Raw genomic sequence first — 115,343 nt, 5'->3', positions numbered from 1 at the left:
GACGCGGCTTGCGCCGCTGCTACAGGGTATTGCGGTGCCTGATGATGCGGTTTGCGCGGTGGACCAGATTTATTGCGTATGCCGCCGACGCGGCTCGCGCCGCTGCTACAATGGCGGCTTTCGTACCGGGGTGTCTGCGATGAAAAGGTTCTGGTCTGCCTGTGTGCTCATGCTGCTCGCTGCCGCCGCGCAAGGCGACGTCCGTCAATACAAGGCGGGTGACCTGCTCATCGTCGAACCCTGGTCCCAGGAACTGCCACCCGGCTCGCCGACAGCGGCGGTGTACTTCGAGCTGCGCAACCGCGGGCTCGACGACGACACGCTGACCAGCGTCGACACGCCCATCGCCGCAGAGGCGCAGTTGCATCAGCACATCAACCAGGACGGCATGATGAAAATGCAGCAGGTCCAGGGTGTCACCGTTCCGGCGAGCGGCCACGCGGTCTTCGCGCCGATGGCGTTTCACGTGATGCTGCTGGATCTCAAGCTGAGCAGCCCATTGCAGGCCGGCCAGCACTTTCCCGTGACGCTGCACTTTGCCAAGGCCGGTGATTTCGTGGTGGAGGTACAGGTGCTCAAGCAGGCGCCCGCGCAGGAAGAGGCCACCGAGCATGCGCATTGACTGAATGAATGCGCTGAGCGCCAAGCGCCCTCCTTCCACGCCGTCTGCCAAGGCGCGCGCCAGCTGGATCAGCCTGTTCGCGATGCTGATGATATTCATCGGCCCGCTGATTTCCCAATCCATGCCGATGGACCACAGGATGTCCGGCGTGGCGCTGGGCAGCGCCGTGCCCGCCATCAACATGCCCGCCATGGACCACCAGGCTCATGGCGAGCATCACGGCAGCGCCGCGGGCAGCAGCGACCTGCACGTGCTGATGGAAAAGTGCGGTTATTGCAGCCTGTTCTTCCATTGCCCAGCGCTGCCTCAGGCGCTGGCCATTGCGGGGGCGAATGCGCAGCGCCCGCACAGTGTATTCATGGCCGAGCCCCGCGCGGGGCACGCTACACAGGCGGTGTTCCTCGGCGCGCGCACGCGAGCGCCGCCTGCGTTGGTTTGAGCTTCCACGCCAAACATACACACGCTTGTGCGTTGTCAACGCGGGCCTCTTCGCGGGTAGATGGCTCGCCGCCCGCCCCGCTCCCACAGTGGGCGTTGCTGATCCTGCGAATGTCTTCGCAGGCAAGGCTCGCTCCCGCGCGGTAGCGCGGTTGACCTGTGGAAGGGAACGGCAGCGCATGGGCCTTGTTGAGTACACGATAAGTCGGAACACGCCTTCTCCATGAAAACCTCTTTCTACAACCTTGCCTGGCGTTGGCATTTCTACGCCGGGCTGTTCGTCGCGCCGTTCATGATCCTGCTCGCGCTGACCGGAATCATCTACCTGTTCAAGCCACAGCTGGACCCTTGGATGTACCGTGACCTGCTGGTGGTGCCGGTGGCCGAACAGCGCCTGAGCGCCGATGAATTACTGGTGCGAACCCACAACGCCTACCCGCGTGGTGCCATCGGCCAGTACCTGCCGCCCAGCACCGCCGAGCGCAGCGCTCAGTTCGTGGTCCATGCCGATGGCCGCGAACTGAATGTATTCGTCAATCCCTACACCGGCGAATTGCTGGGCGCGCAGGATGCCAAGTGGAACCTGCAGGCGGTGGCCAGGGCGCTGCACGGCGAATTGATGATCGGCACCCTCGGCGACCGACTGATAGAGCTGGCCGCCGGCTGGGGCATTGTGCTGGTGATCTCCGGCCTGTACCTGTGGTGGCCGCGCGGCACCGCGGCCAGCGGCGTGCTCTGGCCGCGCTGGCGCAGCCGTGGCCGGGCGCTGTGGCGCGACGTCCATGCGGCAGTCGGTTTCTGGGGCGCGGCGTTGCTGCTGGTCATGCTGCTCAGCGGCATGACCTGGACCGGTTTCTGGGGTAAGCAGTATGCCCAGCTGTGGAACCAGTTCCCTGCCGCCATGTGGAACGATGTGCCCACCTCCGACGAGCAGGCTGGCAAACTCAACCAGGCCCACCGGCAGACCGTGCCGTGGGCCATGGAACACACGCCGATGCCACAGTCCAGCGGCGCGCATGCCGAACACATGGCTCATGGCGAGCACGTGCATGCCCCGGCGGCGCCGCAGATCAGCCTGCAGAGCGTGGTCGATACAGCGGCGCGATTGCAAGTGGAGCCGGGCTACAGCATCGCCTTGCCGACCACCGCGAGCGGCGTGTTCACCGTGGCGGTATTCGCCGACGACCCACGCAACGACGCGACCCTGCACATCGATCAGTACAGCGGTCAGGTTCTGGCCGATGTGCGCTGGGCACAGTACGGCTTGGTCGCCCGTGCTACCGAAACCGGCGTGATGCTGCACGAGGGCAAGATGTTCGGCCCGGTCAATCAGATCATCGTGCTGCTGGTGTGCCTGATGATCCTGCTCAGTTCGGTCAGCGGCCTGGTGATCTGGTGGAAGCGCCGGCCACAGGGCAAGCTCGGTGTACCGCCGCTGCGCCATGATCTGCCGCGATGGAAGGTGGCGGTCGGGGTGATGGTTGCGGTGGGCGTGCTGTTTCCGCTGGTGGGCCTGTCCATGGTGCTGGTTTGGGTGGCGGATCGGGTGCTGCTGCGGGTGCGGCCTTCGGTCGAAGCTGTCTGAGTCATCCTGCATACATCTGCGGTACGCCCGGACGCGGCTCGCGCCGCTGCTACAGGGGATTCGCGGCCCCCGTAGCAGCAGCGCAAGCCGCGTCGGCGGTGCACGCAATCCCGCAGCAGCGGCACCAGCCGCGTCGGCGGTGCACGCAATCCCGTAGCAGCACCGCAAGCCGCGTCGGCGGTGCACGCAATCCCGTAGCAGCGGCGCAAGCCGCGCCGGCGGTGCACGCAATCCCGTAGCAGCGGCGCAAGCCGCGTCGGCGGTGCACGCAATCCCGTAGCAGCGGCGCAAGCCGCGTCGGCGGTGCACGCGATCCCGTAGCAGCAGCGCAAGCCGCGTCGGCGGTGCACGCAATCCCGTAGCAGCGGCGCAAGCCGCGTCGGCGGTGCACGCAATCCCGCAGCAGCGGCGCCAGCCGCGTCGGCGGTGCACGCAATCCCGTAGCAGCGGCGCAAGCCGCGCCGGCGGTGCACGCAATCCCGTAGCAGCGGCGCAAGCCGCGTCGGCGGTGCACGCAATCCCGTAGCAGCGGCGCAAGCCGCGCCGGCGGTGCACGCAATCCCGTAGCAGCGGCGCAAGCCGCGTCGGCGGTGCACGCGATCTGCCTGATGGGTCGCGCAAGTAGTCCGGCGCACCAATACCACTCAACCCTGCGCACCATCCTGCCAGTCGAGCACCAGCACGGTGCGCGCCGCTGCGTTGCCTCACCTCAACCGGCACGTATTTCGCCCCTGCGCGACTCCGGCACACCCCTTGCAATACTCCAGCGAGAAGTCCCCACCTGCCGCACCGGAACGACATTCCGTACATGGAGATTGCACAATGAAGCGTCGCAGCTTGATCAAGGCGTTCACCCTTTCCGCATCGATCGCTGCCATGGGTTTGTCCTGGACGATCCAGGCTGCCGAGACCATCAAGGTCGGCATCCTGCATTCGCTGTCCGGCACCATGGCCATCTCGGAGACTTCGCTGAAAGACATGGCCTTGATGACCATCGACCAGATCAACGCCAAGGGTGGCGTCAATGGCAAGATGCTCGAGGCGGTGGTGGTGGACCCGGCGTCCAACTGGCCGTTGTTTGCCGAGAAGGCACGGCAGTTGATCACTCAGGACAAGGTGGCCGTGGTGTTCGGCTGCTGGACGTCGGTGTCGCGCAAGTCGGTGCTGCCGGTCTTCGAAGAACTCAACGGCCTGCTGTTCTACCCCGTGCAGTACGAGGGTGAGGAGATGTCGCCGAACGTGTTCTACACCGGTGCGGCGCCCAACCAGCAGGCGATCCCGGCGGTCGAATACCTGATGAGCGAAGACGGTGGCGCGGCCAAGCGCTATTTCCTGCTGGGCACCGATTACGTCTACCCACGCACCACCAACAAGATTCTGCGCGCCTTCCTGCACTCCAAGGGCGTCGCCGACAAGGACATCGAAGAGGTCTACACCCCGTTCGGTCACTCGGACTACCAGACCATCGTCGCCAACATCAAGAAGTTCTCGGCAGGCGGCAAGACTGCGGTCATCTCCACCGTCAACGGCGACTCCAACGTGCCGTTCTACAAGGAACTGGCCAACCAGGGCCTGAAGGCCACCGACGTACCGGTGGTGGCCTTCTCGGTCGGCGAAGAAGAGCTGCGCGGCATCGACACCAAGCCGCTGGTGGGCAACCTGGCGGCATGGAACTACTTCCAGTCGGTGGAGAACAAGGAAAACACCAAGTTCGTTGCTGACTGGAAAGCCTACGCCAAGGCCAAGAACCTGCCGAACGCCGGCACCGTGGTCACCAATGACCCGATGGAAGCGACCTACGTGGGCATCAACATGTGGGCACAGGCCGCCAACCAGGCCAAATCCACCGACGTCGACAAGGTGCGTGAGGCCATGGCCGGGCAGACCTTCGCCGCGCCGTCGGGCTACACGCTGACCATGGACAAGACCAACCACCACCTGCACAAGCCGGTGATGATCGGCGAGATCGAGGACAACGGTCAGTTCAACGTGGTGTGGCAGACCAAGGAGCCGATCCGCGCCCAGCCATGGAGCCCGTACATTCCTGGCAACGACAAGAAGCCGGATCATGCGGTGAAGAGCAACTGATCCACGTGGCCGCGAAGGGGCGGCGCGGTGCGTCTGGTAGACCGCTGCGCTCTCTTCGCGGCCGATGACCGCTCCTACGGTGGACCGCGAGTTTTCTGTAGGAGCGGTCTATGGCCGCGAAGGGCTATCGCAGTGCAGCTGATAGACCGCAGCGTTTTTTTTCGCGGCCGATGACCGCTCCCACAAAGGGGGCGGGTGTTGCCTTCAATTCAAAGGACTTGCCATGTCCCTCATCAAATTCTTCACCGCTGTCGTTCTGCTCTTGCCCATGGTGGCGAGCGCCAACGACGCCAGTGATTTTACCGGTGCTTCATCCGCCGAGCAGGTTCGACTGCTGGAAGCCTGGGCTGCGCAGCCCGAGCCGGCGCGGATGGCTTTGCTCACCGCCCTTCAGGACGGCCGAGTGGCGGCCGATGCCGAGAAAAAACCGTTCATCGAAACCGATGGCCAGATGACTCCTGCCGACGGCACTGCCGCGGCCATCGAACCGGTGCGCAAGTTGCGCCTCAACAATCGTCTGCGCGGCCTGGTGGACACCGCCCTGGCCAGCCACCAACTACTGAGCAACGATGCTCAGGTACGCTTGGCCGCCGCGCAGCAACTGCAACGCTCGGCGCAGCCCAGCCAACTGCCCCTGCTCGACCGGCAGACCGCCGGTGAACAGGACGAAACGGTGAAAACCGCCTTGACCCTGGCCCTGGCCAATCTGCAACTGGTCGATCCCGAACCCGCCGTGCGCCTGGCTGCGGTACGCCTGCTGGGTGAAACCGGCGAGCCACTGGCGCGCACCCGTCTGGAAAACCTGTTGGCGCCCGGTGTCGAAGCGGACACGGCGGTGCGCACCGCTGCCGAGACCAGCCTGGTTCAAGTGAAGCGCAAGCTGATGATCGGCGACATCCTGGGCCAGGCCTTCAGCGGCATGTCCCTGGGTTCGATCCTGCTGCTGGCCGCCCTGGGCCTGGCGATCACCTTCGGCCTGCTTGGTGTGATAAACATGGCCCATGGCGAGATGCTCATGCTCGGCGCCTACTCCACCTACGTCGTGCAGATGCTGGTCCAGCGCCTGGCGCCGGGCGCCATCGAGTACTACCCACTGATCGCGCTGCCCGTGGCCTTCTTCGTCACCGCTGTGATCGGCATGGTGTTGGAACGCACCGTCATCCGCCACCTGTACGGACGCCCCCTGGAAACCCTGCTGGCGACCTGGGGTATCAGCCTGATGCTGATCCAGGCGATTCGCCTGATCTTCGGTGCGCAGAACGTGGAAGTGGCCAACCCGGCCTGGCTCTCCGGCGGCTGGCAGGTGCTGCCCAACCTGGTGCTGCCGTACAACCGCATCGTGATTATCGCTTTCGCCCTGTCCGTGGTGGTGCTGACCTGGCTGCTGCTGAACAAAACCCGCCTGGGCCTGAACGTGCGCGCCGTGACCCAGAACCGCAACATGGCCGCCTGCTGCGGCGTGCCCACCGGGCGCGTCGACATGCTTGCCTTCGGCCTGGGCTCGGGCATTGCCGGCCTGGGTGGCGTGGCGCTGAGCCAGATCGGCAACGTCGGCCCCGACCTGGGGCAGAGCTACATCATCGATTCCTTCCTGGTGGTGGTACTGGGCGGCGTCGGCCAACTGGCCGGCAGCGTATCCGCCGCGTTCGGCCTGGGCATCGCCAACAAGATCCTGGAACCGCAGATCGGTGCGGTGCTCGGCAAGATCCTGATCCTCGCGCTGATCATTCTGTTCATCCAGAAACGTCCGCAAGGCCTCTTCGCACTGAAAGGACGGGTGATCGACTGATGAACCAGCCATTGATGCTCACTGCTGCGCAGAAAGCCGGGCCGAAAGTGACCCTCGCCATCGGCGTCGTGATCCTGTCGATCCTCGTCGCCCTGCCGCTGCTGTCACTGCTGCCGGCAAGCAACGGCTTGCAGGTCTCGGCCTACACCCTGACCCTGGTCGGCAAGATCCTCTGCTATGCCATCGTCGCCCTGGCGCTGGACCTGGTCTGGGGCTACGCCGGCCTGTTGTCGCTGGGCCACGGGCTGTTCTTCGCCCTTGGCGGCTATGCCATGGGCATGTACCTGATGCGTGAGGCGGCCGGCGACGGCTTGCCGGCGTTCATGACGTTTCTGTCGTGGACCGAGCTGCCCTGGTTCTGGGTGGGTACCGAGCATTTCCTCTGGGCCATGTGCCTGGCGGTATTGGCCCCAGGCTTGCTGGCACTGGTGTTCGGTTTCTTCGCCTTCCGTTCGCGGATCAAGGGCGTGTACTTCTCGATCATGACCCAGGCACTGACGTTCGCCGGCATGCTGCTGTTCTTCCGCAACGAGACGGGTTTCGGCGGCAACAACGGCTTCACCAACTTCCGCAGCATCCTGGGCTTCAGCATCACCTCCCAAGGTACCCGTGCCGTGCTGTTCCTGCTCACCGTGGCGCTGCTGGTGCTAAGCCTTTATGTAGGCTGGCGCCTGGCGCGCAGCAAGTTCGGCCGGGTGCTGACCGCACTGCGCGACGCCGAGAACCGCTTGATGTTCTGCGGTTACGACCCGCGCGGTTTCAAGCTGTTCGTCTGGGTGCTCAGCGCGGTGCTGTGCGGCCTCGCCGGGGCGCTGTACGTGCCGCAGGTCGGCATCATCAACCCCAGCGAGATGTCGCCGACCAACTCCATCGAGGCCGCCGTCTGGGTAGCTCTGGGCGGACGCGGCACGCTGATCGGGCCACTGCTGGGTGCAGGCATCGTCAACGGCATGAAAAGCTGGTTCACCGTGGCATTCCCCGAATACTGGCTGTTCTTCCTCGGCGCGCTGTTCATCATCGTGACCTTGTACCTGCCCAAGGGCGTGATCGGCCTGCTGAAGAAAAGGGGTGAACAATGAGAATCACCGCGACCGCCGAGTTCATGCTCGAACCGGTGCTGGACCCCAACAGCGACGCCGGCACCAGCCGCGATGCCATCGGCCTGGGCCAGGCCAGCGGACCGGGGCTGAACACCCGCCACGGCACCATCCTGACCCTGGAGGACATCAGCGTCAGCTTCGACGGCTTCAAGGCGTTGAACGACCTCAACCTGTACATCGGCGTGGGCGAGCTGCGCTGCATCATCGGCCCCAACGGTGCCGGCAAGACCACCCTGATGGACGTGATCACCGGCAAGACCCGGCCCACCACGGGCAAGGCCTGGTTCGGCGAAACCCTGGACCTGACCCACATGAGCGAGGTGCAGATCGCCCAGGCCGGCATCGGCCGCAAGTTCCAGAAGCCGACCGTGTTCGAGGCCTTGAGTGTGTTCGAGAATCTGGAGTTGGCGCAGAAGACCGACAAGTCGGTCTGGGCCAGCCTGCGTGCGCGGCTGACGGGCGAGCAGCGCGACCGCATTGCCGAGGTCCTGGAGACGATCCGCCTGAGCGCGTCGATCGATCGCCCGGCCGGCCTGCTGTCCCACGGCCAGAAGCAGTTTCTGGAAATCGGCATGCTGCTGGTGCAGGACCCCCAGTTGTTGCTGCTCGATGAGCCGGTGGCGGGCATGACCGATGCCGAAACCGAGTTCACCGCCGAACTGTTCAAGACCCTGGCCGGCAAGCATTCATTGATGGTGGTGGAGCACGACATGGGTTTCGTCGGCTCGATTGCCGACCATGTGACGGTGCTGCATCAGGGCAGCGTGCTGGCCGAAGGGTCGCTCGAGGCGGTGCAGGCCGATGAGCGGGTGATCGAGGTTTATCTGGGGCGTTGAGGTCCGTTCGCGGCCGCTGACCGCTCCTACGGTAATCAACCGTAGGAGCGGTCACCGGCCGCGAAGAAGCCCGCCCGGACACTGCAAGAACAAGGACAAAACCTATGCTGCAAGTCGACCAGCTTCACCAATACTACGGCGGCAGCCACATCCTGCGCGGCCTGTCGTTCGCTGTGAACATCGGCGAAGTGACCTGCCTGCTGGGGCGTAACGGCGTCGGCAAGACCACCCTGCTCAAGTGCCTGATGGGCTTGATCCCAGCCAAGCAAGGCAGCGTGGCCTGGGAAGGCAAGCCGATCACCACCTTCAAGCCACACCAGCGGGTGCATGCAGGCATCGCCTACGTGCCCCAGGGCCGCGAGATTTTCGGCCGCCTGACGGTCGAGGAAAACCTGCTGATGGGGCTGTCACGCTTCCCCGGCAGTGAGGCACGCGAAGTGCCGGCGTTCATCTACGAACTGTTTCCGGTGCTGCTGCAGATGAAGCACCGCCGCGGTGGCGATCTGTCCGGCGGGCAGCAGCAGCAACTGGCAATCGGCCGGGCGCTGGCCAGCCGACCACGGCTGCTGATTCTCGACGAGCCCACCGAAGGCATCCAGCCGTCGGTGATCAAGGAGATCGGCGCGGTGATCAAGCAACTGGCCGCGCGCGGCGACATGGCGATATTGCTGGTCGAGCAGTTCTATGATTTCGCCGCCGAACTGGCCGATCAGTACCTGGTCATGTCGCGCGGTGAAATCGTTCAGCAGGGTCGGGGTGAAAACATGGAATCGGAGGGTGTACGCGGCTTGGTAACCATTTAATCTGCCGCGACCCGAACAAGAATGAAGGCCATGAATCTACCCGTCACTTCCCTGCCCTACACGCCCAGCTGGCACGCCCGGCTGGAGCTGGGATACGCGCGGTTCGGCGACAGTACGCGACCGATCCTGCGCCGCCATTTCGGCCCGTTGCGGGTGCAGAAGCACCTCTATGCCGAAGGGCCCGAGGTGTGCCAGCACATCATCGTGCATCCGCCTGGCGGCATCGCCGGGGGCGATCGGCTGGACATCAGCGCCCAGGTGCAGGCCAACGCCTGGGCGCAATTGACCACACCGGGCGCGGCCAAGTGGTACCGCGCCAACAGCCCTGCCTGTCAAAACACCGAATTGCATGTGGCCGCGGGCGCCACGCTGGAATGGCTGCCCCAGGAGACCATCGTCTACAGTGCCGCCCAGGCCGAACTGGATACCCGTATTTACCTGCAGGGCGATGCCCGGTTGTTCTATTGGGACATCGTCGCCGTAGGGCGCCCGGCGGCAGCCGAGCGTTTCGACCAGGGGCATTTTCAGTCGCGGCTGGAAATTCGCCGAGACGGCGAACTGCTGTGGCATGAACGCCAGCGCATCATCGGCAACGATGGCTTGCTCGACTCGGCCGTGGGCCTGGGAGGCAAGCCGGTGTTCGCCACTTTGCTGGTGACCGGCGAGATCGACCCGGCCCTGCTTGAACGCTGCCGGACACTGCCGACGCGCGTACGCGGCGACCTGAGCCAGTTGCCGGGGCTGCTGGTGGCACGCTGCCTGGCCGACGAGGCACTGCATGCGCGCGACTGGCTGATCGAACTGTGGAAGATGCTGCGCCCGGCCGTGCTCGGCCGCGAAGCGCTGGCCCCGCGGATCTGGAGCACCTGATTGAATCTGCCAGCCCTTTCGCGGCCGCTGACCGCTCCTACAAGCGATCTGCCGGGTACCTGCCTGCGGCAGCCGGCCACGCCCACAGGCGATCTGCCGGGTACCTGCTTGCGGCAGCCGGCCACGCCCACAGGCGATCTGCCGGGTACCTGCTTGCGGCAGCCGGCCACGCCCACAGGCGATCTGCCGGATACCTGCTTGCGGCAGCCGGCCACGCCTACAGGCGGTCCGCCGGATAGCCGTAGGAGCGGCCAGTGGCCGCGAAGAGGCCCTCACTGCCAACCAATATTCTGAAGGAACACCCATGGACCTGACACCCCGCGAAAAAGACAAGATGCTCATCTTTACCGCCGGCCTGGTAGCCGAGCGCCGTCTGGCCCGTGGCCTCAAGCTGAACTACCCGGAAGCCATGGCGCTGATCTCCGCGGCGCTGCTCGAAGGCGCCCGCGATGGCCAGACGGTGGCGCAATTGATGCACTACGGCACCACCCTGCTCAGCCGCGAACAGGTCATGGAAGGTATTCCGGAAATGATCCCGGAGATCCAGGTGGAAGCCACCTTTCCCGACGGCACCAAACTGGTCACTGTCCATCAACCCATCGCCTGAGGCACGCCATGATTCGTGATGCAACCGAGCGCGACCTACCTGGGATCTGCGCGATCTACAACGATGCAGTGCTCAACACCACGGCGATCTGGAACGAGAAGCCGGTCGACCTGGCCAACCGTCAGGCCTGGTTCGAGGCGCGCCAGGCGCAGGGTTATCCGATCCTGGTGGCAGAGGAACAAGGCGAGGTCACTGGCTACGCCTCCTTCGGCGACTGGCGACCTTTCGAAGGCTTTCGCTACAGCGTCGAGCACTCGGTGTACGTGCGCAACGACCAGCGCGGCAAAGGTCTCGGCGCGCGTCTGATGCAGGCGCTCATCGAGCGTGCTCGCGAGGGCGGCAAATACGTCATGGTGGCCGCCATCGAAAGCGGCAACCAGGCATCGATCCATTTGCACGAGCGCCTGGGTTTCGTCACCACCGGGCAGATGCCCCAGGTAGGCATCAAGTTCGGCCGCTGGCTGGACCTGACCTTCATGCAACTGGCGCTGCAGCCAGGCGCCGAGCCGCCCCGGGCCTCGGCTTGAACCACCGTCTTTCTTCGCTTCGAGGAGCTATTTCATGATTCCTGGCCAATACCGGATCCAGCCTGGCGACATCGAGCTCAACGTCGGCCGGCGCACCCTCAGCCTGACCGTGGCCAACAGCGGCGATCGGCCCATTCAGGTGGGGTCGCACTATCACTTCTTCGAAACCAACGACGCCCTGCATTTCGATCGCCCGGCCGCTCGCGGCATGCGCCTGAACATTCCCGCCGGAACCGCCGTGCGCTTCGAACCGGGGCAGAGTCGCGAAGTGGAACTGGTGGACCTGGCCGGCTTGCGCCGGGTATATGGCTTCGCCGGGCGCATCATGGGTGACCTCTGACCCCACAGGGTCCATACACAACTGAATTCCAGGGCATACCGATGAAGATTTCCAGACAAGCCTATGCCGACATGTTCGGCCCGACCGTCGGTGACAAGGTCCGCCTGGCCGATACCGACCTGTGGATCGAAGTGGAAAAAGACTTCACCACCTACGGCGAAGAAGTGAAGTTCGGCGGTGGCAAGGTCATTCGCGATGGCATGGGCCAGGGCCAGCTGCTGGCCGCCGAAGTGGTCGACACGCTGATCACCAATGCCCTGATCATCGATCACTGGGGTATCGTCAAGGCCGACGTCGGCCTCAAGGACGGGCGCATCGCCGCGATCGGCAAAGCCGGCAACCCCGACATCCAGCCGGACGTGACCATCGCCATCGGCGCCAGCACCGAGGTCATCGCCGGCGAAGGCATGATCCTCACCGCGGGCGGCATCGACACCCACATCCACTTCATCTGCCCGCAGCAGATCGAAGAGGCGCTGATGAGCGGCGTCACCACCATGATCGGCGGCGGCACCGGGCCCGCCACCGGCACCAATGCGACCACCTGCACCTCGGGGCCGTGGCACATGGCGCGCATGCTCCAGGCCGCCGATGCCTTCGCCATGAACATCGGTTTCACCGGCAAGGGCAACGCCAGCCTGCCCGAGCCGCTGATAGAACAGGTCAAGGCCGGGGCCATCGGGCTCAAGCTGCACGAAGACTGGGGCACCACGCCGGCCGCCATCGATAATTGCCTGAGCGTGGCCGATCAATACGACGTGCAGGTTGCGATTCATACCGACACCCTCAACGAGTCGGGCTTCGTCGAGACCACCCTGGCTGCCTTCAAGGGGCGCACCATCCACACCTACCACACCGAAGGCGCCGGCGGCGGCCACGCTCCGGACATCATCAAGGCCTGCGGCTTTGCCAATGTACTGCCCAGCTCGACCAACCCGACCCGGCCGTTCACCCGCAACACCATCGACGAGCACCTCGACATGCTCATGGTCTGCCACCACCTGGACCCAAGCATCGCCGAGGACGTGGCCTTCGCAGAGAGCCGCATTCGCCGCGAAACCATTGCCGCCGAAGACATCCTGCACGACCTCGGCGCGTTTTCCATGATCAGCTCCGACAGCCAGGCCATGGGCCGGGTCGGCGAGGTGATCACACGCACCTGGCAGACCGCCGACAAGATGAAGAAACAGCGCGGCGCGCTGCCCGAGGACGCCGAGGGCAACGATAACTTCCGCGCCAAGCGCTACATTGCCAAGTACACCATCAACCCCGCCATCACCCACGGCATCAGCCATGAAGTGGGTTCGATCGAGGTCGGCAAATGGGCGGACCTGGTGCTCTGGCGGCCGGCGTTCTTCGGCGTCAAGCCGACGCTGATCCTCAAGGGTGGTGCCATCGCCGCCAGCCTCATGGGCGACGCCAACGCCTCCATCCCGACGCCGCAGCCCGTGCACTACCGACCCATGTTCGCCAGTTTCGGTGGTTCGCGACACGCCACCAGCCTGACCTTCATCAGCCAGGCCGCGCTGGACGCAGGCGTGCCCGAGCAATTGGGCTTGAAAAAGCAGATCGCGGTGGTCAAGGGCTGTCGCTCGGTGCAAAAGACCGACCTGATCCACAACGGTCACCTGCCCGACATCGAGGTCGACCCGCAGACCTATCAGGTCAAGGCCGATGGCGTGCTGCTGTGGTGCGAACCGGCGGATGTGCTGCCCATGGCGCAGCGCTACTTCCTGTTCTAAGAAGCCTGTTCTAAGAGGCCTGTTCTAAGAGGCCTGTTCTCAATGCGCCGTGCCGACAAGGCTGTCCCGGACAGGGCCAGCCTAACTATGTAGGCCGTAACCCCCCGGCGGATTTTCTATGGTGCAGCTCCATTCGATCCAGGAGCTCCACCATGACCGGCGCCACCCCGCTATCGGCCGAAAACGTCAGTGCCATTGCCGACCGCTACTACGCGAACTTCCCTGACCTGCGCGAGTGCGCGCGGGACTGGGGTATCAAGCTGCTCAAGTTCCATACCCACCTGGATCTGGATCCGGACACCGTCTACTGGCACGACTTCGACAACGCCCAGAACAACCCACGCGCCTTTACCGGACAGCAGCACATGGGCAAGCCCAAGGAAACGCTGACCGTCACGGAGCTGGTCCTGCGCCGGTTCAAGACGTTCTATCAAGTGAACTTCGACCTGCTCGATCAGATGTCCGGGTTCTATACCGTCCAGCAGGCCGGGATCTACAACGAAACCAATCAGGTCCCCCTGGCGCCCTCGCAGATCATGAAAGCGTTCTGGGCCACGGATTTCTCCAGCCACTACAAGAAGCGCCTGGACGCCTTCCTGCGTGACTATGCCGATGACGGCCGCGTGCTGATCAAGATCCTGTTTTTCAGCTTCAGCTGGAATGCCTACAACAGCGGAGCGCTGAGCAACCGGGAGCTGAGGCTGGTGTTCGACACTTTGGCCGGCCCCATCGCAGGACCGCCGACCCTGGAGGACCTGAAACGGCTGCACACGACTCGCACCCAGGCAACGGTCAAGAGCTTTACACTGGGGGACCTGACCTCGTTCGACATACTGCGCATCACCACTGGCAAGGGCCCGCAGATCCTGTACATCCCTGCCGCCTGGTTCCGGGTCTTTCACAATGAACAGCAGATGTACGAGTGGGTGGCCGAAACGGCCGCCCACGAGCAAGGCCGTGAGCGCCTGATCGCTCACTTCGACACCCCCGGAGAGTCGATCCTGCCACCGCGGGGCCTGCTGCTGGCGACCCTGGAGCGCATCCGTACCACGCCATGGCAAGCCGGGCAGCGCCTGCTCAACGGCAACGCGACGACGATCGACAAGGACGTGTTCAGCCTGCTGTTCGATACCGTGGGCAAACGCCTCAAGCTCGATGCCAGGCAACTGTTGAACGGCAATCACGAACTGCGCAGGGAGCTGTTCCTCGTCGACCTGGAGGCATTCATGCGCATCGTCACGCCCATGGCACCGGCGGACCCGGCAGTGGCCCTGGTGGCCGTGGCGGCGGGTTCGATAGCCTTTGGTACGCACCTGGCGAACGCCGTGCACGGGACCGTACCCAAGGCCCGTCAAGCGGCCTTCAAGGCGGCGATCCTGGATGCACTGAACATCCTGCTGGATATGCCGCTGTTGCGCGGCGTGGGCGACGAAGCCATCGCCGAGCTGGGAAACTTCGAGGAGCTGGGCGCCGCGCTCGACCTGGACAGCACTGACCTGGCTCAGATCGACCGCGTGACTCCCGGTGGTTCGCCCCTGGACCTCATCGCCACGGATGAAGACCTGACCGGATTGCCGGAAGGCACCGGCATCTACCAGGGCGTGTTCACCAACCCAGATGGCCAGCACTACATTCGCCTGGAGGGCAAGATCTTTCAGGTCACCCACATCGACTCGCTGGAGCGCTGGGTGATCGTCGATCCGATCGCCCCCGAGCAGATCACCGGCAGCTACCCCGTGCAGAGAAGCTGGACCGGCCATTGGGAGCTGTTCACCATGACCGCCCCCGAGAACCTGGCGGCCAGCACCGACGCGCTGGCCGCCTTCGACACTTCACCTGGCTTTCGTGACATCACCGCCATGCTGGTCAATCCCGGCGCACACCAGCTGATGACCGGGCCCATCGACAGCGTGCTGAGCACCGCCCGCTCACAGCTGATCGAGTTGCGCACGAACCTGGGCAAGGAAGCCGAAGCCTTCTTCCTGACCTCAACCCCACAGCACAGCCCGCGCCTGCCGGCGGTGAGCACCACCATGACGCCCAAAGAGTTTTTCACTCAGGTGTATGCCAGCAATACCGGGGTGGTGGTCAACGAGGCCAGGAATGCAGTCGGCAGTTGCCAGCTGTTGATCAAATACATGTCCACGCTCAAGGCCCAGCAGGTCAAGACGCTGTACGTGCAAGGCCTGCTCAAGGACCTGCACCAGGACCTGCTCGACCGCTTTCACGCGACCGGGATATTGGGCCGCGATCTGGAGAAGAAGCTGCGTGACCTGCACAACCGTGGCACCACCCTGGACAGTGGTCGCTACACCCTGCGCCAGGTGCTGGTGGAAGCGCGGCGCCAAGGCATAAGTGTGAAAGCCCTGGACTGCGCCGCCAGCCTGTCCACCGACGGCCTGAGCAACCCGGCGCCACATCTGCAGCAACGCCTGCGGGTTTACTACGCGTACAAACGCATCGAAGCGCTGCAGAGCCTCAAGCCCGAGGAAAAATGGCTGGCGCTGACCGACCAGACCGTGGCCAACCACTATAGCCGCACCCCAGGCCTGGCCAATCTGATCGGAACCCCAAGCCTGCGGGTCAAGCTGGTGGACGGCGATCAGCCATTGCGCTTCGGCCTCGATACCGGCGAAGTGCTGACCCCTGGGCTGATACCGATTCGCGGCGACATCAGCCTGAAAATGCCAGCGGCCGGCAAGGGGCCCGGCATCGAGGCATAGCGGTATCAGCGTCCCCAGTTCTCGCGCGGATCGAATTCGGCGTGCCTGGCCAGCTCGGCCCAGGCCGCGCGAGTGGATTCGTCGGCCTGCGTGGGCATCACCACTTTCAGCTGGGCGAACAGGTCACCGCGGCCGCCAAGCTTGTTCTTCAGGCCCATGCCTTTGACACGCAGGCGCTGGCCGTTCTGGCTGTCCGGGCGAATCGTCAGGTTGATCCGCCCGGTCAGCGTAGGCACCGCGACCTTGGTGCCCAACGCCACTTCCCAAGGCGCCAACGGTACCTGGATGACTAGGTCGGGAGCGTCCACTTCGAACAGGGGGTGGGCCGCCAGACGCAAGGTCAGGAACAGATCGCCGCTGGCACCGCCCGCAACGCCGGGCGCGCCCTGGCCCTTGAGGCGCATGCGCTCGCCGTCGGCAACGCCTGCGGGAATCTTCACGTTGAGGTTCTTGACCACATCGGTCAGTCGCTGGCCAGCGGCGCTGTACTGCGGCACCTTGAAGCTGATCTTCTTCGATTCCTCGGCCAGGGTTTCCTCGAGCGACACGGTCAGTTCCATTTCCACGTCCTGACCTTTGCGCGCTGCGCTGCGCTGTTGACCGCCACGGCCGAACGGATTGCCACCGGGATCACCACGACCACCGCCGTTACCGAAGATGGTGCTGAAGAAATCGGAGAAGTCGCCTGCGTTCTCTTCATGGAAACCACCGCCACCGCGACCCTGCCAACCGGGCGGGCCCTGGAACGGACGGCCATGCTGGCCATACTTGCGCAGCTCGTCGTATTCGGCGCGCTTGTCGGCATTGCTCAGCGCCTCATAGGCCTCACTGGCTTCCTTGAACTTGTCTTCGGCGTCCTTTTCCTTGCTGACGTCGGGGTGATATTTGCGCGCCAGCTTGCGGTAGGCGGTCTTGATCGCCTTTTCGTCCGCTGTCGGCTCGACGCCCAATATCTTGTAATAGTCTTTGAAATCCATCTAAGCATCACCATCAATGAGCGAATGCGCGCCGCCCGCGCCTATTGGTCGGACTCGGCAACGCATGGGAAGTTTATCGGCTGCAGGCCACTGGATGTGAACAGTGGGTTGTACAGCGCGGTCGATGGCTAGAAGGTTGGGGCCGCCGGCGCGCTTTCAAGGCGGTCGCAGGCCTTGATTCTGTACGCAACTGGCATACACTGCGCGGCCGTTTTTTGAACAGACCCGCCTTGCCATGAAAAACGCATCCCCGGCCCGCGCCTGCGGCATCGACTTCGGTACTTCCAACTCCACTGTCGGCTGGCACCGCCCGGGCAGCGAGACGCTGATCGTCCTGGAAGACGGCAAGATCACCCTGCCCTCGGTGATCTTCTTCAACTTCGAAGAGCGGCGTCCAGTGTACGGGCGTCTGGCGCTGCACGAATACCTGGAAGGCTACGAAGGCCGCCTGATGCGATCGCTCAAGAGCCTGCTCGGTTCCAAGCTGATCAAGCACGACACCAGTGTGCTGGGCACGGCGATGCCGTTCAAGGACTTGCTGGGCCTGTTCATCGGCGAGCTCAAACAGCGCGCCGAAGCCAACGCCGGGCGTGAGTTCGACCAGGTCGTGCTGGGGCGACCGGTGCATTTCGTCGACGACGACGCGGCCGCCGACCAGGAAGCCGAAGACACCCTGGCCGAGGTGGCGAAAAAGATCGGCTTCAAGGACGTGTCCTTCCAGTTCGAGCCTATCGCGGCCGCCTTCGACTACGAGTCCACCATCGAGCGTGAGGAGCTGGTGCTGATCGTCGACATTGGCGGTGGTACCTCCGACTTTTCCCTGGTGCGCCTGGCACCCGAGCGACGTGCGCTGGACAACCGCGTGGACGACATCCTGGCCACCGGAGGCGTGCACATCGGCGGCACCGACTTCGACAAGCAGCTCAGCCTGCAGGGCGTCATGCCGCTGTTCGGCTATGGCAGCCGGATGAAGAGCGGCGCCTTCATGCCGACCAGCCACCACATGAACCTGGCGACCTGGCACACGATCAACTCGGTGTACCTGCAGAAGGCGCAACTAGCTCTGGCCAGCATGCGCTACGACATCCAGGACACGGACGGTATCGACCGCCTGTTCAAGCTGATCGAGCAGAAAGCCGGGCACTGGTTGGCGATGGAAGTCGAGGAAACCAAGATCCAGCTGACGCAAGCTGCCGGTCGTCACCTGCCACTGGACCGCATCGAGCCGGGGCTGAGCGTGGAGCTGAGCCGGGCCTTGTTCGAAGCCGCCATCGACGGCCTGCTCGAACGGGTGCGTGGCAGTGTGTCCGAGTTGCTGAACCGGGCAGGCGTGGGCGTTGAGCAGGTCGACACAGTGTTCTTTACCGGCGGCTCCAGCGGTATCCCGGCCCTGCGCCATGGCGTGGCGGCCATGCTGCCCAACGCGCGGCATGTGGAAGGCAATATCTTCGGCAGCATCGGCAGCGGCCTGGCCATCGAGGCCCGCAAGCGCTACGGCACCGAGTAAGGCAGGTCTGGCCTCTTCGCGGGCAGAGGCCAGTGAACCCTAGACCAACTGCGCCTGCCTCAACTCACTTTTCAGATAGGCATAATAGATCGGCCCCGCCACCACCCCGGGCAGCCCGAACGCTGCCTCGAATATCAGCATGGCCAGCAGCAGTTCCCATGACTTGGCGCTGATCTGACCGCCCACGATCCGCGCGTTGAGGAAGTACTCGACCTTGTGGATCAGTATCAGATAGCCCAGCGCCGCAACCGCCACCCAGATCGACAGCGACAGCCCGACAATGGTGATCAGCGTGTTCGAGATCAGGTTGCCGATCACCGGCAACAACCCGAGCAGGAAGGTCAGCACGATGAGGGTCTTGGTCAGCGGCAGCTTGATCCCGCACAGCGGCAACACCACGGCCAGGAAAATGGCGGTAAAGAAGGTGTTCAGCAGTGAAATCTTGATCTGCGCGAAAACGATGTTGCGAAAGGCTCGCACCAGCAGGGCCAGGCGGTCGAACAGCGCCGCGGCCAATGGCTTGCGGTTTTCGGGATCGGGGATCGCCTGCAGGGCGATGATGGCGCCCAGTACCATGCCTATCAGCAAGGTCACGAACATGTGCGCCGCATCCTTGCCCACCAGTTGCAGATCGCTCAGGTGCTTGCTCAGCCAGCCGCTGATAGCCACCCGAAACTCGGCAGCACTGGCCGGCAGGTAGGCATCGATGAAAGGCGGCAACTGGCCGCGGGCGCGATCCACCACGCCCATGAACTTGTTCAGCGAAGCACCAGGGTTTTCTGCCTCGTGCAGGATGAAACTGATGACGCCGGCGAACAGCAACGCCAGGCTGCTGACCACCAAGGTGCCCAGCAACGCCACCGCCACCCACCGTGCACGCCGCCCGGCAATCAGTCGCTCCAGTTGCGGCGTGAGCATGTTGACCAGTTCGAATACCAGCAGGCCAGCCAGCAAGCTCGGCAGCAAGCGCATCGGCAAGACCAGCAGAAGGCCGCCGAACACCAGAATCCAGCTGGCGATCAGCACTTGACGCGAAGAAAACATGGGCATAAAGCCTCAGAAGCGAGCGATTCGAAAGGACAGGCAGTCTGCCAGCGTTGTGAGCGAAGGGCCAGTAGGCGGACGCATGCCGAGCCCCGGCTAAATTGCGTCATTTGTTTTCCGCTACAGCCCGTCTTCAACGGCTCCGCAGACGCTTTGCTGCCTGAAAGATTTCAGAACTATCGCGCGGTCGATGCGCTCAAAGCATCACGGGGCCACTCACGGCCCATCGAAGGAGCGACTCCCCATGTACAAGCAATCCTTGGCAGCACTCTTTGCCGTAGCCGCGCTGGCTGGCTGTTCATCGAACACCACCGTGCAGAACCCGGTGGACTTCGTGACCTACCGTGACGCGCCTCTGGTCAAGCAGGTCGAGAAAGGCATGACCATGCAACAGGTGCTGGCCATCGGCGGCACGCCTTCGACCGTCGTTGCCGGCACTGCGAACTCCATGTACGGCACCTGCAATAACTACATCCTGACCCGTGAAGGCCATCAGCAGCCTTACTACGTGAGTTTCGACAGCTCTGGCCACGTCGCCACCAAGGGCTTCATGACTTGCGAGCAACGCAAGCTCAACGAAACCGCACCGTAACCCTGCCCCAGGCGGCTGACGAAAGGCCCTCCCCGGGCCATTTGTAATAAAACTTTTCGTCGCCGCCACGACTCACATCTGTGTAGCGAGACTTCTGTACCGATCCCGCCGGGCCCCGAATTCGGGGCAACAGAGCGCGACGGCCAAAACCGTATAGCTGGAGACGAACATGATCGACCTAGAAACTTCCAAATTGACTCCCGTCGATGTACTGCGTGCCCGTGCGCGCCAAGGTGTCGAGAACGGCGCGGTCACCGAAGGCTACGATGCCAACCGCGAAGAGATCATCAAGCTGCTCAACAGCTCGCTGGCGACAGAGCTGGTATGCGTGCTGCGCTACAAGCGCCATTACTTCATGGCCAGTGGTTTGAAGGCCAGCATTGCGGCCGACGAGTTCCTCGAGCACGCCAAACAGGAAGCCGAGCACGCCGACAAGCTGGCTGAACGTATCGTGCAGCTGGGCGGCGAGCCGGAGTTCAACCCGGACCTGCTGAGCAAGAATTCCCACGCCCAGTACGTGGCTGGCAACAGCCTGAAGGAAATGGTCTACGAAGACCTGGTGGCCGAGCGGATCGCCGTCGACAGCTACCGCGAAATCATCCAGTACATTGGCGACAAAGACCCTACCACTCGCCGTATCTTCGAAGACATCCTGGCTCAGGAAGAAGAACACGCCGATGACATGGCGGACATCTACGGCTCGCTGTAACAACCTGCCGCAAGTCCCAAGCCAGAACTCAGGTTCTGGCTTTTTTGTGCCTGACGGCCGCGTCAGCGGAGATGTGTTTCAACTGATACACCGCAGGGCCCGTTTCGCGGCCGATGACCGCTCCTACAGGAGTACCGCGCATGCTTGTAGGAGCGGTCCGTGGCCGCGAAGGGCGCGCCTCAATTCACCTGATACACCGCAAGGCCCGTTTCGCGGCCGATGACCGCTCCTACAGGAGTACCGCGCCTGCTTGTAGGAGCGGTCCGTGGCCGCGAAGGGCGCGCCTCAATTCACCTGATACACCGCAAGGCCCGTTTCGCGGCCGATGACCGCTCCTACAGGAGTACCGCAACCCATGTAGGAGCGGTCCGTGGCCGCGAAGGGCGCGACTTGGTTCAACCGGCGCGTCGCAGCGCTCGGGAGCACCCCTCGAACCCTCTCAGGAAGCAGGCACGGTCTTGGGCGCCTTGCCCGACTTCATCTGTTCGAGCAATGGCGTGCACTGATTCGGCTCACCGCCACTAGGCGCGACCAGTGCCAGCAACCCGGCCGCCGGCCCGATGGTAGCGCCCAGCGCAATCATGCCCGCGCCGCGCAGCAGCAGTGGCACGGCTTGCACCCCGGCATTGGGCTTGGCGAACGGGCCGCGCACATACAACGGCGAGCGCAGCGACAGCAGGCGGAAGCCCTTCGATTCCGGCGATATTTTCAGGTCCAGTTGTTCCTGCTTGAAATTCACCGTGCCGTCGACGTAGATGATCGCGTTCTCGGTATCGAAAACGAACAGATCGGTGCTGGCCAGCCCGTTCTTGATGCCCAGCGAGGCCGCCGCACAGTTGATTTCCACTTCCTTGTCGCCGAAAATCTTGCCCACCAGGTAGTTACCGACATTGAGCCCGGCAATTTCCATCAGGTCGCGGCTCACGGCGCCATCATTGACCAGCATCTTCAAATTGCCATCTGCCGAACCCAGTAGCGCTGCGACTGAATTACCGGTACCGGTGATGTCGGCATCGCCGTTGAGCTGGCCGAAGCTGGTGCGCATGGGTTCGAACGTGGGAAACAGCTGCTTGAGCTGAAACCCGCGGGCGGTCAGTTTGGCCCTGCCCTGCAACGGCGTAGTGCGCCCGTTCAGCGAGATCTGTGCATCCAGCTTGCCGCCGGCCACGCCAAAGCGCAGAGGTTCCAGGCGCAGGTTGCCGTCGTTCAACACCACATGGGTGTACAGATCGGTGAACGGCAACTCTTCGCTGTGGACGATCTTGCGTCCGGTAAATTCGACATCGGCGTCCATGGCACGCCAGCGGTCGGTCTTGAACTCTTCGACTGGCAACACCTTGCCGGTGGGTTGCTTGCTTGCGCCGCCACGAGCCTTCTGCTCGGTATTGGAGTCAGCGCCGATCAAAGGCTTGAGGTCGGCAAACAGCAACTGGTTCGAGACCAGCGCGCCGCTCAGCTTGGGCCTTGGCTGACTGGCGACGAAGCCCAGATCACCATGGATGTCGCTGTTGCCGATCTTGCCGTTGAAGCCTTCATAGCGGAACGACGCGCCGCCGGGCTCGTGCAGTTTGACCAGCAAGTGCCCGTCGGTTTCGTACGCAGGCGAATCCGGCAGGGTCACCCCGGTCAGTGGATACAGGTTGCCCAGGCTGCTGCCACTCAGGCGCAGGCGCAGGTCAAGGGCACCGAGATTGCGTGGGTCGGTCAGGGTACCGGCAACCGCTGCGCGGGTATCGGCAATGCGCACGTCGACCTGCACTGGAAACGGTCGCGTTGCATCCTGCAGCGCCAGCAGCCCGCCGATCTTGCCCGACCCCGACAGCGGCAGGTCCTTGTAGCGGCCATCGACCTTGAAGCCGAAGGCATAATCCTGGGCACTGGCGCCCTGGTCGGCGACTTTCTTGGCCGCACCGCTGCCGACGATATCGCTGAACGCGATGGGCTTGCCCAATGGATCGATCAACACCTTGACCGAGGTCTTGAGCGTCTGGTCGTCGAAAGCCACTACGCCTTTGTCGAAGCCTATGGCACCGATGTCCATGACCCACTTGGAGGGCTCGGCATCGGGGTCTTTTTCGTCGAACTGAAAGGTCCAGTTGGCGCGCCCATCCGCCAGGCGCTGCAGGGCTACGTCGGGCCCGGTCAGGTCGATACGCGGTATGACCACCCGCTGGGCCAGCAAAGGCAAGGGCGAAAGACGAAACTCGACCTTCTGCAGGCTCGCCATCTGGGGCTTCTGCGACCAGTCGGGGTTGCCCAGGGTGATGTCCTGGGCGACGAAGCGCGGCCATGGCACCCAGGCACGCCAGCCGCCCTCATCCGTTTCGCGCTGCCAATGCACAGCCAGGTCGCCATTGATGGCGAAAGGGCGATGCAGGGCTTCGGACACTTTTTCGTTGAGCGTGGGCTTGATTCGATTCCAATCGAAGGTGGCGATCACCACCACCAATATCACCAGCAGGACCAACAGGCTGCCCAGGGTCCAGGCGATGATTTTACGTGGGCGCGTCATTGCGGGCTCCTTGAGACTGCGTGCTCCCGCGAGCACAGGGGGTGCTACCTAACAAGGGTAGGACTGATAAACGCCTCGAGGGTTTAGTTTTTGGCTTTTTCGAGCCCGGACGCGAGCCGCTTCAACGGCGGATGCGTTGTGCCTGATGCAATGCGATGAACCCGGACGCGGCTTGCGCCGCTGCTACAGGGATCGCGGTCTACTCCCTGTAGCAGCGGCGCAAGCCGCGTCAGCGGTGCATGCGATCCGCCTGACACAACGCGTCCAATGCAGAAGCAACATGCTTCTTCCACTATCAACGTTACCGATGGTGACGCTCGACAACGGTGCTCAGGGCCCGAGAATTCACTGTGCTGGTGCACTGAAACCCTCGATCTAGAGCCCTCGCGGCAAAACATCATTTTCGTTGATTGTTACCATTGCCTTTATGAACTTTTCTATCGAATTTCAAAGAGTAGCATTGGCTCTGTACCCAATTACTGCCCTCCCAAGGAGCGCCACCATCATGAAACGCCAATTGCTGCTTTCCCTGACTCTCTCGGTCCTCGCTGCCAACGCCTTCGCCATGCCAGCCGCCGATCAAAGTGTTTCCGCCGAACTGCGTTCCAGCGCTGCCAGCTTCAGCCAGCCCTACCTGGCGGAAGACGGTTCCGACCGCACCCCACAAGGCGCTGTCGCCGAGAACGGCTCCGACCGCACGCCACAGGCTACTTTCGCTGAAGACGGTTCGGATCGCACGCCACAAGGCACCTTCGCCGAGAACGGCTCCGACCGCACGCCACAGGCCACGTTCGCTGAAGACGGTTCGGATCGCACCCCACAAGGCACCTTCGCCGAGAACGGCTCCGACCGCACGCCACAGGCTACTTTCGCTGAAGACGGTTCGGATCGCACCCCACAAGGCACCTTCGCCGAGAACGGCTCGCAGCGTCTGCTCGATCGTCAAGACCAAGCCAACGCATGAGACAGTGGTTTGAGGTATCCGACGAAGCCCGGCCTCCCCAAGCCGGGCTTGCCGCCCCCGCGTAATCCATCGCTGCACCCGCTTGGTTCGACGCCCCGCCTGTCAATTTGCTAGAGTTCTTCGCTGTCCTTCACAGAAGCTCCGTCGATGTTGCCTCGCGCCGAACAGAAACAGCAGACCCGTCTCGCCCTCCTCGAAGCTGCACGCCAACTGATGGCGGCCGGTCGAGGCTTCGGCAGTATCAGCCTGCGCGAAGTCGCCAAGGCTGCTGGCATCGTACCCACCGGTTTCTATCGCCATTTCGACGACATGGATCAGCTCGGCCTGGCCCTGGTCAACGAAGTCGACGCCACGTTCCGCGCTACGCTCCGCCTGGTTCGTCACCATGAAATAGTGGTCGGCGGCCTCACGGCGGCTTCCGTCCGCATCTTTCTCGACGGAGTGGCTGCCAATCGCCCGCAATTCCTGTTCCTCGCCCGCGAGCAATACGGAGGGTCCCTGCCCGTGCGCCAGGCCATTGCCACTTTGCGCGCCGGCATCAGCGCCGACCTGGCCACCGATCTGGGGTCCATGCCCAAATGGCAGCACCTGAGCAGCGCGTCACTGCAGGTGATGGCCGACCTTGTCGTCAAGGCCGTGTTTGCCACGCTTCCCGAACTGATCGACCCACCCGCTGCCGACCTGCCAGCCCACCTGACCCCCGAGGCGAAGATCAGCCAGCAACTGCGCTTCATTTTCATCGGCGCCAAATACTGGAAAGGCCTCAACCAATAACTCGCTCGCCTCGAATTGGTGCGTCTCAAGCCGCTACGCACCGCACCAGTGCATTGCGCCGAGCCTCGTTCATCCTGATCCCGCAGCCCCGTTAGCTCACTACCGGTTGGCAAGACACTTGCTCTGCATTGGCCACTGCCCTTCAATGGAAACGTCCAATGCTGGTTATCCATCGCAGAATCGCGCCCGCAAGCCAATGGGCAGCCGAACTGCACCTCAACTTCGAAGCCCGCAGCAAGAGTCGCCTGCGCTGTTTCAGTGCCGAAGGTGAAGACGTCGGCCTGTTTCTGGAACGCGGTCAACCTCCGTTGCACGACGGTGAATGCCTGCAGGCCGAGGACGGCCGCGTGGTGCGGGTCTGCGCGCGTCCCGAGGCGCTGCTTCATGTCACCTGCAGCAGCGCCTTCGAGCTGACTCGCGCCGCCTACCATCTGGGCAACCGCCACGTGGCCCTGCAAGTGGGTGACGGCTGGCTGCGCCTGCTCGACGACTACGTGCTCAAGGCCATGCTCGAACAACTCGGCGCCCAGACCCAGCCCCTGCTGGCACCTTTTCATCCCGAACATGGCGCCTATGGCGGTGGTCATCACCACTCGCGCCATGGCGAGGAAGACTTCAACTACGCGCCCAAACTGCACCAGTTCGGCGTGCGCACGTGAACAACGCCTGGGCCCTGCTGCGCCTGGCCAGCCCGCAACTGCCGATCGGTGGCTACAGCTACTCGCAGGGCCTGGAGATGGCCGTGGAAAACGGCACGGTGGCCGATGCGCAAAGCGCCCATCGCTGGATCGCCGACCAACTGCTGCTCAACCTGGCCCGTTTCGAGGCGCCCCTGCTGCTGGCCCACTGCGTGGCTGCCGCCGAAGAGGACTGGGGACAACTGCTGGAGCTAGGTGCCGAACATCGCGCGAGCCGCGAAACCCGCGAACTGCAACTCGAAAGCCGGCAAATGGGCTATTCGCTCAAGCAACTGCTGCTCGGCCTTGCCGAACTGGACATTACGGCCCGCCACTATCTGGCTCAGATCGAAGAGCCCCACCTGGCCCTGGGCTGGGCACTGGCCGCGCGCGCCTGGAACATCCCTGCGCAGGACGCCCTTGCGGCCTGGCTGTGGAGTTGGCTGGAAAACCAGTTGGCGGTGCTCATGAAGACCCTGCCCCTGGGCCAGCAGGCTGCTCAGCGACTTACCACACAACTGCTGCCGACGCTGCAGCAGGCCCAGTTCGCAGCCACCGAACTGGATCCCCGACACTACGGCAGCGCCGCTTTCGGCCTGTCATTGGCGAGCATGGCCCACGAGCGCCAGTACAGCCGCCTGTTCCGTTCCTAGGAGAGTCACCATGAATACCCAACCCCTGCGTGTCGGTATCGGAGGCCCGGTAGGCTCTGGCAAGACCGCGCTGACCCTGGCCTTGTGCCTGGCCCTGCGCGAGCGCTACAACCTGGCCGTGGTCACCAACGATATCTACACCCGCGAAGACGCCGACTTCCTGGTACGCAACCAGGCCCTGGCGCCCGAGCGCATCATCGGTGTGGAAACCGGTGGCTGCCCGCACACCGCCATCCGCGAAGACGCCTCCATCAATCTGGAAGCCGTGGACCAGCTCAACCGGCGCTTTCCGGGCCTGGACCTGATCCTCGTGGAATCGGGTGGGGACAACCTGTCCGCCACCTTCAGCCCCGAGCTGTCGGACCTGACCATCTACGTGATCGACGTGTCCGCCGGCGACAAGCTGCCGCGCAAGGGCGGCCCTGGCATCTGCAAGTCCGACCTGCTGGTGATCAACAAGATCGACCTGGCGCCGCTGGTAGGGGCCTCGTTGGAAATGATGGACAGCGACACCCGACGCATGCGCGGCGACAAGCCGTTCGTCTTCAGCAACCAGAAGACCGGTCAGGGCCTGGAACAGATCATTGCCTTCATCGAACGCCAAGGCCTGCTCGACGCCGCCTGAACCCTGCGCACCCTTGCCCGCAACTACCGTGAACACGACGATAAGGAACAGACCCGCATGACCTTCAAGACGCTTCTCACCTGCGCAGCCCTGCTGCTGACACCGGCGGTGGCCTTCGCTCATCCGGGACACGGCGACAATGGCCTGCTGGCCGGCATCGGTCACCCCCTGGGTGGCCTCGACCACCTGCTGGCCATGCTCGCCGTCGGCCTGTGGGCGGCGCAGCAGCAAGGCGCGGCACGCTGGGCCCTGCCCTGCACCTTCGTCGGCACCATGCTGATCGGTGGCCTGCTGGGTTTTGCCGGCCTGCAACTGCCTGCACTGGAAAGCGGCATTGCCGCCTCGGTACTGGCCCTGGGCCTGGCCGTGGCACTGGCCGTGCGGCCACCGTTAGCCTTGGCGGTGGTGGCCACTGCGCTGTTCGCATTGTTCCACGGCGTCGCTCACGGCCTGGAATTGCCGGAGATGTCCAGCCCGGTTGCCTATGCTGCCGGTTTCGTCATGGCGACCGCAGCACTGCACGCGGCGGGTTATGCCGTCGTTCGGTTCCTGCCAACGGCAGCCGCGCCACTGGTACGCGTGGCCGGCGCACTGTCGGCCATGACCGGCGCATGGCTGCTTACCGGCTGATCGCGCCAGGCCCCCTGCCCAGGGGCCTTGTCTTGGGCGCCGTGGCCGACACCTGCTACCATGGCGCGCAAAACGCCTCCGATGATCCCGCCAATGCCCGACCCAACGCTGCACGCCGCCCTGGCGGCCACCCACGCGCACTTTCGCGAAATCGTATTGCCGTTGTGGCAAGGCGCCGGCTTCGATAGCGAACTCGGCCTGCCGTTCGAAGCGGTGAGCGCTGCCGGCCAGCCGTTGCCGGTGCAGCGCTACCGCGCCATGGCCTGCGCCCGCCAACTGTATGTCTTTTCCAGCCTGATCGAGCAACCCGGTGCGCGCGAACACGCCGCCACCCTGTTCCGTTCCCTGCAACGGCATTTCCACGACGCCGAACACGGCGGCTGGTTCTACAGCATCGACGCCCAGGGCCGCCCGCTGGATCGACGCAAGGATCTCTACACCCACGCGTTCATTGTCTTCGCCTGTGCGCACTACTGGGCCAAGGTGCGCGAACCGCTGGTGGAATCGGTGCTCAATGCCGCCCTGGAGGTCATCGCCACGCGCTTTTCCACAGATGATGGGCTCTACGAAGCCGTGCTAGGCGAAGACTGGGCCAACCTGGGCACCGGCCCCTTGCAGAACCCCTTGATGCACCTGGCCGAGGGCTTCCTGGCAACCCTGGCAGTGCGTGACGACCTACCCACGCAGAGGGCGCTGCAGGCCCTCTGCGAAGCGATGCAGGCGCGTTTCGTGGAGCCCGAACACGGGATCATGCTGGAGAAGCCGCGCGGAGCGGTGGATAACTGGTTCGAGCCCGGTCATCAGTTCGAATGGCTGTTCCTCGTGCAGACCTCACCGCTGTTGCAGGGCAGTGCGCTGCACCTTTCCCTGCAGTGCGCCTTCACCTATGCACAACGCACGGGCGTTCGGGACGGCGTGGTCATGAGCATGCTCACGCTCGACGGCCAGGTGCTGGACGCCACCCAGCGTATCTGGGCACAGGCCGAATACCTGCGGGCGCTGACCTTGCAGCCCGGTGCGGCGGTGGCCGCGCAGTTGCAGGTACTGCGCGAGCGCTTCCTGCACCCCGGCGGCTGGCACGAATGCCGCGATGGCACCGGGGTGGTCAGCCGCACCGACATGCCATCGACCACCCCCTACCACCTGCTGACCTGCTACCAGGGCCTGCAGGCGTTCCTCTGACGCCAGGGCCGATCAAGCCTTGCCTGGACGCTCCACGGCGAAGCCGGCCCACGATTGCGTGACCGGCATCACTTCCAGACTGTTGATGTTGATGTGCGCCGGCTGGGTCAGAATCCAGTGGATGGTTTCGGCGATGTCCTGCGGCTGGATCGGGTTGGCGCCGGCATAGGTGGCGTCGTAGCGTGCCTGATCGCCGCCGAAACGCACCAGTGAGAACTCGCTTTCGCACATCCCGGGTTCCAGGTTGGTGACGCGCACGCCGGTGCCCTGCAGGTCACAGCGCAGACTCAACGAGAATTGCCCGACGAAAGCCTTGGTGGCGCCGTACACATGGCTGCCGGGATACGGGTAATTGCCCGCCACCGAACCCAGGTTGACGATGGTAGCCCCCTTGCCGTGGGCAATCAGGCGCGGCAGCAACAGCCGCGTCGCGTAGATCAGGCCCTTGACGTTGGTATCGACCATGGTGTCCCAGTCGTCCAGGTCGCACTTGGGTGCAGGATCGGCACCCAAGGCCAGGCCGGCGTTGTTGACCAACCCGCTGATGCTGGCGAACTCCTCGGGCAACCCGGCAATCGCTGCCTCCATGGCCTTTCTGTCGCGCACATCGAGCACCAGCGGATGCACCCGCGTCTTTGCCGACAGCTCTTCGCTCAGCGCCATCAGGCGCTCTTCGCGACGGCCGGTGAGAATCAGCGACCAGCCTGCCTCGGCGAAACGTCGCGCGCAGGCTTCGCCAAATCCGGACGTGGCGCCAGTGATGAATACCGTGGAAGTCATGCGGGTCTCCTGCGGGGGTAGCCACGGAGCGTGCCCACGCAATGCGCAGGCCGTTCGAACCGTCGCCACCGTGAATGGGGTTTTGCAGAATGCCCGGCGTACGGGCCGTATGCAACTGATCAATAATCGAACAGCACCCGCAGACCCTTGTGGTTGCGGGTCCCAGTGCGGTTACCCGCAACTTATCCACAAGCCGTTCCACAGAGATTGGGGGCAACTCCCTTCTGCACGGCAACCCCGGAGGCCAAGCTGGCCGGGAGCCATTAGAATTTTTTGGCTTGACCGGTGGGGTGTATTGCGCATGCAGGTACGGCACTGCGTCTGCAGTGGTCATACGACCAAAGGCGCAACGCCAGTGAAACCGCCACTTTTCGAAGTATTTCCAAGGCTTGTTCACAGACTTATCCACAGCCTGTGCGGGTGCTGTCACTCTGATTGGCACGGTGGATAAAACAGTTGACAAAGCCCGTTCGCACGACTGTCCAACCTGCTGTGCGATTTTTGATCAGCTGACTGAAGGCCCCGTATACCGTGGCCTGCAGAGGTATACCACCAACTTGTCCACAACCGGTTCCACAGCAATTGGGGACAAGCCTGCTTTGTGGCATTTCGGTGACCAACAGTGGTTTTATGTCGCACTTTGACGCTGCAGCGAATTTGTTTTCCACAATTGGGCAGGGTGACGAAAAACGCCCCTGACGGGGCGTTCGGCAAGCCTTTCACGTCTGCTCAATGCCCTCCCAGATACGCGTTGCGCACCTCGTCGTTGCTCAACAACTCACGCCCCGTGCCGGTCAGACGGATCTCGCCGTTGACCATCACATAGGCACGGTCGGAAAGCCGCAGGGCGTGGTTGGCGTTCTGCTCGACCAGGAAGATGGTCATGCCGCCCTGGGCCAGCTCGCGCAGGGTCGAGAAGATCTGCTTGACCACGATCGGCGCCAGCCCCAGCGACGGCTCGTCGAGCAGCAACAGCTTGGGCCGGCTCATCAGCGCGCGCGCGATGGCCAGCATCTGCTGCTCGCCGCCGGACATGGTCATGGCGCGCTGATTGCGCCGTTCCTTGAGCCGTGGAAACAGCTCGAACATGCGCTGCATGTCTTCGCTCGAGTGCTTGTCGCCGATGGGGATGGTACCCATCATCAGGTTTTCTTCCACCGACATGTCGGGAAACACCCGACGGCCTTCCGGCGACTGGGCAATGCCGTTGGAAGCGATGTAGTGGGACGACTTCTGGGTGATGTCGGTACCCCGGTAGATGATCTGCCCCGCACTGGCGCGCGGCTGGCCGAAAATCGACATCAACAGCGTCGACTTGCCCGCGCCATTGGAACCGATCAGGCTGACCGTCTCGCCCTCGTTGATGTGCAGCGAGACTTTCTTCAGCGCCTGGATCGGGCCGTAGTGAACGTCGATCTCCTTCATTTCGAGGATGGGCGTACTCATACCAGCTCCTCCTCTTCGGCACCCAGGTAGGCGGCGATCACCTTGGGGTCGTTGCGGATCTGCTCCGGCCCGCCCTTGGCGATCACATTGCCATGGTCCAGTACCACGATGTCGTCGGAAATGCTCATCACCATGCCCATGTCGTGTTCGATCAGCACCACCGTCATGTCGTGCTCGTCACGCAGCAGGCGGATCATGCCGCTCAGGGCCTCGGTTTCCTGCGGGTTGAGGCCCGCCGCCGGTTCGTCCAGGCAGATCACCTGGGGCCGCGTGCACATGGCCCGGGCGATCTCCAGACGCCGTTGCTGGCCGTAGGAAAGCTCACCGGCCAAGCGGTTGGCGCAGTTCACCAGGTCCACCACTTCCAGCCAGTAGAACGCGGTCTTGATAGCGTCCTCTTCGGCCTTGCGATAACCACGGGTGTTGAGGATGCCTGCCAGCATGTTGCGGTTGACCCACATGTGCTGGGCGACCAGCAGGTTTTCCAGCACCGACATTTCCTTGAACAGACGAATGTTCTGGAAGGTCCGGGCCAGCCCGGCGCGGTTCACCAGGTGAGTCCCGCCGAACATCTTGTACCAGACCCGGCTGGCGAAGCTGCGTGGCGAGACGAAATCGGTGGCCTGGAACGGCTCGCCCAGCAACTTGATGACATTGGTCTTCTGGCCGCGAGCGTTCAGTTCGATACGTCCACCGGTGGCCTTGTAGAACCCGGTGAGACAGTTGAAGACGGTGGTCTTGCCGGCGCCGTTGGGGCCGATCAAGGCGAAGATCGAGTTGCGCCGGACCTGCAGGCTGACATCGCTCAAGGCCTTGATGCCACCGAAATGCATCATCAACTTCTCGACCGACAGAATGACTTCGTTACTCATGGCGTAGTCCCCTTGGCGTCGATCAATGCGCCCTTGACTGGCTTGATGCCGGTACGGCTGATACGGATCAGGCCACGTGGCCGCCAGATCATCATCAGTACCATCAATACGCCAAACAGCAATACTCGGTACTCGGAGAAACTGCGCAGCAGCTCCGGGGCCACGGTCAGTACGAAGGCAGCAATCACCACACCCACGGTGGAGCCCATGCCGCCCAGCACGACGATGGCAAGGATCAGCGCCGACTCGAAGAAGGTGAACGAGGTCGGGTTGACGAAGCCCTGGTAGCTGGCGAAGAACACCCCGGCCAGGCCTGCGGTGGAGGCACCGATGGTGAAGGCCGAAAGCTTGACCAACACGTGGTTCAGGCCCATCGAGCGGCAGGCGATCTCGTCCTCGCGCAGGGCTTCCCAGGCACGCCCTACCGGCATGCGGGTGAGTCGATGCTTGACGTAGAGAACGGCCAGTACCACTAGGAACAGCACGGCGTAGATGAACAGGAATTTCAGGTCGGGGTTGTATTCGAAGCCGAAGTACTCGTGGATCGGCACCCCGCCGTCACGGGCGCGACGACCGAACTCCAGGCCGAAGAAGGTGGGCGAAGGTACCGGCACACCATTGGGACCGCCGGTGAACGACAACCAGTTGTTGAGCACCAGGCGAATGATTTCGCCGAAGCCCAAGGTCACGATGGCCAGGTAGTCCCCGTGCATTCGCAGCACCGGGAAACCCAGTATGCACCCCGCCAGCGCCGCCGCGATCGCAGCCAGCGGCAACGCCGACCAGAAGCCCAGGCCCAGGTACTGGTAGCCCAATGCGAGGCCGTAGGCGCCGATGGCATAGAACGCCACGTAGCCCAGGTCGAGCAGACCGGCCAGCCCGACCACGATGTTCAGGCCCAGGCCCAGCAACACATAGATCAACCCGAGAATGACCACGGTGAGGATGTATTTGTTGGCGAAGATGGGGAACACGATGGCGATCACGATCAGCGCTGGAATGATGAAGCGCAGCCGCGACTTGTAGTCCGGCGGCAGCACGTGCACGCCCGACCCCGAGCTTTCGAAGCTCTGGGAAATGCTGCGGCCACGCGGTGTCTGCAGGAACAGGCTGAGCAGGAAGCGCCCGGCCATCACCGCTGCCACCAGCCAGGCGACGCGGGCCGGTTGCAGGTTGAAGCTGTAGCCGTCGAGCACGATGCCGACGATGGGGCCGAACACGATCAGCGCCAGCAGGCCGGCAATGACCATGTCGACCAGGCTTTTCTTGATATCGATAGGTTTGGCAGTAGGTGCGGACATACTTATACCTTCGCCACGAGTGGGCGACCCAGCAGGCCTTGGGGACGGAAGATCAGGATCAGCACCAACAGGCCGAAGCTGAACACATCCTTGTAGTCGGAGTTGATCAAGCCGGAGAACTGCGATTCGGCAACCCCCAGTATCAGGCCACCGAGCATGGCGCCGGGCAATGAGCCGATGCCGCCCAGTACCGCTGCGGTGAACGCCTTGATGCCGATGATGAACCCGGCATAGAAGTCGAACGTGCCGTAGTTCATGGTGATCAACACGCCGGCCAGCGCTGCCATGGCCGCGCCGATGATGAACACATAGGAAATGACCCGGTCGGTGTTGATGCCCAGGATCGAGGCCATCTTGCGATCCTGCTGGGTGGCGCGGCACATGCGCCCAAGTTTGGTGAACTTGATGATGTAGGTCAGCACGCCCATGCCCACGAAGGCGGCAATGAGGATGAAGATCTTGGTGTAGGTGATCTGCACGAAACCGGTGCCCACTTCAAGGCGCCAGGCCCCTTCGAGCAGGGTCGGGACGCCTTGCTGGCGAGCGCCCTGGCTGATCTGCGCGTAGTTCTGCAGGATCAGCGATATGCCGATGGCGCTGATCAGCGGCGCCAGCCGGGTCGAGTTGCGCAGCGGCTTGTAGGCCACGCGCTCGATCACGAAGCCGTACACACCGGTCACCACGATGGTGAACACCAATGTGCCGAGGATCAGGAACGGAAAGGATTCGAGGCCGAAGAACGACAGCACGGCCAGGCCTATGGCGGCCAGGTAGGCGCTGATCATGTAAACGTCGCCGTGGGCAAAGTTGATCATGCCGATGATGCCATAGACCATGGTGTAGCCAATGGCGATCAAGCCGTACACCGACCCCAGGGTCAGGCCGTTGATCATTTGTTGCAGGAAGATACCGTCCATCATGCACTCTCACGAACGTCTGGAACCGCGCACCGCGCAAGGTGCGGACAGGCCTCGGCCCGCCCGCCACCTGTCAGGCGGTATTGAGGGAAACGTGGGCCATCCCAAGGGCGGCCCGGACTGGCATGCGCCAGTGCAAACGTCCTACTTCTGCTGTTCCAGCTGCTTGTACTTGCCCTCGGCGTTCCACTGGTAGACCACGTAGTCGGACACTTTCAGGTCACCCTTGGAGTCCCAGGCCTTCTCGCCCATGACGGTCTTGACCGGGTTGGCCTTCAGCCATTTGGCAGCCTCTTCGCCCTTGTTCGACTTGGCGCCGTTGAAGCCTGCAGCCAGGGCCTGCAACGAAGCGTAGGCGTACAGAGTGTAGCCCTCTGGCTCGTAGCCGGACTTGCGGAACTCCTCAACCACCGCCTTGCTGTCGGGCAGCATGCGCGGATCGGCGCCGAAGGTCATGTACACGCCGTCGACGTATTGCGCACCGCCAGCGGTGGTGACCAGTTCGTCGGTGACGATGCCGTCGTCGGACATGAACTTGACGTCCTTGAGGCCCTGTTCGCGCATCTGCCGAACCAGTGGCCCGGCTTCGGGGTGCAGGCCGCCGAAATACACCACATCGGCGCCGGTGGAGCGGATCTTGGTGACCAGGGCGCTGAAGTCTTTCTCGCCGCGGGTCAGGCCTTCTTCCAGCACCGGCTTGACACCGCGCTTGGTCAGCTGTGCCGAGGTGGCGTCGGCCAAGCCCTTGCCGTAGGTGTCCTTGTCGTTGATCACTGCGACTTTCTTGCCCTTGAGCACGTCGACGATGTAGTCGCCGGCCACGATGCCCTGCTGGTCGTCGCGACCGCACATGCGGAATACCGCCGGCAGGCCACGTTCGGTCACGGTCGGGTTGGTCGAGCCGGGGGTGATCATCAGCACGCCGGCGTCTGCATACACCTCGGATGCCGGAACGGTGGACGAGGAACAGAAGTGCCCCACCACCCCTGCGACCTTGTCCTGATCGGCCAGCCGGTTGGCGACGGCCACGGCCTGCTTCGGCTCGCAGGCGTCATCACCGGCAACCAGGACGATCTTTTCCCCATTCACGCCGCCGGCCTTGTTGATGGCATCGGCTGCCGCCTGTGCACCCTTCATGTACTGCTGACCGAACGATGCGTTGGCACCGGTCATCGGCCCTGCTACGCCGATCTTGATGTCGGCTTGAACAATCGACGAAGCGCCCAGCGCAGCTGCCACTGCGAGAGCCAGAAAACCTTTCCTGTAGAACGTCTGCGACATGAGTGGTGCTCCTGAATTTTTTTGGTTGGCACTACAGCTTCAGCGCATTGCTCAGAGCAAGGGCCGTGCCAGCGCATTTGCCCAACTTGCGCAGTTTTCATTTTCAGGAGCACTTCACTGCGCCGGAACCATTTTCTACAGGTCGTGCAACCGTCTGGCACGGGAATGGTGGAACCCGCAAAGAGTGCGGGTACAACCCGTATGCGCCATCATTGCAACCCCACGCAGCGCCCGTGGGCAACCACGCTGTAACCGCCGACGTAACCGAAGTGCACACTGTCGGTGCATAACCGCTACACCGCGCACCACAGGATCCTCCTGCAGTGCCGGGTGCAGGCCACTTCGCGTCTCTCTTCGCGGGCCCGCGCAAGGTACTGGCACGGGTCGCGCAGGGGAAGGCACGTCACATCCACCCGCACTCCAAAAAGCTGGCAGAATGTGCCCCTACTGTGCGCCACCGCCGTTCCAAATGAGGCACGCGGTTCTGGAGACCCTGATGAGCGAGAGCGTATTCGCCGATCGCATCGTGCAAAACCTGCTCGACACCGATCTTTACAAGTTGAGCATGATGCAGGCTGTACTGCACAACTACCCCAACGTCGATGTCGAGTGGGAGTTTCGTTGTCGCAACGGCGAAGACCTGCGGCCCTACCTGAACGACATTCGCGAACAGCTCGAGCAGCTCTCCGAATTGAGTCTGGGCCCGGACCAGCTGAGCTTTCTGGAAGGCATCAATTTCATGAAGCCCGACTTCCTGCGCTTCCTGGGTCTGTTTCGCTTCAACCTGCGCTACCTGAGCATCGGCATCGAGAACGACCAGCTGTTCATTCGCCTGCGCGGGCCGTGGCTGCATGTGATCCTGTTCGAAGTGCCACTGCTGGCCACGGTCAGCGAGGTACGCAATCGCATTCGCTATCCCGATGTGCTGCTCAGCCAGCCGCGGGAAAAACTCTACCGCAAGTTCGAATGGCTGCAGGCCAATGCCAGCAGCGAAGAGCTGGCCGAATTGCAGGTGGCCGACTTCGGCACTCGTCGACGCTTTTCCTACAAGGTGCAGGAGGAAGTGGTCACGGTGCTCAAGCACGAGTTTCCGGGGCGCTTCGTCGGCACCAGCAACATGCACTTGGCCCGTCAGCTGGATCTCAAGCCGCTGGGCACCATGGCCCATGAGTGGATCATGGCTCACCAGCAACTGGGGCCACGCTTGATCGACAGCCAGATCGCCGCACTCGATTGCTGGGTGCGCGAGTACCGTGGCCTGCTTGGCATCGCGCTCACCGACTGCATCACCATGGATGCGTTTCTGGGGGATTTCGACCTGTACTTCGCCAAGCTCTTCGATGGCTTGCGCCACGACTCGGGTGACCCGGTGGTCTGGGCGGAAAAGGCCATCGCCCACTACCGCAAGCTGGGCATCGATCCGATGACCAAGACCCTGGTGTTTTCCGATGGGCTGGACCTGCCCAAGTCCCTGCAGATATTTCGCGCACTGCGCGGGCGCATCAATGTGAGCTTCGGCATCGGCACCAACCTGACCTGCGACATTCCAGGCGTGGAACCCATGAACATCGTGCTGAAAATGACCGACTGCAACGGCCAGCCGGTGGCGAAGATTTCCGACGAAGCCGCCAAGACCCAATGCCGCGACCCCAATTTCGTCGCCTACCTGCGCCACGTGTTCAAGGTGCCTACTTGAAGCCAGTACACGCAATGGCGGACGTCCTGTAGGAGCGGTCCGTGGCCGCGAAAAGGTCAACGCGGTGAATCAGGCATACCGCGTCGCCTGCTTCGCGGCCGATGACCGCTCCTACGTGGTCGAAGCGAACACTCAATCGACCAGGGTCACCGCCCCCTTCATCATGGCCAGGTGACCCGGGAACGAGCAGAAGAACAGGTACTTCTGGTCCGCCGACAGTTTCGACACGTCGAACGACACCGAATCCTTCTCCCCGGCGCCGATGACCTTGGTGTACGCAATCACGCGCTCGTCGCCTTTCTTCAGGTAGCTGTTGTCGATGCCGGCACTCATGCCGTCCATGGCGATGCCGCGGGCATCGTCTTCCTTGCTCAGGACCCAGTTGTGGCCCATGACTTCCTTGGGCAGGCTGCCGGAGTGGGTCAGGTTGACCGTGAACGTCTTGCAGCTCTTGCTGATCTCGATAGCCTTGCTGCCGAAGGTCATCTGGTCGGTCGAATCGACGGTGGTCGAGCACTCGGCCGCCAGCAACTGACCGCTGGCCAGGGCAAGCACCGATACCGCTACAGCTTTTGCAAACATGTGAGTCTCCAGGCAGGGGAAATGGCTACGGCGGCAATCATTTCATGATTGGCCGCAGGCTGCAGCACTCTGCCAGCACTCAGACATTCGCTGTAAACATTCGGCTCAAACCATCGGCAGAACGGTCACGCGCACCTCGGGATCGTGCCCCCCCCCGCCCAGAATCACTCCGCGCAAGGGCGACACGTCGCTGAAATCACGCCCCCATGCCAGGGTGATGTGTTCCAGCCCCGGTTGAACGTTGTTGGTGGGGTCGAAATCGACCCATCCCAGCACCGGGCAGAACACCGACACCCAGGCATGCGACGCATCCGCGCCGATCATTCGCGGCTGCCCTGGCGGTGGCTGGGTCAACAGGTAGCCGCTGACGTAGCGTGCCGCCAAACCGCGCGAGCGCAGGCAGGCCAGCATCAGGTGGGCGAAGTCCTGGCAGACGCCCCGACGGTTCTCCAACACCTCGACCAGCGGCGTCGCCACCTGGGTAGCCATGGCATCGAAGGTGAACTCGCTGAAGATTTTCTGCATCAAGGCCTGGGCACCCTGCAGCATCGGCCTGCCGGACGGAAAGCAACTGGCGGAAAACGCCACGAAGCTTTTCTTCAGGCGCACGTAGGGGGATTCGAAGCGGTAGCGACAGGCTTGCAGCACCTGCGCGGCGACTGGCCGGCCGCTATAGCACAGGGCATCGCGGGTCGACTCCCAGGCCGGCGACAGGGCAAGCACGACCGGCGCTCGTGGCAGCACCTCGACATGCAGGCGCGCGCCAACCTTGAGTTCATCGTGGGGGCGCTCGAACGCCAGCCGCGTCAGCGGATTGCCGAACACATCGAGCTCATCGGTACGCCGGGTCGGTTCGGGGCTGATCTGCAGTGCGTGCTCATGGCACACCTGCCAGGCGCAAGGCCTCGGCCACAGGTGCGCCAGCTGCTTGGCCAGCGACACTGGGCTGTCGTAGCAGTAACGGGTGTCGTGAACGATCTGGTAATGCGCACTCATCACACCGACACCGTTTGCTGGCTGACATCGTCGACATGGACGAAATGGCGCAACGCCAGGCGGTCCGATACCTGCACGCTCACACTGGCGATATCCTCCAGCAGGCTGCGCAGGCCGTCGAGCACGGCGCGCACGCTGGCTTCACCGAACAGCGCGTTTTCCAGGGTACCCAGATCGAAGCGCGCCACGCGCTCGATCAGTGGCTCCAGGGCGCGATCCACCGGCAGGTCGAATTCATCGCTCAGGCGGCGTACGGCCCGCGCCACCAGCTTGAGCTGGAACAACACGGCATGGGGGTTCTGGGCGTCGAGCAACAGCAGGTCCAGCACCGGAATCAACTGCGGCACGGCCAGGTAGCGTGAACGATAGGTGATGCTGCTGTTGCCCAACTCGAGCAGCCAGTCCAGGCCAGCCTGTTCGTCCAGCGCATCGCTTGCCAGAAACGCCGACAGACCATTGCTGAGAAACTGCAGGCGTTCGATGCGTCGCCCGATCATCAGAAAACGCCAGCCTTCATCGCGGGTCATGTCGTCGAGCGCAAAACCGGACAGTGCAGCCAGGTTCATCACCAGTCGATTGAGGAAGTCGAGCAGCTCGCCCAGGTCCGGCACGTCGACTTCAAGCACCAGTGACTCGCGCTGCAGTTCGCCCAACGCCTGCCAATTCTCTCGCGACAGCTTGCCGCGTACCTGAAACGCCGCCCACTGCAGACGCTGCAGGTTGGCACGCAGGCTGAACGCCCAATCCTCACCGCGCAGGGCCATCAGCAGGCGCTCGCGCAGGTCGCCCTCTTCGGGCAACAGGTGCAGGCTTTCGGCCAGATCGACAGCGGCCTGCAGCGCCTGAGGATCGTCGCCGTCCAGATAGCGGCCGAGAATGATCCGCAGCAGTCGCGCGCTGCCGTCGCAACGCTCGCAGTAACGGCCGAACCAGAACAGGTTCTCCACCACCCGCGAAGGCAGGTAGGGGTCCATGCGCACCAGGTCATGGACCCCGATGGTTCGCTGCGCCCGCCACTGCTCACCGACCGGAGCGTGCTCGCCCAACACCCAGGTGTCCTTGCTGGCGCCGCCGTGCTGCATCGACACCACTTCGGCATCGGCGTCCGTGGCCACTCGGGTCAAGCCGCCGGGCAACACCCGGTAACCGTCGGCGGCGGCGACCGCAAACACGCGCATGCCGATCGCCCTGGGTTGCAGGTGGTTGCCGTGGCCATGCCACACCGGCGCCTGGGACAGCTGCGCCATTTCCTGGGCGACGTAGGCATAGGGCCGGGCCTGAATGCGTTCGGTCAGTGCCTGACGCTGGGCGGCGTCCAGATCCCGACCGAACACCGGGCCGAAGTTCTGCGACGGGAAGGCCGGCTTGATCACCAGCTCGTCCAGCCGCTCGAGGGCCTGGGCCAGCACCGGCGGCTCGCCGCACCACCAGGTGGCGATTGACGGCAGGATCAAGGTTTCGCCGAACAGATGCTCACAGATGCGCGGCAGAAAACCCAGCAGCCCGGGCGATTCGAGCACGCCGCTGCCCAAGGCATTGGCCACCATCACATTGCCCTGGCGCACGGCGTCGAGCAGGCCGGGCACGCCCAGGGCAGAGTCGGTGCGCAACTCCAGGGGGTCGCAGAAATCGTCGTCCAGGCGACGCATGATCGCGTGCACCCGGCGCAGACCGCTCAAGGTCTTCAGGTAGACGGTCGCCTCGCGCACAGTCAGGTCACTGCCCTCGACCAGCGGATAGCCGAGCTGGCGTGCCAGGTACAGATGCTCGAAATAACTTTCGTTGAACCGCCCAGGCGTCAACAGCACCACCAGCGGCGCCTCGTTGGCGCTGGCGGCCAGTCGGCTCATGGTGTCCTGCACGGTGCGAAAAAAGCCGGCCATGTGCTCGACTTTCAAGTCGCGGTACAGCTCGGGAAAGGTCCGCAACAGGCCCATGCGGTTTTCCAGCGCATAGCCTGCGCCGGAGGGCGCCTGGGTCCGGTCGGCGGTGACCCACCAGCGTCCATCGGGCGTGCGCGCCAGGTCCGCCGCATACAAGTGCAGGAACGTGCCTTGCGGCGGCTGCATGCCCTGGCACGGCCACAGGTAGTTGTTGTGCCCGAAGATCAGCTCGGCGGGCAGCAGCCCTTGGGCAATCAGCGTTTGCGGGCCATAGATATCGGCCAGCACGGCGTTGAGCAAGCGTGCCCGCTGGGCAATACCCGCCGCGACCTGGCGCCATTCGTGGGCAGGAATGATGTGCGGCAGCAGGTCCAGTTCCCACGGCCGATCGGCCCCCTTGGGGTCGGCATAGACGTTGTAGGTGACGCCGTTTTCCTGGATCTGCCGTGTCAGCGACGCCTGGCGCTGCGACAACTGGCCTGGCGCACTGCGTTGCAGATGCTCGAACAGGCGCCGCCAGTGCGGGCGCACGCCGCCATCGGGTTCGAGCATTTCATGATAGGACCCGCCGGACAGCGAGTAACGATCGAGCAGGTCAGACATGGCGAAGCTCGGGGGCAGCGTTGAGAAGAACGATTATCGCAGCCTGCACGGTGCGCGGATACCGTCCATGGCTCACACCCCGCCTTGAGGAACGCGGCGCATGTCCAGGGTCATCGGCAAGTCATCGTCCACCTTGAGCGCTGGCAGTACCAGCCTGCCGGGACTGTGGCCGATCCGAAAGAACCGCGCCAGACGCCGGCTTTCGGCTTCGTTGGCATTCACCGGTGGGCTGTCGTAGCTGCGCCCGCCGGGGTGCACCGCATGGTACTGGCACCCACCCAGCGAGCGCTGCGTCCAGGTGTCGACGATGTCGAAGGTCAGCGGCACATGCGCCTGGCCGGCGACGTCATCGCCGTGATCGGCCTGCCAGGCACGGTAGCGCACTCCCGCAACGAACTCGCCGGCACGACCGGTAGCGGTCAGCGGCAGGGGCTGGCCATTGACAGCCAGCCGGTAACGATCGGCCAGCAACCCATTGACGCGCACCTGCAGGCGTTCCAGCGATGCGTCCGGCGACTGCGGCGCGCCACTGGCACTGCCTCGTCCGGGGCCAGGCTCCAGGGCATGGCGCAGCTCCACGGCAATCCCCTCTACCACGCAGTCGCCCATGGTGGGGAAGCGAAACGCCCGTTGTGCGGCAAACCATCCGGCATCCACGGCATAGCCGTGTGCATTCAGATCGTCGATCACCTCGGCGAAATCGCGCTCGATGTAGTACGGCAGCATGAAGCGGTCGTGCAGCTGTGTACCCCAGCGAGTCAGCCTGGCCGGTGCGTAGGGCTTGCGCCAGAAGCGCGCCACCAGGCTGCGCAGCAACAGTTGCAGAGCCAGGTTCATGCGCCCATGGGGCGGCATTTCCAGGCCCTGCAGGCGCAGCAGCCCCGCGCGCTCCCCTGGTCCGTCACCGTCCAGACGAGCAATGCAGAACTGCGCGCCGGCAGGGTTACCGGTCATATCCACCAACAGATGGCGCAGCACACGGTCGATCAGCCCTGTTGGGCACGGCACGCCGGGAACGGGCAATTGCGCCAGAGCGATCTCGAGTTCGTACAACGCATCGCCGCGCGTTTCGTCGACCCGCGGGGTCGGCCAGGCCGTGCCACTGAACAGATACGACAGCGCCGGATGATCATGCCAATAGCCGATCAGACTGCGCAGCAGGTCGGGCCGGCGCAGAAACGGCGAATCCGCCGCCGTCGTCCCACCCAGCAGCAACGGATTACCCGCGCCGGTGCCGGTCTGCCGACCGTCGATCATGAACCGCTGGGCCTCCAGGCGACGCTGCCGAGCCTGCTCGTACAGCTCATCCACACCTTGGACCGACTGCGCCCAGCTTGTGGATTGCGGCACGTCGACCTTGAACACGCCTGGCATCGACGTAGCCTTGAAACCACTGGCAGGTGCGTCGCTTCGAGCTTCCCACGTCACGGCATCGGCGCCGTCCATGGCCACGAAGGTCGGCTCGCTGCCGATGCCCAGGCGCACGTCCTCTGCGCGCAGATCGGCATCGACCCGCTGCCCCAGGGCCTGCATGTCCGCCCATTGCTCTTCGCTCAACGGCCAGGTGACGCGTGGCGTCTGCCAGATACGCTGCACCGACATCCGGTGGGAAAACGTCACCTCACAGGGCTCCACCCGGCCACTGATCGGCGCCGCCGAAGAAGGTTCGGGACTGCACGCCAGGGGAATGTGGCCCTCCCCGGCAAACAGCCCGGACGTGGCGTCCAGACCAATCCAGCCAGCGCCCGGTAAATACACCTCGCACCAGGCATGCAGGTCGGTGAAATCGACATCGGTACCGGACGGACCGTCGAGGGCCTGCTCATCGGCGACCAATTGGATCAGGTAGCCGGAGACGAAGCGCGCGGCAATCCCCAGCCGGCGCATCAGCTGCACCAGCAGCCAGGCGGAATCGCGGCACGAACCGGCACCGGTGAGCAGCGTGTGCTCGGGCGTCTGCACGCCCGGCTCCATGCGCAGCAGGTAGCGAATGTCCTGGCTGAGTTGCTGGTTCAGCCTGACCAGGAAATCGATACTGGGGATCGGCGTACGGTCGATGCCGTCCAGGTACGCTTGAAACCTGGGCGTCAGGGCCAGGGTTTCCAGGTAGGGGGCCAGCTCATGCTGCTCTTCGTCGGTGTATGCGAAGGGAATCTGCTGCGCATGCGGTTCGAGAAAGAAATCGAAGGGATTGAACACCGCGATCTCGGCAACCAGGTCCACTTCGATGCGCAACTCGGTGGCCTTCTCCGGAAACACCAGGCGGGCCAGGTAGTTGCCCTGTGGGTCCTGCTGCCAATTGATGAAGTGCTGCGCTGGCGACACTTTCAAGGCATAGGAAAGAACCCGCGTGCGGCTGTGCGGCGCGGGGCGCAGGCGCACCACTTGAGGGCCGACATCGACGGCGCGGTCGTAGCGATAATGGGTGACATGGTTCAGTGCGACATGAATCGACACGGCGTGCCTCCTGCGAGCCTGGAAGGTAAGTGCACGGCGCAAGACTTATGCCATGTGGAGGGTTCAGCCACTGCACTGCGAAGCGGGACATCCGATCGAACGGTTGCCCTCGTTCGGCGTGTGCCAGCGTCGCATACATTGGACGCATCGTGGTGCGATAAACCTGTATTGCCCAGGCAGGAGGCGCTCACCTTAATGTGGGCGCTCATTCAATCAAGAGATATCCCCATGCCAACCGACCAAGACACCGCTGCGCAAGCCCTGCTCACCGCGCAGCCTTCAAGACAGCGCAAGACGTCGTTGCGCCCCACCCAGGCATTGATCGACGCCATCCGCAGTGCGACCAGAGACGGAGTGCTGGACACGACCGACAACCCAGCCCACGAGGCCATCGCCGCCCGCCCACCGCGACGAGCGCAGCCGAAGTCGAAGTCGAACGACACCGAGCCTGACGGTCACACCGAGTCGTAAGCTATCGCGCTCACGGCAGCGCAACGTGCATCAGCGCGGCAGGACCGGCTGGCGGGTCGGCTTGCCCTTGCCCTTGCCGGGCTTGGCAGCCTGCTGGCGATCCTTGGCAGCCTGCTTGCTGCGCGCCTCGGCGGCAGCCTTGGCCTGCTCGCGCTTGTCCCACGGCTTGGAACCATCGCTGGCACGCGGCGGCAAGCCGGTATGCTGGGTCAGGATGCGGGTTTCCTTGGCTACCTTGTGGCTGCCGGCCGGGGTGGAATTCTTGCGTCGAGCACTCTGATAGGTGTCGGTAGCCGGCTGATGCAACGGAATCAGCTGGTTTTTCCCCGGACCGATCAGGTCGGCACGGCCCATGCGTTCCAGTGCCTCGCGCAGCATCGGCCAGCCCTTGGGATCGTGATAGCGCAGGAATGCCTTGTGCAGGCGACGCTGTTCCTCGCTCTTGACGATGGTCAGGTTGTCGCTCTTGTAGGTGACCTTGCGCAGCGGGTTCTTGCCCGAGTGGTACATCGCGGTGGCCGAAGCCATCGGCGAGGGGTAGAACGCCTGCACCTGGTCGGCACGGAAACCGTTGCCCTTGAGCCAAAGCGCCAGGTTCATCATGTCTTCATCGGTGGTGCCGGGGTGGGCGGCGATGAAGTACGGGATCAGGTACTGCTCCTTGCCCGCTTCTTTCGAGAACTTCTCGAACATGCGCTTGAATTTGTCGTACGAGCCGATACCCGGCTTCATCATCTGATTCAGCGGACCTTCCTCGGTATGCTCCGGGGCGATCTTGAGGTAGCCGCCGACGTGGTGCGTCACCAGCTCCTTGACGTACTCGGGGGACTCCACCGCCAGGTCGTAGCGCAGGCCCGAGGCAATGAGGATCTTCTTCACGCCCGGCAGTGCTCGCGCGCTGCGGTACAGCTGGATCAGCGAAGAGTGGTCGGTGTTGAGGTTCGGGCAGATCCCCGGGAACACGCACGACGGCTTGCGGCACGCGGATTCGATTTCCGGGCTCTTGCAGGCGATGCGGTACATGTTGGCGGTCGGCCCGCCAAGGTCGGAAATCACTCCGGTAAAACCCGGCACCTTGTCGCGGATCTCTTCGATCTCGCGAATGATCGACTCTTCGGAACGGTTCTGGATGATCCGCCCCTCGTGCTCGGTGATCGAGCAGAAGGTGCAGCCACCGAAACAGCCGCGCATGATGTTCACCGAGAAGCGAATCATGTCGTAGGCCGGGATTTTCTGGTTGCCGTACGCCGGGTGCGGAACCCGGGCATAGGGCATGCCGAACACGTAGTCCATTTCCTCGGTGGTCATGGGAATGGGCGGCGGGTTGAACCACACGTCCACTTCGCCATGCCGCTGCACCAAAGCACGGGCATTGCCTGGGTTGGTTTCCAGGTGCAGCACGCGGTTGGCGTGGGCGTACAGCACGGCATCGCCGCGCACCTTCTCGAAGGAAGGCAGGCGAATCACAGTCTTGTCCCGCGTCATCCGCGGGCTGGCCAGGATCTGCACGACCTTGGCTTCGTTCGGGTCTTCGACGTTGCCCTTCTCCTGCTCGATGGCGCAGGCCTGGGTGTCCTGGGTGTTGACGTACGGGTTGATGATCTTGTCGACCTTGCCCGGCCGGTCGATACGGGTCGAGTCGACCTCGTACCAGTCCTTGGGCGTATCGCGGCGAATGAACGCGGTGCCGCGAATGTCAGTGATCTCTTCGACCTTCTGACCGTACGACAGGCGCTGGGCCACTTCGACGATGGCGCGCTCGGCGTTGCCGTACAGCAGGATATCGGCGCAGGCGTCGATCAGGATCGAATGACGAACCTTGTCCTGCCAGTAGTCGTAGTGCGCGATGCGGCGCAGCGATGCTTCGATGCCGCCCAGCACGATCGGCACATGCTTGTAGGCTTCCTTGCATCGCTGGCTGTACACCAGGCTGGCGCGGTCTGGCCGCGAGCCGGCCTGGCCGCCGGGCGTGTAGGCGTCGTCGGAACGCACCTTCTTGTCGGCGGTGTAGCGGTTGATCATCGAGTCCATGTTGCCGGCCGCGACACCGAAGAACAGGTTCGGCTCGCCCAGCTTCATGAAGTCATCCTTGGACTGCCAGTTCGGCTGGGCAATGATGCCCACGCGAAACCCCTGGGCTTCCAAAAGCCGGCCGATGATGGCCATGCCGAACGACGGATGGTCGACATAGGCATCACCGGTGACGATGATGATGTCGCAGGAATCCCAGCCAAGCTGATCCATCTCCTCCCTGCTCATAGGCAGGAAAGGCGCTGGGCCGAAGCATTCGGCCCAGTATTTGGGATAGTCAAAAAGCGGCTTGGCTGCTTGCATGTCGATGACCGTATGAAAAATCGCGGGCGCGGAATATAGCACAAAAAATAACCAATTCCGATGGCTTTAGTCGGAAATGGCTGGTGAATTTTCCGCCGGCAGAGCTCATTGAACCTGGATCCCTGCTGTAGGAGCGGTCAGCGGCCGCGAAAGCCCCAACGCGGTGTACCTGACCCAACCGCACCGCTCATTCGCGGCCATGGACCGCTCCTACGGGAAATCCGAACAGCGCGTTTACTCGTCGTCGTCGAAGTTGTAGCTACCCGGAGCGAGGTTCTCGAAGCGGGTGTACTTGCCGATGAAGGCCAGGCGGATGAAACCGATCGGACCGTTACGCTGCTTGCCGATGATGATCTCGGCAATGCCCTTGTGCTCGGTGTCCGGGTGATACACCTCGTCGCGATAGACGAACATGATCACGTCGGCATCCTGCTCGATGGCGCCGGACTCTCGCAGGTCGGAGTTCACCGGGCGCTTGTTCGGGCGCTGCTCGAGCGAGCGGTTGAGCTGCGACAGCGCCACCACCGGGCAATTGAACTCCTTGGCCAGCGCCTTCAGCGAGCGAGAGATCTCGGAGATCTCGTTGGTACGGTTGTCGCCGCTGGAACCGGGGATCTGCATCAACTGCAGGTAGTCGATCATGATCAGGCCGATCTCGCCGTGCTCGCGCACCAGGCGACGCGTACGCGCACGCATCTCCGACGGACTGATTCCGGCCGTATCGTCGATGAACAGCTTGCGATCGTTGAGCAGGTTGACCGCCGAGGTCAGGCGCGGCCAATCGTCGTCATCCAGCCGGCCCGAGCGCACCTTGGTCTGATCGATACGTCCCAGCGAGGAAAGCATACGCATGATCAGCGAATCGCCTGGCATCTCCAGCGAGTACACCAGCACGGCTTTCTCGCTGCGCAGCACGGCGTTTTCCACCAGGTTCATGGCAAAGGTGGTCTTGCCCATGGACGGACGGCCGGCGACGATGATCAGGTCGGCCGGCTGCAGGCCGCTGGTCTTCTCGTCCAGATCGGTGTAGCCGGTGGACAGGCCGGTGATGGCCGCATCGGTATTGAACAGGGTGTCGATGCGATCGATGGCCTTGGTCAGCAGGTCGTTGACACTGACCGGGCCACCGGTCTTGGGCCGCGCCTCGGCGATCTGGAAAATCTGCCGTTCGGCCTCGTCGAGAATCTCGGCAGCATTGCGCCCCTGCGGATTGAACGCACTGTCGGCGATCTCGCTGCTGATGCTGATCAACTGGCGCAGGGTGGCACGCTCGCGGACTATCTGCGCGTAGGCCTTGATGTTGGCCACCGACGGGGTGTTCTTCGCCAGCTCGCCCAGGTAACCCAGGCCACCGACCTGAGTGCCCTGGCCTTCCTTGTCGAGCTGTTCGTGCAGGGTGACCACGTCGAAAGGCGTGTTCTGATCGGCCAGCTTGGCGATGGCGCGGAAGATCAGCCGGTGGTCATGACGATAGAAATCGCCGTCCGAAACCTGATCGAGCACACGTTCCCAGGCGTTGTTGTCCAGCATCAACCCACCGAGCACGGCCTGTTCGGCCTCGACGGAATGCGGCGGCACCTTGAGGGCAGCGGTTTGCAGATCGTATTGCTCGGGAGCGGATATCTCGTTCATGGCCACTTGAAATTCGGGTTGCAGAAAACAGCTTCTTCACAAAAACAAAAGGCACGACCTGTGAACAGGTCGTGCCCGATGTTAAACCGCCTGGCACCAGAGGTGCCAGCCGACTTATGCAGCTACTACGACAACGCGTACGGTAGCTTCAACGTCGCTGTGCAGGTGCACGGCTACGTCGTATTCGCCAATGTTACGGATGGTGCCGTTCGGCAGACGCACTTCAGACTTGGCCACTTCGACGCCGGAGGCGGTCAGGGCGTCAGCGATGTCGTGAGTGCCGATCGAACCGAACAGCTTGCCTTCGTCGCCAGCGGTGGCAGTGATGGTCACTTCCAGCTCGGCCAGTTGGGCAGCACGCGTTTCGGCCGAAGCCTTCTTGTCGGCAGCTGCTTTTTCCAGCTCGGCGCGACGCTCTTCGAACGCAGCCAGGTTGGCAGCGGTCGCAGCGGTAGCCTTGCCGAATGGCAGCAGGAAGTTACGACCGTAGCCGGCCTTAACATTTACCTTATCGCCCAGGTTGCCCAGGTTGGCGACTTTTTCCAGCAGGATCAGTTCCATTTGGTATAAACCTCTTAACTTTTAACCTTCACCGTTCGCGGAATCGCTATCGGTGCCTTTCGGCCCGATTCGACCGCGAAAATCAATCAGGCTGTCGACAATGGCCAGGACCACGAGCAACGGATAGATCAGCTGCATGAACAGCACGAGCGTGACGTACATCCCCACGAGCCAGAACCTGCCCAGCTTGCCCGCCTTGACCAGCCCATGCATCAGGGCCAGCCCGGCGAACACCAGCGGTACGCTGCACAGCGGCGTCAACATGGCCATCTGAGGTCCGAAGTTCGGACCGATGAGCATGCACGCCAGCAGCAATACCGCCGGCCAGAGTGGAATGCGAATGGCGCGAAACTCGCTGCCAAAACCACCCGGGTTGTACAACGCCGCCTGCCAGTAACGCCCCAGCATCAGGGCTGCCACGCTGACGACTTGCAACAAGGCCGCTATCAGGCCATTGAGTACCGGCGCAATGAGGCTGCCAAGGCTGGCCCGCTCCTCTACCGACATCTGCTGGTAGAGACCACCGAGCATCTGCGGCAGGCGTTCGTTCAACGCCTGCGCCAACGCTTCGATGGGTTCGCGAAACACCACGCCCAACAACACTCCGTACACCAGCCCCAGCGCTATGCTGGCCAGCAGCACGCGATTCCAGGCCCACCCCGCGCGCAACAGCGCCGCGAGCCCCAGTGCGCCCAGCAACACCATCAAGGTGCGCGGTTCACCGAAGTACCACCAGGCCAAAGCCGGCAGCAGAGCCCAGATGAGGACGCCAATGGCGTCACTCATGCCGCGCCGCAGGTACACCAGGCACGCTGCGGCAGCACTCAACCAGAACAACAGCGGCAATGCCGCGCATCCGACCACTACCAGAGTGGCCTGCATGCGACCGCGCATGATGAAATCAGCCAGGGCACGCATGCGTATCTATCCTTTTACTGCGTATCGACAACCCGGTCTCAGCGGCCGTGGCTGTCGGTGTAGGCCAGCAGGGCCAGGAAGCGGGCGCGCTTGATAGCGACGGCCAGCTGACGCTGATAACGAGCCTTGGTACCGGTGATACGGCTTGGAACGATCTTGCCGGTTTCGGATACGTAGGCTTTCAGAGTGTTGAGATCCTTGTAATCGATCTCCTTCACATCTTCAGCGGTGAAGCGGCAAAATTTACGACGACGGAAGAAACGTGCCATGTAATGGGCTCCTCAAAAGGTCCGTGGATTACTCGTCAGCGTTATCGCTGGCGTCGCTGTTGTCGCTGTCATCGCCATCGGCGCTGTCAGAGTGCTCAGGACGGTCACGACGCTCACGGCGCTCGCTGCGGTTTTCTTCTGCCTTGAGCATCTCGGACTGGTCGGTGACGGCTTCGTCGCGACGGATGACAAGGTTACGGATCACGGCATCGTTGTAGCGGAAGTTGTCTTCCAGCTCGGCCAGGGCCTTGCCGGTGCACTCAACGTTCAGCATCACGTAGTGAGCCTTGTGAACGTTGTTGATGGCGTAGGCCAGTTGACGACGGCCCCAATCTTCCAGACGGTGGATCTTGCCGCCGTCTTCTTCGATCAGCTTGGTGTAACGCTCAACCATGCCGCCGACTTGCTCGCTCTGATCCGGGTGGACCAGAAAGATGATTTCGTAATGACGCATGAATGCTCCTTACGGGTTGTAGCCTGCCGCCAGAGCGGTCAGACAAGGAGTGAATGACACTGTGTGTCTTGCCTTGTGGCTTTTGGATAGAGGCGCACGAGTGCACCAGCCATCACGGCAAGGGGCGCAATTGTAGAGAAGGGGTTGGGGGGAAGCAAGGGGATTGGTGAATATTTGTACAGCGATGGCGGTGTCGCGGCCAACCCCTTCGCGGGCAGAGGGCTCGCGGAGGGGTTGGCCCGGGTGGATCATTTCTTCTTGGCGTTACGCTGACGAACCGCTTCGAACAGACAGATCCCGGTCGCCACCGACACGTTCAGGCTGCTCACGCTGCCCGCCATCGGCAGCTTGACCAGGTAGTCGCAGTGCTCTCGGGTCAGGCGACGCATGCCCTTGCCTTCGGCGCCCATGATCAGGATGGTGGGCCCGGTCATGTCCTGCTGGTAGATCTCGTTTTCCGCCTCGCCGGCGGTACCCACGACCCACAGGCCACGCTGCTGGAGTTTTTCCAGGGTACGGGCCAGGTTGGTCACGGCCACCAGCGGAATCACTTCCGCTGCGCCACACGCCACCTTGCGCACGGCAGGAGTGAGGGTGGCCGATTTGTCCTTGGGCACGATCACCGCCAGCGCACCGGCCGCATCGGCGGTACGCAGGCAGGCACCCAGATTGTGCGGATCGGTCACGCCATCCAGGACCAGCAGCAACGGCGGGCCCTCGGTGCGATCCAGCAGCTCGTCGAGCATCGCCTCGCCCCACACCTGGCTCGGGCTGACCTCCGCCACTACCCCTTGGTGCACGCCTTCGACCCAGGCATCCAGCTCACGCCGCTCGGCCTGGCCAACCGCCACACGATTCTGCGTGGCAAGCTCGACCAAGGTCTGTACCCGCGGCTCACTGCGCCCTTCGGACAGCCAGATCTGCTTGACCCGCTTGGGATGATGGCGCAACAGCGCCTCCACCGCGTGCACGCCGTAGATTTTTTCCAGCTGACTCATGACTTGGCCTTGGGTTTGCGGCTGCCCGATTTCGATGGACCCTTGCGGTGCTTGGTCGCCTTGGCATCGCCTCCGGCGCCCGTGCTGCCAGTACCGCCGTTGCGGCTGCCGGAAGCCTTGGCCGAGCCGCCCTTGGCTGCATCGGCAAGCAGGGCCTTCTTCATTTCACGGCTCTTGCGCACCTCGGCGTTCTGCGCGGCGGCATCGGATGCCCGATAGACCTCATCGCTGTCGGCCTTGCGCGCCTTGCTCGGGGCAGCGCTGCGCTTGGCGGCAGCGGCGGCCGGCTTCTCGGCGGCGGTCTTTTCGACCGCCGGCGTGGTCGGGTAGCTCTTGGGCTTGCCGGCCGGCGCGTCGGCCTTGCGGTTCTTGCGCCCGATCGGCTGGTTCAGCGTTGCTTCGCCGATACCGAAATCGATCTTGCGCTCGTCCAGGTCGACCCGCATGACCTGCACCTCGACCGTGTCGCCAAGGCGGAAATTGCGCCCGGTGCGCTCGCCGGCCAGGCGATGGTGGATCGGGTCGAAATGGTAGTAGTCGCCCGGCAGCGCGGTGACGTGCACCAGGCCTTCGACGAAGATGTCGGTCAGCTCGACGAACAGGCCGAAACCGGTCACGGCGGTGATCACGCCAGGGAAGGTTTCGCCCACGCGGTCCTTCATGAACTCGCACTTGAGCCAATTGACCACGTCACGGGTGGCTTCGTCGGCACGGCGCTCGCTCATCGAACACTCTTCGCCCAACTGTTCCAGCGCCGCTTCGTCGTACGGATAGATGCGCGCCTTGGGAATGGTCGGGGCACCGGCGCGCTTGACGTGCGGGGTGTCCTGCTTGGAGTGGATCACGCTGCGGATCGCCCGGTGCGTGAGCAGGTCGGGGTAGCGGCGGATCGGCGAGGTGAAGTGGGTGTACGCCTCGTAGTTCAGGCCGAAGTGACCATGGTTGTCGGCGCTGTACACCGCCTGGCTCAACGAACGCAGCATGACGGTCTGGATCACGTGGAAATCCGGGCGACCCTGGATGGTTTCCAGCAGTGCACGGTAATCCTTGGGCGACGGACCGTCCTTGCCCTTGTTCAGCGACAGGCCAAGCTCGCCGAGGAAAGCACGCAGCTTTTCCAGACGCTCCGGCGGCGGACCGTCGTGGACGCGATACAGAGCCGGGATTTCGTGTTTCTTGAGGAATTCGGCAGTGGCCACGTTGGCCGCCAGCATGCATTCCTCGATCAGCTTGTGGGCATCGTTGCGGATGGTCGGCTTGATCTCGGCGATCTTGCGCTCGGAACCGAAGACGATGCGCGTCTCCTGGGTTTCGAAGTCGATGGCACCACGCACGTGACGCGCCGACAGCAGGACCTTGTACAGGGCATACAGCTGCTTGAGATGCGGCAGCACATCGCCGAACTCGCCACGCAGGGCCTTGGCTTCGCTGCTGCGCGAATGCTCGAGCAGGGTACTGACCTTGTTGTAGGTCAGGCGCGCATGGGAGTGGATCACGGCTTCGTAGAAGCTGTAGTCGGTCATCTCGCCGGTCTTGGAGATGGTCATCTCGCAGACCATGGCCAAGCGGTCGACATGGGGGTTCAGCGAACACAGGCCGTTGGACAGCTGCTCGGGCAGCATCGGAATCACGCGCTCGGGGAAGTACACCGAGTTGCCACGTACCTGGGCTTCGGTATCGAGCGCCGAGCCAAGCTTCACGTAGCTGGACACGTCGGCAATGGCGACGTACAGGGTCCAGCCGCCGTTGAACAGGCGCAGCTTGCTCTTGGCTTCGCAATAGACGGCATCGTCGAAGTCGCGCGCGTCTTCGCCGTCGATGGTCACGAACGGCAGATGACGCAGGTCGATGCGCTTCTCCTTGTCCTTGTCTTCCACCTGCGGCTTGAGCTTGGCGGCCTCCTTGAGCACGGCTTCGGGCCATACATGAGGAATGTCGTAGGTGCGCAGGGCGACGTCGATTTCCATGCCGGGCGCCATGTAGTTGCCCAGCACCTCGACGATGTCACCCTGAGGCTGGAAGCGCGCGGTTGGCCAGTGGGTGATCTTCACCCCGACGAACTGGCCGATCTTCGCGGCGCCGTGGCGACCGGGGGTGATCAGCACTTCCTGCTGCACCTTGGGGTTGTCCGGTGTCACGAAACCAATGCCGCCTTCTTCGAAGTAGCGGCCAACGATGGTTTCATGGGCACGCGACACCACTTCGACGATCACGCCTTCACGACGACCGCGACGGTCGAGGCCGGAAACCCGTGCCAGGGCACGGTCGCCATCGAACACCAGACGCATCTGCGCCGGGCTCATGAACAGGTCGTCGCTGCCGTCGTCGGGGATCAGGAAGCCGAAGCCATCGCGGTGACCGCTGATGCGGCCGGCGATCAGGTCGAGCTTGTCGACCGGGGCATAGGTGCCGCGACGGGTGTAGATCAGTTGCGCATCGCGCTCCATGGCACGCAAGCGGCGGCGCAGGGCTTCCAGCTGGTCCTCGGTGGTGAGGCCGAACTCGTCCACCAGCTGCTCGCGGCTGGCGGGAGAGCCGCGCTCGTCGAGGTGCTTGAGGATCAGCTCACGGCTGGGAATGGGGTTTTCGTATTTTTCCGCTTCACGAGCGGCCTCGGGATCGAGGGTCTGCCAATCGGCCATTAGAGAGAATTCACCTTGTCTATATAGGCGTTAGTTTGGCATACGCGTATTGAAACGGGAAATTTCAGGCGCTGCCTGCCAGTTAAAAGCCCTGCCCCGAGGTCGAAAACAGTGTCCGGGACGCCACTGGGGAATTTTAGTCGATTTTTCTCGCCACAGGGGTTTACAGCGTAAAGAGCGCTCCGTATAGTGCGCGCCATCGACAACGCACAGCGTTGCAGATGCTGCCCAGATGGTGAAATTGGTAGACACGCCAGCTTCAGGTGCTGGTGACCTTACGGTCGTGGAAGTTCGAGTCTTCTTCTGGGCACCAATTCAGGACACGAGATTACATCAATCTTGTGCCACTCACAAAAGCCCGCGAAAGCGGGTTTTTGCGTTTCAGGGCTTTTTCAGGCAGTTGGATGTTTTGAATTAACAAAATCAAAACAGGGGTTTACAGATCAAAAGGGCGGTCGTATAGTGCGCCCCATCAACGGCGTGCAACGCTGCTGATGCTGCCCAGATGGTGAAATTGGTAGACACGCCAGCTTCAGGTGCTGGTGACCTTACGGTCGTGGAAGTTCGAGTCTTCTTCTGGGCACCAATTCTTCACAAGAACCCGCGAAAGCGGGTTTTTGCGTTCCCGGCACCCCAAAAATCTCCCCACCATTCTCCCCGTGGGGCGGTCCGTGACCGCGAAAGAGCGCATCGGTATATCAGACGCACCCCGCCGCTCCCTTCGCGGCCGATGACCGCTCCTACGGTAGGCCTGCATACGCGCGCTCCCGTAGGAGCGGTCCGTGGCCGCGAAACAGGCGACGCGGTCTTCCTGACACACCCCAGGGCGCCCTTCCCGGCCGATGACCGCTCCCAGGGATAAGCCTTGCGTGGATCCGAAAGGCCACCTGAGAACCTATATCGTTTACAATTGTTTCAAGATTCCGCTGCCCTGCCGTAAGGAAGTTGCCCCATGCCCACACCAACCCTCCGGTCCCTTTTTCGCACCCTGGCCGCCTGCCTGCTGGGCACGGCACTGGCCGCCCCGCTGGCCCTGGCCGCCGACAAGGTCGAACTGACCCTCTACAATGGCCAGCACAAGGAAATAGGCGAGGCCATCGCGCAGGCCTACGAGGCCAAGACCGGGATTCATGTCAATGTCCGCAAGGGCAGCAGCAATCAATTGGCCAGCCAGGTAATGGAAGAAGGCCAGCGCTCTCCGGCGGATCTCATCTACACCGAAGAATCCCCCCCTCTGAACAATCTGGGCGAGAAAGGCTTTCTGGCCAAAATCGACGACAGCACCCTGAGCATGCTGCCGCCCGAATACGTCGCCAAGGACGGTTCGTGGATGGGCGTGACCGCTCGCGTACGGGTGGTGGCCTACAACCCGAAGCTGATCGACGAAAAAGACCTGCCTGAAACGGTGCTGGAGTTCGCCGAGCCGCAGTGGCAGGGCAAGGTCGGCTTCGTGCCCACCAGCGGAGCCTTCCAGGAGCAGGCCGTGGCCATCATCAAGCTGCACGGTCGCGAGGCCGCCGAAGAATGGCTGACCGGTCTGCGCGCCTTCGGCAAGACCTACACCAACAACATGGTCGCCCTCAAGGCGGTGGAAAACGGCGAAATCGCCACTGTTCTGGTAAACAACTACTACTGGTTCGCACTCCAGCGCGAGAAAGGCCAGCTCGACTCCAAACTGCATTACTTCAGCAATGGCGACGCCGGCGGCCTGATCACCATTTCTTCCGCTGCCGTTCTCAAGTCCAGCAAGCACCCGCGGGAAGCCCAGGCGCTGCTCGCCTACATGGCCAGCGAGGAAGGCCAGCGCGTCATCACCCAGACCACTGCCGAGTACCCACTGCACAAAGGCATGGTCTCGGACCGCGGCCTGAAGCCGTTCGACGAGCTGCAGGCACCGGCCATCACTCCGGCAGACATCGGCAATGCCGAGGACGCACTGGACCTGGAACGGGACGTCGGCCTGAATTGACCACCTCTCTCGTCGTGCCTGGGGGGCGGCGCAAGCGCCCCTCGATCTGGGTGCTCGTACCCGTCCTGCTGCTGGTCGGGCTGAGCCTGCTGCCCCTGCTCTATGTTGGCCTGAAGGCGTGGCAAGCGGGCCTCCACGAAGCCATCAGGCTGTTGTGGCGCCCTTACGTGCTGCGCTTGCTGGGCAACACCCTGATGTTGATGGCCGGGGTGACGGCGGCCTGCGTGGTCATCGGCGTGAGCCTGGCGTGGCTGCTCGAACGCAGCGACCTGGCCGGCCGACGTCTCTGGGGCGTGATCCTCTGCCTGCCGTTCGCGGTACCTGCCTTCGTCAGCGGCTTTACCTGGGTTTCGCTCAGCCCACGATTCGAAGGATTGGGCGGCGCGATTCTGGTGATGACCCTGTCGAAATACCCGCTGGTGTTTCTGCCGGTCGCCGCGACGCTGCGCAATCTGGACACCTCTCTGGAGGAATCGGCGCGCACGCTGGGGCAGAACCGCACGGGGGTGTTCTTCAAGGTCACGCTGCCGCTGCTGTGGCCGGCAGTACTGGGCGGGGCGCTGCTGATCGCGCTGCACATGCTGGTGGAGTTCGGCGCCCTGTCGATCCTGGGGCTGCAGACCTTCACCACAGCGATCTATCAACAGTTCGAACTGGAATTCAGCAACACCAATGCGGCGATGCTGTCGGCACTGCTGCTGGTTCTGTGCCTATTGCTGCTGTGGCTGGAGCTGAAGGTGCGTGGCAACGCGCGTCACATTCGCACCGGCCAGGGCGCTGCCCGGCGTGCAACGCCGTTGCGGCTCGGCGCCTGGCGCGTGTTGGCGCAGTCGTATTGCCTGCTGCTGGTGATCGTGGGCAGCGGTGTGCCACTGGCCATGCTCGGCTATTGGCTGGTGAAGGGCTCGTCGGCGGCCTTTCCCGTGGCGGCCATCGGCGAGGCACTGTTGACCTCGTTGGCATTGGCCCTGGGCGGCGCTGCGCTGTGCCTGGCGCTGGCATTGCCCGTGGGCCTGCTGGTGGTGCGCCATCGGGGCCGCCTGGCCATCTGGGCAGAACGCCTGCCCTATCTGCTGCATGCGCTACCGGGGCTGGTGATCGCCTTGACGCTGGTATATTTCGCCCTGCACTACGTTCCGGCGATGTACCAGACCACAGGGCTGCTGTTGCTGGCCTACGCGCTGCTGTTTCTGCCTTTGGCGCAGGCGCCGGTGCGTACTGCCCTGAACAAGGCTGCGCCTGCGCTCGAAGAAGCGGCACGGACCCTGGGCGCCACGCCGTTCACCGCGTTCTGCCAGGTGACACTGCCGATCATCTTCCCGGCGATGGCAGCGGCATTCGCGCTGGTATTCCTCGATGGCATGAAGGAACTGACCGCTACCCTGGTGCTGGCCCCCACCGGCATGACAACCCTGGCCACCGAGGTGTGGTCGCACACCTCGAACATGGAATTCGCCGCCGCCGCGCCCTACGCGGCACTGCTGATCCTGATTTCCGGCGTCCCGGTGTACCTGCTCACCACCCGCATGTACCTGAACCGCACAGAGTGAAGCCACGCAATCCTGTAGGAGCGGTCCGTGGACGCGAAACGGGCGCCGCGGTTCGTCAGCAAGGACCGCGGTGCGCCTTTCGCGGCCGATGACCGCTGATGCCACGCAATCCTGTAGGAGCGGTCCGTGGCCGCGAAAAGGCACCGCGGTTCGTCAGGCAGACCGCAGCGCGGCTTCAGGCGCGGAATTGGCCCAGGCTGGCTTTGAGCTGGGCAGCGAGCTTGTCCAGTTCCCGGCTGCTGGCCGTGGTCTGCTGTACCGCGAACGCTGCTTTCTCTGCCTGAGCGTGGATCACCTGCACCCTGCCCTTCACCGCCTGCGCGCCACGCGCCTGCTGTTCGGCCGCCTGGGTTGCCAGGCCGATCGCCGAGTGCACCTGTTCCACCGAAGTCTGAACGGCCTGCTGCAGCCGCGCACTGTCGCGCAGCACTGCCAGGCCTTCGTCCGCCTGTCGTCCGGCCTGACCGATAGCCGCCACCGCTTCCCGCGCACCGGCCTGCAAAGCGCCGATGTGGGCCTGGATATCGCCGGTCGAACTCTGCGTCTTGCTTGCCAGCGCACGCACCTCGTCGGCGACCACGGCGAAACCGCGCCCGGTCTCACCGGCCCGCGCCGCCTCAATGGCGGCATTGAGCGCCAGCAGATTGGTCTGCTCGGCGATCCCGTGGATCACCGTCAACACCACCTCGATCTGCTGGCTCTGTTCGGCCAGGCGCTCGATTACCTTTGAACCGCTCTGCACCTGGCCGGCCAACGCCTCGATCAACCCCCCGACCTGTTGCGAGGCACGGGTATTGTCGTCGGTGGCCTTGCGAATCTGCGCCACCTGCTGCAAGGCCGACTGCATCGCCTGGCTCTCGGCCTGAGCCTCATCGGCCATCTGCGACAGGTCGTGCAGGCTCTGCGCTACTTCATCGCGCTGCAGTCGAGCGGCATCATCGGCACCAGCGTTGCGTTGGGCCATGCTGCCGATCTCGATACCGGTCTTGTGCGCCACTTCACCCGCCTCGCGAACGATAGGCTGCAGCTTGTCGACGAAACGATTGACCGCCGCCGCCATGTCGCCGATCTCGTCACGGCTGTGGATAGCGACGCGTTTGGTCAGATCACCCTCGCCTGCGGCCAGATCATCCAGCGCACCGACCAGCAGACGCAGACGATGCACCACGCGCCGCCCCAGTACCGCGGCCAGCACCACCAGCATGACCATGCCGACCAGGGCCAGACACAGCCCGATGCGCCAGCGCAACTGCGCCGCAGCGGCCTGCACCGTGTTGTGGGTATTGGCCTGCATGGTCGCCGCCGCCGATTCCGCCGACTGCAGACGCGCCTGTAGCGCCTTGGCACTTTCGGCCGAGGCGCCTTGCAGGCTCTCGCCCACCAACTGCCCCGCACTGGCAATCAATGCCGCGAAGCGCTTGTCCAGTTCGGCCACCTCGGCCTCTACACCAGTGCGCGAGACAGCCATCAGTACCCGGCCGATCTCTGCGCCATTGGGGTTGATCGAGGCCTCGACATAGATCACCGCCGGGTCTGTCTTGGCCGCATCGAGCACCTTGTCCAGGGCTCGCTCACCGGCGCCCTTGGCCAACAGCGCCTGGTTGATGGGGTTGTCGCGGTTCAAGTAACGGGTCAAGTGCTCGCCCTGGGCGTCGTTGTAGATCACGAACAGCACGTTGGGATTGCGCTGGGCACGGCGGGCGAACTCGGAAAGCGTCGGTACATCGTTATCCCACATTGCCCGCGGCGCGACCGAGGCCAGCAATTCGGCCATGTCGGTCGCCGATTCCCGCAGGTCCTTATCCAGCGTGGCGCGGATCTGCGCCTGCTCGCCGGTCAGACGTGCCGACAAACCGGCACTCAGGCGCTGGCGGGTATTGCCCGAAAGGCTCTCGAGGCCGGAAGACACTTCCGCGCTCGCGCTTTGCAGCTCGCCCGTCAGCCGCTGGCTATCCTGAGCCATGCGACGGTCCAGGTCCGATTCAAGCGCGGTGACCGTGCTTCGGGTCAGCGCAATGGCGGCCAGCACCTGCACCAAAAGAGCGATGCCCAGGGCGATGAAGACCGGACGCAGCAAACGGCTGCGCAGAAGAGAAAGGACAGCGGACATATGAATCCCCTTTTTATTGACGCCATTCTGACGATGGCGCCTGATTGAGGACTCACACAGCAAAGGCCGTGCCGAGAAGGTTTGCCTGTTGCTCGAACGACAAAGGGCCCCGAAGGGCCCTTTGCTGTATTGCGCGAACCGCTGTCAGCCGAACGGATGACGCAGCACGATGGTTTCGTTGCGGTCCGGGCCGGTCGAGATGATGTCGATCGGTGCGCCGATCAGCTCCTCGACTCGCTTGATATAGGCACGGGCGTTGGCGGGCAGCTCTTCCAGGGTTTTCGCACCCACGGTCGACTCGCTCCAACCCGGTACTTCTTCGTACACGGGCTGCAGGCCCACGTAGCTGTCAGCGTCAGTGGGGGCAACGTCTTTGCCCTCCGCATCTTTATAGCCGATGCAGATATTGATGGTTTCCAGACCATCGAGTACGTCCAGCTTGGTCAGGCAGATGCCCGAGATGCTGTTCACGTCGATAGCGCGGCGCAGGATGACAGCGTCGAACCAGCCACAACGACGAGCACGGCCGGTGGTCGCGCCAAACTCGTGGCCTTGCTTGGCCAGGTGCGCACCGACTTCATCGAACAGCTCGGTCGGGAACGGGCCCGAACCGACGCGAGTGGTGTACGCCTTGGTGATGCCCAGGATGTAGTCCAGGAACATGGGACCAACGCCGGAGCCGGTCGCAACGCCACCCGCGGTGGTGTTGGAACTGGTCACGTACGGGTAGGTACCGTGGTCGATGTCGAGCAACGAACCTTGGGCACCTTCGAACATGATGTCTTTGCCGGCACGACGCAGGTCGTGCAGTTCGGCAGTCACGTCGAGCATCAGCGGCTTGAGCAGCTCGGCGTATTCCTTGCACTCGGCCAGAGTCTTTTCAAACTCGATGGCAGGCTCTTTGTAATAACCCACCAGCATGAAGTTGTGGTAATCCACCAGTTCACGCAGCTTGTCTTCGAAGCGCGGCATGTTGAGCAGGTCGCCCACACGCAGGCCGCGACGAGCAACCTTGTCTTCATACGCCGGGCCGATGCCGCGACCGGTGGTGCCGATCTTGAGCTCGCCACGGGCCTTTTCACGGGCTTGATCCAGCGCCACGTGGAAAGACAGGATCAGCGGGCAGGACGGGCTGATACGCAGGCGCTCGCGCACCGGTACGCCTTTGTCCTCGAGCTTGGTGATCTCGCGCATCAGAGCGTCGGGTGCAACTACCACACCGTTGCCGATCAGGCACTGGACGCCCTCGCGCAGCACGCCCGAAGGGATCAGGTGCAGGACGGTTTTCTCGCCGTCGATGACCAGCGTGTGACCGGCGTTGTGGCCGCCTTGATAGCGCACCACCGCAGCAGCATGTTCGGTCAGCAGATCAACGATCTTGCCTTTGCCCTCATCACCCCATTGGGTGCCCAGGACTACGACATTCTTACCCATAACACTAGTCCTCATTCGCGCAAACTTGGTGCCGGCAGCGGCCGGCAGGAAAACTCAAGAGGCCAGTGGCAGCACTTGCCATTGCCCGTTCTGCTGAATCAATTGACAATCGCAATCTGCCTCGCCGGCAGCCTCGATCGTCTGTCCCGGCAATGCCTGGACCACGCGGCGACCCTCGCGGCGCAGCTGGCAGACTGCCTGCCACAAGGCCGCATCGGTGCTGTCAGGCATCCAGACGCCACCGACGGGCAGTTCGATCCGGGCCCGACCCAGCGTCACCAGGGACTTGAGGTCCGTGGAGAAACCGGTTGCCGGACGGGCACGGCCGAAGTCCGCACCAATGTCATCGTAGCGGCCGCCCTGGGCGATGGACTGGCCCATGCCCGGAACGAACACGGCGAACACCACGCCGGTGTGATAGTGATAACCGCGCAACTCGCCCAAGTCGAAGTACAGCGGCAATTGTGGAAAACGCAACGACAGCCGCTCGGCAATCGCCAGCAGGTCGTCCAGTGCGGTCATCACCGGCGCCGGTGCGTTGGCCAGGCGTACCTTGGCCTGAGCCAGCACTTCGCGACCGCCACACAGGCCAACCAGGGCACGCAGCATCTCGGCGATGTCCGCTTGCAGCCCTTCGGTGAGGACGATCACTTCGTCGATGGCCTTGCGCTGCAGGGCATCGAACAACTGCTGCTCGACATCGCCCGACAGCCCGGCCGCGCGGGCCAGGCCGCGGTAGATACCGACATGCCCCAGATCCATGTGCACGTCTGGCACATCGGCCATTTCCAGCATGGTCAGCATCAGGCTGATGACTTCCACGTCGCTGCTCGGACTGGCATCGCCATACAGCTCGGCGCCCAGCTGGATCGGGCTGCGCGAACTGGACAGTGCCCGCGGCTGTGCATGCAGCACACTGCCGGCATAGCACAGGCGGTTCGGCCCTTCACGGCGCAAGGTGTGCGCATCGATGCGCGCCACCTGCGGCGTGATGTCGGCACGAAAGCCCATTTGCCGACCCGATTGCGGGTCGATCACCTTGAAGGTGCGCAGGTCCAGGTCCTGCCCGGCACCGGTCAGCAGCGACTCGAGGTATTCGATGTGCGGCGTTACGACGAACTCGTAACCCCAGCTCTGGAACAGGTCCAACACCTGACGCCGCGCGACTTCGATTCGCGCAGCCTCGGGCGGCAGTACTTCTTCGATGCCATCTGGCAGCAGCCAGCGGTCTACCGTTGCCATTACGCCTTTCCCCTATGATCCGGGCGGCCTGCCGTCGGGCTAGCCTTGAGTGAAGCAGAAATCGCCCACCGCAAGCAGGTCGCGGGGCAATGTCCTCATGAACCGGGCCTATGAATCGGCCAATCTAACTTGCAGACGCAAAAAAGCCGGGAATTTCCCGGCTGCCGCATCATACACACGTTTCGCCGATCGTTCACCCCGCCGAACGGTTAAACCGCTCGACGGGGAAAGCCAATCAGGGCTTGTACTTCTCCATGAAGCGGAAGAAATCGCTCTTGGAGTCCAGCACCATCACGTCGCTCTTGTTGGCGAAGCTCTGGCGGTATGCCTGCAGGCTGCGGAAGAAGGAATAGAATTCCTGATCCTGACCATAGGCCTGGGCGTAGATGGACGCTGCCTGCGCATCGCCGTCACCACGCGCTTCCTCGGACTCGCGATAGGCTTCGGCCAACAGCACACGACGCTGGCGATCGGCGTCCGCACGAATGCCTTCCGCCAACTCGTTACCCTTGGCACGGTGCTCGCGCGCCTCGCGCTCACGCTCGGTGCTCATGCGCTCGAACACGCTGCGGTTGACTTCCTTGGGCAGGTCGATGGCCTTGACGCGCACGTCGATGACCTCGATACCCAGCTCCTTGTCTGCCATGCGGTTGAGCGACGTGGTGATGTCGGACATCAACGCGTCACGCTCGCCCGACACCACTTCATGCAGGGTGCGCTTGCCGAACTGGTCACGCAGACCCGATTCGAGACGTCGCGACAGACGCTCGTCGGCGATCTGCTTCATGCCGGAAGTAGCGGTGTAGTAGCGCTCGGCATCCTTCACACGCCACTTGGCATAGGCATCGACCATCACCGCTTTCTTCTCCAGGGTCAGGAACCGCTGGGTCGGGGCGTCGAGGGTCATCAGCCGCGCATCGAACTTGCGCACCTGGTTGACGTACGGCAGCTTCACATGCAGGCCAGGCTGGACATCGGCCTGAACCACGCGGCCGAATTGCAGGAGGACCGCACGTTCGGTTTGCGCAACGATGTAGAAGCAGTTCCATGCTGCCACCGCCAGAACGACGGTGACGACAAGGGCGATCACAGATTTATTGCCCATCAGCGACTCTCCCTTGAACGCATTTCACGCTGTTGCTGCTGCAGGTCGGCCGCAGCGCGTGCGCCGGCGGCGTCGCTGGCCGAGGCCGGCGTGCTGGCGGCAGGCGTGCTGCCGTTGTTGCGGTCGCCACCGACCATCTTGTCCAGCGGCAGGTAGATCAGGTTGTTCTGACCTTCCTTGCTGGCCACCAGCACCTTGCTGGTGTTGCTGTACACGTCCTGCATGGTTTCCAGGTACAGGCGCTGACGGGTCACGTCGGGTGCCTTGCGGTACTCGGTGACCAGCTTGGTGAAGCGGTCGGCCTCACCCTTGGCGCGCGATACGACTTCGTCGCGGTAGCCGTTGGCATCTTCGATGATGCGCTGGGCCTGCCCGCGAGCCTCGGGAATCACGCCGTTGGCATAGCCTTCGGCCTGGTTGCGCGAGCGCTGCTCGTCTTCCCGGGCGCGGATCACGTCGTCGAAGGCTTCCTGCACTTCACGCGGCGCTGCCGCGCTCTGCACGTTGACCTGGGTCACGGTGATACCGGTCTGGTAGGTGTCGAGGAAACGCTGCAGGCGCTCCTTGATCTCGCCGGCCATCTGCTCGCGACCTTCGGTCAGCACCTGGTCCATGGCGGTGGAACCCACCACGTGGCGAAGCGCACTGTCGGTAGCATGCTGCAGGCTGATTTCGGGCTGGTCGACGCGCAGGACGAAGTCCTGCAGGTTGGTGATCTTGTACTGCACGGTCAGCGGCACTTCGACGATGTTCTCGTCTTCGGTGAGCATCTGCCCCTGCTTGGTATACGAACGCTCGCGCGTGACGTTTTCCAGGTACTTGCGGTCGATCGGCGGGAAATAGATGTTCAGGCCCGGACCTACCGTTTCGTAATACTTGCCGAAGCGCAGCACCACGGCCTGCTCCTGCTCGTCGACCACATACACCGCGCTGTACAGCCAGATCGCGCCAAGCACGGCAAGGCCGATGCCCAACAGGCCGAGACCACCGCCCTTGGACGTGCCTCCACCGTCGCCACCGCCACCTGTGCGTTTCTTTCCACCGCCGAACAACCCGTTCAGGCTGTCCTGCAGCTTGCGGAAGGCCTCGTCGAGATCCGGTGGCCCCTTGCGGTCGCCTCCACGGCGTTTACCACCCCAAGGATCTTGATTGTTCGAGTTGCCACCCGGCTCATTCCAAGCCATAGCGCTCTCCATCTGATAAAGCAAAGACGCACCCACGGCGCGCCGACCAATGCTACAGAATGCCCGACATGACAGCACAGCTGCCACACGAGGCTTTTATTGCAAAGTGTGTTGCTCGATGAATTCAGCGGGCTCCATGCCTTCGCGACTGACCAGGCGATTGAGCTCCGCACGCGGCAGGCGTATTGCCAGCAGACTGCCACCTTGCTCATCATGCGCTTCGCTTTGCACCGCGCCCAGCGAAAACAGCTGGGCGCGCAGGCGGCCCAGTGTCTGGCCCAGCTGCAGCGTGCCGACGAACAGGTCTTCGCCGAGCAGCTCGGCAACCGCCTGCTTGACCAGCTCGAGACCGCGCCCGTCGCGCGCCGACACCCATACCCTGACCGGTTTGCCGTCGGCATCGCGCTGTATCTGCGGCTCGACGTTCTCGAGCAGGTCGAGTTTGTTATACACCTCGAGGATCGGCAAGCCTTGCGCGCCGATCTCGGTGAGCACGGCCATGACCTGTTCGATCTGCGCCATGCGCTCGGGCTCATGGGCATCGATCACGTGCAGCAGCAGGTCGGAGTTGCTCGATTCCTCGAGGGTGGCGCGAAACGCTTCGACCAGCTTGTGCGGCAGGTGACGAATGAAACCCACCGTGTCGGCCAGGATTACCGGCCCCAGGTCGTTCAACTCGAGTCGGCGCAAGGTCGGGTCGAGCGTGGCGAACAGTTGGTCGGCCGCGTACACCTCGGACTGCGTGACGGCGTTGAACAAGGTCGACTTGCCGGCGTTGGTGTAGCCCACCAGGGACACCGACGGAATGTCGGCTCGCCGGCGGCCGCGACGTGCCTGCTCGCGCTGGCTGCGAACCTTTTCCAGGCGCTGCTTGATCTGCCGCAGGCGTACCCGCAGCAGACGCCGGTCGGTTTCCAGCTGGGTTTCACCAGGGCCGCGCAGGCCGATACCACCGCCTTGGCGCTCGAGGTGAGTCCAGCCGCGAACCAGCCGCGTGCTCATGTGCTCGAGCTGGGCCAGTTCGACCTGCAGCTTGCCTTCATGGGTACGGGCGCGTTGCGCGAAGATATCCAGGATCAGACCGGTACGGTCCAGCACGCGGCACTCGAAGACTTTCTCGAGGTTGCGCTCCTGGCTGGGTGTGAGGGTGTGATTGAATATCACCAGATCTGCGTGCTCGGCCTTGACCTGGTCACGCAGCTCCTCGACCTTGCCGCTGCCGATCAGAAATTTGGCACTGGGCCGATGACGGGCGACATTGACGAATGCGACAGTTTCGGCGCCGGCCGAGATGGCCAGCTCCTGAAACTCCTGCGGGTCTTCGCGCGCCTCAGGGTCCTGACCATCCAGATGAACGAGGATCGCTCGCTCACCACCACCGTGGCGCTCAAAGAACAAGGCAGACTCCTATCAAGCGTTACCTGGGTCGGTGTCGCCCTGCTCGGATTCGGTCGCACTTGGCAGACGAATCGGACGCACCGGTACAACCGTGGAAATAGCGTGTTTGTAGACCATCTGGCTGACCGTGTTCTTCAGCAAAATGACGAACTGGTCGAACGATTCGATCTGGCCCTGCAACTTGATACCGTTCACCAGATAGATCGAGACGCCGACCTTCTCTTTACGCAAGGTGTTCAAGTAAGGGTCTTGTAGCGAATGCCCTTTTGACATGTGCCGCACTCCTTTAAGGATCAATAGTGGAAAAGCTTTGAAAAGATGAAGGCTCTGACCGTCAGACCCAAGGATAGACGGCAATTGCGGGACTCAGCTCAATATGGAGGCCGAACCCAGGTATTTCAAGGTGCGAGGCAGATTGTCGATGGCCAGGCTGTCGAGCCAGTGCAGATCGGCCCAACTGCGCAACCAGGTAAACTGTCGCTTGGCCAATTGGCGCGTGGCGATGATGCCGCGTTCGCGCATCTGCACCTCGGTCAGCTGGCCATCCAGATGATCCCAGACTTGCCGATAGCCCACCGCTCGTATAGACGCAAGCCCAGCATGCAAGTCACTTCGAGCACGCAAGGCAGTGACCTCGTCGACGAAGCCTTGTTCCAGCATTTGTCCGAAACGCAAGGCAATTCGCTCATGCAGCACCGAGCGATCGGCGGGTGCGATTGCCAAGTGGGCCACAGTATAGGGCAATTGCCCGCTTGCCAATGCGCCTGCCTCGGTACTTTGCGCAGATTGTCGCGCGCGCAGCTCGGTCATGCTCGAACCACTCACGCGGTAGACCTCCAACGCTCGGATCAGCCGTTGCGGATCGTTGGGATGAATGCGCGCGGCAGAAACCGGATCGACCGCCGCAAGCTGGTCATGCAGTGCCTGCCAGCCGTGCAGCGCGGCCTGCGCCTCGAGATCGGCGCGCACCTGGGCATCGGCGCCCGGCATGTCCGCCAACCCCTCGAGCAAAGCCTTGAAATACAGCATGGTGCCGCCAACCAGCAGCGGGATGTTGCCCCGCGCGGTGATCTGCGCCATGGCTTGCAAGGCGTCGCGGCGAAAGTCGGCGGCGCTGTAGCTTTGCGCCGGATCGAGGATGTCGATCAGTGCGTGCGGATGGGCGTCGAGCACCGCCCGCGACGGCTTGGCGGTGCCGATGTCCATGCCGCGGTAGACCAGGGCCGAGTCGACGCTGATCAGCTCGCACGGCAGCACCTTGCTCAGCTCGATGGCCAGGTCGGTCTTGCCGGCAGCCGTGGGCCCCATGAGGAAGATCGCCGGAGGTAGGCCACTCATGTTCAACGCCCGCGCAGGAAGAGTTTATCCAGGTCGTCCAGGCCCATCTGGGTCCAGGTCGGTCGACCATGGTTGCACTGGCCACTGCGCTCGGTGTTTTCCATATCGCGCAGCAGGCCGTTCATTTCCGGAATGGCCAGGCGCCGGTTGGCACGAATGGCACCGTGGCAGGCCATGGTGCCCAGCAATTCGTTCAAGTGGGCCTGGATACGGTCGCTGGTACCGTACTCCATCAGGTCGGCCAGGACATCGCCGACCAGGCGATTGGCCTCGGCCTGCTTGAGCAGGGCTGGAATCTGGCGTATGGCCAGGGTTTCCGGGCCCAGGCGCTGCAGCTCGAAGCCCAGGCGCTGGAACCACGCCGCGTGCTCCTCGGCACAGTCCGCCTCGCGTTGGCTCATGGCCAGCGATTCGGGCACCAGCAAGGGCTGCCCGCTCAGACCTTCGCTGGCCATGGCGATCTTCAGGCGCTCGTACATGATGCGCTCGTGCGCCGCATGCATGTCCACCAGAACCAGCCCCTGGGCGTTTTCGGCCAGGATATAGATACCCTTGAGCTGTGCCAGCGCGTAGCCCAGCGGGGGGATGTCGCCCTGGCTTGGTGGCAGACTGGGAATCGGCGCGGTGCTGCTGCCGGCGGTAGGCAGTGGTGCGAAGAACTCCCGGTAGGCGCTCTGCGCCTCGGCCAACGGCAGGGCAGCGGTCGGCCGTGGCGTGTATGAATACCCGCCGCTGGAACCCCCACTTGACTGCGGCTGGGCCATCGATGAGTGCAGCAGGTTGGCCGCCAGGCCCATTTCACCCTGGGGGCCGAACTCGCCTGCCTGGGCCCCGCTCGGCCGCAACGGGTGGGCCTGCGCCGGCGCGCTCGCCAACTGATCTTCCGGGCGAACATCGGCCAGCGCCCGGTGCAATGTGCCGTAGAGAAAGTCGTGCACCATGCGCCCGTCGCGAAAGCGCACTTCATGCTTGGTCGGGTGCACGTTGACGTCGACCACCGCTGGGTCCACTTCCAGAAACAGGACGAAGGTCGGATGACGGCCGTTGAACAGCACGTCGCGATAAGCCTGGCGTACCGCGTGGGCCACCAGCTTGTCGCGCACCGCTCGGCCGTTGACGAAGAAGTATTGAAGGTCGGCCTGGCTGCGCGAGAACGTCGGCAAGCCAACCCAGCCCCACAGCCGCAGGCCGTTGCGCTCGACTTCTATAGGCATCGCCTGTTCAAGGAACGCCGGCCCGCAGACCGCAGCGACCCGCCGTGCGCGGGCGGTTTCGTCATGGGCTTCATGCAAGCCGAGGATGCTCTTGCCGTTGTGCCGCAGGTGGAAGCCTACGTCGAAGCGCGCCAGCGCCAGGCGCTTGATGACTTCCTGCAGGTGGTCGAACTCGGTTTTTTCGGTCTTGAGAAACTTGCGCCGCGCCGGCGTATTGAAGAACAGGTCGCGCACCTCTACCGAGGTGCCGACGGGGTGCGCCGCAGGCTGCACGCGGGCGTCCATGTCGCGGCCTTCGGTTTCTACCTGCCAGGCCTGATCGGCCGCCGCGGTGCGCGAGGTCAGGGTGAGCCGCGCCACCGAACTGATCGAGGCCAGCGCTTCGCCGCGAAAACCCAGGCTCATGACGCGCTCGAGGTCCTGCAGGTCGCGGATCTTGCTGGTGGCATGGCGCGCCAGGGCCAGCGGCAGGTCGTCTGCCGAGATGCCGCTGCCGTCGTCGCGCACGCGCAGTAGCTTGACGCCACCCTGCTCGACCTCGATGTCGATGCGCCGGGCGCCGGAGTCCAGGCTGTTTTCCAGCAGCTCCTTGATCACCGAAGCCGGTCGTTCGACCACCTCGCCAGCCGCGATCTGATTGGCGAGCCGCGGACTGAGCAGCTCGATACGCGCCGATTCAACCATTACTGGGACGCCAGGGCAGTGCTGGGAATGGTGACTTCCTGACCAATCTTCAATTCATCGGTTTTCAAGTCATTGGCGCTGCGCAAGGTGGCGATGCCCAAGTCGTAGCGCGCCGCGAGCATGGCCAGGGTCTCGCCGGGACGCACCACGTGAGTGCTGGGGCCGCGGGCAATCTTGCCGGTGTCGCGCAACCACGCCATGTAGGTACCTGGCGGCGGGTTCTGCTGGAAGAACTGCTTCACGCCGGTACGGATGGATCGCGCCAGCGCCTGCTGGTGACCCGAGCTTTGCAGCTTGTTGGCTTCGTTGGAGTTGGAGATGAACCCGGTTTCCACGAGGATCGAAGGGATGTCCGGCGATTTCAACACCATGAACCCGGCCTGCTCGACCCGACGCTTGTGCAGCGGTGTCACCTGGCCAATGTTGCTCAACACTTTCTGACCCACATTGAGGCTGGAAGTCAGCGAAGCGGTCATCGACAGGTCCAGCAACACGCCGGCCAGCATGCGGTCCTTGTCATCCAGGCTGACGTTGCCAGCGCCACCGATCAAGTCCGAACGGTTCTCGGTATCGGCCAGCCAGCGTGCGGTTTCCGACGTGGCGCCGCGCTCGGAAAGGGCGAATACCGAGGCGCCGAAAGCCGCCGAGGAGGGCGCGGCGTCGGCGTGAATGGACACGAACAGGTCTGCGCCCTTCTTGCGGGCGATTTCGGTACGCCCGCGCAGCGGAATGAAGTAGTCACCGGTGCGCGTCAGCTCGGCGCGAAAGCCTTGTTCGGCGTTGATCTGGCGTTGCAATTCCTTGGCGATCTGCAACACCACGTCTTTTTCGTGCTGCCCGCGCGGCCCCGAGGCGCCTGGGTCTTCGCCGCCGTGGCCGGCATCGATGGCAATGACGATATCGCGCTTGCCATTGGGCACCGGGGTCAGCTTGATGGCCGGACGCGTCGGCGTCACCGGCACCGCCGGCGTGATGGCCACGGCCGGCTGGGGTGGCGTGGGCTCGGCATCGGCCGCGGAGTCGAACAGGTCGACCACCAGGCGGTTGCCATATTGCTGGTTGGGCGCAAGCGTGAAGCTTTTCGGGGTGATGGCCTTTTTCAGGTCCACCACCACGCGCAGATCGGTGGGGGTACGCTGTGCCGAGCGCACGCTGGTGACGGGCGAGTCGCCAGGCGCCACGCTCAACGGACCGGCCGCAGTGGCGCCGTTGATGTCGATGACCAGTCGATCGGGCGAGGACAGCGTGAAAACGCTGTGCTGGACGGGACCTGTGAGGTCGAAGACCAGCCGGGTGTTATCCGGCGCTCGCCACAAGCGCACGCTCTTGACTTGTGTAGCGGCCACGGCATTGACGACAAAACCCGTCAACATCAGACCAACGACCGCGACCAGCGCGCGAATGCGCATACCTAACCCCATCAAATTATTTGGATTTCTGTGCCACAGCGGCACACCAGGACACACCGCGCGGGCCCTGTGGCGATAACTTCAACAGCCTTCCGGCCGCTTGCGGGCTTATGGTAATGGTCAGGTCCGGCTTTGGCAAAAAGCCTGCGCCCTGCTGGGGCCACTCGATCAGGCACAAGGCGTCCTCTTCAAAGTAGTCGCGGATGCCCAAATACTCCAATTCCTCTGGATCAACAAGACGATAGAGGTCGAAGTGAAAGGCTTTTATAACTCCGATCTCGTAGGGTTCGACCAGGGTGAAGGTCGGGCTCTTGACCGCTCCGAGGTGGCCCAGGCCGCGGATCAGGCCTCGGGAAAAGGTGGTCTTGCCAGCGCCCAGATCACCCTCCAGGAAGATCAATCCGTGGCCCTGGGTCACCTCTGCCATGCGCGCACCGAATGCAAGCATGGCCGCTTCGCCTTCCAGGTAGATTTCTACTTCAGACACGGATAATGCTCCTCGAGCAACTGACGAATGGCAGGTATCAGGTCGCTGGCCGCCAAACCACGACCAAGCTTGCCCAGCCGTTCTCCGGCGCCGGCATGCAGCCACACACCCAGGCACGCCGCATCGAAGCCATCCAGGCCTTGGGCACGCAGGGCGCCGACCAGCCCGGCGAGCACGTCGCCCAGGCCTCCGGTGGCCATGGCGGGATGACCCTGATCGCAGATCGCCAGGCGCCCATCGGGCGCAGCGATCAGACTGCCCGCCCCTTTGAGCACGCACACTGCCGAATACTGACGCGCCAGGCGCAGGGCCGCCGCGGGGCGATCGGCCTGCACCTGCGCGGTGGAAATACCCAGCAGCCTGGCCGCTTCCCCTGGGTGCGGGGTCAGCACGGCATCGGCCGGCAGCGCGACGGCGCCCTGCGCCAACTGATTCAGTGCATCGGCGTCCCACACCTGTGGCTTGTCCTGGCTGGCCGCCACCGACAGCAAGCTTCGGCCCCAGCTGGCCTGCCCCAGCCCGGGCCCGACCACCAGCACCGTGGCCGCTTCGGCCAGCGCCAGCAGCTGGTTGGCCGAAGCGATATCGGCAACCATCACTTCCGGCATGCGCGCCAGCGCCGGCGCCACGTGCTCGCCGCGGGTAGCCAGCGTTACCATGCCGGCCCCGCTGCGCAGGGCACTTTGCGCGCTGAGCAAGGCCGCACCGCCGGTGCCATGGTCGCCACCGATCACCAGTACACGGCCGTACATGCCCTTGTGCGCATCCATCGGCCGCGCGGCCAGAACCGGCAAGGTGGTGGGGTCGAGCTGCACAGCGGCCGAAGGCTGGCGCTGCCCCGCGTCGGGAATTTGCGTGTCTGGCGGCATGCTTGAACCTTTACTGTCGATGTCTGGCAGAATTATACCCACCTCCGCACAGGTTTCCTCGCTCGCATGTCTGCTCCCACCATCGACCTTCCCGCCCTGGCGCTCTCCATCAAGCAATGGGGACGCGAACTGGGTTTCCAGCAAGTCGGCATCGCAGGCCTGGACCTGGGCGAGCATGAACAGCACCTGCAGCGCTGGCTCGATTCTGGCTATCACGGCGAAATGGACTACATGGCTGCCCATGGCAGCAAGCGCTCACACCCCGAGCAACTGGTGCCAGGCACCCTGCGGGTCGTTTCGCTGCGCATGGACTACCTGCCCGGCGACACCCAGATGGCGCAACGCCTGGCGCAGCCTGAAAAAGCCTACGTCTCGCGCTATGCCTTGGGCCGCGACTACCACAAGCTGATCCGCAAACGCGTGCAGCACCTGGCCGAACGCATCCAGCAGGACATCGGCCCGTTCGGCTTCCGCGCCTTCGTCGACAGCGCGCCGGTGCTGGAAAAAGCCATTGCCCAGGAAGCGGGGCTGGGCTGGATCGGCAAGAACACCTTGGTACTCAACCGCAAGGCCGGCAGCTACTTCTTCCTCGCCGAACTGTTCGTCGATCTGCCGTTGCCGGTCGACGAGCCCCACGCCAGCGAGCACTGCGGGCGCTGCACGGCCTGCCTGGACATCTGCCCTACCGCCGCCTTCGTCGGGCCCTACGTGCTGGATGCTCGTCGCTGCATTTCCTATCTGACCATCGAGCTCAAGGGCCCCATTCCCACCGAGCTGCGTCCGCTGATCGGCAACCGTGTGTTCGGTTGCGACGACTGCCAGATCGTTTGCCCATGGAACCGCTTCGCCCGCCCTTCGGGCGAAGGCGATTTCCAGCCGCGGCATCAACTGGACAATGCCGAACTGGCGCAGCTGTTTTTGTGGGATGAAGACCGGTTTCTGAGCAGCACCGAAGGCTCGCCCCTGCGCCGCGCCGGTTACGAGCGCTTTCTGCGCAACCTGGCGGTTGGGCTGGGCAACGCACCGTCGAGCATCCCGGTGCTCGAAGCCTTGAAGGCACGCCGCGAACACCCCAGCGAACTGGTCCGTGAACACGTCGAATGGGCCCTGGCGGCCCACGCTCAACGGTCGTCGTAGACGAACTTGGGCATTTCCCAGTGGAAACGGATAGCCAACAGGCGCAGCAGAAAACCGCCGAACAGGGTGATGGACAGCGCCTGAATCGGCACCAGCTCCAGGTAGGTGCAACCCAGAAAGCACCACGCCGCAGCGAATGAGACGCTGGCATACAGCTCGCGGCGGAACACCAGGGGAATGTCGTTGCAGAGGATATCGCGCAGGATGCCGCCGAAGACCCCGGTGATCATGCCGCTGATGGACGCCACCAGATAATCGTGACCCAGCTCCAGCGCGGTCATGGTGCCGATCAACGTGAATGCCACCAGCCCCAACGCATCGAGCACCAGAAACAGCGAGCGCAGACGGCGCATGAGTGGCGCGATGAAAATTGTCACCAGCGCCGCCACGCTGGTCAGCACCAGGTATTCGGGGTGCTTGACCCACGTCAGCGGATAGTTGCCGAGCAACACGTCGCGCATCGACCCACCGCCCAATGCAGTCACACAGGCAATCAGCACCACACCGAACCAGTCCATACCGCGCCGCCCTGCGGACAAGGCACCGGTCATGGCTTCAGCGGTGATGGCGATGAGGTAGAGGGTCAGCAGCATGGGAACCTGGAGCCAAAAGACGAGCAGTGTGATGGGCGCGGTATCGACTGCAACATGGGCGCCGCGATGATCCCTCATGATACCGGGCACGCACTGGCGTTGTCCGCTTCACGGGGTCCGGAGACACAGCGTGAGTTCATCGCCCACAGGATAGCTGCAACACGCCAATGCGTACCCAGCCGCGCGCTCCTGTACGCCCAGTGCAAAATCGGCCTCGCTGCGACATTCCCCTTTCAGGACTTTGATCTTGCACGCACCACAAATTCCAGCACGACACTGACTGCGCACTTTCAGGCCCTGGGATTCCAACTGCGCAAGCAGGGTCAGCGAATGAACCGCTTCGAACTCGACCCCCGACGCGGGGATCTTCAAACGCACCGTTCCAGTGTCGGCCTGCTTGGCGGGCAACGGCGAATCGGCCGAGCTGAATGCTTCGATAAAGTACTGGGCCCCACCATGCCGAACCTGCATGGCCCGGTGTATTTCTACAGCGAATGCCTGGCTTCCGCAGATCACGATGCCTTGCGACGCCTCCAGGGCGTCCAGTACCCCCTGGTTTGGACGCCCCCTCCACAAGCAGCCGTTGTCTTGGTACAACGACTGCCGGGTGACATGGATGCGCAGAGTGAACCAGCGTTCGGCAAGCTCCAGGGTCATCAACTCGGCGAAGCATGGCACGGCTTCCAGAGAGGGCGTGCACAACAGCAATGTGATCCGTGGCACTCGGCGGCCTTGCCGTGCCCATTGCCTGAATTCGCGTATCAATGCCCAAGGCAAGGTAAACCCGATACCACCAGCCAACAGCGCCACGCTATCCAAACCAGAAAGTTGTTGCGCCGTGATATCTCCTGCAACGCCCACACAGCGCACCAAGGCGCCGACCATCAGATGATTGAACATCGTCTCTGACAACCCTTTGGAAGGCACGCGCTGGACGATGATCTCAACCTGCCAGCGCGTGGGGCAGGCCACTATCGAATAGCAGGCCGTGCGAACTTGACCGGTAGCACCTGCGTATTCAAGTATCAGGTAACGGCCTGGGACATATTCTTCTTCACGCTGTTCATCGAGCACCGTGAAGACAAATCTTCTCGCGTTCTCGGCAACGTCGCATGCCACATCACACCGTAGAAAACCTGGCCCAACTGGCTCTACTGCAGATGAATTATTCTTGGCCGAAAGCACCATCTATTCCAGACCTATACGTGCAAGGAGACTGAAAACCGACTCGGTGTAGACCTCTACTTCGCTCGATTGAGAACACTCCAGAAGCATTGCCTCATACCCTTGGAATCCCGCTAGAGAAAGCGCCCGAGCCCACGCACCCAGTTCGTTATCGGCAAACATCTCTACCGTCCTGGCAATCACAGCCTGCAAGTACGTTCGTTCGCCGACACTTAGCGTGTGGACGATATCGCACGCTACAAAACTGAAAACACTTGAATGGCTCCACTCATCCACTGCGTGAGTACGAGTCACCTCATGGCACACCTGCTGGATGGAGTCATCCTCGGACAAGGTTTTCAGGTAGTCAGTGATCAAGGTTTCACTGGCACAGGCAATACCGAATCGAGTGAGCCGCCGCTGCCACTCAGCCTTACATGTGGACAATATCTGGTCCCGCCAGCGGATGAGATTGAAGTCGCTGAAATCGAGGTAGGGCAGCTTGCGGTTCAGATAGATGTAATTGCATGCCGTGACTGACATTTTGGTATGGAGCGCTTCGTCAAGCAGCGCCTCAGATATCACTCGCTGCAGGATGTCGCGGTTGCGAGACTCAACAGGTGGCCTTTTGATGATGTCCTCGCAGGCAGGTGTCACAATGTCGCATTCGATATAAATGGTTTTGAGGTTATAGATAATCCAGCCATAGGACAGACATCTGGATTTCATTTCAGCCGTAGCTGCCTGCCAGGCTGGATGACTTCGAAACGGAACCAGCGACTCGCTAAAGTCCAACCTGCCGTGTTCGAAGAGCAATTCGCTGTACGGGGTCGCATCATTATTGACTGCTGCCCGTACGTTCCACAAAGAAGACAACTTCTCCAGCATGTTCCTGACGCCATCATGGCTTTCCGGACCAACTTCCATATTCACGTGCTGTGTACCTCTTTACCTGTAATGTTCAACCAATTGCGCCATTGATGGCATTCAAGTCTTTGCAAACATGCCCTGCGCATACAGCAACCGAATCCCGTCAGGCGTGGATTCCAACAACCGGCGCTCACCCGTTTTGCGTTGTATGTCGAGGGTGTAGCCCTCGCCTTCGGGGAAGCGGCGGACCACATCCGCCAATGCATGCTCGGCAGCGGCATGCTCTATATCGAACTGGCACCAGTACGCCCGGTGCAATTGAACGATGACGCGAAAGTGCTGCATGGTTTCTACTCTCCTGAAAGGGGACCCAGCACTCGGCTGGCCCAGTTCTCGATCTGCCCCGTTGTCAGGCGCCGCTCCACGAGTGAGCGCCAGGATGGTACGAGCGGCAGTTGCGCAAGTTGGCTCAACTCATCGAGGTCCAGCGGCCGTTCGTACAACAGCGCGATGACTCTGCGCAACGGCCATCGAGGGATGGGGCGGCCCTCGAGCACCATTGCGTCGCCTGCTCGCAGGACACCGCCCTCGAGGACCCGGTAATACCAGCCGGTCATTGCACTGGCCTGCATGCGCAAGGCCATATCGCTCACCTCGAAGCGGTCGCTGAGCTTCCAGCAAGGCTGGCGGGTCTGGCTGACTTCGAGGAGCACGTCGCCGCAGCGAAAGATGTCACCCAGGCAAACGGTGGTTTCGTCGAGACCGACAGTCGACAGGTTCTCACCGAATGCGCCTGGCCATGCAAGGCGTGGATGCTCGCCGATGAGCTGTGTCCACTCCTGATAGTGCTCGAACGGGTAGTGGTGAAGGGCTTTGTCGGGGCCTCCATGGATGCGGCGGTCCCCCTGCTCATCGCCTGTTATTCCCAGCGTTCCCACTTCAACCGGTCCGCACACCGACTCCTTGTCGATACCGGTGAAACTGCCTGGGCGCGTAAAACGGCGAGACTTGCCCGCGAGCACGTGCCGCAACTCGATGACGGACCGCGCCCCACTCATCGCAGGCGCGCCAGCCAGTCGATCAGGATCGTACTGGCTGCTTGTACGCCTGCAGAACCCAAGGCCTGAGCCTGGGCGCGCAGTTCGCGGGGGTCGATTCGCTGTTGATGCAGTTCGTTGGCGTGGCCGACCAGCCATGCTTCGAGTGCCTGCGGTGCCACCTCGAGATGAAATTGCAGCGCGAGCACCTGATCGCCCACGCTGAATGCCTGATGGGGGCAGGCGTCGGTACCGGCGAGTAGCGTGGCCTGCGCTGGAATGTCGAACTGATCGCCGTGCCAGTGCAGTACGGGTATTCCGTTCGCCAGGGGCGCCAGTACCGAGGTGCTTCCGGCTGCGGTCAGCGTGACGGGGCCGAAGCCGATTTCCTTATGGCTCATGGCGGCAACGTCGGCGCCCAGGGCGCGAGCGATCAGCTGAGCGCCCAGGCAGATGCCCAACAAGGGTTTACCGTTGTCCAGGCGTTGGCGGATGAGCTGGAGTTCGTCCAGCAGGAATGGGTACAGCCCTTCATCGAAAGCGCCAATGGGCCCGCCAAGGATGATCAGCAGGTCTGCCGAGCTCACATCAAGCGACGCCAGCGGATGCAGAGGCGCCTCTATCGTTTGGATTGCATAGCCTTCGGCTTCCAGCACCGCAGCCAGGCAACCGAGGTCTTCGAACGCGAGGTGACGCAGGACCAATGCTCTTTTCATTTTTGTACCAATACAATAATATGAATGTATGAATACATTATTGACGAATGCGTCCACTGCCGTCGAGATCGCCGACGCCATCGAGCGGCAGATCCGCCAGGGTGATTTGCTTCAAAACGCTTCGCTGCCTTCGGTCCGCAACCTGGCCATGCAGCTCGAGGTCAGCCCCAATACCGTCGCGGCGGCCTATGGAAGGCTGCGCGACAGCGGCCTGTTGATCACCGACGGGCGCCGCGGCACGCGCGTCAATGCACCAGGGTTGCAGGTCGCCGAACACGGCTTCGTTATCCCTCAGGGCCTCGACGACATGGCCAGCGGCAATCTGGATGCCGCGCTGTTGCCAGCCGCGGATCACGACTGGCTGCTGCGCAACTTCAAGCAGAATGGTTTCGACCAGTTCGGCGATGATCCACAGCTATCCGGCCTGGCACGCGACTGGCTCGTGAGCCAGCGATTGCCCAGCGAGCACGTGGGCGTATATTGCGGGGCGCTGGACGCTGTGGAGCGAGCACTGCGGGCGCGCTGCCGACCCGGCGCCACGGTGCTGATCGAAGACCCGTGCTGGCCACCGTTGCGCGATCTACTCGCCGGGCTGCAGCTCAAGCCGGTGACCCTGGCGATGGACGACCATGGCGCGCTGCCACCGGCGCCCGAGGTGCTGCGCGGTGCGGCGGCCGTGGTATTGACGCCTCGCGCGCAGAACCCGACCGGCTGTTCGTTCGACGCCCAGCGGTGGCGGCAGTGGTCGCAGGCCATGCAGGACCCGGTGCAGACCCTGTTGGTGATCGACGATCATTGGGGGCCGCTGAGCCAGGCCCCGACCATTGATTTGCAGCCGCTGCCACAGCAATGGGTCTACGTGCTGTCGACCAGCAAGTTTCTGGGCCCTGATCTGCGGGTGTCGATTGCCGGCGCCAGCGCGTCCCTGCACGCCGAGATGCAACGCCAGCAGCGGGTCGGCCCGCGCTGGGTCAGTCTGCTGCTGCAACGGCTGACCGCCCATCTGTGGAGCGCGATGCTGCAAGGGAATCGTTTGGCGGAAGTCGGTGCAGCCTATCGAAGCCGACGACGCTCGCTGGTCGAGGCGCTCGAACTCAACGGTGTGAGGCCGTCCAGTTCGGGTGAAGGCCTGCACCTGTGGCTGCCGGTTGTGGATGAAACCTCGACGGTGCAGGCCTTGGCCGCCGCGGGTTGGGCGGTCCAGGCAGGGAGCCCGTTTCGGTTGCAGAGCGGGCAGGCGGTGCGTGTCAGTGTCGGCAACCTGGCTCATGCCGATATCGCGCGGTTGGCCGGCGACATTGCCAGTGCCATGCAGGCACCGCGGCGTCGGGTGTATTGAGAGAGGTAGGCTTGAGGGGCTCTTCGCGGGCAGAGGGATCGCCGCCCGCTTCGCTCCCGCAGCAGAGGTTTCCGGGCTTCAGAACTTGATGAAATGCTTGCGGTAGTGTTGCAGCTCGGCGATGGATTCGCGGATGTCGTCCAGGGCCAGGTGGGTGCTGCCCTTCTGGAAACTGTCCTTGACCTCCGGGGCCCAGCGCGCGGCCAGCTCCTTGAGGGTCGAGACGTCGAGGTTGCGGTAGTGGAAGTAGTTTTCCAGTTCGCGCATATGGCGGTAGAGGAAGCGGCGATCCTGGCAGATGCTGTTGCCGCAGATCGGCGACTTGCCCTTGGGCACCCATTTCTCGAGGAACGCAAGGGTCTGCGCCTGCGCATCGGCCATGCTGACGGTGCTCTCGCGCACCCGCTGGGTCAGGCCGGAGCCGCCGTGCTGACGGGTGTTCCACTCGTCCATGCCGGCGAGGATCTCGTCGCTCTGGTGGATGGCGATGACCGGCCCTTCGGCCAGGGTATTGAGGTCGCTGTCGGTGACGATGGTGGCCATTTCGATGATGACATCGTGATCCGGGTCCAGGCCGGTCATTTCCAGGTCGATCCAGATCAGGTTCTGTGGGTTCTGCATGAAAGTCTCCTCGGCGTAGCTGCGCAGTTTAGCCTAGCCGGCCGTGCTAGTATCCCGCCTTCGTCAACACCTGCATTCATTTACACGGAACACACATGGCCAAACGCCAACTGAACCGCCGCCAGAACTGGCGTATCGAAAAAATCCAGGGCGAGCGCGGTGCCCGCGCCGCCAAGCGTGAGTCCCAGGCCCTGGAGACGCTGGAAGGCGGTGACCTGGGCCCCGAGCAGACAGGGCTGGTAATCGCGCACTTCGGTGTTCAGGTGGAAGTCGAGGCGCTGGAAGGCGAACAGACCGGTCAGGTTTGCCGCTGCTACCTGCGCGCCAACCTGCCGGCGCTGGTCACTGGCGACAAGGTGGTCTGGCGCGCGGGCAATCAGGGCATCGGTGTCATCGTTGCCCAACTGCCGCGCAGCACCGAGCTGTGCCGCCCCGACAGCCGCGGGCAGCTCAAGCCGGTCGCGGCCAACGTCGACCTGATCGTCATCGTGTTCGCGCCCATGCCCGAACCCCATGCCAACCTGATCGACCGCTACCTGGTAGCCGCCGAACACGCGGGCATCCATCCCCTGCTGCTGCTGAACAAGGCCGACCTGATCGACGAGCAAAATGCGCCGGCGCTCAACGCGCTGCTGGCGGTGTATCGCCAGCTGGGTTACCCACTGCTCGAGGTCTCGGCTCATCAGGGCGATGGCATGCAGCAGTTGCAGGCACGCCTGGATGGTCACATCAGCGTATTCGTCGGCCAGTCCGGCGTAGGCAAGTCATCGCTGGTCAACAGCCTGCTGCCTGAAGTGCAGGCCCGTGTGGGTGCGCTGTCGGAATGGTCCGGCCAGGGCACGCACACCACCACCACCGCACGGTTGTTCCACTTCCCCGGCGGCGGTGAGCTGATCGACTCCCCCGGTATCCGCGAGTTCGGCCTGGGCCATGTCAGCCGCGCCGACGTCGAAGCCGGCTTCATCGAGTTCGCCGACCTGCTCGGCACCTGTCGCTTCCGCGACTGCAAGCACGACCGCGAACCCGGCTGCGCCTTGCTCGCAGCACTGGACGATGGCCGTGTGCAGCAGCAGCGCATGAACAGCTACCGCTCGATCATCGCCAGCCTGACCCAAGACACCTACTGATCCAGGGTATCTGCTGACCCTGAGGCGGGCTGCGGCCCCAAGGTCTGGACGATGTAGTCCACGAATGCGCGCAGCTTCGGCGAACGGTAGCGCGCCTGTGGATAAAGCAGGTGCATGGGTCTGCCGGGCAACGCGTATCGAGCCAGTACCTGGACCAGCTTGCCTTCCTCGAGATCGCCACGCACCAGCACGTCGGGAAGCATCACCAGGCCCATGCCCGCCAGGGCGGCCTGACGCAGCCCGGCGCTGCTGTTGGTGACCAGACGCCCTCGAACATCGACGCCGATCGAGCCATTGGGCCCCTGCATGGACCACCGCTTTTGCGTGCCGCGCCACTCATCGCCTGGGTTGTACATGAACTGCAGGCACTCGTGGGCAGCCAGCTCTTCGGGGTGGCCAGGCGTGCCATGGCGACGCAGGTAGTCCGGGGACGCACAGATGCTCAGCCGATAGTCGTCCAGGGGACGTGCGATCAAGGTCGAGGGCTCCAGATTACCCAGGCGCAGGGCGGCGTCGTACCGGCCGTCGAGCATGTCCTGTACCTGATCGCCGAGGCTGAGGCTGACGCTGATCTGTGGATAACGCTGAAGAAACCCCGCCAGTGCCGGCGCCAGGCACTCGGCGCCGAAGGTAGGCGGCGCGGTGATCCGTAACAGGCCCTGCGGGGTGCCTTGGGTGTGTTCGGCCCAGCGCTCGGAATCGGCGACCAGCCCCAGCACCTCCAGGCAGCGCTGGTAGTAGGCCTGGCCCGCGTCGGTCACCTGCTGACGGCGCGTGGTGCGCAGCAACAGGGTAACGCCCAGACGCCGCTCCAATGCCTGCAGATGGTTGCTGACCATGGTCGTGGACAGGTCGCAGGCGTTGGCGGCTGCCGTCATGGTGCCTAGCTCCACGACTTTGACGTACACCTGCATGGCTTGGAACAGATCCATTATCAACTCCAAGTGAAAAGTGCATCCAGTCTAGCGGCGTTTATCCATCTGAGCTTGAAGGGAATACTGCAGATTCATTTCCTCCCGAGAGATTCGCGATGAGCGCCAGCCACTTGATGCCGACCTATCAACCCCTGCCCCTGACGTTCACCCGCGGCCTCGGCACCCGCCTGTGGGACGACAACGGCCGCGAATACCTGGATGCACTGGCTGGCGTAGCGGTGACCAACGTGGGCCATAGCCATCCCGACGTGGTAGCCGCCATTGCCGAACAAGCCGGGCTGTTGCTGCACACGTCCAACCTGTATGCCATCGACTGGCAGCAACGATTGGGCGCGAAGCTGGCTGAAAAATCCGGCCTGGCCCTGGCGTTCTTCAATAATTCGGGGGCCGAGGCAAACGAGACCGCATTGAAGCTGGCCCGCCTGCATGGCCATGCCCGCGGCATCGCCCGGCCTTTGGTGGTGGTCATGAACAACGCCTTTCACGGGCGCACCCTGGCCACCCTGGCAGCCAGCGACGGCGCGCACCTGAGCGCCGGACTGGGCCAACTGCCGGGCGATTGCGTTAGGATCCCCTTCGCCGACCTCGACGCGCTGGCCAGCGTCACCCAGGCGTTCGGACAGCGCATTGCGGCAGTGTTGCTCGAACCGATTCAGGGCGAAAGCGGTGTGCATGTCGCTTCCGCCGCCTACCTGCGCGCCCTGCGTGAGCACTGCGACAACCATGGCTGGTTGCTGATGCTCGATGAGATCCAGAGTGGCATCGGTCGCACCGGCCAGTGGTTCGCCTACCAGCATGCGGGCATCCAGCCAGATGTGCTCACGCTGGCCAAGGCCCTGGGCAATGGCATTCCGATCGGCGCCTGCCTGGCCAGCGCGGCAGTAGGCCGCCTGTTCACGCCCGGCAGCCATGGCAGCACGTTCGGCGGCAACCCGCTGGCCTGCCGGGTTGGCTGCACGGTGCTAGACATCATCGAGCGCGAGGGGCTGCTGGACAACGCCGCGCGCCAGGGACAGGCGCTGCTCGAACGCTTGCGCAGCGAAGTGGGCGTCTTGCCCGGAGTCAAGGCTGTGCGCGGCGTGGGCCTGATGATCGGCGTGGAGCTGGACCGGCCCTGTCGCGAACTGATGCAGCGGGCGGCGCAAGAGCATGCCCTGCTGATCAACGTGACCCGTGGCACCACCCTGCGCCTGCTGCCGCCCTTGATCCTGAGTGCGGCTGAGGTGGAGCGTATTGCCGATGCCCTGTACGCCTTGGTCCATGCGCCGCAAGGGTTTTGCACAGGTGCCGGCTAGAGGAATTGGCCGTAGGAGAAGTTACTTTCCTAGGTAAGGAATGTCTCTTTTGAATGACATACCTTGCCGCTTAAACGGCATTGAACAATCTTTCAACCTTCAACACTCACGATGAAGGTTTTCCATGCTCGACCTGCCCGTTGCCTGCCTGCGCCTCGTTCGACCGACTGCTGGCGGGAGTCGGCGATGAGCGTGTTCATCGGCTACCAGCATGCCGATCATCCACACGCGCTGCGGGTCCGCAAGCAACTGCGCAGGGCCGGGATCGAGGTGCGCATGGACGTGATGGACTTCGAATCGCTGACCACCCTGCATGTCACTGAGACGATCACCGCGCACATCCGTGACTGCACCCACGTGATCCTGATGATGTCCCACAGCAGCGCGCGGCGTTGGTGGATACCCTTCTCCATCGGCGAGGCGACCTCGTGGGACCGACGCATCTGCGTGTATCGAATGGGTGACCAGGCGCTGCCCGAATACCTGGCCCATTGGCCGACCCTGACGCGCACGCAGCAATTGGACTTCGTCATCGAGGCCTACCACCGCGAGGCGGCCCTGCGCATGCCGGCCAGTCAGCGCGAGACGCCGCTGCAGCTGTGCGCGCGCGATATCCACAGGGGCCTGCGAGAACGCATCGGGCGTGGATTCTAGCTCGGCCGCAAGGCTGGGAAGGCGGTGCGGCCCATCAGGGCGCGGGTTTGCCCGGCTCGACCATCTTCGTCGAGCCGTCCTCGAAGAGGTTCAGCCGCTGGCGCAGCTCGCGCGGCTGCACCGGCGCATCGGGATCACCGATCGACGCGCCAGGAGGACTGGCAGCTGGGGGCGCGCCGGGGGCCGGAGTTTCCAGGGCCGGTTGCTCGCCTTCGATATCGCGCTGGGCCTTCTTGGTCAGCACCACGATATCGATACGGCGATTGATGGAGTTCAGCGGATCCTTGCGGTCGAACAGCGAGGAGGAGCCATAGCCAACCACGCGCGCGATCTGGTCTTCCGGGTAGCTGCCGGCTACCAGCGCGCGGCGCGCGGCATTGGCACGGTTGGACGACAGCTCCCAATTGCCGAAGCCGCCCGCCGCACTGCCGGCGTAGGGCTTGGCATCGGTATGACCGCTGACGCTGATCTTGTTCGGCACCGCCTTTATGGTGTCCGCCATGGCCAGCAGGATGTCCTCGAAATAGGGTTTGAGCCGCGCACTGCCCAGGTCGAACATCGGCCGATTCTCGGCGTCGGTTATCTGGATGCGCAAACCGTCCTGAGTGATCTCGAAAAGGATCTGGTCCTTGAATTTCTGCAGCTGGGGGTTTTCGTCGACCTTGTTCTGCAGTTCCTGCAGCAACAATTCGAGGCGTTCCTTTTCAACCTGCTGGGCCACTTGCTCGGCCTGCTCGGCCGCGACCTGGGTCGAGGTTTCGGGCTTGGGCGGCGACACCTCGACGTCCGGATTCAGCGTCTTCTCGGGCGATAGCTGGGGCGAGCCGCCCAGGTCGATGACATAGGGCGTGCCGCTTTCGGAGAAGCCGATCGGGTCCTTGAAGTAGCCAGCGATGGCGATCTTCTGTTCAGGCGTGGCTTCGGACAACAGCCACAATACCAGGAAGAACGCCATCATCGCCGTCGCGAAGTCGGCGAATGCGATCTTCCAGGCGCCGCCATGATGGCCGCCGCCAAAGCGCTTGACCCGCTTGACGATGATGGGCTGGTTGTTTTCCATGACTCAGCGACCGCGTACGGCTTGTTCGAGTTCGGCGAAGCTGGGCCGGTGCGCCGGGTACAGCACCTTGCGCCCGAACTCCACGGCCAGCGACGGCGGCATGCCCGAGGCCGAAGCCACCAGCGACGCCTTGATGGCCTCGTAGACGTTCAGTTCTTCCTTGGCATCATGGGCCAGGCAGGTCGCCAAGGGGCCAAAGAAACCGTAGGCCGCCAGGATACCCAGGAACGTACCGACCAGGGCGGCACCGACGTGACCGCCGATCGCTGCCTTGTCGCCATCACCCAGCGAGGCCATGGTCACGACGATACCCAGCACCGCCGCAACGATACCGAAACCGGGCAAAGCATCGGCGATGCCGGTGACGGCGTGGGACGGGTGCTCGAGCTCTTCCTTCATGCTCAGCAGCTCCATGTCGAACAAGCCTTCGAGTTCGTGTGGGGCCATGTTGCCCGAAGACATGATGCGCAGGTAATCGCAGATGAACGCCATCATCTGCTCGTCCTTGAGGAGGGCTGGGTACTTGGCGAAGATCGGGCTGGCGGCGACGTCCTCGATGTCGGCCTCGATGGACATCATGCCCTCGCGACGGCTCTTGTTGAGGATCTCGAACAGCAGGCTCAGCACTTCCAGATAGAAGGCATGACTGAAGCGCGACTTGAACATCTTCAGCGACTTCTTCAGTACGATCATGGTGGTGCTGCCGGGGTTGGCCTGCAGGAACGCGCCCAGTGCGGCGCCACCGATGATCAGCACCTCGAAGGGCTGCACCAGAGCAGCCAACTGACCATGGGAAAGAACGTATCCGCCGAGCACGCTCGCGAACACGACAATGATGCCGATAATTTTAGCCATGGATAAAAAACACTTCAGAAGTCGGGTTCATGGACGAAAAAGGTGATGTTGAATCTGTTGTTCTCCTTATCGGCAGAACTGCGCCAGACTATAGGCAGCGGTTTTCAAAAGCCAGTTTGGTCCGTTCGTGTAGTCGGCCTGCATTCAGGCATGCATCAGGATAAGCATAGTGTCCAACGCCAAGCCTCAAACCCTCGACACCTGGCTCGCATTGCTCGATGGCGTGCGCCTGCCGATCCCCAGGCTCTACCACGACAAGGTTCGCGCGGCGATCAAGGACCGACGCCGCTCGCTGCGCGACATCGCTGACCTGATGCAGCACAGCCCGGCGCTGGTGCTCAGCGTGATGCGCGAAGCCAACCGGCATGCCAGCAACAGCCTGGCGGAACCGGCGGAAAGCCTCGAAGTGGCCCTGAACCGGCTGGGCCTGTCGCGTGCCGAAGAGCTGCTGATGCGCCTGCCCGCGCTCGACCCGCAGCAGATGCCGCTGACCCTGCGTCAGTTGCAGATGATCAGCCAGCATGCCAGCCAGCAGGCCAATGGCCTGTTCGCGGCACGGCTGGCGCGGCTGTGGCAGGAGATCCACTGGGGCAGCCTGTTGTTCCTGTCGCCGCTCTGGCCACTGGCTGCCACCTACCCCGAACTGCTCGATGAATGGGAGCACCGGGTCATTGCCGAGGGCGAAGCGGCGGCCACGGTCGAGCAGGCGCTGTTCGGCGTACCGCTGCTGGTGCTCTGCCAGGCACTGGCGCAGAAATGGCGCTTGCCGGCCTGGGTGCTGCACGGCTATCGCCTGCTGCTGGGGGAACGGCGGGCGCTGGTGCAGGCGCTGCACATCGCCCGCGACAACCAGCACCGCCTGCGTCAGCAACAGCAGCTGGACGACGAGCCGGCGCTGCGCCGCTGGCTGAACCAGCCGGCCAATACCATCCTGATGGCCAATGGTCTGGCCCTGGCGGCGCAGCACGGCTGGTTCACCCCCCACCTGCAGCGCTGGCAGTACCTGAGCTGCCTGTACCTGCAAGTGCCGCTGGAGCAGGTGCAGCAACAGGTTCATCAACATGCGGTGCACAGCGCCCGTGTGCACTGGGCTACCGACCTGTGGCACCCGGCGCGCAGCCTGCCGTGGCCGCCGCAGCACGCGCCCGCGACGCAGGACAGCGAACCGGCGCCGGCACCCAGCGAAGCGGCACTGGCGGGCTGGCGGCACCTGTGCACGCAGCTGCTGGCCACGCCAACGCCGTTCAACAATGCCTTGCACCTGACCACCTGCGCGCGCGATGCACTGCTGGCATGCGGCATGCAGCGGGTCATGCTGCTGATGGTCGACCGCAGCCATGGCAGCCTGCGCGTGCACCAGAGCGCGGGGCTGCCCAAGGAGGCGGCCGCGCTGAGCCTGGGCATCGAGCACAGCAGCCTGTTGCAGCGGCTGCTCGCCCAACCGACGCAGTTGCGCATGGGCAGCGCCAACAGCGCGCAGCTGCAGGCACTGCTGCCGGCGACCCTGCGCGCGCTGTTCCGCGGTGAACACGTGCTGCTGCGCTCGCTGGGCGTCGAAGGCCGCGTGCACACGTTGCTGGTCGCCGACCAGGGCGGACGCCCGTTTTCCGAGATCAGTGTGCAGGGCTTCGGCAAGACCGCACAGTGCATCGAGCGCGCGCTGGACACCTTTACCAACCGCAGCCGGTAAGGCTTGCGCTACAATCGTCGTTCCGTTTCGTCTGGAGACCCGAATGCCTGACTTCGCTGGCCTGCCCCTGGTGATCGAGCCCGATGAGCTGGACACCCGGCTCGATGCCGCCAACCTGATCGTGGTCGACCTGACCAGCGCCGCACGTTATGCGTCCGGGCACATCCGCGGGGCGCGTTTCGTCGATCCCAAGCGTACCCAATTGGGTCAGCCGCCTGCACCGGGGCTGTTGCCCGGGCTGGCGTCACTGGAGCAGCTGTTCGGCGAGCTGGGTCACCACCCGCAGGCGACCTACGTGGTCTACGACGACGAGGGCGGCGGCTGGGCCGGACGCTTCATCTGGCTGCTCGACGTGATCGGCCATTCTCGCTATCACTACCTCGATGGCGGCATCCTGGCCTGGGAGGCCGCCGGCCTGCCGCTGAGCCAGGACACGCCAGCCAGCGCCGGCGGCCCGGTGTCGCTGACCCTGCATGACGAGCCCACCGCAACCCGCGAGTACCTGCAAAGCCGCCTGGGCGCCAGCGACCTGGCCATCTGGGATGCCCGCGGCCCGCTGGAATACTCGGGCGAAAAAGTGCTGGCAGCCAAGGCGGGGCACATTCCCGGTGCGATCAACCTGGAGTGGACCGCCGCCATGGATCCGGCGCGCCAGCTGCGCATCCGCAGCGACGTCGCGCAGATGCTCGACGGCCTGGGCATCACCGCCGACAAGGAAATCATCACTCACTGCCAGACCCATCACCGCTCTGGCTTCACTTATCTCGTGGCCAAGGCGCTGGGCTATCCACGCGTCAAGGGCTATGCCGGTTCCTGGGGCGAATGGGGCAACCACCCCGACACCCCCACCGAAGTTTAAGGACACTCAATGAAAGATCGCCTGTTCATCATCAGCCAGTATCTGCTGCCCCATCACCTGCTCTCGCGCCTGGCCGGGTGCGTTGCCGAATGCCGCTCGCGCTGGTTCAAGAACGCCTTCACCCGCTGGTTCGCCGAGCGCTACAACGTCGACATGTCGCTGGCCCAGGTCGAAGACCTGAGTGCCTACGAGAACTTCAACGCCTTCTTCACCCGTGCCCTGAAGCCCGATGCGCGTCCGCTGGACCCGACCCCCGGTGCAATCCTCTCGCCGGCCGACGGCGCCGTCAGCCAGCTGGGCACCATCGAACACGGTCGCATTTTCCAGGCCAAGGGTCACAGCTTCAGCGTGCTCGAACTGCTGGGCGGCGATCCAGACAACGCCGCTCCTTTCATGGGTGGCAAGTTCGCTACCATCTACCTGTCACCGCGCGACTACCATCGGGTGCACATGCCACTGGCGGGTACCCTGCGTGAAATGATCTATGTGCCGGGGCGCATCTTCTCGGTCAACCAGACCACCGCCGAGAACGTGCCTGAACTGTTCGCGCGCAACGAACGGGTGGTGTGCATCTTCGACACCGAACGCGGGCCGATGGCCATGGTGCTGGTGGGCGCGATGATCGTCGCTTCGATTGAAACCGTCTGGGCGGGCCTGGTGACGCCGCCCAAGCGCGAACTCAAGACCTTTCGCTACGACGAAGCCGCTCGCGCGCCGATCCATCTGGAGAAGGGTGCCGAGATGGGCCGCTTCAAGCTGGGCTCGACCGTGGTCATGCTGTTTGGCCCGGAGCAAGTCAAATGGGCCCATCATCTGGCCAACTTGTCACCGGTGAACATGGGCCAGGGCATCGGGCTGGCGGCCAGCGCGGACGACGTGGCGCCGGCGCCGGCTTCCACCGTAATCTGAACCGCCTGCGGCGTGCGCGGCGCAGCCTCGGCGACATCTAGGCTGCGACCGTTATCCAATGCTGTTAGAGTCCTTGCATACGGCCAAATGAATGGCCTGTCTTTTCTCGTCGTTCAAGCCCTCGAGCGACGACCTGAGTTGAACCAGGAAACGACCGATGTCGCCACGCCCCCATCTGTTGTTGCGCGCACCGACGCCATCGCAGTTGAGCCTGACCTTCTGCGAAGCGACCCCGCGCGACCTCAAGCGCTGGATTGCCAAGCTGCCCAAGGCCAATCTGGGGGAAACCGCCCGGTTGCTGTACCAGGGCCTCGGCGAGCTCAACCAGCTGCTCACGCCCAGCGAAAACCGCCTGCAACTGCTCGAGCTGCTGCGGCCCGAGGTGTATTTCGTCTGCAAGCATCTGGAACGACACTTCCTCAACCAGTCTATCGTTCTCGACGAACGCTCGCGCAAGGTCGCTAACCTGTGCCAGGCCCTGCAGAACCACCTGGCGATCGGCTACAAGCAGATCGTGCTGCGCATGCGCGCCACCTACTCCAAAGACCGCGCCTCCAAGGATCGCGCCACGCTCCTGGCCACCGCTGCGCAGCGCGCCCTGCACTGCCTGAATGGGCCAGTGATGCGCGCCAGCCTGCTGTACTGCCCGGTGCCCGACGGAGTCTGGCTGGAACTGCACCAGCTGTACCAGGCGGCCCTGGCGCATCAGTTGCAGAACGTTCCGATCAATGACCCGCTGGCCGCGCATGGCACGACCCTGAGCGTGCAGCAAAGCTACACCGCCGCCTTGTTGCTGGGCAGTTCACGCTGCAACCAGATGCGCCAGCAGGCGATCCTGCGTCTGGCCGAAGTGCTCGAGGCCTGGAGCCTGCTGGTGCGTGTGCAGCCTGCCACCCTGGCTTCGAGCCTGTTCGCCATGGCGCCCGACGAAGACAGCCCGCCGCGCTACAAGACGCTGTATGAAGAGGACCAGTTGCCACTGCTGGTCGGGCTCGACCCCGCCGATCTGGTCGAGGCGATCAAGACGCACCTGGAAATGCCGGTCGAGCAGCGTGCTCAGTCGCGCCTGATTCCCAGCAATTTCAGCATCGATCTGCTGCAACACGTGGCGGCCGCCTGGGGCGATGTGGCGGAACGCACCTTTACCCGCACCCCCGGTCAGGGCAACCTGACGGTGTGCATCGGCATGAGCGCGCTGCATTACTACATTGGCGGCGAGCGTTCCTTCAGCGAGATCCTCAAGCGCCCGGCCCTTTCCCAGAGCGCGCAGTTCGTGCCGGGCGCCGCCACCCAGTCCTGGAGCAGGCCGAGCGAAACCGATCGGCACGGCGACTACGAAGAAATCCAGTACGACCTGCCGAGCGGCGAAGGCAGCGGCGCCGCCAGCGCGTCCAACAATGACCAGCACTTCCCTACCTACGCTCTGCAGATCGTCAACCACAGCCCCGGCGGCTATTGCCTGGCATGGCCAAGGGAAGTCCCGCCGCAGCTGCAGGCCGGAGAAATGATCGGTATTCAGGACACTCAGGCCCAGGGCTGGAGCGTGGCGGTGGTGCGCTGGATCCGTCAGGTGCGCAGTGGCGGCACGCAGATGGGCATCGAGCTGGTGGCACCGCACGCGCAGCCATGCGGTCTGCAACTGGTGCGCGTCAGCGAGCAGAACAGCCAGTTCCTCCGCGGCCTGTTGCTGCCGGAGATCCGCGCCATCGACATACCCGCCTCCCTGCTGGCCCCACGCATGCCGTTCCTGGAAGGCAACAAGGTGATCATCAACACCCAAGGTGAAGAACGCCCGGCCGGCCTTGGGCAGCGCATGACCGGCACCGGCAGCTTCAACCAGTTCGAATACCACCTGTTGGAAGTGGCCAAACCAGCGCCGGCCGGTGCCGACGATGCGGCGCCCGAAGAAGACTTCGATTCGCTGTGGAAAGACCTCTGAGCCAGCCTGCGTTCAGTCGCGGCGGCCCAGCAGGTACAGCACGGCGTCCAGCCCCAGCACGCTGATGGCCTGACGCGCCGACTGGCGTACCAGCGGCTTGGCACGGAACGCCACGCCCAGACCTGCAATCGCCAGCATGGCCAGGTCGTTGGCACCATCGCCCACGGCGAGGGTCTCGCTCAACTCCACACCCTGCTCACGGGCCAGCTGCTGCAGCAGGTCGGCCTTGCGCTGGGCGTCGACGATCGGCTCGACTGCCACGCCGGTGCATTTGCCGTCGACCACCTGCAGTTCGTTGGCGAACACATGGGTGATGCCCAGGCGCTCCTGCAACTGCCTGGCGAAATACGTGAAGCCACCGGACAGAATGGCCGTCTTCACGCCCATGCGGTTGAGTTCGGCGAACAGGCGCTCGGCCCCTTCACTCAGGCGCAGTTGGGCGCCGATGTCATCGAGGACCGCAACGTCGAGGCCGTCGAGCAGGGCCAGGCGTGCCTTGAAGCTGGCGCGAAAGTCGATTTCGCCGCGCATGGCCTGCTCGGTGATGGCCGCAACACGTTCGCCGATGCCAGCGGCCTTGGCCAGTTCGTCGATCACCTCGGCCTCGATCAGGGTCGAATCCATGTCGAACACCGCCAGGCGTGGCTGTCGGCGCTGAGGGGATTCGGGCTGGTAGACGATGTCCAGACCCAGCGCGGCGCTGAGCTCAAGCACTTGCCCGCGCAATTGCAGCGGCTGCTCCAGCGTGCCGAGCAGGCCCAGCTCGAAACAGGCGTTGCCGCCCGCCGCCGCAGACAGGCGCTCGATGCTCGCCAACGCCAAGCCATGCTCGCTCAGCAGGCTGATAACCTGCTGCAAGGCAGGGTAACCGACCTGGCGCCCCATCACGCTGACCACATGTTCAGCCGGCGTGGCGGACTGGGCGGCGCTGAACGTGGTATCGGCGGCCAGAGCGGCGCGCAAGGCATCGGCGATGCCCGACTGCTCCTGAGCGGTGATGTTGATCAGGACGATTTCGCGCAAGAGGCACCCCGTTTCATGAAAAAAAACGCATTCTAACCACTTTCAGTGACCATCGGGCACAGGCAGCGCTTTGCCGCTCGGAGGGTGCTCGTTATACTGCGCGCCAACTTCACGGACAAAGAGCCGCGCTCAGTGAACCGGCCTACGCCAGTCAAAACCGACAACTTCTTCCTGCTGATCTTCCGAGCCGTGCGCCACCGTCGAGTGCCCCTGGCTTTGCGCATCGCGTTCACCAACATCGTGCTGGTTGCCATTGCCCTGGTGATCTACGCCTGTGTCATGGGTCTGCAGTTCAAGCAGGCCATGCACGAGCAAGCCGACGCGGTGGGGCAGAGCCTGACCACGCAAACGGCCACGTCCGCCACCGAGTTGCTGGTGTCCAACGACATTCTCAGCCTCAACGTGCTGCTCAACAACCTGGTGAAGAACCCGCTGGTCGCCCACGCGGCGATCTTCAGCCCGGACAACCGCATTCTCGCCGAAGCCGGACAGCGCCCCAAAAGCGGCCTGCTGGGGCAGAGCCAGGGGCTGTACGAAACCAAGATCAACTTCCAGGATGCGCTGGCCGGGCAACTGCGCATCAGCCTGGACATGAATCAGTTCCAGCAGCCGTTGACCATCAGCCTGCAAAGCATGGGCGTTCTGGCCGGTATCCTGTTGGTGCTGGCACTGGCGTTGAGCCTGCGGCTGGGTCGCTACATTTCCACGCCGCTGCTGCAACTGCGGGTCTGGTTGCGCAACCCCGACGAGTTCACCCCGGCCACCCAGCGCACCGACGAGATCGGCGACCTGGCCCGGCAGCTGCACGCACAGCTGGCGCCAGAGCCGCGCGAGCCCGAGGTCGAACCCGAAGACACCGACGAAGACGAGGTGCCGCACGCAGCGCCACCCGTGCGCACGGCAACCGCCAAGCCGGGCCCCTTCCCGCCCGTGGCAGCCAAGCCGGTAAAACCGGTCATGCGCCAGATTCAGGCTGACGAAGACGAAGAAGACTTCGGTGACGACCCGTTCGCCGACCTGCGCGAAACCCCGGTGGCCGTGATCAAGCAGCCGACCACTGCCGTGGCTCGGGTGCACACCGACAGCGCCGTGCTGGCCGTGCAACTGGGTGCACAGGAACAACTGCGTCGCCTGCCCAAGGCGCGTCTGGCCGAGCTGCTGGAGCGCTATCACGACTGCCTGCAACAGGCCGCCTCGCTGTACGAGAGCGAAGTGCACATGCTCAACGACGGCAGCACGCTGATGCTGTTCCACAGTGAACACAGCGGTGATGACTACCTGACCAACGCGATCTGCTGCGGCGAACTGTTGCGTGCCCTGGGCCATGCCTTGCAGATCGAGGTCGCCGACAGCGGCATCACCCTGCAACTGCAGTTGGGTCTGGTGCTCAGCGACGAAGTTCACGGCTTGAACTCCATCGACCTGCTGCTGACCGAATCGGCCCAGGATGCACTGGCGCTTTCGCAGCACAGCCGCAACCTGTTGCTGGTCGTGCGCGAGATCGGCGAAGACCCGCTGATCCGTCAACGCGCGCGCATTCGCTCGATCGCCAGCCCCGAAGGGGCCTGCTGCGTCGAGCGTCTGCTGGAGCCCTACCCGTCCCTGCTGGAACGCCAACTGGCACGAATCAGCTGATTGGTTGAGCGTTTGCCCATAAAAAAAGCCCGCAATGCGGGCTTTTTTGTGGGCGCCGTTCTAGAAGCGGAACACTTCCAGATCGGTGCGGATGGGCGTAGCCAGAGGAATCCGCGACTTTTCTTGCTCGCGGCGCACCTGCGCCGGCGCGGACTTGCGCTCCTCGACCAGCGCCGGCTGGTTGGCCAACGGCTTGAGCGCTGCAGTCAGCTGCGCGGCCAGGCGCTGCAGCAGTACGCCCTGGGCCTGGACTTGATCCGCGGTGCCGCCGTCATGCTTTTCCTCGAGATGGACGATGCGGTTGTCACGCACTTGCCCACGGCGGTCGAGGACACGCCACTGGGCATCCAGGACGGCAGGCTGGCCGCTGCCTGAATCGAGTCGAGTGATCGACAACAGCACCTGGGCGTCAGGCGTGAAGTTGGCGGGCGTAGGCGCCAACACCACGCGCTGGCTGTCCAGGCGCCAGGCCATCTGGCGCAACAGCAACTGGTCGATGTCGGCAGAAAGGCTGCCGGCCCAGCGACCGTCGGTGGACGCTCTCAGGCTGCCGTCGGACTGGCGCTGCAGCAGCGTTTCGCGCTGCAGGTAGTCGGCCACGGATACTGGCCCCAGCAGCACGGCCATACCCCGACTTTCCTTGGGCAGCCCGGGGTTGCCGCTGTCGAGCTGGTACAGGGCCACCGGTTGATGCGTGCTGCATCCGGCCAGTCCCAGCACGCCGCTGAGCAATAAAATCACGGGAAGGCGCAACAGTTTCATCATTTCATCCAGGCGGCTGCCACACGGCAACCGCAGCAATACTTGACCGAGTCGTCTGGACGCTGCCGCTTGGCAGCGCCGCGAAAGGGCCTATCATCCGTGAATCCGCGCCCTGACTCCAGTGCTTGTCCGTCGAACGGCAGCACGGCCACCGTCCAGGCGCGGGCGTCGATCAGAGGTTTTCCACGACCAGGGCGTCGACACGCTGGAAACCGCGGGGCAGCTTGTTGCCGCGCCGCCCACGCTCGCCACGGTAGTGCTCCAGGTCATCGGGTTTGAGCGACAGCGTGCGTTTACCCGCGTGCAGCACCAGCGTCGAGCCTTCGGCGACCACCGCAAGGTCAGTGACGAATTCTTCACGACTGGCCACGCGATCACCGGGAATGCCGATGATCTTGTTGCCTTTGCCCTTGCCCAGTTGCGGCAGGTCGCTGATCTTGAACACCAGCAGGCGGCCCTCGGTGGTCACCGCGGCCAGCCAGTTCCGTTCCCGATCGGGTACGGCACGCGGGTTGATCACCTTGGCCCCTTTGGGCAGGCTGAGCAGTGCCTTGCCAGCCTTGTTCTTGGCCTGCAGGTCTTCGCCCTTGACCACGAAGCCGTAGCCGGCGTCCGACGCGATGACGTACAACGCGTCGTCGTCGGGCAGCATCACGCACTCGAAGCTTGCGCCGGGTGGCGGCGTCAGGCGGCCGGTCAGCGGCTCGCCCTGGCCACGGGCCGAAGGCAGGGTGTGCGCGGCCACCGAATAGCTGCGCCCGGTCGAGTCGATGAATACCGCGAACTGGTTCGAACGCCCGATGGCTGCGGTCTTGTAGCCGTCACCGGCCTTGTAGGAGAGACCCGTGGCGTCGATATCGTGACCTTTGCCACAGCGCACCCAGCCTTTTTCCGACAGCACTACCGTCACCGGCTCGGTCGGCATCAGCTCGTTCTCCGACAGCGCGCGTGCTTCGCTGCGCGCAACGATCGGCGAACGACGCTCGTCGCCATAGGTTTCGGCGTCCTTGATCAGCTCGGCGCGCACCAGCTTCTTCAGCTTGCTTTCGCTGCCCAGCAGCGCCTGCAGCTTGGCGCGTTCCTTGGCCAGTTCTTCCTGCTCGCCGCGGATCTTCATTTCCTCAAGGCGCGCGAGCTGACGCAGGCGCGTGTCGAGAATGTAGTCGGCCTGGATCTCGGTGAGGGCAAAGCGTTCGATCAGGCGCGCCTTGGGATGCTCCTCGGTGCGGATGATGTGGATCACTTCATCCAGGTTGAGGAAGGCGATCAGCAAGCCGTCCAACAGGTGCAGGCGACGTTCGACCTTGTCCAGGCGGAACTGCAGGCGACGGCGCACGGTGTTGACACGGAACTCCAGCCATTCGACCAGCAACGCGCGCAGGTTCTTCAACTGCGGGCGGCCGTCCAGGCCGATGATGTTGACGTTGACCCGGTAGGTCGACTCCAGATCGGTGGTGGCGAACAGATGCTGCATCAGGTCGTCGACTTCGACGCGATTGGAGCGTGGAATGATGACGATGCGACACGGATGCTCGTGGTCGGATTCGTCACGCAGATCGGCCACCATCGGCAGCTTCTTGGCCTGCATCTGCGCCGCGATCTGTTCCAGCACTTTGGCGCCGGACACTTGGTGCGGCAAGGCGGTGACGACTACGTCGCCGTCTTCCAGGCGATACACCGCGCGCATGCGCACCGAGCCGCGGCCGGTCTGGTAGATTTTCAGCAGATCGGCGCGCGGGGTGATGATTTCCGCTTCGGTCGGGTAGTCGGGGCCCTGGATGTGTTCGCAGAGCTGCTCGATCGTCGCCTTGGGCTCGTCGAGCAGGCGCACACAGGCGCTGGCCACTTCGCGCAGGTTGTGCGGTGGAACGTCGGTGGCCATGCCTACGGCAATGCCGGTGGTGCCGTTGAGCAGGATATTGGGCAGCCGTGCCGGCAGCACCGACGGCTCGTCGAGGGTACCGTCGAAGTTCGGCACCCAGTCCGCCGTGCCCTGGCCCAGCTCGGTGAGCAGCACCTCGGAATAGCGCGACAGACGCGCCTCGGTGTAGCGCATGGCGGCGAACGACTTGGGATCGTCCGGTGCGCCCCAGTTGCCCTGGCCATCGACCAGCGTGTAGCGATAGCTGAACGGCTGGGCCATCAGGACCATGGCCTCGTAGCAGGCCGAGTCGCCGTGGGGGTGGAACTTGCCGAGTACATCGCCCACGGTACGTGCGGACTTCTTGTGCTTGGCGTCGGCGTCCAGGCCCAACTCGCTCATGGCATAGACGATGCGTCGCTGGACCGGCTTGAGGCCATCACCGATATGCGGCAAGGCGCGGTCCATGATCACGTACATGGAGTAGTTGAGGTAGGCCTGTTCGGTGAAGTCAGCCAGGGACCGGCGTTCTACGCCGTCAAGACTGAGATCGAGGGAATCGCTCATGCAAGCCTCATCGTTTCGTGGTCTGGCGCAGCAGCAAGTTGCCGCCGCGCTGAGTGAATTCAAGTTGTTTCAGGGCGCTCATGCCCAGCAGCACCTGGTCGCCGTCGAAGCCCGGCACCACCAGGGCGCGGACATTGCTCAGGCGTATATCGCCCAGCTGCAGAGTGGCGATCTCGGTGCGATAGCCTTGGGTCTTGCCATTGGCAGTGGTCAGCAGCACCGGCGCACCGCGGGCCAGATCGAGCTTGCGCGCGACCGCTTCGGGCATGGCCACATCGGTGGCGCCGGTGTCGAGCATGAATTGCACCGGCTGCCCATTGATGAAGCCGCCGCTGACGAAGTGCCCCTGGCCATTGCCGGCCAGTTGCACTTCCACGTAGCCGTCGCCGTGCTGGGAAACCGGCACCGCATTGGGATTTTCTCGACGCTGTTCCCAGTCACCGAAGAACTGCGTGGCCAGGTACAACGCCGCGGCCCAGGCCAGCAGCATCAACACCTTGCCAACACGCCTGCCCGGTGCGGCCTGGCTCATGGCGCGGCGCTCCAGCCGCCGGCGGGGGCCGCGAAGCGCCAGACCACCGGACGCCGCTCGCCATCGGCGCGGGCCCACTGGTTATTGTCGGTGCCCACCCATGCCCCCTCGGCATCGACGCTCAGCGCTTCGGTCAGACCGTAGGGAGCATCATAGCGGCGAGCCGGCAACAGCGCCTCGGCGGCGAACGACCAGCATCGCTCCACGGCAGCCGTGTCCGCGTCGCGACGACAGATGCGATAGGCATTGCGTTCCAGCGTGAACAGCTTGCCATCGAACCAGGCCAGATCGGCAAAATCGCGCGGCATGTGCCTGGCCCGGGGAATCTGCACCGGCAGGGCTTCCGCACCGCCTTCGGCAAGCAATACGCAACGCCCCTCACAGCTCCAGCTCAATGGCCGCTTGCGAACGGCCAGCAGGCCGCGCTGCTGACGTTCGGCAGCCAGCCACAGGCGGTCGCCGGCCAGATTGACGGTCAGCCCTTCGAACAGGGCATTGAAATGCAACAGCAGGTGGCTGGCACGTGCCTGACTGACCAGGGTCGGGTCCAGGGGCAACCATTTCGGCTCGCCTGACACGGGAATCTGCAGCACCGCGACGTGGGATTCACTGACCAGGTATTGGTTGCCTCGGGCATCGCAGCTGATGCCTTCGAAATCCAGGTCGCCGCCACGCACGAAGGCCGCCGCCCAACTGCTCATGCGCAGACGAACGGGCAGCCCGCTGGGCGGTACCGGCGGCGCCTTGAAGGTTACGGCCGTGGCCTGCCAGTTGGGAGTCGAGGTATCGAGCCGATAGACCGTACCGTCCTCCCGGTCCGAAACGGCCCACAAGGTCTTGCGGCACAGCGCCAGGCCGGACAGGTTTCCGGTGGGCATACCGTCCACCACGTGCTCGCCGACCAGGGTCAGCTCGGGCACGGGTGGTTGCACCGACGCCACGGCCAGCGTCGGCAGGGCCAGGGCGAACAGGGCTGTCAGCAGCGCTGCGATCAAGCCAGCACCTCGGCCAGGTTGCCCTTGGACTCGAGCCACGCCTTGCGGTCGCCCGCACGTTTCTTGGCCAGCAGCATGTCCATGATCTCGGTGGTCCCGGCGAAATCGTCCAGGGTCAGTTGCACCAGGCGGCGGGTGTTGGGGTCCATGGTGGTTTCGCGCAGCTGCGGCGGGTTCATTTCGCCCAAACCCTTGAAGCGCGTGACCTGCGGCTTACCGCGTTTCTTTTCGGCAACCAGGCGGTCGAGAATGCCGTCGCGCTCTGCCTCGTCCAGGGCGTAGAAGATCTCCTTGCCCAGGTCGATGCGGTACAGCGGCGGCATGGCGACGTAGACGTGACCGGCGTCCACCAAGGGTCGGAAGTGCTGGACGAACAGCGCGCACAGCAGGGTCGCGATGTGCAGGCCGTCGGAGTCGGCGTCGGCCAGGATGCACACCTTGCCGTAGCGCAGCTGGCTGATATCGGCGGCACCGGGATCGACGCCGATGGCCACGGCAATGTTGTGGACTTCCTGGCTGGCGAGTACTTCGCTGCCGTCCACCTCCCAGGTGTTGAGGATCTTGCCGCGCAACGGCAGGATCGCCTGGAACTCCTTGTCTCGCGCCTGTTTGGCCGAGCCGCCTGCCGAGTCGCCTTCGACCAGGAACAGCTCGGAGCGGGCTGGGTCCTGGCCGGCGCAGTCAGCCAGCTTGCCGGGCAATGCGGGGCCCTGGGTGATGCGCTTGCGCTCGACCTTCTTGCTCGCCTTGAGGCGACGCCCGGCGTTGCTGATCGCCAGTTCGGCCAACTGCATGCCCAATTCGGGATGGGCGTTGAGCCACAGGCTGAAGGCGTCCTTGACCACGCCGGAGACGAACGCGGCCGCCTCGCGCGAGGACAGCCGCTCCTTGGTCTGGCCCGAGAACTGCGCATCCTGCATCTTCATCGACAGCACGAAGGCGATGCGTTCCCAGATATCTTCGGGCGCCAGTTTCAAGCCGCGTGGCAGCAGGTTGCGGAACTCGCAGAACTCGCGCATTGCATCCAGCAGACCCTGGCGCAGCCCGTTGACGTGGGTACCGCCCTGAGCCGTCGGGATCAGGTTGACGTAGCTTTCCTGAACGCTGTCGCCGCCTTCGGGCAACCACAGCAGTGCCCAGTCCACGGCTTCCTTGTTGCCCGCCAGGCTGCCGCAGAACGGCTCGTCGGGCAGGCGAGCGAATTCGGTGACCGCATCGATCAGGTACGAACGCAGCCCGTCTTCATAATGCCACTCGACCTTCTCGCCGCTGCCCTTGTCTTCGAAGCTGACCAGCAGGCCGGGACACAACACCGCCTTGGCCTTGAGCACATGCTTGAGGCGGCTGACGGAAAACTTCGGCGAATCGAAGTATTTCGGGTCCGGGGCGAAGTACACGCTGGTGCCGGTGTTGCGCTTGCCGACGGTGCCGATGACTTCCAGATCGGTGGCCTTGAAGCCATCGGCGAAGGTCATCTGGTACTCGTTGCCGTCGCGCTTGACCCTGACCCGCACCTGATTGGACAAGGCGTTGACCACCGAGATGCCCACCCCGTGCAGGCCGCCGGAAAACTGGTAGTTCTTGTTGGAAAACTTGCCGCCCGCGTGCAGCTTGGTAAGGATCAGCTCGACGCCGCTGACGCCTTCCTCGGGGTGGATATCCACGGGCATGCCACGGCCATCGTCGGACACTTCAAGAGAGTGATCGGCGTGCAGGATGACCTGGATAGAACGTGCATGGCCCGCCAGGGCTTCGTCGACACTGTTGTCGATGACTTCCTGGGCCAGGTGGTTGGGCCGACTGGTGTCGGTGTACATGCCCGGGCGCTTGCGCACCGGGTCGAGGCCCGAGAGGACTTCGATGGCGTCTGCGTTATAGGAGCTAGCGCTGGGATTGGCCATGGGGTCTCGTCGTCAGTCGTTCGTGAAAAGAGTGATCAAAGCTGGGCAAAATCGACGGCCTGGTAACGCGCCGCGTCGATGCCGGCGAATGCCAGCAGCGCTGGCAACTTTTGCGCAAAGCCTTGGAAGCCGTGGTCGCCGCCGTTTTCGATGTGTACGCTGCAGGCTTGGTAGAAGGCCGCAGCCTGGCGATAGTCGAGGGTTTCGTCGCCGGTCTGCAGCCACACCTGAAGCCGCTCGGGGTCGGTGGGCGCCGGCACTTCCAGCTCGGCAAGGGCCGTGACGTGGTCGCGGGTCAACTGCCAGCGTTCGCCCGTATAGTGGTTGGTCTGCATTCCCAGGTAGCCATCGAACAGGTGGTGCGGATTGACCACCGGGTTGATCAACAATGCCTTGAGGCCGAAGCGCTTTGCCAGGTGCGTCGCATAGTAGCCGCCGAGGGAGCTTCCCACCAGCAATGGTGCGTCGAGCTGCGCCAGCGCGGCTTCCAGTTGGGCAATGGCCTGGCGCGGATGGTGGTGCAGCGCCGGCGCGCGTAGCTGGTCGGCCAGGCCGATGCGTTGCATCAGCGCGCTCAGCTGGCGGGCTTTCTGCGAATCCGGCGAACTGTTCAGACCGTGAATGTAGAGGATCGAACCGGGCATGGGGGCCTCCGGGCATAGAGATGGCGCGCAGTTTACCTTGTCGGGGGTGCAGTTGGGGTGTTGCTGCGTCGGTATATGGGCAAGCCGCAATCCTGGCGCGAAACCCTGCGGGAGCGGGCTCTGGCCGCGAAGGCCGCACTACCGCCTCTGATTCAATAACCCGCCGCGTCCAGGTCCGGGGTGAAGGTGAAGTTCGCCAGCCGCGACACGCCGGTCTCGATCTGCCCGTCCGGCATCAGGCGCAGCCAGCGGTAGCCCGGCGCGCGGTTGTCCAGGGCGAAATCCTCACTGCCGGGCAGAAACTGAATGCCCGTGGACGGCGACGCCAGCAGGCGCAAGCCATGGGCGTGCCGGTCGATCTCCTGATGCACATGCCCCCAGAGCACACCACGCGCCTGCGGGAAACGCCCGAGCAGTTCGAACAGGGCCCCGGCGTTGCGCAGCCCGATGGGCTCTATCCAATGGCTGCCGATCGCAACCGGATGGTGATGCAGGCACACCAGATGATGCTTGTGCGGTGGTTCAGCGAGCGCACGCTCGAGCAACTGCAACTGATCGTCGGCCAGATGGCCGGCTGCCGAACCGGCGATGGTCGAATCGAGCAGCGTCACCCGCCAGGCACCCACATCCGCCACAGGCTCCAGCCACTGGGTGCCTTCTGCGGCTTGCCGCATGAGCGCCGGCTCGTCGTGGTTGCCGGGCAGCCAGCGCGTGGGTGCGCAAATGACTTGGGTGGCCTGCGCGAACGCCTGGTAAGACGCCAGCGTGCCGTCCTGGGACAGGTCACCGGTGGCGACCAGCAGGTCGATGCGCGGCTGCTCCTCGAGCACCTGCGCGACCACCTGCGCCAGGCTCCGTCGCGTGTTCAAGCCGAACATGGCACCGTCGGCTGCGGCCACCAGGTGGCTGTCGGAAAGCTGCACGAGCACTACCGGTGCATCGACAGCAGGATCAGATAGGCTCGACAAGACCGTCTCCAGGCAAAAGGGCGAACCGGCAAATTATGCGCAGCCTGGATGACAAGGGCAATGCGACCTGCGGCGCTCGTGCAGGCCGATGTTCAGCGTACCGCTTCGTACTCGTGGCCACAGGCCAGGCAATGACTCAGCCACTCACCCAGGAACAGATTGAGCTGGGCCTTTTCGTCAGGCTGGTGCATGGCCGCGTTGGGGTAGGGATAGACGCTGCGGAAACGCCGGGCGTGCTCGGCGCTGACGACTTCGGCCATGCGCGCGTCGTGGTACACCTGCACCTCCATCTGCGGCACCGGAAGCCATGGCAGGCTGTGCTCCTGGCGTACGCGCAGGGTGGTGGTGTACGGACAGGCAAGTAGCACCTCCAGCGTCAGCACACCAAGCATCTGGTCGGCCTGGGTCATGGCGATGCGGCGTGACAACTGCTGGCTGCGCATGTCCGGCAGCAGGCGCATGAGCCGCGCGTAATTGGCTTCGCAGGCGACCTGCAGGCCGACCAGATCGACGCGGTAGCGCTCGCGCAACGGGCTCACGACCACAGCCCCCTGACTTCGTCGCGGTTCAGGGCCAGCCATTGGATGGCGATGATCGCTGCCGCGTTGATGATTCGACCATCGCGCACGGCCTGCAGGGCATCGTCGAATGCCCAGACCTTGACGCGAATGTCCTCGCCCTCTTCTTCCAGGCCATGCAGGCCACCAGCGCCCTCGCTGCTGCAGCGGCCCAGGTAGAGGTGCACGTACTCGTCGCTGCCGCCGGGTGACGGGAAGTACTTGCTGATCGGCCACAACGCTTCGATCTGCAGGCCCGCTTCCTCGTCGGCCTCGCGGTGCGCGACTTCCTCGGGCCGCTCGTCCTTGTCGATCAGCCCGGCGACCATTTCGATCAGCCAGGGGTTGTCGACCTTGCCCACCGCGCCGACCCGGAACTGCTCGATGAGCACCAGTTCGTCGCGAGCGGCGTCGTAGGGCAACACACACACGGCATCGTGGCGCACGAACAATTCGCGGCTGATCTGCTTGCTCATGCCACCGTTGAACAGCTCGTGGCGCAGGAACAGCTTGTCCAGTTTGTAGAAGCCCTGGAAGCAGAGCTCGCGCTTGTCGATTTCGACCGCCGAAGGCATTGATCGTGATGAATCTGGCATGGAAAAACCTCTTACTCGTGCATGCAGCATGGGGCCATCCTAACCGCGATGGGCCCGTATTGCAGCCCCTTTGAGGTGAAGCCGCGCGCCTCGGGATAGGCGGTTGGGCGAGCAGGCATTAAGATTGCGCAGCTGGCGAACCGACGGTTCGACCGACAGTCCAACCACGATAATTCCATTACCCGCCAAGGACCCTCATGTCGTTTCTCAAGTTCGCCTCCGTGGCCTGCGTCGCCCTGACCCTGGGCGCCTGCTCCAGCCTCTTCCAGCCCAACTACCGGGCGCCGCTGGACACCAAGCGCGAGGCTTTCGAGCACCTCAAGCCTGGCTGCGACAATCAGGATTGCCCGCTGGTGAACATCGACGTGGTGCACTTTCCCGACGAGCCGGGCCTGGATGCAGCCATCGACAAACGCTTGCGCGAGATGACCGTCAATACCCCGGACGCCCGCGTGCCCGCGACCCTGAAGGCTTACGAAGAGCAGTTCATGCGCGAGGCCCAGCCACGTTACAGCAGCTACCTGCAAGCCAAGGTACGCGAACAGCATGACGGCATTGTTGTGGTCGAGCTGTCCAGCTACGCCATGACCGGCGGCGCCCATGGCATGCCCGGGCGCGGCTTCATCAACTGGTCCCGCCGCGAACACCGCGAGCTGACCCTGCAGGACATGCTGGTCCCAGGCCAGGAACGTGCGTTCTGGCAGGCCGCCGAAGAAGCCCACCGTGGCTGGCTGGTCGCCAGCAAACTGGACAAGGACGCCGAGTTCATTCGCCAGTGGCCCTTCCAGCAAACGCCGAACATTGCCCTGACCTATGGGGGCGTGGTGCTCAAGTACAATGTGTACAGCATCGCCCCCTACGCCATGGGCCACCCGGAAGTGAAGATCGCCTACCCGCGCCTCAATGGCGTGATCAAGCCCGAGCTGTTCCCGGGTCGCGGTTGAGCACTCGCTCGATCAGGTAGTACAGCAACCCGGCCACCAGCAGCGCTGGCAGGGTTGCGCCGATCTGCGGGTACAGATTGGCCAGCACGTGGTACAGGCATACGCCGCCAAGCCAGGCCAGCAGCGCACTCCAGTGCACGGCGCGCGGTTCGACCTGCGCCGAACGCCTGCGCAGCACGAAGTGGTCCATCAGCACCACGCCGAACAGCGGCGCGAACACCGAGCCAATCAGCAGCAGGAAGTTCTGGTACTGCGCCAGCGGTGCCAGGCAGGCGATCAGCGTGCAGATGATACCGATGGCCAGAGCCAGGTGTTCGACCTTGAGCCCCGACAGCAAGCTGGTCGATACGGCTGCCGAATGGATATCGGCGAAGGCGTTCTCCGACTCGTCCAACAATATCAACAGCAGCGGTATGCCCAGGCCGGCCCCAGCCAACGCCAGCAGCAGCGCATTGACTTCGCCGCTTGGCGCGAACGCCAGGGTGTAGGCGACGCCCAGGCTCATCAACCAGAAGTTGCCGATGAAGAAACCCACGGCGGTTCCGCCGAACACGTTTCTGGCGCGCTTGCCGAAGCGTGAATAGTCGGCGATCAACGGCAGCCACGACAGGGGCATGGCGATGGCGATGTCGAAGCCCGTGGCCAGATCCATGGAACCGTCGCCAGCGGTGTTCCACAGGGTCGTCAGGTCGGCCTTGGCGAACAGGTTCCAGGTCAGCCACAGGCACGCCGCCAACAGCAGCCAGATACCCCATTTGCGCAGCACCTTGCGCACGAAGGTCAGCGGCCCGGTGACCGCCAGCAATGTCGCCAGGCCGCCGAAAAACACGGTCCACAGCCAGGGGTTGCTGCCCAGGCTGCCCTCACCGAACGCGCGCGTGCCCAGCAGGCTGGCGGCATCGCGCATGACGATGATCTCGAACGATCCCCAGCCAATCAGTTGCAGCAGGTTGAGCAAGGCCGGAACGCTGCCGGCGCCACGGCCCAGGGTCAGGCGCAGGGCCGCCATGGCGGACAGGCCGGTGTCGCTGCCGATGACGCCGACCGAGGCGAGCAGCAAAACACCCACCAGGGTGCCCAGGAAGATCGCCGCCAGTGCGCCGGCCAGGCCCAGGCCAGGCGCCAGCAGGGCGCCGGTCTGCAGCACCATGAGGCCCACGCCCAGGGAAAACCACAGGGAGAACAGGTCGCGCCCGCCCAGCACGCGCTGGGCGGCGGACACCGCAGTATCGGGAGAATAGGAGGTTTTCAATGGCTGGGCTCGAGTGGAAATGGGTCGAAGGTTGTTGGGGCATTGGCGGTGCCTGTTCGCGGCCGCTGACCGCTCCTACGGAGGAATCGTAGGAGCGGTCAGCGGCCGCGAAAGCCGCACCACCGAAGATACTGACTAGACCTTTTGGTACAGCTGGCTGCCTTCCTGCTTGAAGCGCTGCGCCTGTTCGCGCATGCCCTCCTCCACGCTCAGGTCGACGGCTTCGATCTTCTGGTTGGCCGCGTACTCGCGCACTTCCTGGGTGATTTTCATCGAGCAGAACTTCGGCCCGCACATCGAGCAGAAATGCGCGACCTTGGCCGAATCCTTGGGCAAGGTTTCGTCGTGGTAGGCGCGCGCGGTGTCCGGGTCCAGCCCCAGGTTGAACTGGTCTTCCCAGCGAAACTCGAAGCGCGCCTTGCTCAAGGCGTTGTCGCGGATCTGCGCGCCCGGATGTCCCTTGGCCAGGTCGGCGGCGTGGGCGGCGATCTTGTAGGTGATGATGCCGGTCTTCACGTCATCCTTGTTCGGCAACCCAAGATGCTCCTTGGGCGTCACGTAGCAGAGCATGGCGCAGCCGAACCAGCCGATCATCGCGGCACCGATGCCCGAGGTGATGTGGTCGTAACCCGGCGCAATGTCGGTGGTCAGTGGGCCCAGGGTGTAGAACGGCGCTTCGTCGCAGCATTCCAGCTGCTTGTCCATGTTCTCCTTGATCAGTTGCATCGGCACATGCCCCGGACCTTCGATCATGCACTGCACGTCGTGCTTCCAGGCGATCTTGGTCAGCTCGCCAAGGGTTTCCAGTTCGCCGAACTGGGCTTCGTCGTTGGCGTCGGCGATCGACCCCGGACGCAGGCCGTCGCCCAGGGAAAAGCTGACATCGTAGGCTTTCATGATTTCGCAGATGTCATCGAAATGCGTGTACAGGAAGTTTTCCTTGTGATGCGCCAGGCACCACTTGGCCATGATCGACCCGCCGCGACTGACTATGCCGGTGACCCGCTTGGCGGTCAGCGGCACATAGCGCAACAGCACACCGGCATGGATGGTGAAGTAGTCGACGCCCTGCTCGGCCTGTTCGATCAGGGTGTCGCGGAACAGCTCCCAGGTCAGGTCCTCAGCCGCGCCGCCGACCTTTTCCAGGGCCTGATAGATGGGTACGGTGCCGATCGGCACGGGCGAGTTGCGGATGATCCACTCGCGGGTTTCGTGGATGTGCTTGCCGGTGGACAGGTCCATCACCGTGTCCGAGCCCCAGCGAATGCCCCAGGTGAGCTTGGCCACTTCTTCCTCGATGGAGGAACCCAGCGCGCTGTTGCCGATGTTGCCGTTGATCTTCACCAGGAAGTTGCGGCCGATGATCATCGGCTCGAGTTCGGTGTGGTTGATGTTGGCCGGGATGATGGCGCGGCCGCGGGCGATCTCGTCGCGGACGAATTCGGCGGTGATCTCCTTTGGAATGCTGGCGCCGAAGCTGTGGCCCTTGTGCTGGTCCTTGAGCAGGCCGGCAGCGCGCGCCTCGGCCAGCTTCATGTTCTCGCGGATGGCGACGTATTCCATTTCGGCGGTAATGATGCCCTGGCGGGCATAGTGCATCTGGCTGACGTTGGCGCCGGCCTTGGCCCGGCGCGGGTTGCGCACATGGGCGAAGCGCAGTTTGGTCAGTTCGTCGTCGCTCAGGCGTTGCTGGCCGAAGCTCGAGCTCAGGCCGGCCAGGCGCTCGGTGTCGCCGCGGTCGTCGATCCACGCCGAGCGCACGTCGGCCAGGCCCTTGCGCACGTCGATGACGACGCTGGGGTCGGTGTACGGGCCAGACGTGTCGTAGACGGTCACCGGCGGGTTGATTTCACCTGCGCCGCTGCCGGTCGAGAAGTCGGTGGGCGTGACATCCAGGCTGATCTCGCGCATCGGCACGCGGATGTCCGCACGCGAGCCCTGGACGTAGATCTTGCGCGAACGGGTGAAGGGCTGCACGGAGCCCGAATCGACCTGGGCCGATTCGCTCAAATGCACGGTGTTTTTTGCTTTTGTATTCATCACAGGCTCTCCAGACGGCATCCATCACGGGAATGTCGGAGCGAACCTGAAAGGCACGGATGCACCCTGTGAACGGATGCTGTGCTTGTACGCGAGGTGCTGTGCAGAAAATGCGCGAGACCCCGGACGAAGCACAAGAGGACTCGCCGAAAGGACGAGAAATCTTGTTCCCTACGCAGGCGTTAACCTGATCAGGTTCAACGGGATCCGGATTATCCGATCTCAACCTCATAGCAAGGCACCCCGACAAGAACGTGCACAGCATAGACGGCCCGCACACGGAACGCCAACTCCGCCTGCAGGTCTTGATATTGGCCGTTGCGCCGGATTGTTGTGCGGCGCGTCGCGCTCTACACTCGCCCTGCCCCACGCCTATTTTCACAGCTGATGCCCAGACCCAGCTTTCAGACCAAGGATTGCCCCATGCTGCGCAGTAGATTTCCCTCGGCAACGGCCCTCGCCCTGGCCGTGTCCGGTGCCATTCCAGGCATGGCCCTGGCGCAGCAGGCACCGCTGGCGAGCATGACCGACCTGGTCAGCGTCTATCAGGAAGCGGTGCTGAACAACGCCGACCTGGCCGCGTCGCGGGCCGACTACGCCGCGCAAAGCGAAATCGTGCCGCAGGCGCGGGCCGGCTTGCTGCCCAACCTGTCGGCGGGCTACGACATCAACGATACCCGCACGGCGCTGGACCAACCGTCGGCGGTGTACAACCGCAGCGGCAATTCCTACCGGGCGCAGTTGAGCCAGCCGCTGTTCCGCGCCGACCGCTGGTTTCAGCTCAAGGCCGCCAAAGCGGTCGACGAGCAGGCGGCCGTGCAGCTGTCGGCCACCGAGCAGAACCTGATTCTGCAGAGTGCCCAGGCCTATTTCTCGGTGCTGCGCGCGCAGGACAACCTGGCCACCGCGCGTGCCGAAGAGAATGCTTTCCGGCGCCAGCTCGATCAGTCGCAGGAGCGTTTCAACGTCGGTCTGTCCGACAAGACCGACACCCTGCAATCCCAGGCCAGCTACGACACCGCCCGGGCCAATCGAATCATCGCCCAGCGTCAGGTCGACGACGCCTTCCAGGCCCTGATCACGCTGACCAACCGCGAATACAACTCGATCCAGGGCATCGTTCACACCTTGCCGGTGCTGGCGCCGATGCCCAACGACGCGAGTGCGTGGGTCGACACCGCTTCCCGGCAGAACCTCGATCTGCTGGCCAGCAACTACGCCGTGGAAGCTGCCGAGCAGACCTTGCGCCAGCGCAAGGCCGGGCATGCGCCCACGGTGGATGCGGTGGCGCAATACCAGAAGGGTGACAACGACAATCTGGGTTTCAGCAATCCTTCCAATCTGCCGGGCGTGAGCTATGGCAGCGACGTGTCGCAGCGCAGCATCGGGGTGCAGTTGAACATTCCGATCTACAGCGGCGGTTTGACCAGTTCGCAGGTCCGTGAGGCCTATGCGCGGCTCACGCAAAGTGAGCAGCAGCGTGAAAGCCTGCGCCGACAGGTGGTGGAGAACACCCGCAACCTGCACCGCGCGGTGAACACCGATGTCGAGCAGGTGCAGGCGCGCAAGCAGTCGATCATCTCCAACCAGAGCTCGGTGCTGGCCACGGAAATCGGCTATCAGGTGGGAACGCGCAACATCGTCGACGTGCTCGATGCGCAGCGCCAGCTGTACAGCTCGGTGCGCGACTACAACAACACCCGCTATGACTACATTCTCGACAACCTGCGGCTCAAGCAGGCGGCGGGCATTCTGAGCCCCGGCGACCTGCAGGACCTGACACGATTCCTCAAGGCCGATTACAACCCGGACCGGGATTTCCTCCCGCCAGACCTGGCCAAAGCGGCCGAAGCGCTGCTCAAGCCGCCAGCGAAACCATGACCTGACGCGCCGCTGCTACAGGGGGTGGGTGAGCCGCGTCCGGCGTCGAAGCGGGGTGTCAGGTGTATCGCGTCGCCAGTGACGCGGCTTGCGCCGCTGCTACACGGGTCGCGCAGCCCGTAATGAGCCCCACGCGTTCCTGTAGCAGCGGCGCGAGCCGCGTCCGACGTCGATGCGGAGTGTCAGGTGTATCGCGTCGCCAGTGACGCGGCTTGCGCCGCTGCTACACGGGTCGCGCAGCCCATAATGAGCCCCACGCGTTCCTGTAGCAGCGGCGCGAGCCGCGTCCGGCCTTGATGCAGTGGGTCAGGTGTACCGCGCAGTGGGTGACGCGGCTTGCGCCGCTGCTACAGGGGAAATTATTCGGGAGCGGAAAAAAGAAAACCCCGCCGAGGCGGGGTTTTGCAGACTGTTTCCCATGACATCCATTTCCGTCCGCCGTCCTGGCAGAAATCCTACGTGTCCCTGTTATATCTAGGCGCATCCTGCGCAACGTCCTTGGAGTGAAGATTAACTGTGGATCCAATCCGTGGATATAGCTCAAAGACACCACGTGATGTAAGCCAAAGCTTACATCGTCAGAATTGCTCCTCATCCAACAGAAACAGTGACGCGCTGCCGGCATCGACGGCAGCCGCCAGCGAGTGGATCCGCGGCAACAACCGGGCGAAATAAAAGCGCGCCGTGCCCAGTTTGCTGGCATAAAACGCCTCGTCCTGCCTGCCCAGCGCGGCCGCCGCCATTCTCGTCCACATGTAGGCGTAGGCGGTGTAACCAAAGGCCTGCAGGTACTCGACCGATGCGGCGCCGATCTCGCGCGGATCGTTCGCGGCGCGGTCCAGAACCCCTGCCGTCAAGGCGTCCAAGCGATCCAGCGCGTGAATCAGCGGCTGGGCGAACTCCTGCAACGCGGCATCGGCCTGGGCGGCGTAGGCACGCACTTCGTCGGAAAACAGCTGATAGAACGCACCACCGTTGCCCACCACCTTGCGGCCCATCAGGTCCAGTGCCTGGATGCCGTTGGTGCCCTCGTAGATCTGGGTAATGCGCACATCGCGGACCAACTGCTCCTGGCCCCATTCGCGGATATAGCCGTGGCCACCGAATACCTGCTGGCCATGCACCGTGGTTTCCAGGCCCAGGTCGGTGAGGAAGGCCTTGGCCACCGGAGTCAGCAAAGCCACCATGTCTTCGGCGCGCTTGCGCGTGGCCGGCTCTTCGCTGTACTTGGCGGTGTCCAACTGCAGCGCCACGTAGGTGGAGAACGCCCGCCCGCCTTCATTGCAGGCTTTCATGGTCAGCAGCATGCGCCGCACGTCCGGGTGGACGATGATCGGGTCGGCCATCTTGTCGGCCTGCATGGCCCCGGTGGGCGAACGGCTCTGCAGCCGGTCACGGGCGTACTCCACAGCGTTCTGATAGGAGCGCTCGGCCGACGCTAGGCCCTGAATGCCTACGCCCAGACGCTCGTAGTTCATCATGGTGAACATGGCCGCCAGGCCCTTGTTGGCCTCGCCGACCAGGTAACCGGTGGCGCCATCGAAGTTCATCACGCAGGTGGCCGACGCCTGGATGCCCATCTTGTGTTCGATGGAACCGCAGGACACCGCGTTGCGCGCGCCCAGGTTACCGTCGGCATCGACCATGAACTTGGGCACCAGCAGCAGCGAGATGCCCTTGGGGCCGGGCGGTGCGTCGGGAAGCTTGGCCAACACCAGATGAATGATGTTCTCGGTCAGGTCGTGTTCGCCGCCGGTGATGAAGATTTTCGTCCCGCTGACCTTGTAGCTGCCGTCTGCCTGCGGTTCGGCACGCGTGCGGATCAGGCCCAGATCGGTACCCGCATGGGCTTCGGTCAGGCACATGGAGCCGGCCCAGGTCCCGGCATACATCTTGGGCAGGTAGGTGCGTTTCAGCTCTTCACTGGCATGGGCGTTGATGGACAGGCAGGCACCGGCAGTCAGCATCGGGTACAGGCCGAACGCCAGGCTGGCCGAGTTGACCATTTCCTCGACCTGCGCCGAAATCACCTTGGGCATGCCCATGCCACCGTGGGCAGGTTCGCCACCCACGCCGACCCAGCCACCCTCGGCGTAGGTCCGATAGGCCTGGATGAACCCGGCCGGAGTGGTCACCGCGGTATCGCGCCAGTGGCAGCCCTCTTCATCGGCCGCCCGGCTCAAGGGCGCGATGGCCTGGGCGGTGACCTTGCCGGCCTCCTCGAGAATGGCCTCCATGGTGTCGACATCGACGCTGTCGGCCAGGCCCGGCAGCTGCGCCCAGTGGCTGGCAACGTCGAATACTTCGTTCAGAACAAAGCGCATATCGCGCAGGGGAGCTTTGTAATCCGCCATGGCTGACTCGCAGAAATTCGAGGGCTGAGGTTCGAAAGCCGGGTGGCGCGCTCGGCAAGACGCGCGCCGCCCGGCTGGTTGGCGTACCTGTCAGTAGGACAGGCCGAAGTGCGCTTCGTCCATGTCCATCAGGTTGGCCGCGCCCGAGAGCATGGCGGCAACGTGAGTGCGGGTGCGCGGCAGGATGCGCTGGAAGTAGAAGCGCGCCGTTTGCAGCTTGGCCGTGTAGAACGCGGCATCGCCCGTGCCTTCAGCCAGCTTCTGCGCTGCCACACGAGCCATGTCGGCCCAGAAATAGGCCAGGCAGGCGTAACCCGAATACATCACGTAATCGACCGAGGCTGCGCCGACTTCTTCGCGATCTTTCATGGCGGCCATGCCGACCTTCATGGTCAGCTCGCCCCACTCCTTGTTCAACTGCGCCAGGGGTGTAACGAACTCGGCGACGGCCTCGTTGCCTTCGTTGGCCTGGCAGAACTTGTGCACGATCCGGGTAAAGCCCTTGAGGGCCTCGCCCTGGGTCATGAGCACCTTGCGCCCCAGCAGGTCGAGTGCCTGGATGCCGGTGGTGCCTTCGTACAGCATGGAAATGCGGCTGTCGCGCACGTTCTGCTCCATGCCCCACTCGGCAATGAAGCCGTGCCCGCCGTAGATCTGCACGCCGTGGTTGGCGGCCTCGAAACCGACTTCGGTCATGAACGCCTTGGCGATCGGCGTCATGAACGCCAGCAGAGCATCGGCGCGCTTGCGCTCTTCCTCGTCCTGGCTGAACTTGAGCACGTCCACCAGCTTGGCGGTGAAATAGACCATGGCCCGCGTGCCTTCGGCGAAGGCCTTGATGGTCAACAGCATGCGCCGTACGTCCGGGTGCACGATGATCGGGTCGGCAGCCTTGTCGGGCGCCTTGGGGCCGGTCAGCGAGCGCATCTGCAGGCGATCGCGGGCATAGCGCAGGCCACCCTGGAACGCGACTTCGGCATGGGCCAGACCCTGCAGGGCAGTGCCCAGGCGTGCCGTGTTCATGAAGGTGAACATGCAGTTCAGGCCCTTGTTGGCAGGGCCGATCAGGTAGCCGGTGGCGCTGTCGAAGTTCATCACGCAGGTGGCGTTGCCGTGAATGCCCATCTTGTGTTCCAGCGAGCCACAGCTCACCGCATTGCGCGCGCCGATCGCGCCATCGCTGTCAGGCAGGAACTTGGGCACGATGAACAGCGAGATGCCCTTGGTGCCGGCCGGTGCATCGGGCAGGCGTGCCAGCACGATGTGCACGATGTTGTCAGCCATGTCGTGTTCGCCGGCAGAAATGAAGATCTTCGTGCCGCTGATTGCATAGCTGCCGTCGGCCTGGGGTTCGGCCTTGGTGCGCAGCATGCCCAGGTCGGTGCCGCAGTGTGGTTCGGTCAGGCACATGGTGCCGGTCCACTCGCCGGACACCAGCTTGGTCAGGTAGGCCTCTTGCTGCTCGGGCGTGCCGTGGGCGGAAATGGTGTTCATGGCGCCGTGGGACAGGCCGGGGTACATGCCCCATGACCAGTTGGCGCTGCCGATCATCTCGCTCACCGCCAGACCGAGGGATTCGGGCAGGCCCTGGCCACCGTGTTCGACGTCGTGGGCCAGGCTTGGCCAGCCGCCTTCGACGAACTGTTTGTAGGCCTGCTTGAAGCCGGTCGGCGTCTTCACGCCGTCTTCGCTCCAGGTGCAGCCTTCGATGTCGCCCACACGGTTCAGCGGAGCCAGTACCTGTTCGCAGAACTTGGCGCCTTCTTCGAGGATGGCATCGACCATGTCCGGGGTCGCATCCTGGCAGCCGGGCAGGCTTTGATAGTGCGCTTCGTAGCCGAGCAACTCGTCGCGGACGAAGCGAATATCACGCAAGGGGGCCTTGTACTCAGGCATAGCGATAAACCTCTGCTGATGAATTCCGATGGGTTCGACCTGCGACAGGTTGTCGCTATCAAACGGCTGTTTGAAACATACGTTTACGCCTGCGCAAAGTCAATACCCGCCCGGCGGCCGTCACGGTGCCGTGGCGGCTGCGGGCTGGCTCGCTGAAAAGGGGGATCAACAGGGTTCGGCGGGTATGGCGCGGGTTAGAGCGGAGTACCGAGTAGAACGTTGGCAGGATCGAGCCACACATTGACCGAGTCGCCCTCACGGATCGAGCAGTGCTCGGAAAGTGCGCACAGGGTCTGCCCATTCGCCAGGCCGATACGCATTTCGCAAGGCCCTCGAGCGTCCTTCAGGACCTGCTCCAACACACCCTGCAGGCAGCTGTGACCAGGCATGGCGGGAGCATCCAGTGGCAACACGCACAACCAACCCGCCTTGATCAAGGCCACCACACCAGCGCCGGGCACCAGCGTCAGGGTTTGCGTGCTGTCATGGGTGATCTGCGCACGCAGGCTCAGCCCCGCGCCCAGGTCCAGAGTGATTTCGTCGTTGCGCCCTTGAGCGTCGATGGCAGTCACGCGGCCGTGCAGTTGATTGCGGGCGCTGGTACGCAGCATGAGTCGGCCCAGCAGGTCGAGGTCGCCGACGTCCTCGGCGGCTTCGAGCACCTGCGCCTGCAAGGCCTGGAGCTTCTGGTAAAGGCGCAGCATGCGCTGCCCTTCCGCGGACAAGCACGCGCCACCACCGCCCTTGCCGCCCACGACCCGTTCGACCAGCGGCGTTTGGGCCAGGTTGTTGAGTTCGTCGATGGCGTCCCAGGCGCCCTTGTAGCTCAGGCCAGCCGCCTTGGCGGCACGGGTGATCGAACCCTGCTCGGCGATATGACGCAGCAGTTCGATGCGTTGCGGACGACGGGCGATGTACTGGGCCAGCAAAGGAGGCAAGGTCATGGCCCAAGGCTACTCGGGCTTGGCCGTGCGCGCCAGACAGTAGACGTCGACCCGCGCGGCGCCGCCCTCGCGAAGCAGCGTGGCCAGGGCCTGCGCGGTGGCGCCGGTGGTCATCACATCGTCGACCAAGGCGACGTGCACTCCGTCGAGCACCGCACCGGGCATCAAGGCAAAGGCTCGTTCCAGGTTGTGCAGCCGCGCCTTGGCGCCCAGTTCCTGCTGCGCCTGGGTCTCGCGCGGTCGTTGCACCAGGGTCGAATCGCAGTCGATGTGCAGTGCCTCGGACAACCACCGAGCGAGCATTTCAGCCTGGTTGAAACCGCGTCTGCGCAGGCGTTTGCGCCCCATGGGCACCGGGATCAGCAACTGCGGGCGTGGCAACCCTTCGTTGAAACGATGATCGAGCCAGTGACTGGTCAACTCGGCCAGCAAACGTCCATAGGGCCACTGGCTGTTGTGCTTGAAGCGGGTGATCAGGCTGTCGAGGGGAAAACCATAGTGCCAGGGGGTTTCCACCTTGCCGAATGCGGGTGGCCGACGCCGACAGGGCGCGCAGGTGAACCCACTCATCGCCAAGGGCAATGCGCACACCGTGCACTGCTCCTCCAGCCAGGGAAGGTCGCATTCGCAGGCCTCGCACAGGGCATAGGGATTGCCCGACGCTTCGTCGCACAGCAGGCAAATCTGATCATTTTCTAGCCACTTGTAGACCCTGGCAGCCGTAGAAGGTTGACAGTGCATGGAGCTTCCTTAATCATGCCCGCATTCAACTCAATAGCCGCGTTGCGCCCATGGACATTCCAGCGTCCCTGCGCGCGCCCAAGCATAAACAAGGAATCGCCGATGAGCGCCAGTACAACTGCAACCGTTCGTCACGACTGGACCCTGGCCGAGGTCAAGGCGCTGTTCGTGCAGCCGTTCAACGACCTGCTGTTCCAGGCGCAAAGCGTGCACCGGGCGCATTTCGACCCCAATCGGGTCCAGGTCTCGACCCTGCTGTCGATCAAGACCGGCGCCTGCCCCGAGGACTGCAAGTACTGCCCGCAATCGGGGCACTACAACACAGGGCTGGAAAAAGAAAAGCTGATGGAAGTGCAGAAGGTGCTCGAGGAAGCCGCCCGCGCCAAGGCCATCGGTTCGACGCGATTCTGCATGGGCGCGGCCTGGAAACACCCTTCGGCCAAGGACA

The 115,343-nt window shown here is 63.6% G+C and carries 99 protein-coding genes, 2 tRNA genes, 1 pseudogene and 1 riboswitch (1 of these 103 only partly in view); of the genes and pseudogenes, 43 read left to right on the top strand and 59 right to left on the bottom strand.

All coding sequences use genetic code 11. The annotated features are described in order from the left end of the window. Positions 1 to 139: 139 nt before the first annotated feature. From IFT44_RS12780 to IFT44_RS12715, 14 genes are all read left to right on the top strand, one after another. A complete protein-coding gene (locus IFT44_RS12780; RefSeq protein WP_446730949.1) occupies positions 140 to 622 on the top strand; it encodes a copper chaperone PCu(A)C in 483 nt (160 codons plus the stop codon). Positions 623 to 626: 4 nt separating this feature from the next. Next, positions 627 to 1,061 carry a DUF2946 domain-containing protein gene (locus tag IFT44_RS12775; protein ID WP_192175989.1) on the top strand — a complete coding sequence of 145 codons (435 nt, stop codon included), beginning with the start codon at positions 627 to 629 and terminating at the stop codon, positions 1,059 to 1,061. A gap of 222 nt (positions 1,062 to 1,283) precedes the next feature. Beyond that, on the top strand, positions 1,284 to 2,645 hold the full coding sequence (locus tag IFT44_RS12770; RefSeq protein ID WP_192175988.1) for a PepSY-associated TM helix domain-containing protein: 1,362 nt from the start codon (positions 1,284 to 1,286) through the stop codon (positions 2,643 to 2,645). A gap of 822 nt (positions 2,646 to 3,467) precedes the next feature. Beyond that, a complete protein-coding gene (gene urtA, locus IFT44_RS12765; protein WP_122480324.1) occupies positions 3,468 to 4,733 on the top strand; it encodes an urea ABC transporter substrate-binding protein in 1,266 nt (421 codons plus the stop codon). Positions 4,734 to 4,956: 223 nt separating this feature from the next. Continuing rightward, positions 4,957 to 6,522, top strand: a complete 1,566-nt coding sequence (urtB, locus tag IFT44_RS12760; protein ID WP_192175987.1) for an urea ABC transporter permease subunit UrtB — start codon at positions 4,957 to 4,959, stop codon at positions 6,520 to 6,522. Then, on the top strand, positions 6,522 to 7,601 hold the full coding sequence (gene urtC / locus IFT44_RS12755) for an urea ABC transporter permease subunit UrtC (RefSeq protein ID WP_122480326.1): 1,080 nt from the start codon (positions 6,522 to 6,524) through the stop codon (positions 7,599 to 7,601). The genes urtB and urtC overlap by 1 nt, the downstream gene beginning before the upstream one ends. Beyond that, positions 7,598 to 8,458, top strand: a complete 861-nt coding sequence (gene urtD / locus IFT44_RS12750) for an urea ABC transporter ATP-binding protein UrtD (protein ID WP_122480327.1) — start codon at positions 7,598 to 7,600, stop codon at positions 8,456 to 8,458. Before urtC ends, urtD begins: the two co-directional genes overlap by 4 nt. Positions 8,459 to 8,562: 104 nt before the next feature. Then, the gene (gene urtE, locus IFT44_RS12745; protein ID WP_192175986.1) at positions 8,563 to 9,261 is read left to right on the top strand and encodes an urea ABC transporter ATP-binding subunit UrtE; all 699 of its coding nucleotides are present in this window, start codon (positions 8,563 to 8,565) and stop codon (positions 9,259 to 9,261) included. Positions 9,262 to 9,291: 30 nt separating this feature from the next. After that, entirely contained in the window at positions 9,292 to 10,131 is an 840-nt protein-coding gene (locus tag IFT44_RS12740) for an urease accessory protein UreD (protein ID WP_192175985.1), read from the top strand. Positions 10,132 to 10,435: 304 nt separating this feature from the next. After that, on the top strand, positions 10,436 to 10,738 hold the full coding sequence (locus tag IFT44_RS12735) for an urease subunit gamma (protein WP_049861996.1): 303 nt from the start codon (positions 10,436 to 10,438) through the stop codon (positions 10,736 to 10,738). A gap of 8 nt (positions 10,739 to 10,746) precedes the next feature. After that, positions 10,747 to 11,265 (top strand): GNAT family N-acetyltransferase, encoded by a 519-nt coding sequence (locus tag IFT44_RS12730; RefSeq protein WP_192175984.1) that lies wholly within the window; start codon positions 10,747 to 10,749, stop codon positions 11,263 to 11,265. Between the two features lie 34 nt (positions 11,266 to 11,299). Beyond that, positions 11,300 to 11,605 (top strand): urease subunit beta, encoded by a 306-nt coding sequence (locus IFT44_RS12725; RefSeq protein ID WP_122480331.1) that lies wholly within the window; start codon positions 11,300 to 11,302, stop codon positions 11,603 to 11,605. A gap of 41 nt (positions 11,606 to 11,646) precedes the next feature. Continuing rightward, entirely contained in the window at positions 11,647 to 13,347 is a 1,701-nt protein-coding gene (gene ureC / locus IFT44_RS12720) for an urease subunit alpha (protein ID WP_192175983.1), read from the top strand. 152 nt (positions 13,348 to 13,499) lie between these two features. Continuing rightward, positions 13,500 to 16,070 carry a membrane-targeted effector domain-containing toxin gene (locus IFT44_RS12715; RefSeq protein WP_192175982.1) on the top strand — a complete coding sequence of 857 codons (2,571 nt, stop codon included), beginning with the start codon at positions 13,500 to 13,502 and terminating at the stop codon, positions 16,068 to 16,070. Between the two features lie 5 nt (positions 16,071 to 16,075). Here the strand turns inward: IFT44_RS12715 and IFT44_RS12710 are convergent, their stop codons facing one another. Next, positions 16,076 to 17,047: a DnaJ C-terminal domain-containing protein gene (locus tag IFT44_RS12710; protein WP_122480334.1), complete on the bottom strand. Its 972-nt coding sequence runs from the start codon at positions 17,045 to 17,047 to the stop codon at positions 16,076 to 16,078. 235 nt (positions 17,048 to 17,282) lie between these two features. Here IFT44_RS12710 and IFT44_RS12705 point away from each other — a divergent pair, with 235 nt between their 5' ends. Next, on the top strand, positions 17,283 to 18,554 hold the full coding sequence (locus IFT44_RS12705) for an Hsp70 family protein (RefSeq protein ID WP_192055729.1): 1,272 nt from the start codon (positions 17,283 to 17,285) through the stop codon (positions 18,552 to 18,554). A 39-nt stretch (positions 18,555 to 18,593) separates the two neighbouring features. Here the strand turns inward: IFT44_RS12705 and IFT44_RS12700 are convergent, their stop codons facing one another. Beyond that, a complete protein-coding gene (locus IFT44_RS12700) occupies positions 18,594 to 19,604 on the bottom strand; it encodes an AI-2E family transporter (RefSeq protein ID WP_122480336.1) in 1,011 nt (336 codons plus the stop codon). 238 nt (positions 19,605 to 19,842) lie between these two features. On the opposite strand from IFT44_RS12700, the gene osmE reads away from it, so the two are divergent. Both osmE and IFT44_RS12690 read left to right on the top strand, forming a co-directional pair. After that, positions 19,843 to 20,190, top strand: a complete 348-nt coding sequence (gene osmE, locus IFT44_RS12695; RefSeq protein WP_122480337.1) for an osmotically-inducible lipoprotein OsmE — start codon at positions 19,843 to 19,845, stop codon at positions 20,188 to 20,190. A gap of 169 nt (positions 20,191 to 20,359) precedes the next feature. Then, on the top strand, positions 20,360 to 20,899 hold the full coding sequence (locus tag IFT44_RS12690) for a ferritin-like domain-containing protein (RefSeq protein ID WP_122480338.1): 540 nt from the start codon (positions 20,360 to 20,362) through the stop codon (positions 20,897 to 20,899). A 439-nt stretch (positions 20,900 to 21,338) separates the two neighbouring features. Here the strand turns inward: IFT44_RS12690 and IFT44_RS12685 are convergent, their stop codons facing one another. Beyond that, complete coding sequence (locus IFT44_RS12685) at positions 21,339 to 23,411, bottom strand: AsmA family protein (RefSeq protein WP_185795295.1); 2,073 nt, start codon at positions 23,409 to 23,411, stop codon at positions 21,339 to 21,341. A 505-nt stretch (positions 23,412 to 23,916) separates the two neighbouring features. Here IFT44_RS12685 and IFT44_RS12680 point away from each other — a divergent pair. From IFT44_RS12680 to IFT44_RS12650, 7 genes are all read left to right on the top strand, one after another. Beyond that, a complete protein-coding gene (locus IFT44_RS12680; protein ID WP_192175981.1) occupies positions 23,917 to 24,375 on the top strand; it encodes a hypothetical protein in 459 nt (152 codons plus the stop codon). 147 nt (positions 24,376 to 24,522) lie between these two features. Next, entirely contained in the window at positions 24,523 to 25,149 is a 627-nt protein-coding gene (locus IFT44_RS12675) for a TetR family transcriptional regulator (RefSeq protein WP_192059085.1), read from the top strand. Between the two features lie 158 nt (positions 25,150 to 25,307). Continuing rightward, on the top strand, positions 25,308 to 25,808 hold the full coding sequence (ureE, locus tag IFT44_RS12670) for an urease accessory protein UreE (protein WP_122480342.1): 501 nt from the start codon (positions 25,308 to 25,310) through the stop codon (positions 25,806 to 25,808). Further along, on the top strand, positions 25,805 to 26,479 hold the full coding sequence (locus IFT44_RS12665; RefSeq protein WP_192175980.1) for an urease accessory protein UreF: 675 nt from the start codon (positions 25,805 to 25,807) through the stop codon (positions 26,477 to 26,479). The genes ureE and IFT44_RS12665 overlap by 4 nt, the downstream gene beginning before the upstream one ends. A gap of 10 nt (positions 26,480 to 26,489) precedes the next feature. Next, entirely contained in the window at positions 26,490 to 27,104 is a 615-nt protein-coding gene (ureG, locus tag IFT44_RS12660; RefSeq protein ID WP_122480344.1) for an urease accessory protein UreG, read from the top strand. Positions 27,105 to 27,161: 57 nt separating this feature from the next. Beyond that, entirely contained in the window at positions 27,162 to 27,734 is a 573-nt protein-coding gene (locus tag IFT44_RS12655) for a HupE/UreJ family protein (RefSeq protein ID WP_122480345.1), read from the top strand. A 93-nt stretch (positions 27,735 to 27,827) separates the two neighbouring features. Next, on the top strand, positions 27,828 to 28,916 hold the full coding sequence (locus tag IFT44_RS12650) for an AGE family epimerase/isomerase (protein WP_192175979.1): 1,089 nt from the start codon (positions 27,828 to 27,830) through the stop codon (positions 28,914 to 28,916). Between the two features lie 12 nt (positions 28,917 to 28,928). Here the strand turns inward: IFT44_RS12650 and IFT44_RS12645 are convergent, their stop codons facing one another. From IFT44_RS12645 to IFT44_RS12620, 6 genes are all read right to left on the bottom strand, one after another. After that, complete coding sequence (locus IFT44_RS12645) at positions 28,929 to 29,696, bottom strand: SDR family oxidoreductase (RefSeq protein ID WP_122480347.1); 768 nt, start codon at positions 29,694 to 29,696, stop codon at positions 28,929 to 28,931. Positions 29,697 to 30,425: 729 nt separating this feature from the next. Next, positions 30,426 to 31,142 (bottom strand): ABC transporter ATP-binding protein, encoded by a 717-nt coding sequence (locus IFT44_RS12640; RefSeq protein WP_122480348.1) that lies wholly within the window; start codon positions 31,140 to 31,142, stop codon positions 30,426 to 30,428. Continuing rightward, entirely contained in the window at positions 31,139 to 32,014 is an 876-nt protein-coding gene (locus IFT44_RS12635) for an ABC transporter ATP-binding protein (RefSeq protein WP_122480349.1), read from the bottom strand. The genes IFT44_RS12640 and IFT44_RS12635 overlap by 4 nt, the downstream gene beginning before the upstream one ends. Further along, positions 32,011 to 33,315, bottom strand: coding sequence for a high-affinity branched-chain amino acid ABC transporter permease LivM (gene livM, locus IFT44_RS12630; protein ID WP_122480350.1), 1,305 nt, complete (start codon positions 33,313 to 33,315; stop codon positions 32,011 to 32,013). The genes IFT44_RS12635 and livM overlap by 4 nt, the downstream gene beginning before the upstream one ends. A gap of 2 nt (positions 33,316 to 33,317) precedes the next feature. Next, positions 33,318 to 34,232, bottom strand: coding sequence for an ABC transporter permease subunit (locus tag IFT44_RS12625; protein WP_122480658.1), 915 nt, complete (start codon positions 34,230 to 34,232; stop codon positions 33,318 to 33,320). 144 nt (positions 34,233 to 34,376) lie between these two features. Continuing rightward, entirely contained in the window at positions 34,377 to 35,513 is a 1,137-nt protein-coding gene (locus IFT44_RS12620; RefSeq protein WP_122480351.1) for a branched-chain amino acid ABC transporter substrate-binding protein, read from the bottom strand. Positions 35,514 to 36,009: 496 nt separating this feature from the next. On the opposite strand from IFT44_RS12620, the gene pncB reads away from it, so the two are divergent. After that, a complete protein-coding gene (pncB, locus tag IFT44_RS12615; protein WP_185795302.1) occupies positions 36,010 to 37,209 on the top strand; it encodes a nicotinate phosphoribosyltransferase in 1,200 nt (399 codons plus the stop codon). 132 nt (positions 37,210 to 37,341) lie between these two features. Here pncB and azu read toward each other — a convergent pair whose 3' ends face one another. The 4 genes from azu to IFT44_RS12595 all read right to left on the bottom strand — a co-directional run bounded on the left by azu (position 37,342) and on the right by IFT44_RS12595 (position 43,730). After that, positions 37,342 to 37,791 (bottom strand): azurin, encoded by a 450-nt coding sequence (gene azu, locus IFT44_RS12610; protein ID WP_122480353.1) that lies wholly within the window; start codon positions 37,789 to 37,791, stop codon positions 37,342 to 37,344. A gap of 105 nt (positions 37,792 to 37,896) precedes the next feature. Continuing rightward, on the bottom strand, positions 37,897 to 38,787 hold the full coding sequence (locus tag IFT44_RS12605; RefSeq protein ID WP_192055742.1) for a transglutaminase family protein: 891 nt from the start codon (positions 38,785 to 38,787) through the stop codon (positions 37,897 to 37,899). Further along, entirely contained in the window at positions 38,787 to 41,273 is a 2,487-nt protein-coding gene (locus IFT44_RS12600; protein ID WP_122480355.1) for a circularly permuted type 2 ATP-grasp protein, read from the bottom strand. Before IFT44_RS12600 ends, IFT44_RS12605 begins: the two co-directional genes overlap by 1 nt. 72 nt (positions 41,274 to 41,345) lie before the next feature. Then, the gene (locus IFT44_RS12595) at positions 41,346 to 43,730 is read right to left on the bottom strand and encodes a transglutaminase family protein (protein WP_192175978.1); all 2,385 of its coding nucleotides are present in this window, start codon (positions 43,728 to 43,730) and stop codon (positions 41,346 to 41,348) included. Positions 43,731 to 43,958: 228 nt separating this feature from the next. Here IFT44_RS12595 and IFT44_RS12590 point away from each other — a divergent pair, with 228 nt between their 5' ends. Beyond that, entirely contained in the window at positions 43,959 to 44,201 is a 243-nt protein-coding gene (locus tag IFT44_RS12590) for a hypothetical protein (RefSeq protein ID WP_192137597.1), read from the top strand. 30 nt (positions 44,202 to 44,231) lie between these two features. On the opposite strand, the gene IFT44_RS12585 is transcribed toward IFT44_RS12590, so the two are convergent. The 8 genes from IFT44_RS12585 to rnr all read right to left on the bottom strand — a co-directional run bounded on the left by IFT44_RS12585 (position 44,232) and on the right by rnr (position 54,009). Beyond that, positions 44,232 to 46,535: a YgiQ family radical SAM protein gene (locus tag IFT44_RS12585; RefSeq protein ID WP_122480358.1), complete on the bottom strand. Its 2,304-nt coding sequence runs from the start codon at positions 46,533 to 46,535 to the stop codon at positions 44,232 to 44,234. 234 nt (positions 46,536 to 46,769) lie between these two features. Next, positions 46,770 to 48,167, bottom strand: a complete 1,398-nt coding sequence (gene dnaB, locus IFT44_RS12580; protein ID WP_122480359.1) for a replicative DNA helicase — start codon at positions 48,165 to 48,167, stop codon at positions 46,770 to 46,772. Between the two features lie 114 nt (positions 48,168 to 48,281). Further along, the gene (gene rplI / locus IFT44_RS12575; protein ID WP_192175977.1) at positions 48,282 to 48,728 is read right to left on the bottom strand and encodes a 50S ribosomal protein L9; all 447 of its coding nucleotides are present in this window, start codon (positions 48,726 to 48,728) and stop codon (positions 48,282 to 48,284) included. Between the two features lie 21 nt (positions 48,729 to 48,749). Beyond that, positions 48,750 to 49,646, bottom strand: a complete 897-nt coding sequence (locus IFT44_RS12570) for a hypothetical protein (protein WP_122480361.1) — start codon at positions 49,644 to 49,646, stop codon at positions 48,750 to 48,752. Positions 49,647 to 49,684: 38 nt separating this feature from the next. Then, positions 49,685 to 49,915 (bottom strand): 30S ribosomal protein S18, encoded by a 231-nt coding sequence (rpsR, locus tag IFT44_RS12565; RefSeq protein WP_008368574.1) that lies wholly within the window; start codon positions 49,913 to 49,915, stop codon positions 49,685 to 49,687. A 28-nt stretch (positions 49,916 to 49,943) separates the two neighbouring features. After that, a complete protein-coding gene (rpsF, locus tag IFT44_RS12560) occupies positions 49,944 to 50,369 on the bottom strand; it encodes a 30S ribosomal protein S6 (RefSeq protein WP_122480362.1) in 426 nt (141 codons plus the stop codon). 248 nt (positions 50,370 to 50,617) lie between these two features. Next, positions 50,618 to 51,367 (bottom strand): 23S rRNA (guanosine(2251)-2'-O)-methyltransferase RlmB, encoded by a 750-nt coding sequence (gene rlmB / locus IFT44_RS12555; protein WP_185795306.1) that lies wholly within the window; start codon positions 51,365 to 51,367, stop codon positions 50,618 to 50,620. After that, a complete protein-coding gene (gene rnr, locus IFT44_RS12550; RefSeq protein ID WP_122480364.1) occupies positions 51,364 to 54,009 on the bottom strand; it encodes a ribonuclease R in 2,646 nt (881 codons plus the stop codon). The genes rlmB and rnr overlap by 4 nt, the downstream gene beginning before the upstream one ends. Positions 54,010 to 54,235: 226 nt before the next feature. Between rnr and IFT44_RS12545 the strand changes: the two genes are divergently transcribed. From IFT44_RS12545 to IFT44_RS12530, 4 genes are all read left to right on the top strand, one after another. After that, positions 54,236 to 54,322 (top strand) — tRNA-Leu (locus IFT44_RS12545). A gap of 186 nt (positions 54,323 to 54,508) precedes the next feature. Further along, positions 54,509 to 54,595: transfer RNA gene (locus IFT44_RS12540), tRNA-Leu, on the top strand. A 366-nt stretch (positions 54,596 to 54,961) separates the two neighbouring features. Next, positions 54,962 to 55,978 carry an extracellular solute-binding protein gene (locus IFT44_RS12535; RefSeq protein ID WP_192175976.1) on the top strand — a complete coding sequence of 339 codons (1,017 nt, stop codon included), beginning with the start codon at positions 54,962 to 54,964 and terminating at the stop codon, positions 55,976 to 55,978. Then, positions 55,975 to 57,528 carry an ABC transporter permease gene (locus IFT44_RS12530; RefSeq protein WP_199861516.1) on the top strand — a complete coding sequence of 518 codons (1,554 nt, stop codon included), beginning with the start codon at positions 55,975 to 55,977 and terminating at the stop codon, positions 57,526 to 57,528. The genes IFT44_RS12535 and IFT44_RS12530 overlap by 4 nt, the downstream gene beginning before the upstream one ends. Before the next feature lie 175 nt (positions 57,529 to 57,703). Here IFT44_RS12530 and IFT44_RS12525 read toward each other — a convergent pair whose 3' ends face one another. From IFT44_RS12525 to IFT44_RS12470, 12 genes and pseudogenes are all read right to left on the bottom strand, one after another. Further along, positions 57,704 to 59,638 carry a methyl-accepting chemotaxis protein gene (locus IFT44_RS12525; RefSeq protein ID WP_192175975.1) on the bottom strand — a complete coding sequence of 645 codons (1,935 nt, stop codon included), beginning with the start codon at positions 59,636 to 59,638 and terminating at the stop codon, positions 57,704 to 57,706. 144 nt (positions 59,639 to 59,782) lie between these two features. Beyond that, a complete protein-coding gene (locus tag IFT44_RS12520) occupies positions 59,783 to 61,072 on the bottom strand; it encodes an adenylosuccinate synthase (protein ID WP_192055760.1) in 1,290 nt (429 codons plus the stop codon). A gap of 54 nt (positions 61,073 to 61,126) precedes the next feature. Continuing rightward, positions 61,127 to 62,314, bottom strand: a complete 1,188-nt coding sequence (locus IFT44_RS12515; protein WP_122480369.1) for an ATP phosphoribosyltransferase regulatory subunit — start codon at positions 62,312 to 62,314, stop codon at positions 61,127 to 61,129. A gap of 235 nt (positions 62,315 to 62,549) precedes the next feature. Then, entirely contained in the window at positions 62,550 to 63,419 is an 870-nt protein-coding gene (hflC, locus tag IFT44_RS12510; protein WP_122480370.1) for a protease modulator HflC, read from the bottom strand. After that, the gene (gene hflK, locus IFT44_RS12505; protein WP_122480371.1) at positions 63,419 to 64,603 is read right to left on the bottom strand and encodes an FtsH protease activity modulator HflK; all 1,185 of its coding nucleotides are present in this window, start codon (positions 64,601 to 64,603) and stop codon (positions 63,419 to 63,421) included. The genes hflC and hflK overlap by 1 nt, the downstream gene beginning before the upstream one ends. A 96-nt stretch (positions 64,604 to 64,699) precedes the next feature. After that, positions 64,700 to 66,001 carry a ribosome rescue GTPase HflX gene (gene hflX, locus IFT44_RS12500; protein ID WP_122480372.1) on the bottom strand — a complete coding sequence of 434 codons (1,302 nt, stop codon included), beginning with the start codon at positions 65,999 to 66,001 and terminating at the stop codon, positions 64,700 to 64,702. 12 nt (positions 66,002 to 66,013) lie between these two features. Next, the gene (gene hfq, locus IFT44_RS12495) at positions 66,014 to 66,274 is read right to left on the bottom strand and encodes an RNA chaperone Hfq (protein WP_043191144.1); all 261 of its coding nucleotides are present in this window, start codon (positions 66,272 to 66,274) and stop codon (positions 66,014 to 66,016) included. Positions 66,275 to 66,367: 93 nt separating this feature from the next. Further along, complete coding sequence (gene miaA / locus IFT44_RS12490) at positions 66,368 to 67,339, bottom strand: tRNA (adenosine(37)-N6)-dimethylallyltransferase MiaA (RefSeq protein WP_122480373.1); 972 nt, start codon at positions 67,337 to 67,339, stop codon at positions 66,368 to 66,370. Between the two features lie 2 nt (positions 67,340 to 67,341). Next, positions 67,342 to 69,237: a DNA mismatch repair endonuclease MutL gene (gene mutL, locus IFT44_RS12485; protein ID WP_192175974.1), complete on the bottom strand. Its 1,896-nt coding sequence runs from the start codon at positions 69,235 to 69,237 to the stop codon at positions 67,342 to 67,344. Next, a complete protein-coding gene (locus IFT44_RS12480; protein WP_192048115.1) occupies positions 69,237 to 70,646 on the bottom strand; it encodes an N-acetylmuramoyl-L-alanine amidase in 1,410 nt (469 codons plus the stop codon). Before IFT44_RS12480 ends, mutL begins: the two co-directional genes overlap by 1 nt. 16 nt (positions 70,647 to 70,662) lie before the next feature. Then, positions 70,663 to 71,133 carry a tRNA (adenosine(37)-N6)-threonylcarbamoyltransferase complex ATPase subunit type 1 TsaE gene (gene tsaE / locus IFT44_RS12475; protein WP_192175973.1) on the bottom strand — a complete coding sequence of 157 codons (471 nt, stop codon included), beginning with the start codon at positions 71,131 to 71,133 and terminating at the stop codon, positions 70,663 to 70,665. After that, positions 71,121 to 71,942 (bottom strand): annotated as a pseudogene (locus IFT44_RS12470) (NAD(P)H-hydrate dehydratase); the annotation flags it as partial. The pseudogene IFT44_RS12470 and the gene tsaE, both read right to left, overlap by 13 nt. A 126-nt stretch (positions 71,943 to 72,068) precedes the next feature. On the opposite strand from IFT44_RS12470, the gene queG reads away from it, so the two are divergent. Then, positions 72,069 to 73,139, top strand: a complete 1,071-nt coding sequence (gene queG / locus IFT44_RS12465; RefSeq protein ID WP_185794986.1) for a tRNA epoxyqueuosine(34) reductase QueG — start codon at positions 72,069 to 72,071, stop codon at positions 73,137 to 73,139. Here queG and IFT44_RS12460 read toward each other — a convergent pair. From IFT44_RS12460 to IFT44_RS12435, 6 genes are all read right to left on the bottom strand, one after another. Then, a complete protein-coding gene (locus IFT44_RS12460; RefSeq protein ID WP_185794985.1) occupies positions 73,124 to 73,732 on the bottom strand; it encodes a trimeric intracellular cation channel family protein in 609 nt (202 codons plus the stop codon). The two genes, queG and IFT44_RS12460, sit on opposite strands and share 16 nt — an antisense overlap. Positions 73,733 to 73,840: 108 nt before the next feature. Beyond that, positions 73,841 to 74,917 carry a 2Fe-2S iron-sulfur cluster-binding protein gene (locus tag IFT44_RS12455; RefSeq protein ID WP_192175972.1) on the bottom strand — a complete coding sequence of 359 codons (1,077 nt, stop codon included), beginning with the start codon at positions 74,915 to 74,917 and terminating at the stop codon, positions 73,841 to 73,843. Between the two features lie 3 nt (positions 74,918 to 74,920). After that, on the bottom strand, positions 74,921 to 75,823 hold the full coding sequence (locus tag IFT44_RS12450) for a diiron oxygenase (RefSeq protein WP_192176010.1): 903 nt from the start codon (positions 75,821 to 75,823) through the stop codon (positions 74,921 to 74,923). 60 nt (positions 75,824 to 75,883) lie between these two features. Further along, positions 75,884 to 76,111, bottom strand: coding sequence for a hypothetical protein (locus IFT44_RS12445; RefSeq protein ID WP_049862045.1), 228 nt, complete (start codon positions 76,109 to 76,111; stop codon positions 75,884 to 75,886). A 5-nt stretch (positions 76,112 to 76,116) separates the two neighbouring features. After that, a complete protein-coding gene (locus IFT44_RS12440; RefSeq protein WP_192137590.1) occupies positions 76,117 to 76,824 on the bottom strand; it encodes an MOSC domain-containing protein in 708 nt (235 codons plus the stop codon). Beyond that, positions 76,821 to 77,519 carry a glutamine amidotransferase gene (locus IFT44_RS12435; protein WP_192137589.1) on the bottom strand — a complete coding sequence of 233 codons (699 nt, stop codon included), beginning with the start codon at positions 77,517 to 77,519 and terminating at the stop codon, positions 76,821 to 76,823. The genes IFT44_RS12440 and IFT44_RS12435 overlap by 4 nt, the downstream gene beginning before the upstream one ends. 28 nt (positions 77,520 to 77,547) lie before the next feature. Here IFT44_RS12435 and IFT44_RS12430 point away from each other — a divergent pair, with 28 nt between their 5' ends. Next, positions 77,548 to 78,858, top strand: a complete 1,311-nt coding sequence (locus IFT44_RS12430) for an aminotransferase class I/II-fold pyridoxal phosphate-dependent enzyme (RefSeq protein ID WP_192137588.1) — start codon at positions 77,548 to 77,550, stop codon at positions 78,856 to 78,858. Positions 78,859 to 78,936: 78 nt separating this feature from the next. On the opposite strand, the gene orn is transcribed toward IFT44_RS12430, so the two are convergent. Then, positions 78,937 to 79,479 carry an oligoribonuclease gene (orn, locus tag IFT44_RS12425; RefSeq protein ID WP_192175971.1) on the bottom strand — a complete coding sequence of 181 codons (543 nt, stop codon included), beginning with the start codon at positions 79,477 to 79,479 and terminating at the stop codon, positions 78,937 to 78,939. A gap of 95 nt (positions 79,480 to 79,574) precedes the next feature. Between orn and rsgA the strand changes: the two genes are divergently transcribed. Further along, a complete protein-coding gene (gene rsgA, locus IFT44_RS12420; protein ID WP_192175970.1) occupies positions 79,575 to 80,606 on the top strand; it encodes a small ribosomal subunit biogenesis GTPase RsgA in 1,032 nt (343 codons plus the stop codon). On the opposite strand, the gene IFT44_RS12415 is transcribed toward rsgA, so the two are convergent. Then, positions 80,600 to 81,538, bottom strand: coding sequence for a LysR family transcriptional regulator (locus IFT44_RS12415; protein ID WP_122480387.1), 939 nt, complete (start codon positions 81,536 to 81,538; stop codon positions 80,600 to 80,602). The two genes, rsgA and IFT44_RS12415, sit on opposite strands and share 7 nt — an antisense overlap. Before the next feature lie 98 nt (positions 81,539 to 81,636). Between IFT44_RS12415 and IFT44_RS12410 the strand changes: the two genes are divergently transcribed. Then, positions 81,637 to 82,836 (top strand): aspartate aminotransferase family protein, encoded by a 1,200-nt coding sequence (locus tag IFT44_RS12410; RefSeq protein ID WP_192175969.1) that lies wholly within the window; start codon positions 81,637 to 81,639, stop codon positions 82,834 to 82,836. Between the two features lie 186 nt (positions 82,837 to 83,022). Continuing rightward, positions 83,023 to 83,490, top strand: coding sequence for a toll/interleukin-1 receptor domain-containing protein (locus IFT44_RS12405; RefSeq protein ID WP_163007695.1), 468 nt, complete (start codon positions 83,023 to 83,025; stop codon positions 83,488 to 83,490). A gap of 34 nt (positions 83,491 to 83,524) precedes the next feature. On the opposite strand, the gene motB is transcribed toward IFT44_RS12405, so the two are convergent. Both motB and motA read right to left on the bottom strand, forming a co-directional pair. Then, a complete protein-coding gene (gene motB, locus IFT44_RS12400; RefSeq protein WP_122480390.1) occupies positions 83,525 to 84,550 on the bottom strand; it encodes a flagellar motor protein MotB in 1,026 nt (341 codons plus the stop codon). A 3-nt stretch (positions 84,551 to 84,553) separates the two neighbouring features. Further along, a complete protein-coding gene (gene motA, locus IFT44_RS12395) occupies positions 84,554 to 85,405 on the bottom strand; it encodes a flagellar motor stator protein MotA (RefSeq protein WP_122480391.1) in 852 nt (283 codons plus the stop codon). A gap of 169 nt (positions 85,406 to 85,574) precedes the next feature. Here motA and IFT44_RS12390 point away from each other — a divergent pair, with 169 nt between their 5' ends. The 4 genes from IFT44_RS12390 (at position 85,575) to IFT44_RS12375 (ending at position 90,802) form a co-directional block, all read left to right on the top strand. Next, complete coding sequence (locus IFT44_RS12390) at positions 85,575 to 87,095, top strand: HDOD domain-containing protein (RefSeq protein WP_342214286.1); 1,521 nt, start codon at positions 85,575 to 85,577, stop codon at positions 87,093 to 87,095. 43 nt (positions 87,096 to 87,138) lie between these two features. Then, positions 87,139 to 87,954: a rhodanese-like domain-containing protein gene (locus IFT44_RS12385; RefSeq protein WP_192175968.1), complete on the top strand. Its 816-nt coding sequence runs from the start codon at positions 87,139 to 87,141 to the stop codon at positions 87,952 to 87,954. 9 nt (positions 87,955 to 87,963) lie between these two features. Further along, the gene (asd, locus tag IFT44_RS12380; protein WP_122480394.1) at positions 87,964 to 88,863 is read left to right on the top strand and encodes an archaetidylserine decarboxylase; all 900 of its coding nucleotides are present in this window, start codon (positions 87,964 to 87,966) and stop codon (positions 88,861 to 88,863) included. 157 nt (positions 88,864 to 89,020) lie between these two features. Beyond that, positions 89,021 to 90,802: a molecular chaperone gene (locus IFT44_RS12375; protein ID WP_192175967.1), complete on the top strand. Its 1,782-nt coding sequence runs from the start codon at positions 89,021 to 89,023 to the stop codon at positions 90,800 to 90,802. 12 nt (positions 90,803 to 90,814) lie between these two features. On the opposite strand, the gene serB is transcribed toward IFT44_RS12375, so the two are convergent. Continuing rightward, a complete protein-coding gene (gene serB, locus IFT44_RS12370) occupies positions 90,815 to 91,765 on the bottom strand; it encodes a phosphoserine phosphatase SerB (RefSeq protein WP_240998861.1) in 951 nt (316 codons plus the stop codon). A 192-nt stretch (positions 91,766 to 91,957) separates the two neighbouring features. On the opposite strand from serB, the gene IFT44_RS12365 reads away from it, so the two are divergent. After that, positions 91,958 to 93,460, top strand: coding sequence for a histidine kinase (locus IFT44_RS12365; protein ID WP_185794973.1), 1,503 nt, complete (start codon positions 91,958 to 91,960; stop codon positions 93,458 to 93,460). A gap of 60 nt (positions 93,461 to 93,520) precedes the next feature. Here the strand turns inward: IFT44_RS12365 and IFT44_RS12360 are convergent, their stop codons facing one another. The 9 genes from IFT44_RS12360 to IFT44_RS12320 all read right to left on the bottom strand — a co-directional run bounded on the left by IFT44_RS12360 (position 93,521) and on the right by IFT44_RS12320 (position 102,843). Continuing rightward, the gene (locus tag IFT44_RS12360) at positions 93,521 to 94,225 is read right to left on the bottom strand and encodes a PqiC family protein (protein WP_122480397.1); all 705 of its coding nucleotides are present in this window, start codon (positions 94,223 to 94,225) and stop codon (positions 93,521 to 93,523) included. Between the two features lie 169 nt (positions 94,226 to 94,394). Continuing rightward, positions 94,395 to 96,650: a DNA topoisomerase IV subunit A gene (gene parC, locus IFT44_RS12355; protein WP_192175966.1), complete on the bottom strand. Its 2,256-nt coding sequence runs from the start codon at positions 96,648 to 96,650 to the stop codon at positions 94,395 to 94,397. Between the two features lie 7 nt (positions 96,651 to 96,657). After that, positions 96,658 to 97,182 (bottom strand): retropepsin-like aspartic protease family protein, encoded by a 525-nt coding sequence (locus IFT44_RS12350; protein WP_185794971.1) that lies wholly within the window; start codon positions 97,180 to 97,182, stop codon positions 96,658 to 96,660. Next, entirely contained in the window at positions 97,179 to 98,165 is a 987-nt protein-coding gene (locus tag IFT44_RS12345) for an esterase-like activity of phytase family protein (protein WP_192059180.1), read from the bottom strand. The genes IFT44_RS12350 and IFT44_RS12345 overlap by 4 nt, the downstream gene beginning before the upstream one ends. Positions 98,166 to 98,173: 8 nt before the next feature. Continuing rightward, the gene (gene parE / locus IFT44_RS12340) at positions 98,174 to 100,078 is read right to left on the bottom strand and encodes a DNA topoisomerase IV subunit B (protein WP_043191207.1); all 1,905 of its coding nucleotides are present in this window, start codon (positions 100,076 to 100,078) and stop codon (positions 98,174 to 98,176) included. Between the two features lie 35 nt (positions 100,079 to 100,113). Then, positions 100,114 to 100,722, bottom strand: coding sequence for a YqiA/YcfP family alpha/beta fold hydrolase (locus IFT44_RS12335; protein ID WP_122480400.1), 609 nt, complete (start codon positions 100,720 to 100,722; stop codon positions 100,114 to 100,116). Positions 100,723 to 100,874: 152 nt separating this feature from the next. Further along, on the bottom strand, positions 100,875 to 101,690 hold the full coding sequence (gene cpdA, locus IFT44_RS12330; protein WP_192175965.1) for a 3',5'-cyclic-AMP phosphodiesterase: 816 nt from the start codon (positions 101,688 to 101,690) through the stop codon (positions 100,875 to 100,877). A gap of 92 nt (positions 101,691 to 101,782) precedes the next feature. Further along, complete coding sequence (locus tag IFT44_RS12325; protein ID WP_192175964.1) at positions 101,783 to 102,235, bottom strand: DUF1249 domain-containing protein; 453 nt, start codon at positions 102,233 to 102,235, stop codon at positions 101,783 to 101,785. Next, a complete protein-coding gene (locus tag IFT44_RS12320) occupies positions 102,226 to 102,843 on the bottom strand; it encodes an NUDIX domain-containing protein (protein WP_192059036.1) in 618 nt (205 codons plus the stop codon). Before IFT44_RS12320 ends, IFT44_RS12325 begins: the two co-directional genes overlap by 10 nt. 197 nt (positions 102,844 to 103,040) lie before the next feature. Here IFT44_RS12320 and IFT44_RS12315 point away from each other — a divergent pair, with 197 nt between their 5' ends. Then, a complete protein-coding gene (locus tag IFT44_RS12315; RefSeq protein ID WP_185794968.1) occupies positions 103,041 to 103,787 on the top strand; it encodes an RsiV family protein in 747 nt (248 codons plus the stop codon). Here IFT44_RS12315 and cytX read toward each other — a convergent pair. Further along, positions 103,756 to 105,039 (bottom strand): putative hydroxymethylpyrimidine transporter CytX, encoded by a 1,284-nt coding sequence (gene cytX, locus IFT44_RS12310; RefSeq protein ID WP_199861514.1) that lies wholly within the window; start codon positions 105,037 to 105,039, stop codon positions 103,756 to 103,758. The genes IFT44_RS12315 and cytX overlap by 32 nt on opposite strands. A 135-nt stretch (positions 105,040 to 105,174) precedes the next feature. Next, on the bottom strand, positions 105,175 to 107,079 hold the full coding sequence (gene thiC, locus IFT44_RS12305; RefSeq protein WP_192175963.1) for a phosphomethylpyrimidine synthase ThiC: 1,905 nt from the start codon (positions 107,077 to 107,079) through the stop codon (positions 105,175 to 105,177). A gap of 151 nt (positions 107,080 to 107,230) precedes the next feature. Further along, positions 107,231 to 107,335, bottom strand: a riboswitch (TPP riboswitch). A gap of 167 nt (positions 107,336 to 107,502) precedes the next feature. On the opposite strand from thiC, the gene IFT44_RS12300 reads away from it, so the two are divergent. Beyond that, positions 107,503 to 108,960: a TolC family outer membrane protein gene (locus IFT44_RS12300; RefSeq protein WP_122480407.1), complete on the top strand. Its 1,458-nt coding sequence runs from the start codon at positions 107,503 to 107,505 to the stop codon at positions 108,958 to 108,960. Positions 108,961 to 109,538: 578 nt separating this feature from the next. Here the strand turns inward: IFT44_RS12300 and IFT44_RS12295 are convergent. From IFT44_RS12295 to IFT44_RS12280, 4 genes are all read right to left on the bottom strand, one after another. Continuing rightward, on the bottom strand, positions 109,539 to 111,314 hold the full coding sequence (locus IFT44_RS12295) for an acyl-CoA dehydrogenase C-terminal domain-containing protein (protein ID WP_192059032.1): 1,776 nt from the start codon (positions 111,312 to 111,314) through the stop codon (positions 109,539 to 109,541). Positions 111,315 to 111,404: 90 nt separating this feature from the next. After that, positions 111,405 to 113,210 carry a phenylacyl-CoA dehydrogenase gene (locus IFT44_RS12290; RefSeq protein WP_122480409.1) on the bottom strand — a complete coding sequence of 602 codons (1,806 nt, stop codon included), beginning with the start codon at positions 113,208 to 113,210 and terminating at the stop codon, positions 111,405 to 111,407. Between the two features lie 194 nt (positions 113,211 to 113,404). Next, positions 113,405 to 114,154 (bottom strand): TOBE domain-containing protein, encoded by a 750-nt coding sequence (locus IFT44_RS12285; RefSeq protein ID WP_192059029.1) that lies wholly within the window; start codon positions 114,152 to 114,154, stop codon positions 113,405 to 113,407. A 9-nt stretch (positions 114,155 to 114,163) separates the two neighbouring features. Then, positions 114,164 to 114,895 carry a ComF family protein gene (locus tag IFT44_RS12280; RefSeq protein WP_192102855.1) on the bottom strand — a complete coding sequence of 244 codons (732 nt, stop codon included), beginning with the start codon at positions 114,893 to 114,895 and terminating at the stop codon, positions 114,164 to 114,166. 102 nt (positions 114,896 to 114,997) lie between these two features. Between IFT44_RS12280 and bioB the strand changes: the two genes are divergently transcribed. Continuing rightward, positions 114,998 to 115,343 carry the 5' portion of a biotin synthase BioB gene (gene bioB, locus IFT44_RS12275; protein WP_122480412.1) on the top strand. Its footprint extends 713 nt past the window's final position, so the window shows 346 of its 1,059 coding nt (coding positions 1-346); its start codon is at positions 114,998 to 115,000; its stop codon lies beyond the right edge, outside the window.

Origin of the sequence: Pseudomonas sp. CFBP 13710, from assembly GCF_014842235.1 — a bacterium.
Lineage (GTDB): Bacteria > Pseudomonadota > Gammaproteobacteria > Pseudomonadales > Pseudomonadaceae > Aquipseudomonas > Aquipseudomonas baltica.
The sequence above is the reverse complement of the archived record's forward strand: the minus strand, read 5'-3'. Positions and strand labels throughout refer to the sequence as shown.

Bases quoted from the DNA above. Each gene is read 5' to 3' on its own strand.
- IFT44_RS12780 (WP_446730949.1), top strand. From the start codon at position 140: ATGAAAAGGTTCTGGTCTGCCTGTGTGCTCATGCTGCTCGCTGCCGCC.
- IFT44_RS12775 (WP_192175989.1), top strand. From the start codon at position 627: ATGAATGCGCTGAGCGCCAAGCGCCCTCCTTCCACGCCGTCTGCCAAG.
- IFT44_RS12770 (WP_192175988.1), top strand. From the start codon at position 1,284: ATGAAAACCTCTTTCTACAACCTTGCCTGGCGTTGGCATTTCTACGCC.
- urtA (WP_122480324.1), top strand. From the start codon at position 3,468: ATGAAGCGTCGCAGCTTGATCAAGGCGTTCACCCTTTCCGCATCGATC.
- urtB (WP_192175987.1), top strand. From the start codon at position 4,957: ATGTCCCTCATCAAATTCTTCACCGCTGTCGTTCTGCTCTTGCCCATG.
- urtC (WP_122480326.1), top strand. From the start codon at position 6,522: ATGAACCAGCCATTGATGCTCACTGCTGCGCAGAAAGCCGGGCCGAAA.
- urtD (WP_122480327.1), top strand. From the start codon at position 7,598: ATGAGAATCACCGCGACCGCCGAGTTCATGCTCGAACCGGTGCTGGAC.
- urtE (WP_192175986.1), top strand. From the start codon at position 8,563: ATGCTGCAAGTCGACCAGCTTCACCAATACTACGGCGGCAGCCACATC.
- IFT44_RS12740 (WP_192175985.1), top strand. From the start codon at position 9,292: ATGAATCTACCCGTCACTTCCCTGCCCTACACGCCCAGCTGGCACGCC.
- IFT44_RS12735 (WP_049861996.1), top strand. From the start codon at position 10,436: ATGGACCTGACACCCCGCGAAAAAGACAAGATGCTCATCTTTACCGCC.
- IFT44_RS12730 (WP_192175984.1), top strand. From the start codon at position 10,747: ATGATTCGTGATGCAACCGAGCGCGACCTACCTGGGATCTGCGCGATC.
- IFT44_RS12725 (WP_122480331.1), top strand. From the start codon at position 11,300: ATGATTCCTGGCCAATACCGGATCCAGCCTGGCGACATCGAGCTCAAC.
- ureC (WP_192175983.1), top strand. From the start codon at position 11,647: ATGAAGATTTCCAGACAAGCCTATGCCGACATGTTCGGCCCGACCGTC.
- IFT44_RS12715 (WP_192175982.1), top strand. From the start codon at position 13,500: ATGACCGGCGCCACCCCGCTATCGGCCGAAAACGTCAGTGCCATTGCC.
- IFT44_RS12710 (WP_122480334.1), bottom strand. From the start codon at position 17,047: ATGGATTTCAAAGACTATTACAAGATATTGGGCGTCGAGCCGACAGCG.
- IFT44_RS12705 (WP_192055729.1), top strand. From the start codon at position 17,283: ATGAAAAACGCATCCCCGGCCCGCGCCTGCGGCATCGACTTCGGTACT.
- IFT44_RS12700 (WP_122480336.1), bottom strand. From the start codon at position 19,604: ATGCCCATGTTTTCTTCGCGTCAAGTGCTGATCGCCAGCTGGATTCTG.
- osmE (WP_122480337.1), top strand. From the start codon at position 19,843: ATGTACAAGCAATCCTTGGCAGCACTCTTTGCCGTAGCCGCGCTGGCT.
- IFT44_RS12690 (WP_122480338.1), top strand. From the start codon at position 20,360: ATGATCGACCTAGAAACTTCCAAATTGACTCCCGTCGATGTACTGCGT.
- IFT44_RS12685 (WP_185795295.1), bottom strand. From the start codon at position 23,411: ATGACGCGCCCACGTAAAATCATCGCCTGGACCCTGGGCAGCCTGTTG.
- IFT44_RS12680 (WP_192175981.1), top strand. From the start codon at position 23,917: ATGAAACGCCAATTGCTGCTTTCCCTGACTCTCTCGGTCCTCGCTGCC.
- IFT44_RS12675 (WP_192059085.1), top strand. From the start codon at position 24,523: ATGTTGCCTCGCGCCGAACAGAAACAGCAGACCCGTCTCGCCCTCCTC.
- ureE (WP_122480342.1), top strand. From the start codon at position 25,308: ATGCTGGTTATCCATCGCAGAATCGCGCCCGCAAGCCAATGGGCAGCC.
- ureG (WP_122480344.1), top strand. From the start codon at position 26,490: ATGAATACCCAACCCCTGCGTGTCGGTATCGGAGGCCCGGTAGGCTCT.
- IFT44_RS12655 (WP_122480345.1), top strand. From the start codon at position 27,162: ATGACCTTCAAGACGCTTCTCACCTGCGCAGCCCTGCTGCTGACACCG.
- IFT44_RS12650 (WP_192175979.1), top strand. From the start codon at position 27,828: ATGCCCGACCCAACGCTGCACGCCGCCCTGGCGGCCACCCACGCGCAC.
- IFT44_RS12645 (WP_122480347.1), bottom strand. From the start codon at position 29,696: ATGACTTCCACGGTATTCATCACTGGCGCCACGTCCGGATTTGGCGAA.
- IFT44_RS12640 (WP_122480348.1), bottom strand. From the start codon at position 31,142: ATGAGTACGCCCATCCTCGAAATGAAGGAGATCGACGTTCACTACGGC.
- IFT44_RS12635 (WP_122480349.1), bottom strand. From the start codon at position 32,014: ATGAGTAACGAAGTCATTCTGTCGGTCGAGAAGTTGATGATGCATTTC.
- livM (WP_122480350.1), bottom strand. From the start codon at position 33,315: ATGTCCGCACCTACTGCCAAACCTATCGATATCAAGAAAAGCCTGGTC.
- IFT44_RS12625 (WP_122480658.1), bottom strand. From the start codon at position 34,232: ATGGACGGTATCTTCCTGCAACAAATGATCAACGGCCTGACCCTGGGG.
- IFT44_RS12620 (WP_122480351.1), bottom strand. From the start codon at position 35,513: ATGTCGCAGACGTTCTACAGGAAAGGTTTTCTGGCTCTCGCAGTGGCA.
- pncB (WP_185795302.1), top strand. From the start codon at position 36,010: ATGAGCGAGAGCGTATTCGCCGATCGCATCGTGCAAAACCTGCTCGAC.
- azu (WP_122480353.1), bottom strand. From the start codon at position 37,791: ATGTTTGCAAAAGCTGTAGCGGTATCGGTGCTTGCCCTGGCCAGCGGT.
- IFT44_RS12605 (WP_192055742.1), bottom strand. From the start codon at position 38,787: ATGAGTGCGCATTACCAGATCGTTCACGACACCCGTTACTGCTACGAC.
- IFT44_RS12600 (WP_122480355.1), bottom strand. From the start codon at position 41,273: ATGTCTGACCTGCTCGATCGTTACTCGCTGTCCGGCGGGTCCTATCAT.
- IFT44_RS12590 (WP_192137597.1), top strand. From the start codon at position 43,959: ATGCCAACCGACCAAGACACCGCTGCGCAAGCCCTGCTCACCGCGCAG.
- IFT44_RS12585 (WP_122480358.1), bottom strand. From the start codon at position 46,535: ATGCAAGCAGCCAAGCCGCTTTTTGACTATCCCAAATACTGGGCCGAA.
- dnaB (WP_122480359.1), bottom strand. From the start codon at position 48,167: ATGAACGAGATATCCGCTCCCGAGCAATACGATCTGCAAACCGCTGCC.
- rplI (WP_192175977.1), bottom strand. From the start codon at position 48,728: ATGGAACTGATCCTGCTGGAAAAAGTCGCCAACCTGGGCAACCTGGGC.
- IFT44_RS12570 (WP_122480361.1), bottom strand. From the start codon at position 49,646: ATGCGTGCCCTGGCTGATTTCATCATGCGCGGTCGCATGCAGGCCACT.
- rpsR (WP_008368574.1), bottom strand. From the start codon at position 49,915: ATGGCACGTTTCTTCCGTCGTCGTAAATTTTGCCGCTTCACCGCTGAA.
- rpsF (WP_122480362.1), bottom strand. From the start codon at position 50,369: ATGCGTCATTACGAAATCATCTTTCTGGTCCACCCGGATCAGAGCGAG.
- rlmB (WP_185795306.1), bottom strand. From the start codon at position 51,367: ATGAGTCAGCTGGAAAAAATCTACGGCGTGCACGCGGTGGAGGCGCTG.
- rnr (WP_122480364.1), bottom strand. From the start codon at position 54,009: ATGGCCGATTGGCAGACCCTCGATCCCGAGGCCGCTCGTGAAGCGGAA.
- IFT44_RS12535 (WP_192175976.1), top strand. From the start codon at position 54,962: ATGCCCACACCAACCCTCCGGTCCCTTTTTCGCACCCTGGCCGCCTGC.
- IFT44_RS12525 (WP_192175975.1), bottom strand. From the start codon at position 59,638: ATGTCCGCTGTCCTTTCTCTTCTGCGCAGCCGTTTGCTGCGTCCGGTC.
- IFT44_RS12520 (WP_192055760.1), bottom strand. From the start codon at position 61,072: ATGGGTAAGAATGTCGTAGTCCTGGGCACCCAATGGGGTGATGAGGGC.
- IFT44_RS12515 (WP_122480369.1), bottom strand. From the start codon at position 62,314: ATGGCAACGGTAGACCGCTGGCTGCTGCCAGATGGCATCGAAGAAGTA.
- hflC (WP_122480370.1), bottom strand. From the start codon at position 63,419: ATGGGCAATAAATCTGTGATCGCCCTTGTCGTCACCGTCGTTCTGGCG.
- hflK (WP_122480371.1), bottom strand. From the start codon at position 64,603: ATGGCTTGGAATGAGCCGGGTGGCAACTCGAACAATCAAGATCCTTGG.
- hfq (WP_043191144.1), bottom strand. From the start codon at position 66,274: ATGTCAAAAGGGCATTCGCTACAAGACCCTTACTTGAACACCTTGCGT.
- miaA (WP_122480373.1), bottom strand. From the start codon at position 67,339: ATGAGTGGCCTACCTCCGGCGATCTTCCTCATGGGGCCCACGGCTGCC.
- mutL (WP_192175974.1), bottom strand. From the start codon at position 69,237: ATGGTTGAATCGGCGCGTATCGAGCTGCTCAGTCCGCGGCTCGCCAAT.
- IFT44_RS12480 (WP_192048115.1), bottom strand. From the start codon at position 70,646: ATGCGCATTCGCGCGCTGGTCGCGGTCGTTGGTCTGATGTTGACGGGT.
- queG (WP_185794986.1), top strand. From the start codon at position 72,069: ATGTCTGCTCCCACCATCGACCTTCCCGCCCTGGCGCTCTCCATCAAG.
- IFT44_RS12460 (WP_185794985.1), bottom strand. From the start codon at position 73,732: ATGCTGCTGACCCTCTACCTCATCGCCATCACCGCTGAAGCCATGACC.
- IFT44_RS12450 (WP_192176010.1), bottom strand. From the start codon at position 75,823: ATGGAAGTTGGTCCGGAAAGCCATGATGGCGTCAGGAACATGCTGGAG.
- IFT44_RS12445 (WP_049862045.1), bottom strand. From the start codon at position 76,111: ATGCAGCACTTTCGCGTCATCGTTCAATTGCACCGGGCGTACTGGTGC.
- IFT44_RS12440 (WP_192137590.1), bottom strand. From the start codon at position 76,824: ATGAGTGGGGCGCGGTCCGTCATCGAGTTGCGGCACGTGCTCGCGGGC.
- IFT44_RS12435 (WP_192137589.1), bottom strand. From the start codon at position 77,519: ATGAAAAGAGCATTGGTCCTGCGTCACCTCGCGTTCGAAGACCTCGGT.
- IFT44_RS12430 (WP_192137588.1), top strand. From the start codon at position 77,548: ATGAATACATTATTGACGAATGCGTCCACTGCCGTCGAGATCGCCGAC.
- orn (WP_192175971.1), bottom strand. From the start codon at position 79,479: ATGCAGAACCCACAGAACCTGATCTGGATCGACCTGGAAATGACCGGC.
- rsgA (WP_192175970.1), top strand. From the start codon at position 79,575: ATGGCCAAACGCCAACTGAACCGCCGCCAGAACTGGCGTATCGAAAAA.
- IFT44_RS12415 (WP_122480387.1), bottom strand. From the start codon at position 81,538: ATGGATCTGTTCCAAGCCATGCAGGTGTACGTCAAAGTCGTGGAGCTA.
- IFT44_RS12410 (WP_192175969.1), top strand. From the start codon at position 81,637: ATGAGCGCCAGCCACTTGATGCCGACCTATCAACCCCTGCCCCTGACG.
- IFT44_RS12405 (WP_163007695.1), top strand. From the start codon at position 83,023: ATGAGCGTGTTCATCGGCTACCAGCATGCCGATCATCCACACGCGCTG.
- motB (WP_122480390.1), bottom strand. From the start codon at position 84,550: ATGGAAAACAACCAGCCCATCATCGTCAAGCGGGTCAAGCGCTTTGGC.
- motA (WP_122480391.1), bottom strand. From the start codon at position 85,405: ATGGCTAAAATTATCGGCATCATTGTCGTGTTCGCGAGCGTGCTCGGC.
- IFT44_RS12385 (WP_192175968.1), top strand. From the start codon at position 87,139: ATGCCTGACTTCGCTGGCCTGCCCCTGGTGATCGAGCCCGATGAGCTG.
- asd (WP_122480394.1), top strand. From the start codon at position 87,964: ATGAAAGATCGCCTGTTCATCATCAGCCAGTATCTGCTGCCCCATCAC.
- IFT44_RS12375 (WP_192175967.1), top strand. From the start codon at position 89,021: ATGTCGCCACGCCCCCATCTGTTGTTGCGCGCACCGACGCCATCGCAG.
- IFT44_RS12360 (WP_122480397.1), bottom strand. From the start codon at position 94,225: ATGATGAAACTGTTGCGCCTTCCCGTGATTTTATTGCTCAGCGGCGTG.
- parC (WP_192175966.1), bottom strand. From the start codon at position 96,650: ATGAGCGATTCCCTCGATCTCAGTCTTGACGGCGTAGAACGCCGGTCC.
- IFT44_RS12350 (WP_185794971.1), bottom strand. From the start codon at position 97,182: ATGAGCCAGGCCGCACCGGGCAGGCGTGTTGGCAAGGTGTTGATGCTG.
- parE (WP_043191207.1), bottom strand. From the start codon at position 100,078: ATGGCCAATCCCAGCGCTAGCTCCTATAACGCAGACGCCATCGAAGTC.
- IFT44_RS12335 (WP_122480400.1), bottom strand. From the start codon at position 100,722: ATGCCCGGTTCGATCCTCTACATTCACGGTCTGAACAGTTCGCCGGAT.
- IFT44_RS12320 (WP_192059036.1), bottom strand. From the start codon at position 102,843: ATGCCAGATTCATCACGATCAATGCCTTCGGCGGTCGAAATCGACAAG.
- IFT44_RS12315 (WP_185794968.1), top strand. From the start codon at position 103,041: ATGTCGTTTCTCAAGTTCGCCTCCGTGGCCTGCGTCGCCCTGACCCTG.
- thiC (WP_192175963.1), bottom strand. From the start codon at position 107,079: ATGAATACAAAAGCAAAAAACACCGTGCATTTGAGCGAATCGGCCCAG.
- IFT44_RS12300 (WP_122480407.1), top strand. From the start codon at position 107,503: ATGCTGCGCAGTAGATTTCCCTCGGCAACGGCCCTCGCCCTGGCCGTG.
- IFT44_RS12295 (WP_192059032.1), bottom strand. From the start codon at position 111,314: ATGGCGGATTACAAAGCTCCCCTGCGCGATATGCGCTTTGTTCTGAAC.
- IFT44_RS12290 (WP_122480409.1), bottom strand. From the start codon at position 113,210: ATGCCTGAGTACAAGGCCCCCTTGCGTGATATTCGCTTCGTCCGCGAC.
- IFT44_RS12285 (WP_192059029.1), bottom strand. From the start codon at position 114,154: ATGACCTTGCCTCCTTTGCTGGCCCAGTACATCGCCCGTCGTCCGCAA.
- IFT44_RS12280 (WP_192102855.1), bottom strand. From the start codon at position 114,895: ATGCACTGTCAACCTTCTACGGCTGCCAGGGTCTACAAGTGGCTAGAA.